The following is a 112,835-nucleotide window of genomic DNA, read 5'->3' as shown; positions in this document are numbered from 1 at the left end:
TCCCAGTCGGCTTCGGTGAGCGTCTCGATCACGCCGCCCGGCGCCGAACCGGCATTGTTGATCATCAGATCGATGCTGCCGAGTTCCTTGGCGGCCTTCTCGACGAAAGCCTTGGCATCCGCATCCTTGGTGAGGTCGGCGGTAATCGCGACCACCGTCACCCCGTAGGCGTTGCGGATTTCTTCAGCCGTTTTCTCCAGCGGCTCCATGCGACGGGCGCAGATGGCGACATTGACGCCCTCCTTTGCCAGCGTCATGGCAATCGCCTTGCCGATACCTTCGCTGCCGCCGGTGACGAGAGCGCATTTGCCTTTGAGTTGGAGATCCATGTGCGTGTCCTTCTGAGGTTGGCGGAAATGAAAACGAAAATTCTTAGGTCAATCAGCTTCCTGTAAAGCGCGGGGGTCGTTTCTCGGCAAAGGCCTTGCGGCCTTCGGCGTAGTCGGCGCTGGCGTCCGCCGCGGCATAGAACTGCTCGGCTTCAGCCAGGAGTTCGGCATTACTCGTGCTCAGCGCACGAATGGCAGCCTTGGCCGCCTTGATGGTCAGCGGCGCATTGCCCGCGATCTTCCTTGCAAGCTCGCCGGCCAGCGATTCAATGTCAGCCTTCGGTGCGATGATATGCACAGCGCCCAGCGCATGAGCGCGTATGGCAGGCAGACGATCCGCCGTGAACAAGACTTGCCGCGTCGCACCGGCGCCGAACACGCGGATAAAGCGCGCGATACCGCGCGGATCGTAGCCCAGACCAAGCTTGGCGGCGGGTACTGCGAAGAAGGCATCATCCGCAGCAACGCGCATGTCGCAACTCGCAGCAACGGATGACCCGGCACCCATGCAGCCGCCATAGATCAGGCCGATGGTCGGCTGCGGGATCGCCTCGATCGCCAGACAGGTATTCTCGACCAGATCGTCATAGGCCCGGGCATTGCCCTCGCCTGATCGAGCCGTGGCAAAGTCGGAAATGTCTGCGCCTGCGGAAAACATCAGGTCGCCCTCGCCGCGGATGACCACGACACGGATATCCTTGCGGGTGGCGACGTCGCCGGCAAAGGCGGCGATCTTGTTCCACATCGCCGTGGAGATCGCGTTACGTCGTGCCGGATTGGCCAGACGCAGCGTCGCGATGCCGTCCGCAATATCAATGACGATATCGCCGGGCGTGCTCATCGCTCAGGCCGCCGGCTTGTGCGACATCCAGCGACCGGACTCGGCCGCCGGGAAAAGCTCAGCCAGCGCTGCATTGAATGCCGCCGGCTCTTCGCTGGTGATGGTATGGCCGGCACGCGGCAATACCAGAAGACCTGCTGTCGGCACCGTACGCTTGAGAAAGATGCTGGGATCGAGGCACCAATCGTCCTCGTCGCCAACGATGATCAGCAGTGGCGGCGTGAATGTCTCGAGTTGCGGCTTCATCTCCCACAGCATCGGCCGCTTGGCCTGCAGCTCGCGCATGGTCAGCGCGTGCCCGACCGGAGAATGATCCGCCAGCATGCGCGCAAACTCGGCGAAACCACGCGGGTCCTTGTTCTTGTGCGTCTGACGCGTTGCACCATCGGCATAGCGCGCTGCAGCGGTCGGAAAATCGACCGTCTCGAACATTTTTGCGGTTTCGCGCGAGGCTGCACGGCCCTGCTCCACAAAGGCAGGATCGGGACTGGAGCCGTAACCGCAGCTTGCAGCGGTTACCGACAAACAGCGATCCGGATAGTGAATGCCAACATGCAGCGCCGTCGATGCGCCCATGGAATGACCGACGATATGCGCCTTGTCGATTTTCAGTGCATCCATCAATGCGATGACGTCATCGCGTGCAATATCCTGGCCGTAACGCGCTGGATCGGTCGGTACATCCGATGGCGGATAACCGCGCTGGCTGTAGGTGACGCAACGATAGGAGCGCGAGAAGTAACGAAGCTGGGGCTCCCAGGTGCGGTAATCCCCCGCATACTCATGGACGAAAACCACAGGACTCCCGGTGCCGACTTCCTCATAATAGAGTTGCGTCCCGTCGGGCGTCGTCACGTGCGGCATCATCGCCTCCTGCAGTCAGAGCAGATTTCATTTGCACACAAACGAAATGCTAGTAGCGTTATTTCACGACTGCAAGAGGATTTAGTGGATTCAATTTTGGCATATCATTTGCTTACAAACAAATATCGCAACGCCGCATAAACCGATCGAAAAGCCACGCGCCACAACGTTTCTTGAGGAGATGTCATGACCGGTCTTTCGCGACGCGCCTTCACAATGGGCACGGCTGCTACGCTGATGAGCAACGCGCTCGCAACAAATTCGCAGGCGCAGGCGCCGACAAAAATCCGCGTGGGTAGCCTGACACTTCCCGTCTTCGCGCCGATCATCATCAACATCATGAAGGCGCAGAAGTTCGATACCAAGAACGGTTTCGAGGCCGAAGTTCAGGTCTACCCTTCCTTCTCCTCTTATTATGCGGGCCTCGCCACCGGCGAAATCGACACGCTGATCGGCGGGCCCACCTACTTCCAGAAGCTGCGCCTCGAAGGCGTGCCGCTGCAAATCGTCGCAACAGGTGCCACGCTCGCCGATCTCGTCATCATCACCAAGGACCCGGCCATCAAGTCGCTGGCCGACCTGAAAGGCAAGCAACTCGCCGCCGATATGGGCAGCGGGCAATTCCAGATCCTGTCGATCTACGCGAAATCCAAAAAGATGGACCTGGCCAAGGACATGACATTGGTCAACGCGAACTTTGCTGTAGCGCGTGCGCAGCTTGCCGCCGGCCGCGTCGACGCCGCGATGATCATCGAGCCGATCGCCACCATGATGATGAAGGACGATCCGTCGCTGAAGATCATCTTCAACGCCAATGACGGATGGAAGGAGATTGCGGGCACCACCGGCTGGGAGCTGGTCTACGCCATGCGCGAGGATACCATCAAGAAAGCCCCGGATGCGCCCAAGAAATTCGTCGCGGCGCTTGCGGACGTCACCAAATATCTGCGCAGCGATCCGGACGGTGCCGACAAGATCGCAGTCGAGACCGTGAAGCTGCCGCCCGGCATCCTGAAGGAAGCCGTGCTCGCCAAGCGCTGGGACTTCGACGCCAAGCCAGCCTGGGACGCCACCGAACGCAAGAGCATCTGGGATACGTTCGAGCGCGCCGTCGCCGCCGGCTTCCATCCAAAGCTGCCTGACGAAGCGATCATCTATGCCCCCTGACGAGCCGAGACCTGCCACGCCATTCGAGGAACCGATCTTCGAAAGGTCACCGCGAAGCCTGATGATCTCCAGCCTGCCGCGCGAGACGATCATATCGATCGTGCTCTTCGCAGCGGTCTGGCAGGTCATGTCCTATCTGGCGCCGACGTTGGGCATTCCTGCTTTCGCAATCCCGGGCCTTGGCCGTATTGCCGAAAGCCTGGCCAAGATCACCCCGCTCGACGTCGCGGTGACGCTCGGCCGTGTGTTGCTGTCACTGGTCGTTTCCTTCGTCATCGGACTGCTGGTGGCGGTGCTGATGTATCTGTCCGAAAGCATCGAGAAATATCTGCGGCCGATGGTGCGGATCCTGATGGCGGTACCGGTCGTCTCCTGGATCCTGTTCGCGGTGCTGTGGTTCAAGGGCGTCGAATTCCGCATCGTCTTCGTGCTGGTTGTGGTCTGCGCACCGGTTTTCACGGTCGACGCCCTCGACAACATGCGCGAGGTGTCGCGTGACCTGAAGCAGATGATCCGCTCATTCAGGCCGACGCCGTTGCAGTTCTTTCACAAGCTGATGCTGCCAGCGATCACGCCGGGGATCATCACGAGCTGGAAGATCACCCTCAGCCTCGCCATACGCGTTGTCACCATCGCTGAACTCGTCGGCGCAGTGACCGGCATCGGGCATCAGCTCTCGGTCGCACAGGAATTGTTCTCGGTGGCCGACGTGTTCGCCTGGACGCTGGTGCTGGTCATATTGCTGTTCTTCCTCGAAGCGCTGCTCGTCAGACTCGAAACACACGTATTGCGGTGGCGGGCATGACGGCAGCTTCAGCGCCCATCGAGATCGCCGGCCTGCGCAAGGTATTTCGCCAGACCACCTCCGGCCAGTCGATCACAGCCATCGACCAGTTGTCGCTGCGGATCGAGCCCGGCGAACTCATCGCCATCGTGGGCAAGACCGGTTGCGGTAAGTCGACCCTGTTCGACCTCTTGATCGGACTCGAACATCCTACCGCCGGCAGCATCACCATCGGCGGCAAGACGCCCTATGACGACTTCAACGCCTTCCGCGGCAAGATCGCGACGATCTTCCAGCAGGACCGGCTGTTTCCGTGGCGCTCCGCACTCGACAACGTCAAGCTCCCACTCGAACTGATCGGCATCGCCGAAGATGTTCAGCAGGAGCGTGCGCTGACGTGGCTGAAGCGGCTGGGGTTGGAAAAATTCGCCAATGCCTATCCGCGCGAACTTTCCGGCGGCATGCGCCAGCGTGTGGCGATTGCGCGCGCCTTTGCCGTACAGCCGGAGATCCTGTTGGCGGATGAATCCTTCAGCGCGCTGGATGAAGTCACCGCCAACGAGCTGCGCAAGACCTTCGTCGAACTGGCACGAGAGTTTAAATCGACCGCGATCCTGATCACGCATCAGCTCGAAGAAGCCATGGCCGTGGGCGACCGCATCGTCGTGTTCGGCAAGTCAGCGGCGCTTTTGGCGGACGTGCGAATGTCAGACTGGGATCGTGCGGACTATCCCCTGCTCCGCGAAGCGATTCAGAATACACTGCAGGCAAACGCGCCGGATGCGAGATTGAGGCGCTAAACAACGATCCACCGACCTCTCCACGTCGTGCCCGGGCTTGTCCCGGGCATCCACGACTTGGCCGCTAGTCCAGACGGACGTGGGTGGCCGGGACAAGCCCGGCCATGACGGTGTGGACCTAAACTACATCACCCCATGATCGCCTTCGCCGCGTTCCCCATGGCTTCCACCGACGCATCGCCCGTATCCGTGAAGCACAGGATACGACACGGGCATGACTCAAGCCCATCATAGCGCCACGGGAATGCGCCGATCAGGCAACGCTGGTTCAGCATTAGCTCGATGTCGCCGCCGATATTCTCGGCATGCAACAAGCCTTCCTGGAACGCGTAATTGTGGAACGGAAACATGTCGGCAGTCACGTGGCGGCCCGAGAGCTTGTGATTATACTCAAACGTGCCGAAGAATTCCGCCGGCGTCTTGCCGTGCTTCTTGGTGAACTGCGCAGCGATGTCCGGCCGCATGTTGCGGATCGAGGTGTTCATCGAGTGATCGCAGGAACCCGTGTCCATGCCGAACCATTTGATCTTCTTCTCCAGCATCCAGTGCAGCGTGTCGAGGTTCGGACCGGGGTGATAGCAGAAGTACTTCACCAGATCCTGCTGCGCCTGCCCTTCGTAATATTTGTGCCAGCCGGTGTGCAGGATCAGAATGTCACCTTCCCGAATATCCGCGCCGGACTTCTCAAGCATCTCAGGCGTGATCACCGCCCAGTCGTGCATCTGGCTTGAGATGTCGACGACGACGCCGCGATTGAACAGGTAGTCCAGCGGCAGCGAGGCCATGTCGCCCTTGCGCCCGTCGGTGGCGTGCATCGCGCCGTCGAAATGGGTGCCGGCATGCAGCGCCGTCTCGATCCGCTGCGCCACGATCATCTGCGTCTGCAGGTTCTGCGCATAATACATCTTGTTGCCGGCATAGCCGACCCAGCCGGGCGTGTGGATGTTCATGACGTGGGAGAGATCGACGACTTTCATGGTGCTGTCCTTCATCGTTTCGGGGCGCCCACCGGCAGGTGGAAATCGTAAGCATGCAAACAATTCTGCGCAATGCCCGCAGATGCAGGATCAGGGCCAAAAACAGATGGACAAACGCTGGGCTGCCACGACAATCCTCGATTGTGAAAGCGCCGTTCAGCGCTTGCGTTGACATCGATAAACCCGGCGGATACGCCAATTTAATGAACTGCTGCAAAGACAGCGTCAGCGATGCGGCCACTGCCGTTTCGGTGCAGGTGCCACGATCAGGCACGTTACCAGGAGTGGCGTTGCCATGATGGATTTCGCCACCCGGGTCCACAATCACAACTACCGGCTTGATCCGATCATCCGGTCGCTGCTGGACACCGACTTCTACAAATTCCTGATGCATCAATTCATCTGGATGCTTTATCCGAAGGTGCCCGTGACCTTCGGCCTGATCAATCGGACCAAAACCGTCCGCCTTGCCGAGATCATTCCGGAAGCGGTGCTGCGCGCGCAGCTCGATCATGCCCGCACGCTTTCATTCCGAGAGAACGAACTGATCTGGCTGGCCGGCAACCGCTTCTATGGCCGCCGCGACATTTTCCGTCCGGAATATATCGAGTATCTGCGCAGCTTCAGGTTGCCTGACTACAAGCTTGAGACCATCGATGGTCAATATGTCCTCACCTTCGAAGGTGACTGGGCCGAAGTCACGATGTGGGAGATCTACGCCCTCGCCATCGTCAGCGAATTGCGGTCGCGGATCGCCATGGCCACGCTGGACAAGTTCGAGCTGGATATCCTCTACGCCCAGACCAAGACCAAGATCTGGAACAAGATCAAGAAGCTGAAATCCTATCCGGACATGCGGCTCGCGGAATTCGGCACCCGTCGCCGCCACGGCTTCCTGTGGCAGGAATGGGTGACGGACGCGATGGCCAACGAGCTTGGCCGCAGCTTCGTCGGAACGTCGAACGCCCTGCTCGCCTTCAAGCATTCATTCGAAGCCATCGGCACCAATTCGCACGAACTGCCGATGGTGTTCGCCTGCCTCGCCGAAAACGACGACCAGCTGAAGACCGCGCAATATGACGTGCTGGCGAAATGGCAGGAGGTCTATGACGGCGAATTGCTGATCATTCTGCCCGATACGTTCGGCATGACGCAGTTCCTGCGCGACGCACCGCCCTGGGCCTCACAATGGACCGGCATGCGCATGGACAGCAAGGAGCCGGTTGCGGCGGGCGAAGAGATGATCGCCTGGTACGCGATGCGCGGCGAGGATCCGCGCAAGAAGCGCGCGATGTTCAGTGATGGCCTCGAAGTCGACCTGATGATCGATCTGCATCAGCGCTTCCGCGGCCGCATTCGCGAGAGCTTCGGCTGGGGCACCATGGCGACCAACGACTTCCGCGGCGCCCACCCGCGCGGGCTCGATTCACTCGACCCGATCAGCCTGGTCTGCAAGGTCACCTATGCCAACGGCCGCTCGGCCGTGAAGCTGTCGGACAATCCCGCCAAGACCACCGGCAGCAGCCCTGCAGAGATCGAACGCTATCTACGCATCTTCGGCCGCGAAGGCGTCGCCGAACAGCCGGTGATCGTCTAGCCAGAACCGCAAACGCAAAAAAGCGCCGCCCGGTTTCCCGGACGGCGCTTTGTTCTTGTGTATCGGAAGTTCGCTTACAGAAGCCCCGCTCCCCGCGCCCACTTGTACTTGGCGCCGAGCACCTCGACCGGAAGTTCGGTCGAATAGGCGTAAGCCGGAATGCCGTTCTGGTAGAGATATTCGGCGGCTTCCTCGACTTCCACGTCGCCCGCAAGCGAAGCCACCATCGGCTTCTCGATGCCCTTGGCCTTCATCTCGTTCTTGATCTCGACCATGTTGCGCGCGAACACCATCGGCGGCGTCACGATCGTGTGCCAGTAGCCGAGGATCAGCGAGTGGATGCGATCATCGGTGAGACCCAGCTTCACGGTGTTGACGTAAGTGATCGGCGGTTCGCCACCGGTGATGTCGACCGGGTTGCCGGCGGCACCGAACGGCGGAATGAACTTGCGGAACGCCGCATCCAGATCCGGCGGCATCGCCATCAGCGACATGCCGTTATCGACCACCGCATCCGACAGCAGCACGCCCGACCCACCGGCACCGGTGATAATCAGCACGTTCTCGCCCTTCGGCGTCGGCAGCACGGGAATGCCACGAGCGAATTCGAGCAGCTGGCGCAGCGAGCGGGCGCGAATGACCCCCGACTGCTTCAGCACGTCCTCATAGATCTTGTCGTTGCCGGCAAGTGCGCCGGTATGCGACGAGGCCGCCTTGGCGCCGGCCGAGGTGCGGCCGGCCTTCAGGACGACAACCGGCTTGATCTTGGAGACGCGCTTGGCGGCTTCGGCGAAGGCACGGCCATCCTTCAGATCCTCGCAGTGCTGTGCGATGATCGTGGTGTTGGGATCCTGCTCGAAGAAGGCGAGCAGATCGTCCTCGTCGATATCCGACTTGTTGCCGAGACCGACGATCGCCGACACGCCCATCTTGGCAGAGCGCGAGAAGCCAATGATCGCCATACCGATGCCGCCGGACTGCGACGACAATGCCGCCGAACCCTTCACGTCATAGGCCGTACAGAAAGTCGCGCAGAGATTGGCCGGCGTATAATAGAAGCCATAGATATTCGGCCCCATCAGACGGACGTCATATTTCTTGCCGATTTCGACGATCTCTTCCTGCAATGCAGGCTCGTTGGCTTCGGCAAAGCCCGACGGGATCAGCACCGCGCCCGGAATTTTCTTCTCGCCGCATTCGATCAACGCACCTGCAACGAACTTGGCGGGAATTGCGAATACCGCGGTGTCGATCACGCCCGGGACATCCTTGACGCTCTTATAGGCCTTGCGGCCCATGATCTCTTCGGCCTTCGGATGGATCGGGTAGATGTCGCCCTTGTAGCCGCCGTTGATGAGGTTCTTCATCACCGAATTGCCGATCTTGCCATCTTCGGCGGAAGCGCCGATCACAGCGACGGCCTTCGGCATCATGATGCGGTTCATCGCCGTGACGATTTCGGCGTTGGAGCGCGGCGCAGGGCGCGGTTTGTAGTCGAAGTCGACGACGATGCGCACGTCGGCGGCAATCGCGTCTTTCTTGGTGGCGAAGACCGGGTTGAGATCGAGTTCGACCATTTCCGGGAAATCGCTGACGAGCTGCGATACCTTGACGATGATGTCGGCCAGCGCTTCGCGGTTGGCGGGATCGCCGCCGCGCACGCCATGCAACATCTCGGCGGCCTGAATGCCATCGAGCATCGACAGCGCGTCATCATTGGTGGCGGGCGCGAGGCGGAAAGTGACGTCCTTCAGCACTTCGACGAGCACACCGCCGAGGCCGAAGGCCACCAGCTTGCCGAACGAACCATCGGTGATCGAACCGATGATCACTTCGGTACCGCCCATCAGCATCTGCTGAACCTGGATACCTTCTATCTTGGCATCGGCCTTGTACTTCTTGGCATTGGCCAGAATGGTGTCGTAAGCTTTCTGCGCGTCTTCGGCGGTCTTGACGCCGACAATGACGCCGCCCGCTTCGGTCTTGTGGAGAATGTCCGGCGAGACGATCTTCATTACGACCGGGAAGCCCATGCCGCTTGCCATCTTGGCAGCGTCAGCGGCTGAGGTGGCCACACCTTCCTTCGGCACGGGAATGCCGTATGCGTCACACACAAGCTTGCCCTCGGGGGCGGTCAGGCTGGTGCGCTTGTCGGCTTTGACCGCATCGAGAACTTTGCGGACGGCCTGTTTCGCCGATGGTGTTGCTTCTTTGACGGCAAGATTCGATTGGGACATGGCTTCCTCCTTCACGTCTTTTCCAATAGACGGATTGATGGCATTTGGTATGCCAGAAACTTGATTGTCAAGGCGCGTTGCAGCGCAAAATTGCTGAAATAGCTGTCATCTTGACATGCTGGCATCTGGTATGCCAAAAATTCTTGACGTTATTTCTGTGGTAGGACATCTCGACTGGAGATGATTCATGCCCACGCGAAAACAAACCAAGGCGCCGTCCGTCATGTCTGAAGCCGATATCGCGATCGTTCGGATTGCACCGGAGACCAGCTTCAAGACCAAGGCCTATGAAGCCTTGAAAGAAGCCATTCTTAAGATGGACATCTACACCTCACCCGATCCGGTGATGCTTGACGAGCGCGCTCTGTCGGAACGGCTCGGTGTCAGCCGCACACCTATCCGCGAAGCCATTGCGATGCTGGAGCAGGATGGCTTCGTAAAGACTGTGCCACGCCGCGGCATCGTCGTTGTCAGAAAGACCAAGGTCGAGATCGTCGACATGATCCGCGCCTGGGCGGCGCTGGAAAGCATGGCCGCGCGTCTGATCACGACCACCGCACGCAAAAAAGATATCTCGGCGCTGCGCGACTTTTTCAAGGACTTCAACAAGGACCGTCTGCCACAGGACCACGTTGAGGAATATTCGAAAGCGAATATCGCTTTCCACCAGGCACTGATCTCGCTCAGCGAGTCGCCAGTGCTGGTCGATATGACCAACGATATTCTGCTGCATGTGCGTGGCTATCGTCAGCTGACCATCGGACGCACGGACCGTACCGCGACGTCCCTGCCCGAACATCTGGCCATCATCGAAGCGCTTGAGGAGCGCAACACCGAGCTCGCGGAAAAGCGCGCGCGCGATCACACGCTCGGTCTGGCTTCTTATGTCGAAGCCCACGGCCAGGAATTGTTTACGTAAGCGCCGTCTCGCGACGGTTCACCACTCCGCACCACGTCCAATTGAGCAACGACCAACAGTCACAAGAAAAGTCAGGGAGAGCGGGATGTCCGCAGTAGTCCAGAGCATCGATACCAACGCAGCCGCCGAGCAGGAGTTGACCGATGGCTTCCATCTGATCATCGATGCGCTCAAGCTCAATGGCCTCAACACGATCTATGGCGTGCCGGGCATTCCGATTACCGACTTCGGCCGCATGGCGCAGGCCGAGGGCATCCGCGTGCTCTCGTTCCGTCACGAACAGGCCGCCGGCTATGCCGCATCGATCGCGGGCTATCTCACCAAGAAGCCTGGCGTCTGCCTGACCGTGTCGGCCCCCGGCTTCCTCAACGGCCTTACGGCGCTGGCTCACGCCACCACCAACTGCTTCCCGATGATCCTGATCTCGGGCTCGTCCGAGCGCGAGATCGTCGACCTGCAGCAGGGCGACTATGAGGAAATGGATCAGCTCGCGATCGCCAAGCCGCTATGTAAGGCCGCGTTTCGCGTGCTGCATGCGGCCGACATCGGCATCGGTCTCGCCCGCGCGATCCGCGCCGCGGTGTCCGGTCGTCCCGGCGGTGTCTATCTCGATCTGCCGGCCAAGCTGTTCGGTCAGGTGATGAATGCCGATGCGGGCAAGAAATCGCTCGTCAAGGTGATCGACGCCGCGCCGGCGCAGATCCCTGCCCCGGATTCGATCAAGCGCGCGCTCGACGTGCTGAAATCGGCGAAGAAGCCGCTGATCATCCTCGGCAAGGGCGCCGCCTATGCGCAGGCCGACGACGCTGTGAAGGCACTTGTCGAGACATCCGGCATTCCGTTCCTGCCCATGAGCATGGCCAAGGGCCTTCTGCCTGACACCCATCCGCAGTGCGCGGGCGCTGCACGCTCCACCGTGCTGAAGGACTCGGACGTCGTCATGCTGATCGGCGCACGCCTCAACTGGCTGCTGTCGCACGGCAAGGGCAAGGCCTGGGGCAGCGCGCCCAAGAAGTTCATCCAGATCGACATCGAGCCGAAGGAAATGGATTCCAACGTCGAGATCGTCGCACCCGTCGTTGGCGATATCGGCTCCTGCGTCACTGCCCTGCTCGATGGCATGGGCAAGAGCTGGCAGAAGGCATCGTCCGACTGGACATCAGCAGTCACCACGAAGCGCGACGAGAACGTCGCGAAGATGGCACCGAAGCTGATGAACAACAATTCGCCGATGGATTACCACGGCGCGCTTGGTGTTCTGCGCACCATCATCGCCGAGCGTCCGGATGCGATGCTCGTCAATGAAGGCGCCAACACGCTCGATCTCGCTCGCGGCATCGTCGACATGTATCAGCCGCGCAAGCGCATCGATGTCGGCACCTGGGGCATCATGGGCATCGGCATGGGCTATTGCGTCGCTGCTGCGGTCGAGACCGGCAAGCCCGTGCTCGCGATCGAAGGCGACAGCGCCTTCGGTTTCTCCGGCATGGAGGTGGAGACGATCTGCCGCTACAATCTGCCGGTCTGCATCGTTGTCTTCAACAATGACGGCATCTATCGCGGCACCGACGTCAATCCGACCGGCGGCTCCGACGTGGCACCGACAGTCTTCGTCAAGGGCTCGCGCTACGACAAGATGATGGAAGCCTTCGGCGGCGTCGGCGTGAACGCGACCTCGCCCGACGAACTCAAGCGCGCCGTGAATGCGGCGATGGATTCCGGCAAGCCGACGCTCATCAATGCGGTGATCGATCCGGCGGCCGGCAGCGAGAGCGGCCGTATCGGCAACCTCAATCCGCAGAGCGTGCTCAGCAAGAAGAAATAACACATCAGGCGGGGTCGCGAGACCCCGTCTCCTTTTCTCATATGCCGAGGCGGCAAAACTAGTTTACGGGAGCAAAACAATGACACAGGCGCTCAAAGGCGTTCGCATTCTGGATTTCACCCACGTTCAGTCCGGCCCGACCTGCACGCAGTTGCTGGCATGGTTTGGCGCCGATGTGATCAAGGTCGAACGGCCCGGCGTTGGCGACATCACCCGCGGCCAGCTGCAGGACGTGCCGAATGTGGACAGCCTGTATTTTACCATGCTGAACCACAACAAGCGTTCGATCACGCTCGACACCAAGAACCCGAAGGGCAAGGAAGTGCTCACCGCGCTGATGAAAGAGTGCGATGTACTCGTCGAGAACTTCGGACCCGGCGTGCTCGACCGCATGGGCTTCCCGTTCGAAAAGATTCAGCAGATCAACCCGAAGATGATTGTTGCCTCGATCAAGGGGTTTGGTCCCGGTCCCTATGAGGACTGCAAGGTCTATGAGAACGTCGCGCAGTGCACCGGCGGTGCAGCTTCCACCACCGGCTTCCGCGACGGCCTGCCACTCGTCACCGGCGCGCAGATCGGCGACTCGGGCACCGGCCTGCATCTCGCACTCGGCATCGTCACCGCGCTGTATCAGCGCACGCAAACCGGCAAGGGCCAGAAGGTCACCGCCGCGATGCAGGACGGCGTGCTCAACCTGTCGCGCGTCAAGCTGCGCGACCAGCAGCGCCTCGCTCACGGTCCGCTCAAGGAATACAGCCAGTTCGGCGAAGGCATTCCGTTCGGCGATGCCGTGCCCCGCGCCGGCAACGACTCCGGCGGTGGTCAGCCCGGCCGCATCCTGAAGTGCAAGGGCTGGGAAACCGACCCGAACGCTTACATCTACTTCATTACCCAGGCGCCGGTCTGGGAGAAGATCTGCGACGTGATCGGCGAACCCACCTGGAAGACCGACCCGGCCTATGCCAAGCCGGCGGTGCGCCTGCCCAAGCTCAACGCGATCTTCGCGCGCATCGAACAGTGGACGATGACCAAGACCAAATTCGAGGCGATGGAAATCCTCAACAAGGATGACATCCCCTGCGGCCCGATCCTGTCCATGAAGGAACTGGCCGAAGACCAGTCGCTCCGCGCCACCGGCACCGTGGTCGAGGTCGATCACCCCGAGCGCGGCAAGTATCTGTCGGTTGGTAATCCGATTAAGCTATCGGAAAGCCCTACCGAAGTGACCCGCTCGCCCCTGCTCGGCGAACATACCGACGAAATCCTCAAGCAGGTGCTGGGCTTCAGCGATCATCAGGTGGCCGAAATCCACGACTCCGGCGCACTCGATCCGCCGCGGAAGGTTGCCGCTGAGTAATTTCGCCAGTTATTTCAAATAATTACATGCGAAAGGCCGCCGATTGGCGGCCTTTTTCATTTACGGTGATCCAAGCGGAACTTTAATAAGAAAATCAAATCGACCTATATCGCACTGCAAAATCCTCATGCTGCTATGCAAACAAGACAATTGTCCTTGGCATCTGGTATACGTAAATTGATCCCAGATGAGGCGCCAAGATGCGGCGGCCTTAAGCAAAGGATCAAATCATGTCGAAGACTGCTTCTCTCGACCTCGCGACATCCACCAGCTTCTTCGCTCGCTTCATGGCCTCACTCGATCGCGCGCTGATGGCCAGCGCACGCATCTCGGCCCGCAACGGCGACCTGCCCCGCTTCGGCCTGTAAGGCTGCGACGTCACTACTTTTACGCGGCCAGCCCGCGCAAAATTCTCTGCGTTCCTCCCGACGACTGGCCCCGGATTTCCGGGGCCGTTTTTTTGTTTGTGTAGTTGCATCGCAGCGACGTCTCGCGCTCCCTGCGACATTTCAGCCTCCCCGGCTTTTAACGGCTCTAATCGCTTGCCGCTTGGCATATCGCATACCAAAATGCGCAAACGGTAATGCTTCACGTCTGAATAGAAAGCATACCTGGGGAGGACAAAGGCTGCGCTGCCTTCGCGGGCGAGCAACGCCATACGCGCAATGACAGAGCGATCCAGACCCACTCATCCTTTTTGCAGGCGAGCCGCTTCGATGCTCGACAGTCTGACGTGCGCATATGGCGCATGCAAGGGCGCGTTTGAACACCTGCAGTCAGGACATTCGAAGGAAGACCCGACCACGCACTGACGATTTCAAAGTCGACGAACGATCGACGCTATCAAAACGCATCGGAGAGAAACAATGAAACGCCTAGGTTCATGTCTCACGCTGGCCGCCGCTGCATCCATTCTCTGCCTGGGAGCGTCTCTCCCGGCATCTGCTGCATGGGAGCCGACGCGCCCCGTCGAATTGATCGTTCCCGCGGGCACCGGCGGCGGCGCCGATCAGATGGCGCGCACCATTCAGGGCATCATCACCAAGCACAGTCTGATGAAACAGCCGCTTGTCGTCATCAACAAGTCGGGAGGCGCGGGCGGTGAAGGTTTCCTCGACGTGAAGTCGGCGAACAACAATCCGCACAAGATCATCATCACGTTGTCGAACCTGTTCACGACACCGCTCGCCACCGGCATTCCCTTCAACTGGAAGGATCTCACGCCGGTCGCGATGCTGGCACTCGACGAGTTCGTACTGTGGGTGAATGCCGACAAGCCCTACAAGACCGTGAAGGACTATATCGACGCCGTGAAGGCCGCACCAGCCGGCACGATCAAGATGGGCGGCACCGGCTCGAAGCAGGAAGACCAGATCATCACGGTCGCAGTCGAGAAAGCGATCGGCAGCAAGTTCACTTACATCCCTTACAAGGGCGGCGGTGAAGTCGCAGTACAGCTCGTTGGCCAGCATGTCGATTCAACCGTGAACAATCCGATCGAGGCAGTCGCGCAGTGGCGCGGCGGCAAGGTGCGTCCGCTCTGCGTCTTCGACAGCAAGCCGATGGCCTATGACGAACAGGTTGCCGACGGCAAGGGCTGGAAGGACATTCCGACCTGCAAGTCGCAGGGACTCGACATCGAATATGTGATGCTGCGCGGCATCTTCATGGGGCCGAAAGCGACGAAGGATCAGATCGACTATTATGTCGAACTGTTCAAGAAGGTCCGCGCGACGCCCGAGTGGCAGGACCTGATGAAGAGCGGCGCCTTCAACACGACCTTCATGACCGGCGGTGAATATGCCAGCTGGGTTGGCACCGAAGAGAAGCGCCACGAGACGCTGATGAAGGAAGCCGGCTTCCTCGCGCAAGGCAACTGACGCAGGCGCCATGACGCCGGACCTGATCGCACATCAGGTCCGGCACATGCAACACGCTGATCGACGCTGATCTCTCACACAGAGTTGTCCATGACCACGCAGCAATCTCACAACGTAGGCCCGTCCCACAAATCCGTCGAAGCCGGCGTCACCACCGTCATCGGCCTGTTCGGCGCCATCGTCGTCTATGGCAGCGTCAAGGCCGGCATCAACTGGGGCGCAGAGGGACCGAAAGCCGGATTCTTCCCGTTCTATATCGGGCTGTTCATTATCATCTCCAGCCTCGTCAATATTTGGAACACGCTGCGCGAGGACGACGGCAGCCTGTTCGCCGAATGGGGCCAGTTGCGCCAGGTTTTCAGCGTCGTCATTCCCACCGGCATCTATGTCGGCGTCCTGCCGTTCATCGGACTCTACGTGTCCTCGATGATCTTCATCGCTTGGTTCATGCGTTGGCTTGGCAAATATGAGTGGCCGATCATCGCCGCTATCTCTCTTGGCATGCCTGTCGTCACCTACCTGATCTTCGAACGCTGGTTTCTCGTGCCGCTCCCCAAAGGACCGCTTGAGGATCTGCTCGGTCTCTGATTTCCGCGATCTTTAATTCCGTTGCGTCTGCCGGTCTCTTTCTGAGGACTACTCGAAATGGAAGAAATTGCTAATCTGTTCCAGGGCTTTGCGGTCGCGCTGCAGCCATTCAACATCGCGGTGATGGTGCTCGGCATCGTGCTGGGTGTCATCATCGGCGTGCTGCCCGGCCTTGGCGGCGCCAACGGCGTTGCGATCCTGCTGCCCCTCACCTTCAGCATGCCGCCGACATCGGCCATCATCATGCTGTCCTGCATCTATTGGGGTGCATTGTTCGGAGGTGCGATCACCTCGATCCTGTTCAACATCCCCGGAGAGCCATGGTCGGTGGCCACGACATTCGACGGCTATCCGATGGCGCAGCAGGGCAAGGCTGCCGAAGCACTAACCGCCGCCTTCACCTCCTCTTTCGTTGGCGCACTGTTCGCCGTCGTCATGATCACCTTGGTCGCGCCGCTGGTCGCAGGCTTCGCCTTACGATTCGGGCCCGCGGAGAAATTCGCGGTCTATTTCCTGGCGTTCTGCAGTTTCGTCGGGCTGAGTAAGGAACCACCTTTCAAGACCATTGCGGCGATGATGATCGGCTTCGCTCTCGCCGCCGTCGGCCTCGATTCCATTACCGGACAACTGAGACTCACGTTCGGCTCGACCGAACTTCTCAATGGCTTCGACTTCCTGATCGCCGTCATTGGCCTGTTCGGTCTTGGCGAAATCTTCCTCACCATGGAGGAAGGCCTGCGCTTCCAGGGCGGCAAGGCGAAGATCGATCTTCGCGTCGTGCTCCGTACCTGGATGAGCTTGCCGCAATACTGGATGACGTCGCTGCGCTCCTGCGTCATCGGCTGCTGGATGGGTGTTACGCCCGCAGGCGCGACACCCGCGTCCTTTATGAGTTACGGCATCGCCAAGCGCGTTTCCAAGAACGGCAACAATTTCGGCAAGGGCGAGATCGAAGGCGTTATCGCTCCGGAAACGGCCGCGCATGCTGCCGGTACCGCAGCCCTGCTTCCGATGCTGTCACTCGGCGTCCCCGGTTCGCCAACTGCCGCTGTGCTTCTTGGTGGTCTGCTGATCTGGGGCCTGCAGCCCGGCCCGATGCTATTCGTCGAGCAGAAGGAGTTCGTCTGGGGCCTAATCGCCTCGATGTATCTCGGCAACCTCGTCGGCCTGATCATCGTGCTGACCTGCGTACCGATCTTCGCAGCGATCCTGCGGGTTCCATTCAGCATCATCGCACCTCTTATCCTGGTGCTCTGTGCGATCGGAGCCTACTCCGTCCACAACTCGACCTTCGACGTGGTGATGATGCTGGTATTCGGAATCATCGGTTACGCACTGAAGAAGTGTAACTATCCCCTCGCCCCGCTGGTGCTGGCCATTGTGCTTGGCGACAAGGCCGAGGAAGCCTTCCGTCAGTCGCTGCTGGGGTCGCAGGGATCGCTCGGGATCTTCTTCTCGAACACGCTGGTGAGCAGCATCATGATCCTCGGCCTGATCGCGCTGTTCTGGTCGGTGATCCAGAACGGCTTCACCCGGCTGCGTACTCGCACTGCAGCAGCGTAAGTAACGATACAAATAACTGTTCAAACCCAAAAGCCGGCGGTCTGGACCGCCGGCTTTGTGCTGTCTTGTAGTATCGCAGTACAGCATTCAGTCATGCGAAACTTGCAGCGGCAAATTGGCAAGATTTCGCTTGTTAGTTGGCATATCATATACCAAACTATCCTTCGCAGCTGTCGAGCTCTCAATAGAACAGCGCTTTAGGAGGAACTATGACTGATGCAGTTCACGGGGTGGCGCCAGCTGCCGCACGTGTCAGCGATGCCTACCGCTGGACACAACTCGCCATCGGCGTTGGCGCGATGGTGATGATCGCCAACTATCAATACGGCTGGACGTTCTTCGTCCCCGACATCCAGAAGAAGTTCGGCTGGGATCGCGCGTCGATCCAGTGGGCCTTCACCCTCTTCGTTCTGTTCGAGACCTGGCTGGTGCCGGTCGAAGGATGGTTCGTCGATAAATACGGCCCGAAGCTCGTCGTCCTTATCGGCGGCATCCTCTGCGGCATCGGCTGGGCGATCAATGCACAGGCGGAAACGCTCAACGGCTTCTATCTCGGCATGATCGTTGCGGGCATCGGCGCAGGCGGCGTCTACGGCACCTGCGTCGGCAATGCCCTGAAGTGGTTTCCTGACAAGCGCGGCCTCGCGGCTGGCATCACTGCCGCAGGCTTTGGTGCCGGCTCCGCCCTCACGGTCGCTCCGATCCAGGCCATGATTCAGGATTCCGGCTTCCAGACCGCATTTCTGTATTTCGGTCTCGGGCAAGGCATCATCATCGTGATCCTCTCCTTCTTCCTGTTCGCGCCAAAGGCTGGACAGGTACCGGCGGTCACGCAGAACGCCAACGTGATCCAGACCCGCCGCAACTACGCGCCGACAGAAGTCATCCGCCATCCGATCTTCTGGCTGATGTACTTCATGTTCGTGATCGTCGGTGCCGGCGGCCTGATGGTGACGGCCAACCTGAAGCCGATTGCGGCCGACTGGAAGATCGACAACGTCCCCGTCACGCTGATGGCCATGACGATGACGGCGGTCACCTTCGCAGCCACCATCGACCGCGTACTCAACGGCCTGACACGTCCGTTCTTCGGCTGGATCTCCGACATGATCGGCCGCGAGAACACAATGTTCATCGCCTTCGGCATGGAAGGCGTCGGCATCTGGGCGCTGTATATGTGGGGTCACGATCCGCTGTGGTTCGTGCTGTTGTCGGGCTTTGTGTTCTTCGCCTGGGGTGAGATCTATTCGCTCTTCCCATCGACCTGCACCGATACCTTCGGCTCCAAGTTCGCAACGACCAATGCCGGCCTGCTCTATACGGCAAAGGGGACGGCAGCACTTCTGGTGCCGGTCGCGAACTACATGCAGCAGTCGTCGGGCACATGGGACAGCGTCTTTCTCATTGCAGCCGGCGCCAACATCCTGGCTTCACTGCTCGCCATTGCGGTGCTGAAGCCTTGGCGTAAGGTCGTCGTCAGCAAAGCGCTTGCGACCTAAAAACGCAAAAAATCTCAAGAAAACAACGCGCTCAGCCTCGGCTGGGCGCGTTTTGCGTGGGCCCCGCGCTGCTCGCCAAGGCGTGATCGTCTTCACGCAACAATCGGCCAAGACCACCTTGCATCGTGGAATATAATATACCAGTCTCCGACCAAGCGACGCCTGCGGCAATACGCCACAACCTTAGCGACACCACGCCGCAAGGGAAAAAGCGCGCATCGGAGGAAACACGATGGCTCAACCAGACTTCACCACCGCGTCCAACCCACCCGGCAGCTTCCGCTGGATCCAACTCGTGATGGGCATCGTCTGCATGGCGATGATCGCCAACCTGCAATACGGATGGACGCTGTTCGTCGATCCCATCGACGCCAAGTATCACTGGGGTCGCGCCGCGATCCAGCTTGCCTTCACGCTGTTCGTCGTCGTCGAGACCTGGCTGGTGCCGGTCGAAGCGTGGTTCGTCGACAAATACGGTCCCAGCGTCGTCATCATGTTCGGCGGAGCCATGATCAGCCTCGCCTGGGTGCTGAACTCCTATGCGGACTCACTGGTGATGCTTTACGCCGGCGCCGTCGTCGGCGGCATCGGCGCCGGTTCGGTCTACGGCACCTGCGTCGGCAATGCTCTGAAGTGGTTTCCCGATCGCCGCGGCCTCGCTGCGGGCGCCACGGCGGCAGGCTTCGGCGCAGGCGCTGCGATCACCGTCGTGCCGATTGCGCATATGATTGCCGAGAGCGGCTATCAGCACGCCTTCTTCACCTTCGGCATCGGCCAGGGCGTGATCGTGTTCATGCTCGCCTTCTTCATGCGTCCGCCTAGGCAGGCTGTGCCGGTGACGAGGAAACAACTCAATCTGCCGCAGACAAAGACGGATTTCACACCGCCGCAAGTGCTGCGCAGCCCGATCTTCTGGGTCATGTATCTGGTCTTCGTGATGGTCGCCGCCGGTGGCTTGATGACCGCAGCGCAGATCGCGCCGATCGCCCACGACTACAACATTGCGAATTCTCCGGTGACACTGGCCGGCTTCCAGATGGCAGCACTGACCTTCGCCATCTCGCTCGATCGCATCTTTGACGGGTTCGGCCGCCCGCTCTTCGGTTGGTTGTCCGATCAGATCGGTCGTGAACACACCATGTTCATCGCCTTCGGCACCGCCGCGCTGATGCTGCTGACACTATCGGCCTATGGCCACAACCCACTCGTCTTCGTGCTGGCGACGGCCGTCTACTTCGGCGTGTTCGGCGAGATCTACAGTCTGTTTCCGGCAACATCAGGCGATACGTTCGGTGCCAAATATGCCGCGACGAATAACGGCATGCTCTACACCGCGAAGGGCACGGCGGCATTGTTGGTACCGCTCGCGAGCCTGATCGCAGCGAGCTATGGATGGCAGGCCGTGTTTGTGATCGCCGTTGCGCTCAATGCCACGGCTGCGTTGCTCGCTTTGTTCGTTATCAAGCCGATGCGACGTGCATTCATTCTGGGGAGCGAGCCTGCCGTACCGGAAGCCGCGGCGCACAGCGCCAAGACCGCCTGATCAATCGAAGCTCGTTCAAGATTTCAGGGGCGCACGCGAGTGCGCCCCTTCTTCATGCCCAACTGGCATACCAGAGCTCCGACTGGATATCGCCAATGCGCTAGAAGCACATAGGAAACGCACGCCGTGCAGCAAATAAACGTCAGAAACACTGACTTTCTTTCTTGATCCACCGCCCCTCGATATGCTGGTTTCTGCGTTGACAACTGGCATACCGTATACCAATCTTGCGCCCACAAGATCGATCCTCAGCCGATCAGCCAAGGGAGGTTATTGCCATGCAAGTCGGAGATATCCTGCGTAGGAAGAGCACCCGTATCGCCACTGTCCGCATGAACGAGACCGTCGCCATCGCGGCGCAGTTGCTCCGGACGGGCAATATCAGCGCACTGGTCGTGAAGGACGTGTGCCGCACCGAGGGCAACACCGCGGTCGGCATGTTCTCGGAACGCGACGTGGTGCGCGCGATCGCCGAACACGGTGCTGCCGGCGTCAATCGCAAGGTCTCGGATATGATCTCGGTCCAGGAATTGATTTCCTGCCACTCGACCGACACGCTCGAACATGTGCGACACCTGATGAACAAGCATCACATTCGGCACGTCCCGGTCATCGACGATCACACGCTGATCGGCGTGATCAGCATCCGTGACATCAGCAGGGCGCTCGATCATGAGGATGCACCGCAAGCGCATGCAGCGGTCGCCTGAGGCCTAGCCTCAAGCTCACTTCGCGTTTCATGCCGGTATCGACACGGACCGCCAGCGGTCCGTGATGCCAGTTCTTTTGCCTTGTCCGCGCCCGTTGCCTTGGTGACATTTCATGAAGATCTGCATCTACGGCGCCGACGCCATCGGCGGCTATCTCGGCGTTCAGCTCGCACGGGCTGGCGCCGATGTCAGCCTTGTCGCGCGCGGCGCGCATCTTGCGGCGATGCGCGCAAATGGACTGAAGCTGCTGATAGCAGGAGAAGAACACGTCGTGCATATCCCCTGCACCGACGATCCAGCAGAACTCGGCGAGCAGGATTATGTCATCATTTGCCTGAAGGCCCATTCGATCACCGGTGTGATCGAACAGATACAGCCGCTGCTCGGACCAAGGACACGCATTGTCACCGCGATGAATCTCCCACGACATGACCCTGCTGCCGGGCGATCTGATCTGCTGCGGCACCTCTGTCGGCGTCGGCGTGATGAAGGAGCCTGTCAACACCGTAACCATCGCGATCGAAGGTATCGGTGAGCTACATAACGAATTCCACCAATAGGAATTAGGCACCCGCCCCGCCAAATCCGCATGGCGCACCGCCGGCTGTCCGATGGACATTCCCCCGGTGCGACGGCATCCTCCGCCCCCCAAAGATCAACAAGCCTCATCGGACCCACCCGATGCGCCTGCGAGGGAACAGAGGACCAATCATGATCAAGACGCGCTTCACCGAGCTCGTGGGTGTCGAACACCCGATCGTCCAGGGCGGCATGCAGTGGGTCGGCCGCGCCGAGCTCGTCGCCGCAGTGGCCAATGCCGGTGCGCTCGGCCTGATCACCGCACTGACCCAGCCGACGCCGGAAGACCTCACCAAGGAAATCGCGCGCTGCCGCGACATGACCGACAAGCCGTTCGGCGTGAACCTGACCATTCTGCCAACCATCAAGCCGCCACCCTATGCGGAATATCGCCAGGCCATCATCGAGGCCGGAATCAAAGTGGTCGAGACCGCCGGCAACAAGCCGCAGGAACACGTCACCGAATTCAAGAAGCACGGCATCAAGGTCATCCATAAATGCACCAGCGTACGCCACGGCCTCTCCGCCGAGCGTATGGGCGTCGATGCGATCTCCATCGACGGCTTCGAATGCGCCGGCCATCCCGGTGAGGACGACACCCCCGGCCTGATCCTGATCCCGGCCGCGGCCGACAAGATCAAGATCCCGATGATCGCCTCGGGCGGCTTCGGCGACGGCCGCGGCCTTGTCGCCGCGCTGGCGCTCGGTGCCGAAGGCATCAACATGGGCACGCGCTTCATGTGCACCAAGGAAAGCCCGATCCATCAGCTGGTGAAGGAACGCATCGTCGCCAATGACGAACGCGAGACCGACCTGATCTTCCGCACCATGCGCAACACCTCGCGCGTCGCCCGGAACGCGGTGAGCAAGCAGGTGGTCGCCATGGAGAAGGAAGGCGCCACTTTCGAGCAGATCAAGGAACTCGTCGCCGGTGCGCGCGGCAAGCTGGTTTATTCGCACGGCGATGCCGAAGATGGCATCTGGTCGGCCGGCCAGGTCCAGGGCCTGATCCACGACATCCCGAGCTGCCAGGAACTCGTGTCGCGCATCATGCATGATGCCGAGACGATTATCCGCGCACGCTTCGAAGCCATGCTTGATGGCAGCCAGCGCCAGGCCGCTGAATAGACGGAACGGAAAGCAGAGCCATGAAAGCTTATGTCTACGGCGCCAACGGCGCTGCGATCGGTGATGCCCCGAAACCCTCACCCACGGGCACGCAGGTGCTGGTCAAGGTGAAGGCCTGCGGCCTCAACCGCGCCGACCTCGGCATGACCAAAGGCCATGTCCACGGTGCTGCCGGCGGCGTCGGCACGGTGCTGGGAATGGAATGGGCGGGCGAGATCGCCGAACTCGGCCCGGAGGCCAAGGGCGTCAAGGTCGGGGATCGCGTGATGGGTTCCGGCGGTGCGGCCTTTGCCGAATTCGCCGTCACCGATCACGGCCGGCTGTTCCACATGCCAGCCAGCATGAGCTTCGAGGATGCCTGCACCCTGCCCGTCGCCATCACCACGATGCACAATGCGCTGGTGACCAATGGCGGACTGCAGCCCGGCCAATCGGTGCTGATCCAGGGCGCCAGCTCCGGCGTCGGCCTGATGGCGCTGCAGATCGCCAGGCTCAAGGGCGCAAAGACGGTGATCGGCTCATCCACCGACCCCGCACGTCGCGCCCGGCTGAAGGACTTCGGCGCCGACCTCGCCATCGATTCGAAGGATGCAGGCTGGGTCGATCAGGTGCTCAAGGCCACGGACGGCGACGGCGTCGATCTGATCGTCGACCAGATCTCGGGCCCCGTCGCCAACCAGAATCTGAAAGCCACGAAGGTGATGGGACGCATCGTCAATGTCGGCCGCCTCGGCGGCACGCATGGCGATTTCAATTTCGATCTCCATGCCGCCCGCCGTATCACCTATATCGGCGTGACCTTCCGCACGCGATCGATGCAGGAGATTCGCGACATCTTCAGTGCGGTGCGTGCGGACATCTGGCCCGCTATCGAAGCCGGCCAACTGAAACTGCCGATCGACAAGGTCTACACATTCGACGACATCGGAACGGCGTTCGACCACATGGAAGCCAACAAGCATCTCGGCAAGATCGTGGTCACGTTGTAACGCGCTGCGAGTCATTGATTTCAACGCCGCGCGTGATTCTCATGCGCGGCGTTCCTGTTTCGGACTCATGCAAGTACCGAACAGTGATGAAATTCTCCGGTGGATACGATTTATTTCACGTTAACGTTTCGTTGACTCTCGACAGCCCTGGCAAAGTGGATTCTTATTGGTCTTGCGATTCGAAGTGGCGGGGCAGTTGTTTCGAGCGACGCGGGCGAGATTCTTCGAGGGGGCTTAGGTATGGCGCGTGCGCATGCGGACAACGCATGCGTCCAATCCGATTCGATCAAAGGATTGGCGCAGTCTATCGCGAAGCCGGCCTATCACAGGCTGCTGATCGCAGAGCCGGCACTTCGCCGAGCCGTCCCTACACTCATCATCGCTTTTCTCATCACGATCTTCTTCGGCGCCTTCGTTCAGGTGGTCGATCAGAGCCGGCAGAAGCAGGCATCGATGAAGCGCGATCTCGCGGCGCTTGCCGATCTGCTCGCCGAGCGTCTCGAACGCAACGGCACCATCCGTCAGGATCGTTCTGCGGCCGTCGAGCGCCTGCAGAGCCTGCTGCCCAGTCTGATTCCATCCTGGGGGATCGCCGGGGGACGCCACGTCATCGTGCTGGGCGCCGATCAGAGCATTCTCGCGCGCGTGCCGATCGACCTGCCGCCCGGCGACGCCAACCGTATCCTCGACGTCCTCAGCGCGACGCAGGCCATGGCTGCGCAGGGTCCACGCACCGACGTTGTCGATGTGAAGCTGCCCGACAACAGCCATGCATTGGCCACCCGTCGCATCGTCAAGGCCCTGCCGGGTCAGGTAGTTGTCATTCAGGAGAACAACGAGCCGACCTGGCGCTCGGACTCCGCGCTATCGATCACGCTCTCGGCCACCACCGGCTTCGTGGTGCTGATCCTCGGCTTCGCCTTCCACTGGCAATCGACCCGTGCCCGCGAGGGCGACGCGATCAACGACGCCGTGCGTGGCCGCATCGACACCGCCCTCAATCGCGGCCGCTGCGGATTGTGGGACTGGGATCTGTCGCGCGGTCGCATCTTCTGGTCGCAGTCGATGTTCACCATGCTGGGCCTCGACAGCCGCAGCGACCTGCTGACCTTCGGCGAAGTCAGCGCGCTGGTACAATCCGACGACATCAACCTGTTCGAGATCGCCGATCAATTGATTTCGTTCAAGATCGATCACATCGACCAGACCTTCCGCATGCAGCACAGCAACGGCCACTGGATCTGGCTGCAATTGCGCTGCGAACTCGCGCAGGGCCAGAACGATGGCAGCCAGCACCTGATCGGCATCGCCATCGACGTCACCGAACAGAAGAGCCTCGCCGAGAAGACCGTCGAGGCCGACGTCCGGCTGCGCGACGCCATCGAGACCATTCCCGAAGCCTTCGTGCTGTGGGACGCGGAAGATCGCCTGGTGCTCTGCAACTCGCATTTCCAGCGCCTGCACAAGCTGCCGGACTCGGCGGTGTCGCCCGGGACGTCCTACGAGACCGTGCTCGAAGTCGGCAGCATGCCCGAGGTCCGCTCGCGTCTCGCGGAATCCGGCGCTGCGGCGCCCGGCGCGCGTACCTTCGAAGCGCAGATCGAGGACGGCAGCTGGCTGCATATCAGCGAACGCCGCACCAAGGACGGCGGCTACGTCTCCGTCGGCACCGACATCACCCGCATCAAGGAGCATGAGCACAAGCTGGTCGACAACGATCTACGCCTTCGCGCCAGCGTCATCGATCTCAAGCACTCCCAGGCCGCGCTGGAGAAACAGGCGCTCGAACTCGCCGACCTCGCGCAGAAATACTCCGACGAGAAGAACCGCGCCGAGGAAGCCAACCAGACCAAGTCGAAATTCCTGGCCAATATGAGCCACGAACTGCGCACGCCGCTGAATGCCATCATCGGCTTCTCGGAAATCATGGGCAGCGGCATGTTCGGCAATCTCGGCTCCGACAAATATGCCGAATACTGCCACGACATTCTCACCAGCGGTCACTACCTGCTCGAAGTCATCAATGACATTCTCGATATGTCGAAGATCGAGGCGGGTCGTATGCAGCTGGACCTCGAGCCGCTCGATCTCGGACAGACGCTGTCCGAAGCGCTGCGTGTGGTCTCCGGCCGCGCCGACGACAAGAATTTGACACTCAGCGCCGACATCGCGGCCGATGCACCGGTGGTGGCCGACCGCCGCGCCATCAAGCAGATCCTGGTCAATCTGCTTTCGAATGCCGTGAAGTTCACACCCGATGGCGGCCGTGTCACCGTGCGCAGCCGCGTCCTGCGCGACTCCGTCGCCCTGATGATCGCCGATAGTGGCATCGGCATCGCCCCGCAGTCGCTGAAGCGTCTGGGACGCCCGTTCGAACAGGTCGAGAGCCAGCTCGCCAAGACCTATCACGGCTCGGGCCTCGGCCTCGCTATCGCCAAATCGCTCACCAACCTGCATGGCGGATCGATGAAGCTGCGCTCCAAGCTCGGCACCGGCACCGTGGTCTGCGTCACCATCCCGCTCCGCGGCAGACACAGGCCAGCGGAAATCTCCGAGGCCGCCTAGGCGTCGATTGCTTACCGCTGACCCGGCCGAGCCAACGCCCATGGCATGACACTCAAGCGTCAAATGGCCGCTTGGGAGGCCCCCGCCCACACCTATACTAAAGGTTGCAGGTCGCTATATTGGCGCGTCGACACGGGCGGTCTGGACTGGGACCGCGATTCTTTCTCGTGTGACCTATCAATTTTCAAAGCCACCATCTGCGAAGTATTTGCCAACAAGACTGCAGCGGTTGCTGATTGAAGGGAATTACTGAACTCACGAACCACACTGCTCTTCAGCACATGGAGGAGCCGTCCAGACAAGAGCGACACGGAGATTGTCGCCTGTTCAATAAACAAAAGCATTCCAGTGGAGGAAATGACGATGAAACTGAGCCATCTCGCCGCGGCGGCATTCTGTCTGACAATGCCGGGCATGGCCATCGCGCAAGACTATCCATCGAAATCCGTCACGGTGATCGTGCCTTTCACCGCCGGCGGCGCAAGCGATACGACGGCGCGCATGACCACGCAAAAGATGCAGGAAAGCTTCGGGCAGTCCTTCATCATCGAGAACAAACCCGGCGCCAACGGCTCCATCGGCGCGACACAACTCGCTCGCTCAAAGCCGGATGGCTACACACTGATGGTGGGCTCGATCGGGGTCATCGCGATCAATCCGGTGCTTTACAAGGACCCGGGCTATCACCCGCTCCAGAATTTCGATCTGCTCAGTGTCGCTGTGCGCAATCCCAACGTGCTGATCACGCGCCCCGATTTCCCGGCCAATACCGTCCAGGAACTCATCGACTATCTCAAGAAGAATCCCGACAAGGTCACGTTCGCCTCATCGGGCGTGGGCTCGTCCGACCATCTGACGGCCGTGTTGTTTTGGCAGAAAACGGGGACCACCGGTATCCATACGCCCTACAAGGGCGGCTCGCAGGCCCATACGGACCTGATGGGCGGACATGTCGACGTCTCCTTCCAGAATCTCGGCGCAGTCGCCAACTACATCCGAGGCGGCAAGATGAAAATTCTGGCCGTTACCAGTGACACGCGCTCCGATTCATTCCCACAGACGCCAACGATGAAGGAAGTCGGCGTCGCCGATCTCAATATCTATTCGTGGCAGGCCTTCGTCGCGCCCAAGGGCCTTCCGGCCGATGTAAAGACCAAGCTCGAGACATCGATCACCACCGCCCTCGCCTCGCCCGATCTCAAGAAGCGGCTGACCGATAGCGGCTTCGAGGTGGTCGCCAATACGGGCGCGGAATTTCAGAGCTTCCTGGAAAAAGAACTCGCCCGCTGGAAGACGGTTGTCGAGATCGGCAAGGTCAAGCCGGAACAGTAGGAACTGCGATACACGTCTCTCAAGCAGCGCAGAGTCTGGCTCAAGCAATCGTTCGAAGACAGTCCCGGACGCGGCGCGTGTCATCAAAGTGCACCGCGTCCGGGACGCGCTTCGTCAAGCCTAGAAGTTGAAGGTCGTCGAGACAAGATAGGTTCGCGGCGCGCCGAGGATCACATATCCATCATTGGTCGCAGCCTGCCAATAGTTGCTGTCGAGCAGATTCTCGACCGAGAACCTGATCACCACGGGCTTGCTGTTCCAGGGTGAGGCAAACGCATAGCGAGCCCCCGCATCATAACGTGTCCAGCTCGCGCCGGAGACCTTGTTCGCTTGGTCCGAAAAATATCCGCCCGTATGGATCGCGCGGCCGGTCACCGTCAGCCCGCGCAGGAATGGTACGTCCCATTCGCCACCAAGATTAAACTGCGTGTCAGGAACGTTGAAGGTACGCAAACCATCATATGTCCCTCTCTCCGTCTTCTCCTGTCGTGCATCGAGGAACATGACACCACCGAGCAGGCGCAGTCCCTCGGTCACCTCGCCAAACGCATTGATTTCAACGCCGCGGTTACGGCTTTCGCCTCCCTGCGACAGGGTATTGGTCGGACGATCAACAATCTGGAACGGGCGCATGATGTCGAAGGCGCTCACCGTGGTCGTGATCCTTCCCCAGTCGATCTTGACGCCCATCTCATGCTGCGTCGACCGGTATGGCGGCAGCACCTGTCCGGCATTCGCAAAACTCTCGCCGACAATCGAGCCTGTTTCCAGCGCCTCGATATAGTTGGCATAAACCGAGACGTTCTCCAGCGGCTTGATGACGAGCGCATAGGCTGGTGTCGTCGCCGATGCATCGTAACCGCCGGTCCTCGTTCCCGTGCCCATGGCGAACGATTCCGACTCCACATATTGGTGCCGGACACCGACGGTGAGCTGGATCCGGTTGTTCCAGATCGACATGGTATCGGCAACACCGAAACTGGACTGGTCCGTGCCGGAAGTTTTGCGAGGCGCGCCGACGTCCACGTTCGGGAAGGGACTTTGACGCGGATTGTACAGGTTCGACCTGAACAGCGCTCCCGAGACGTTGAGAATACCCGTCTCGGCTTCCGCTGTCGCTACGTTGAAATTGATGGAGTGATTGACCGGGCCGGTATCGACATTCGCGCGGAAGCCCGCCTGGGCCGCCGTCCGCTCGTGCTTCTGGTTGTTACGCCTCGGCGTCCCGTTGAAGTTGCCGTTCAGACTGTCCATCCGGATATCGGAATAAAGATATCGCGTGTTGCTGGTACCGATACCTGCCTGGGCATAGGCCGTGAGATTCTCGGTGATATCCACTTCACCCTGGACGAGCGCGTAACGCGATTCCGAATTCCAGAAGCCCCAGTTCGGCATGTAGTTCGCGCGAGCGTCCGGCGCTGCTGGTAGTGCCGTGAGATTGCCGAGATCGACGAAGCGCGTCATCGCGGTGGCATTGTTGTTCTCGTAGCCGATATCGGCTGAGAGGCGCACCCGCTCGCCGCGATAGTCTAGCCCGACAAACGCATTGCCGACTTCCTGGTTCTGATTGGCAAGTTCCGTGGCACCGTCCTTGTAGCTGCCATTGAAGCGAACGCCGAATTCCTTGAACTCGCCGAATCTCTGGCCGACATCCAGTTGCGTGCCAAATTGCGACCGCGACGAATAGGTGTTCGTGATCTGCGCAAGCGGCACGTCGCCCGCCCGCTTGGTCACCAGATTGACGCTGCCGCCGACGCCGCCACCGCCGGGCGGCATGCCATTGAGCAGGGCTGACGGCCCCTTCAGAACTTCCACGCGTTCGATGGCTGACAGCGACGAGAGCGAGAACGCGGACGCGATACCGTAAAGTCCGTTCAGCCCGTAAGCCGTGCTGGACACGCTGAAGCCGCGAATATTCAATTGATCAAAACCGCTGAGACGCGGCACGGTGACACGCACCGACGGATCGTTCGCGAACACGTCGTCGAGCTTACGCGCCTGCTGATCCTGAATCGTCTGCGCCGTGTAGCTCGTCTGGTTGAACGGCGTATCCATTACGCCGCGATTACCGAGCAAACCAACCTGGCTGCCGGATGCGACCTGCCCGCCGGCATAAGCCGCCGGCAGCGAGCCGATCATGCCAGTCGGGGGCGTCGTCGGTGTGCGACGCTCCACCGGCCGCGGCGTCGCACGCGGCGTGACTGCGGCATTTCGGCGCGGCGCGACACGACGGACCGCACGCGGCGTCGGCGCATGCACTTCAACGGCGGGCAGCGCTTGCGAGGTCTGCGCAACAACCGTTGCGTCGGCATCAAGCAATAACGCGAATGCGCTCACAGCAGCCAAAAGGGTTTTCTTGTGAAGTGTAGTTCTGCGCGTCATTGAATCAGTCGCCCCAAAAAACATCGCCGACTTCTGTCGACTAACTCAATGGGGCCTACAGGATGACATGGTGCGGTCACAATGCGGCGCGTCTAGATTCTATCTAATGCTTCACTCCGCTTCATACTCGGAACTCCGTATGCAACTCGCTATCGTGCGCATGCGATTTGACACAGGCGATGAATTCTGCAGGACCTTATTTTACTCTGGAACCCTGCAGATTATCAGATTGGATAGCAACGCACTCGCACGCCCTCTCGGCGCGCAATCACGATCATCACTGGCGCTTCGCCGTGATGTGAACGTGTCCGACCTGATTGGCCTGGGACGTAAACCAGACCACGCCACTCGGTCCTTTCGTCATGCCAAAGGGCTGCGCGTTCTCCGTCTTGAGATCGAAGAACGAAACTTCACCTGCCGGCGTGATACGACCGATCTTGTGCGACTTGAAAGCGGTGAACCAGACATTGCCATCGGCTCCCGCGGCGATACCAATGGGGCGCGTCTCTGCTGGCAATGGAAACTCCTTGATCTCGCCAGCCATAGATATTCTGCCGATGTGATCGGAGCCATTCATGGAAAACCAGAGATGACCATCGGGCCCGATCGTGATGTCGCGCGGGCGTGACTTCGGATTGCCGAGCGGAAATTCCGTGATCTTTCCTGTCTTGACGTCGAGTCGTCCGATCTTTCCGGCCCCGCTTTCCGTGAACCACAAATTCTGATCGGGGCCTGTCACCACACCATAGGCTTCGGCATTTTCCGTCGGGATTGCGAACTCCGAAAACTCTCCGGTCAGCGTCACGCGGCCGATCTTGTTCGCCGCCATTTCCGCAAACCAAATCTGACCGTCCGGACCGACCGTAATGCCGCGCGGCCATGATCCCGTGTTGAATTTCGTGGGTGTCGTGGCCTGTGAGGGGATCGCAAATGTCCCGTTGAATTCCCCTTTGGTCGAGATCCGGCGAATGGCGTTCTCTTCGCGTGACGTGAACCAAAGATTGCCGTCAGGGCCAGACGTGATCCCCTGAATAACTCCGACCTGATCGCCCGGAACGCGAAAGAAACTCATCTCACCGTTTGGCGTGACCCGAAAAATCTGGTGCTTGATGACTTCCGTCACCCACAAATTTCCATCCGGGCCGACAACGATCGCTTGCGGGCGCTGCCCCTCTCCGGGAAGTGACTTCTCGATCAGAGAGATTTCATCCGCCTTGGTCCCGTTCGGAGCAAATGCAGCGACCAAGGCAAAAGCAACGGTAGCGGCGCGGAAGCCTAGAACCTGCATGTCGACTCCATATCGGCGGTTTCATTTCAGTGCTGATGCATGATGACATCGCCGATGCTGCGACATTCGGGCGCAGGCAACTGCAACATCTCAAGCCGCATGTCATCGGCAAACGAAATGCGGACCTACAGGACGTCAGGGTGCGGTCACAATGCGGCGGGTTTAGAATCTATCCAGCCGTTCACGCGAGATCATACGCAGCCCGTCATACACAACTCGCATGCCCGCCGCACGGCGCGGCAGATAGGTCTATGTCTGACCTTCGACAACAGCGCGGAACACCTGCCGCACGTCGGCTTGCATATCGCGCACCCGCGCTTGCAGCGAGGAGAAGTCGGGCTCGTTGCTCACGCGTGCGAGTATGCGCAACAGATCCGTGCCTGCCGTCTCCGGCTTGAACTTGTCGCTCACACACAGCCGCAGCACCTGCGTGAGGTCGTGATAGAGCCGCACCGCCGGACGCAGCACATCGGCGGCGGCTGGCGACAGAATGCCCAGCCGCGCCGCGTTCTCCAGCACCTGTTGCGTGCTGATGCTGAGGATCTCGGGCTTCTCTGCGGCATGTACCAGCTGCAGATACTGCGCGATGAATTCGATATCGACCATGCCACCCGCGGCATGTTTCAGGTCCCAGATATCGTCTTCGCCCTTCTCCTCGGCGATGGCCTGACGCATCTCGGCAACATCGTTGGCGATGATCGTGGTTTCACGCGGACGCGTCAGCACGTCGCGGATGACCAGTTCAATTTTCTCCCGGAACGCGGGCGTCGCCGAAATCACCCGCGCGCGCGTCAGTGCCATGTGCTCCCAGGTCCAGGCCTCGGTCTCCTGATATTCAGCGAAGGAATCTACGCGCGACGCCAGCGGTCCTGCACGGCCCGACGGGCGAAGCCGCATATCGACCTCGTAGAGCACGCCATAATTGGTGCGCGTGGTGAAGGCGCTGATCAGGCGCTGCGTCAGCCGCGCGAAATATTGCGCACCGTGCAGCGGGCGCGGTCCATCTGAGTCCGGCGCGTCGTGATCGAAGTCGTAAATCAAAATCAGATCGAGATCCGACGCCGCCGTCATCTCGCGGCTGCCGAGCTTGCCCATCGCGACGATTGCGGTCTCTTGATCCTTGATGCGGCCGTGCTGGGCGACGAACTGATCGAGCACCAGTCCATGCAGCGTATGCGCGATGCCTTCGGCGACGTCGGCGAAAGCGATGCCCGCCTGCTGCGCCGACACGGTGCCCGACAGAATGCGCGTGCCGATCAGGAACAGGCTCTCCTGCCCGAACAGCCTCAGACGATCGAGAAACTCTTCATAGGAATTGGCGTCTTCGAGGGTCGCCGCCAGCCGCGTCGACAATTCGCGCTGGTCCGGCATGGCGCCGAAGAAGCGCGGATCGATGAGGCCGTCCATGATCTGCGGTTGCCGCGCCAGCATGTCACCCAGACGCGGCGCCGCGCCGAGCACGAGCGCCACCAGCGCGACGAGATCGCGGTTCTGGCTGAGCAGCGAGATCAGCCGGCCGCCGCGCTGCAACGCCTGCAGGAAGCGATCGAACGCGACGACCGCAAGATCTGGCTCCTCGGCATCGGCCAGCCCGACGATCAGCGAAGGCACGAATTCCATGAATGCCTGCCGCGTGCCCTCATATTTGAGCGCGCGATAATCATCCGTCATCCAGTGCTGCACCGTCTCCGCCACCATGGCCGGCTTGCGGAAACCGAGCTTGGTGAAATGTTCGAGCAGTCGCTGATCCGTCGCGCCCGCTTTATAGTCGACCGCCGGAAGATGGACGTTATCGGTGGGGTCGCCCTCGAACAGGCGGCCATAATGCCCCTGCACGCAATTGAGATGCCCGAGCAAATCACTGGCGAAGGCTTCACGACTGTCATAGCCGAAGAAGCGCGCAAGGCGTTCCATGGCGCCGACGTCGTCGGGCAGCGAGTGAGTCTGTTCGTCGGCCACCATCTGCAGCCGATGCTCGACACTGCGCAGGAATTCATAGGCGAGCGTCAGTTCATCGCGCGCCTCGAAGGTGATCCAGTTGCTGGCAGCGAGAATATTCAGCGCCTCCAGCGTCGGCCGCACGCGCAATTCGGGATGGCGTCCGCCGGCAATCAACTGCTGGGTCTGGGCGAAGAACTCGATCTCGCGGATGCCACCACGCCCGACCTTGACATTGTGGCCCTCGACGGAGATTTCATTCTGCCCGCGAAACGTCTGCATCTGCCGTTTCATGTCATGGACATCGGCCAGCGCGGCGAAATCCAGATGCTTGCGCCAGACGAAAGGCGCGATCTCGGCCAGCAGCGCCTCGCCGGCCTTGAAATCGCCGGCGCAAGGAAACGCCTTGATCATTGCCGCGCGCTCCCATGTACGCCCCTCGCGCTCATAGTAATGCAGCGCCGACGCGGTCGAGACCGCTACCGGCGTCGAGGCGGGATCGGGTCGCAGCCGCAGATCGACGCGGAACACATAGCCGTCGCCGGTGCGCTGCTGCAGCAGCCGCGACACGCCCTGCGCGATGCGCACGAAGAATGAATTCGGCTCGATATCCTCGGCCAGCGTATGCGCTTCGAGATCGAAGAAAACGATGAGGTCTATGTCGCTGGAATAGTTCAGTTCGCCGGCGCCCATCTTGCCCATCGCCAGCACAATCAGGCCGCTGCCCTGCTCCGGATTCTCGGGATCCGGCGGCAGGATGCGCTTGCGTGCCATGTCCTGGCGCAGCAGATAACGCACCGTCGTCTGGACGGAGGACACAGCGAGATCGGTCAGCGCCCGCGTGACGCGCATCACCGGCCAGACGCCGCCGATGTCGCACAGCGCAATCAACAAGGCCGCTTCTGATTTCATGCGTCGCAGCAGATGCATGACATCGGGATCGCCACCGGCGGCAGCGACATTCGCCGAGGTCTCGGCGATCAGAGTGGTGAGATGGCGATCGGGATCGCAATGCAGCAGCCGCAATGCACGACCGGCATCGGCACGGATCAGATCGAACAGATAGGGCGAGGCCTCGGCAATGCCGAGCAGGATCGCCTTGACGTGCGGAAATTGGTCGGTGATCGCACGAAACGCGCCGGCATCGTCCGGCGCGATATCGGCGAGCCATTCGCCGAAGCGCTGCTCGGCATCGGCGGGGGCGAACAGCTGCGGTCCGCTGACGAATTGCGCGGCCAGCGGGAGCTGGCCCTCGCCTGTTGCGGCTGAGGTCATGCCGACTTCTGTGGCACATTCCCCGTTTGACCCGCAAGGCCTTCGGCGGCCACTGCCGGCAGCGCCAACGTGACCCGCAACCCTGGATGATTGTCGCCCAGCTGCAATTCACCGCCGTGCAGCGTGGCCACGGCAGATGCAAGACTGAGACCGAGGCCGGAACCGGGCAATGTGCGGCTCGCTTCCAGCCGCACGAAGCGCTCCACCGCATGTTTCCGATCGGCTTCGGGAATGCCTGGACCATGATCGGACACGCTGAGCAGCACCTGATCGCCATCGCGCCGCGCCTCGATCACGATGTCCTTGGCAGCCGCAGCGCCTGCGCTATCGGCATTCTCGTCCGTGATCGCAGGTTTGCCATATTTGATGGCGTTTTCGACGAGATTGGCGAGCGCCTGGCTGATCAGTTCGCGATTGCCGCGCAGCGGCGCAGCCGCGGTCTTGACGGTCAGCGTGAGGTCGCTGTCTTCAGCCAGCGGTTCATAGAGCTCGTGGATGCCCTCGGCCACTTCAGCAGCGTCGAAATTGTCCATATTGCCGCGCGCTTGCCCTGATTCAGCACGTGCGATCATCAGCAGCGCATTGAAGGTCCGGATCAGGCCATCGGATTCCTCGATGGTGCGTTCCAGCGCTGCACGATATTCGGCCTCGTTGCTGGATCGCGCCAGCGCCTCCTCGGCCCGATTGCGCAGCCGCGTGAGCGGCGTCTTGAGGTCATGGGCGATATTGTCCGAGACTTCCTTCAGTCCTGTCATCAGCGCTTCGATGCGCTCCAGCATGGCATTGAGATTTTCCGCGAGACGGTCGAGTTCGTCGCCACTGCGTCCGACCGGCAGACGGCCGGAGAGATCGCCCGCCATGATGCGCTGGGTGGTGCCGGTCATGGCGTCGATCCGCCGCAGCACGCGGCTGGCGACGAAGATACCGCCCCCGAGACCAAGGACAACGACGATCAGCACCGACCACTTTGCGGCATCGCCGACGATGTCGAATAGACGCCGGCGTTCTTCGAGATCATGGCCGATCAGCAGCCGGAAGCCGCTGCTCAATTGCGTCACCTTCACCAGTGCGCGATGGTTGGACGAGTCGGGATCGTCGAGCCGGCGATAGGCGGTCTCGGACCAGCCCGTGGTCGCCATCACGCCAGGCGCCAGTGAGGACACGTTGCCGGCGATGGATTGACCCGCCGGTGTCGTGATCAGATAGAGGTTGGCGCCAGGACGCAGCGCCCGGTTCTCGATGGCGCCCACGATTCCACGCAAGCCGCGCCGTCCGAACAGATCGCTCAGCTCAGTCATTTCGTCATCGACCGTGGTCGTGATCTGATCATTGATCAGCCGGTGTGTATTCCAGGCGAAATAGCCGAGCAGCGATGCTGCAAACAGCGCAAACAGCAGCAGATAGGCCAACGTCAACCGGAAGGCCGTCGTGCGAAACAGTTTACCGATAGCCGTCACGGGTCACGCTCGGGACGTGCGGAAATGGAAGGTTCTGGAAGTCATGCCCTGTTCTAGCAGGCGCAAGCCGTAACAAACAGGGCGTGAATATGAGATGTTGGTAATGTCGCCCGACTGCAGGAATTTTCTCTTTCAGCCAGGTTCATTCCGGAAGGCCGGCTTTTCGCAGGCCTTCCGATGCAAGTGCGAAGTCCTGCGGTCGCCGCACCAGCAGCCAGTCGTCAATATTGCTGAGCCGCAATGTGGGATCGAGCCGACGCACATGGCCCATCGCCTCACGCGCCTCCTCCATTCGCCCACCCAGAGCATGCGCGGCCGCCTGGAATGCAGCGACACGGAGAATGTTCGGCACCTCGCGCGACGCCTCCCGCAAGCAATCGAGCGCGGTATCAAAGCGTCGCGAATAGAGATGCGACATCGCGATTCCCGTATGCATCTGGAATGTCTCGGGATCGAGCGGACTGAGCCGCATGGCGCGTGAAAAATAAGCGATGGCCTCGTCGTGCTCGCCGAGCGAAACGCGTTGATAGCCGCCGAGGTACCAGATCGTCGAGAGATTGGGATTGAGCACCAGCGCACGATCGACATAGGCGACGCAGGCATGCAGGTCGCCGCCGAAATGCGGCCAGGCATGGCCGCCACGTGTCAGCGCCACCGCATCATTCTTGCCAAGCGTCACAGCACGCTCGGCAAGCCGCGCCGCTTCACGCCCGTCAGCCACACGATCGGAAAGCCAGCGGTTCATCTTGCGCCAGTAGAAGCATCCCGCGGCCATCCCATAGGCGGCAGCGAAGTCTGGATCGAGCTCGATGGCTTTGTAGAAATTCGCCAACGCCGCATCGATTCCATCGCGCGTCGACACATGAAAATTCGCCAGTCCGCGCAGGTAGTAATCATAGGCGTCGAGGCTTTCAGTCGGCTTCCGTTTGGCGCGTTCGATCTCCGCAAATTCAAGCTGCGGCGCGATGGCGCCCACGACGCTTTCCGTGACCTGGTCCTGCAGATCGAAGATGTCATCAACAACACTCTCGAAGCGCTCGCCCCACAGATGCATGCCCGTGGTGGTATCCACGAGCTGCCCGGTGATGCGCACGCGGTTCGCCACACGGCGCACGCTGCCTTCCAGTACATAGCGCACGCCAAGTTCGCGCCCGACCTCGCGGACGTCCACGGCACGGCCTTTAAACGTGAAACTGGAGTTGCGAGCGATGACGAACAGCCAGCGAAGCCGCGAAAGCGCGAGGATGATGTCCTCAACCATGCCATCGACGAAATAGTCCTGCTGCGGATCGCCGCTCAGATTGAGGAACGGCAGCACTGCGATCGACGGCCGATCGGGCAAAGTCAGCGCGGCGTCCGGGTTCACCGTCGATGTGGCGTGATCGGCAACCGCCGCGTCAGACTGCGCCGGCATTGCCGTCTCGGTCACATCGCCAACGAAGCGAAAGCCCTTGCGCGCCACCGTCTTCAGCAGCCGCTGTTCATCCCCGCTATCGCCCAGCGCCTTGCGTACCGCATTGATGTGACTGGCCAGCGTCGATTCGGACACGATCCGTCCCGCCCACACGGCATCGAGAAGGGCATCCTTGCTGACGACGTGGTCGCGGTTCTTCACCAGATGCAGCAGCAGGTCGAAAGCCTGCGGCGTGATCGCCACCTTGTCGCTGCCATGCGACAACTCTCTGCGGTCGGGGTCGAGGACATAGCCTGCGAACAGATACGGCACTCGGCGCTCCATGACTGCCTGCGTTTTCGGCCGGCGGCAATGAACCGTCAAGACCTTCAGGAGGCAACAGAACCGACCCCACAACTGGCCTGTCGCGCGCCATCGGCGGTGACGTGCCAGCCGGCCCTTTCTGAACGAACATCCAAGCGAAACTCAAGAGAAAACGAAGATTGCGGCAAAGTCTTCCTGTGCACCGCGGCGCATGGTCCGCCTACACGATCGTCACCGTGTGAAAGGGAGAAAATATCATGAAAATCGTCGTCATCGGAGGTAGCGGCCTCATCGGTACGCAAGTCGCGAGCGGCTTGAGGAAGCTGGGCCACAAGGTCTTCGCCGCCTCGCCGTCGACGGGCGTCAACACCCTGACGCGGGAAGGACTGGCCGAGGCCATGGCCGGGACAAACGTTGTCATCGACGTGGCGAATTCGCCATCATTCGAGGATGGACCAGTGATGGAATTCTTCCAGACATCCAGCCGCAACCTGCTCGCGGCGGAAAAGGCCGCAGACGTCCAGCATCATCTGGCCCTGTCTGTGGTCGGGACCGAGCACCTTCAAGCCAGCGGCTATTTCCGTGCCAAGCTGGCCCAGGAGGATCACATCAAGGCGTCTGGAATGCCCTACACGATCCTGCGGGCGACGCAGTTCTTCGAATTCATCCCCGCCATCGTGCAAGGCGGCGTGGACGGCGACGTGATTCGCCTGGCGCCGGCCCTGATCCAGCCCATCGCATCTGCGGACGTGGCAGCCGCCATGGTGGACCTGGCCCTGGGCACCCCGGTGAACGGCGTCGTCGAGGTGGCCGGGCCCGAACCGCTCCCGCTCGACACACTCGGGCGCAAATATCTGACGGCAAAGCAGGACCCACGCCAGGTCATCGCCGACATCCACGTGGGCTATTTCGGCACGCCGATCAATGATCGCTCCCTGACGCCCGAGGCCGGCGCGCGCATCGGAGCGATCCATCTCGACGACTGGCTCAAGGGCTGATCGACGCAAGCTGCCTCTCCGCCAACCAAGGACCGACCATGACCGACGACGTTCCGCGCTCGATACCCTCCCGCCGCGATCTGCTCGCAGCTGCCGCCATCACTGCGATCACTGCCGGCTTGCCCTCGATCGCCGAGGGCAAGGCCGGCGACAAGCCAACCAAACCTCACGCTCACAAAGGACATCGCACCATGAGCACCATCACCACAAAGGACGGCACCGAAATCTATTACAAGGACTGGGGCAAGGGCCCGGTCGTTACCTTCTCCCATGGCTGGCCGCTCAACGCGGACGCGTGGGACGGCCAGATGCTGTTTCTCGCCCAGCATGGCTACCGTGTCGTCGCCCATGACCGCCGCGGTCATGGCCGCTCCAGCCAGGCCTCGAACAACAATGACATGAACGGCTATGCCGACGATCTCGCCGCAGTCATCGAGACGCTCGATCTGAAGGACGCGACGCTGGTCGGCCATTCCACGGGCGGCGGCGAAGTCGCACGCTACATCGGCCGCCACGGCACCAAGCGCGTGAAGAAGGCGGTGCTGATCGCGGCGGTGCCGCCGATCATGCTGAAGACACCAGCCAATCCGGAAGGACTGCCGATCGAGGTGTTCGACGGCATCCGCGCCGGTGTCGCGGGCGACCGCTCACAATACTACAAGGATTTGGCGATCGCCTTCTACGGCGCCAACCGGCCCGGCGCGAAAGTCTCGCAGGGGACGCTGGATCAGTTCTGGCTGTGGAGCATGCAGGCTGGCGCGAAGAACGCCTATGAGAGCGTGAAGGCGTTCTCGGAGACGGATTTCACGGAAGACCTGAAGAAGTTCGACATCCCTACCCTCGTCCTGCATGGCGAGGACGATCAGATCGTGCCCGTGAAGGACTCCGCGGTGAAATCAGCCAAGCTGATCAAGGGTGCCAAGGATGTCTATTATCCCGGCGCACCGCACGGCATCACGGCGACCCATGCGGATCAGGTCAATGCCGAGCTGCTGAAATTCCTGAAGAGCTAGCACAAGCAACCTTCACGGTCCGGTAGAGCGAGGCGACGAACATGCAACAGATCAATGACAGGCAACTGGCGGGAGTAACCGTCCCCGATACGGCCATCATCGCCAGCGCGATCGACCACGCCCGGAACAGTTGCGAACCGTACCTGTTCAACCATGTCGTCAGGTCATGGTTGTTTGCGGTGCGGCTCGCTCAACTGCAGAACATCGAGCACGACGGCGAGGTTCTCGCCGTCGCAGCACTGCTGCATGACATCACGCTCAATGAACGCTTCGCCGGACCGCGTCGCTTCGAAGTGGAAGGCGCCGACCTCGCGCGTCTCTTTGCACGGGAGCATGGCTTCGACCGAAGCCGTGCTCAGTTGATCTGGGATAGCGTTGCGCTCAATTCCACACCGTCGATTGGGCTGTTCAAGGAAGCGGAAGTCGCGCTCTGCACCGCCGGCATCTGCTTCGATGTCGTCGGCTTGCAGTATGAGCTTATTCCACCGAGCGACGTTGCGGCAATTGTCGCGGAATTTCCACGTTTGGGAATGAAGCAGAAAATGACTCGCTGCTTCTGCCATATCGCCCGGACCCAACCCGGCACCACTTACGACAACTTCATTCGCGATTTCGGCGAACGTTTCGTGGCGGGCTACAAGGCAAGCTCCGTCGTCGAACTGGTGATCAACGCGCCGTTCGACGAAGAACAGCCATAGATGGCGCGACGGGACCGCCGCTGCATCTTTATTAGAATCAGGTTCCGGGAGAATGTCACGATTGTCGTAAGGCAATCTCGCCAGCTGCCATAGTTTCGCCGGCGACCTGATCAAGCGCGAAAGTGTGGGAATCACGGGTAAATTTGCCTAATCTCCTTAGTTATGGGTGAAGAGGATAAAGCTCCATGGATCTTGGCAGATCCGGTTGGAGGCCGACAACAACCAGAACGACATCGGCAACTCGGCCGATTAATCCTACCAAATACCGCTATCGGGCAGTAGATGAAGTAGCTTGGGGGAGGAATTGAGGCTGATGCAGATGCTTGCTCGACGGTTGGATAGCCGGCGGCTTTCTGTTTCCTTGATCGTGATCGGATGCGTTCTTTTAGGCTTCCTGCTCCGCTTCCTCGCTCGGGAGCATGCCACCACTGACGCCGTTCGATACCTGATCCCCTGGTACATATTCGCGCGCGACCGCGGTATCGGCGGGCTTGGCGAAGCCTTCACCAACTACACGCCGTTCTACAGTTACCTGTTGTTGATCACGGCGCAATTCAATGGGCTGGGCCAGCCCCTCACTCTGGTGAAGGCGATCTCGTTCGTATTCGAATTCGGCTGCGCGATTGTGGTAGCTCTGATCGTGTGGTCGGCGAATAAGGCACCATCGCGCGCGTGCGTTGCCTTTTGCTGTGTCTGGCTTGCACCGACAGTAATCTTCAACGGCGCTGTGTGGGGACAGGCCGACTCGATCTGGACATTCTTCACGCTCGTTTCGATAGCCGCGTTCATGCAGCATCGGAACGGCATCTTGCCATTCGCAGTCGCGGTCGCGGTGAAGGCGCAAGGCGTATTCCTGGGGCCGTTTGTCCTTGGCATGATGTTGCGTGACAAGATTCACTGGGCATGGCTCGCTGCCGTTCCCGTGGTCTATGCGGCCCTCGCCATTCCTGTGGTGGTCGCCGGCAGACCCATCGCCTCGGTGTTCAGCATCTACATGGAGCAGGCTGAGACGTTCCACCGCCTCACCATGAACGCCGCGAATATCTGGGTGTTCGCAGGCAGCGTTCCCTACCAGATGGGTGTCCCCATCGGGCTCGCATTGGCGGCGCTCGGCGGGCTGGCTCTGGCAGCCTTGCTCGCGCGGTCCAAGCGAGAAGGCCCAGAGTTCATTTTGCTCGTCGCATGCGCATCTCTGATGATCATGCCCTACCTGCTTCCGAAGATGCACGATCGTTACTTCTTTGCGTTCGAGGTCGCGTCCATCGGGCTCGCCTGTCTCAATGCGCGTTACCTGCCGTTTCCGGTGATCGCTCAGGTCTCCGGCGTGCTGTCCTATCTCGGATTCGAACGCGAGATCGTGATGGGCCTGCTACCAGCGGCGCTGTGTAACACGTTGCTGGCCATATACCTGGTGCTCGACCTCTCGCGTGATGAGAGCGGCTTCCGCTTTCCGAAACTTGCGTGGCTCGGCTACGCCGCATCGACTGCAGGACTGTTCGCTTACCTGCTGCTGGCAGATGCAGGGGAGAACATGTCTCTCACCTACCTGCTCTTCACGGGGCTCGTTGTGGCCACGGCGCTGATGGTCATTAAAGGCTCGCGCTGCGCCTTGGTTCCCGAACGGTCAGTCGCCGGGTCAGCGCCCGCGCACCCGCCCGTCAATTGAGATCAATCACTTTCGCAGTCCGGGACCATTGACGCGATGATGACCGGCAATGATCGCGTAAGGGTCAATCTACTGACTGAACCGAGATTTGACTCACTTCATGCCATCGCGAACCATATACCCTGCGCCGCGAATGGTGTGCAGTAGCGGACGCTCGAAGCCCTTGTCGATCTTCGAGCGCAGGCGCGAGATATGGACGTCGATCACGTTGGTTTGCGGATCGAAATGATAATCCCAGACGTTTTCCAGCAGCATGGTGCGGGTGACCACCTGCCCGGCATGTTTCATGAGATATTCGAGCAGCCGAAATTCGCGGGGCTGCAGGACCAGCTCCTGGCCACCGCGCGTCACGCCATGGGACAGCCGATCGAGTTCGAGATCTCCGACGCGATAGGTCGTCTCTTCGGCGGGACCACCCTGGCGGCGCGACAACACTTCGACGCGCGCAAGCAGCTCGGCGAATGAATATGGCTTCGGCAGATAATCGTCACCGCCAGCGCGCAGGCCCTTGATGCGGTCGTCGACCTGGCCCAGCGCCGAAAGGATCAACGCCGGCGTCCGGTTACCCTTGTCACGCAGGCCGCCGATAACAGAGAGTCCATCGCGCTTCGGCAACATGCGATCGACCACCAGCACGTCGTAATCGCCGGAATCGGCGAGCGCGAAACCTTCCTCGCCATCGCTGGCGTGATCGGCGACATGGCCGACCTCACGGAAAGCCTTGACCAGATAGTCGGCGGATTCGCGGTCGTCTTCGATGATGAGCAGACGCATCTGGGGATCGGATTCGCTGTGGATCTTGTGAGTCTCGGTCACCATGGCGCGCACCGGGCTTTCATGCAAGGCGGCGGAATGCCCGCCGGTTATCCTTCGGGGCAGAAAGAAGAATAGGCGGTGAAGCTGGGGAAAACTTCACCGCCCATTGGCCTTTCAACGGAGGGGGGCGTTTTCCATCGAAAGGAAGCAGCGGGAGCGAGTTTGTGGCTCGCCCCCTGGAAAGAGCCGTCAGCGGGGGCGACTATGCCGGCGACACTCTCCGTTCATGTGCGGTGATCAGCTCTTCGCGAGGGGAACGGCGACGAACTTCGAGGAGCCGTTCGAGCGAACCCTGATCAGCACGCTGTTCTTGTTGTCGTTGTGCGCGGCGACAATCGCCTCGCGCACATCGCCGGGATTGGTCACGCTCTTGCCGGCGACTTCGAGAATGACGTCCCCTTCCTTGAAGCCACGCTCGGCAGCGGCGCTCTTCGGATCGACGCCGGTCACGACCACGCCGTCCTTGCCGGCACCGGCGACACTGCTCGCGGGCGAGACCGTGAGGCCGAGCCGCGGCACGTCGCTGCCGCGCGATGACGATCCCTTGTCACCGCTATCGACATCGGCCTTCGCCTCTATCGTGTTCGGCAACTGGCCGAGGGTCATGGACAGAACCTTGTCCTCGCCCTTGTGCAGCACGTTGATCTTCACCGTGTTACCCGGCGCGAAGCCGCCAATGGTGCGGGCGAGTTCGCGTGCATCCTTGACCGGCGTGCCATTCACCGCGGTGATGACGTCACCCGACTTGATGCCGGCCTTGGCTGCCGGACCATCGGCCTGCGGCTCGGCGACCAGCGCACCTTCCGCCTTCTTCAGGCCGAGACTGTCGGCGATATCTTGGGTCACCGGCTGAATCTGCACGCCGATCCAGCCACGCGAGACCGAACCCTTGTCCTTGAGCTGCGCCACCACCGTCTTCACGGTCGAGGCCGGGATCGAGAACGCGATGCCGACGCTGCCGCCCGAAGGCGAATAGATCGCGGTGTTGACGCCCATCACTTCGCCCGACGTATCGAAAGCCGGACCACCCGAATTGCCCTTGTTCACGGGCGCATCGATCTGGATGAAATCGTCATACGGACCGCTGCCGATGTCGCGACCCGAGGCCGAGACGATGCCGGCGGTCACGGTGCCGCCGAGGCCGAACGGATTGCCGACTGCCAGCACCCAGTCACCGATACGCGGCTTGCCGTCGGCGAGCTTGGCGAACGGGAAGTCGGTGCGGCCCTCGACCTTGATCAGCGCCAGATCGGTACGCGGATCGGTGCCGATCACCTTGGCCGAATAGGTCTTGCCGTCGTCGGTCGAGACCTCGACCTTGTCGGCGCCATCGACCACGTGATTGTTGGTTACGGCGAAACCGTCAGCCGAGATGAAGAAGCCCGAGCCCTGACCGCTCACGACGCCACGGCCGCCGCCGCGCGGACCACCGCGCATGCCCGGGGGCACGCCGTCCTGGCCGAAGCGCTTGAAGAAGCGCTCCATCGGGGAGCCCGGCTGGAACGGCGAATCGCCGTTGTTGTCGTCATCCTTCGATGCGACCTTTTCCTTCATGTTGACCTTGACCGAGATCACCGACGGCTTCACGCGCTCGACGATATCGGCGAAGCCGACCGGCTGCGCGGCCTGCGACTTGACCTGCTTGTCGACCTGCGCGTGCGCAGTGGTGGTGAAGATGTCGACCGGACCGTTGGAGGGCGACAGGCCATAAGCGGCAACACCAAGGCCCGCAACAACCGACGCCATCAGCGCGAATTTACGCGCAGAGAACAGCGAACGGCGGGACGCCTTGTAGGACGGCAATTCGGAAAAATCGTTGGGGCGGTCGGACATCGAGAAAATCTCCAGAGCAACGGCGCGGGGGCAAGGCGCCTTGTGTGATCTGAAGATGGAGGTTTCCACCTTACCGTGGGCTGGCAGGGGAATTAAGGTTTGGTAATCTGGCGGATACAGGTGTGGCGGGATGACGCGGGGGACAACGTGCCTGAATCATCCCGGTATCCGCAGATGCAACGGCGGTATCAGCCGCCGGTTTTTTGAGCCGTCTCCGGGAACAGACCGGCCAGGATTTCGCCGGCCATGTTGAAGGCTGCAACGCCGCGGAACAGCGCCGCGATTCCGGCGCTTGCGTGCAGTTCCTCAAGCGTAGCCCCGGCCTTGATCGCAGCCTTTGCGTGATTGGCAGCAGCTTCGGACGTCTGGACCAGCAGGATCGCGAACGACATCAATTGCACGGTCTTCTGGTCCAGTGCCGTCGGCGTCAGCGCCGCAATCCTCCAGTCCTCCAGCGCCGTGACCAGCGCGGGATCGACGCGCATGCCGAGTTCCAGTCGCTTGGCGATCTTCAGCGGCGTGAAGCCAATCATGGTCTCGTAGCGGGACTTCAGCTCGTCGAGCTCAGCAATTTTCTTCGTCATATGATTCCCGTTTTCAAATCGATCTTGGCATGAGGTCCCTACTCGACCTTGGCGCCCGCTGTCTTGACCACTTGGCCCCATTTTTCCGACTCGGCGCGCAGAAACGCAGCGAACGCGTCGCTGGACAACGTGCCAGGCTCGGCGCCGACATCGGCGAGACGCTTCACCATGTCGGGGTCCTTCAGCACCTTGGTCACCCCGTCGACCAGCAGCTTCGTCACATCCGGCGGCATCTTGGCCGGCGCGACGAGGCCAAACCATGACGACGCCTCGAAATTCGCGACACCCGCCTCCGCCATGGTCGGCAGCTCCGGGAACAGAGGCGAACGTGCTGCGCCGGCCACGGCAATCGCGCGGATCGTGCCGCCCTGAACCTGCGGACGAATGGCGGGCATGTTGTCGAACATCATCGGGATCTGACCGGCGATCAGATCATTCATCGCCGGCGCCGCGCCGCGATACGGCACATGGACGATATCGATGCCGGCGCGCGCCTTCAGCAGCTCGCCGGCCAGATGATTGGTTGATCCCAGGCCGGACGAGCCGAAATTGAGTTTGCCCGGCGATGCCTTGGCGAGCGCGATCAGCTCCGCCACCGTCGTCGCCTTCACGCCCGGATTGACCGCCAGCACGATCGGAACCGACGCGATCAACGCCACCGGCGTGAAATCCTGCGCGGGATTGAAGGGGAGTTGCGCGTAGAGCGACTGATTGACCGCGAGCGGTCCGGGCGCCGTCAGCAGCAACGTATAGCCATCAGCGGGCGAGCGCGCGACTGCATCCGCGCCAATGTTGCCGCCGCCGCCGGCACGGTTGTCGATCACCACCGGCTGTCCCCAGAGCTCCTGCAGCTTGGTGCCAAGCAAGCGGGCAACGACGTCGTTCGATCCGCCGGCGGGAAACGGCACCACGATCTTGATGCCGCGTTCGGGAAACCCTGCATGGGCAACCTGGCCGACCAGCGAAAACATGACCAGAGCCACCAGTGCAGAAACCACGTGCCGCATGCGAACCTCCAAATAATCGATTTTTCTTGCTTCGTCGATTTTATGTTGGCACTACTTAAGGCTGTCGTCAAATCGGCTGATTGCCACCGTTTATTTTCAGCGAACAAAGATCGCTTATTTGAAGGGAGTTGCCACGATGAGTGCGCATACGCCTGGCGCCCCACCGAAGCCCTGCCCCGGCCCCGATCGCCATCCGAAGCGGCCGGCATTCGTGATGCCGCGTGGTGCCTGCGATACCCATGTCCACGTCTTCGGCCCGCAGGTCGAATTTCCGTTCAGCGAACAGCGCAGCTACACGCCCGAAGACTGCACCTATGACGACCTGATGCAGCTCCACGAAACGCTCGGGATCGACCGCGCCGTCATCGTGCATGGCGGCGCTCACGGCACCGACAATAGTGCGACCCTCGCGGCCCTCGACCTCAATCCGCGGCGACTGCGCGGGGTTGCCGTGATCCCGTCGGGCCTGCCGCAACAGGAGCTCGAAGACATGCACCTCCGCGGCATGCGGGGCTGCCGCATGTCCACCGTCGTCAGCGGCGGCGCATCCTTTGCGCATCTGGCGGGCCTCGCGGACGAGACCTTCGATCTCGGCTGGCATCTCGTGCTGCATTTCAACAAAGCGAGCGAACTGGTCGATGTCGCGCCTCAACTGATGCAGGTCCGCAGTCCGTTCGTGCTGGATCACCTCGCCCGGATCAGCGCCGCGGAAGGCGTCGATTCCGAACCGTTCCAAACCTTGCTGCGATTGCTCGACACCGACCGCTGCTGGATCAAGCTCGCCAGCCTGTATCGCCTCTCTGCAGAGCCCTATCCGCATCGCGACATGCTGCCGATGATCGCGTGCGTGGTCGAAGCGCGTCCCGACCGCATCCTCTGGGGCAGTAACTGGCCACATCCGATCTGCCCGGTCGCGATGCCGAACGATGGCGACCTCGTCGATCTCATCCCGCTCTGGCTGCCGGATCCCAAAGCGCAGCAATTGGCACTGGTAGATAATCCGGCTTCGCTCTACGGTTTCGAGAGCATCGGACAGGCATCATGAGCACCGCACACACCACTACGGCCGGCGCGATCCCGACCACATTGTCCACCACGCTCGTCGCCCGCTTGCGGGATTCGATCATGCGCGGCGACCTACTGCCGGGCAGCAAACTCAATCTTGATCGCCTGCGCACCGCCTTCGGCGTCAGCCTCAGCCCGCTGCGCGAAGCGCTGTGTCGTCTGGAGAACGACGGACTCGTCGCGCTGATCGACCAGCGCGGCTATCGCGTCACGCCGGTCTCGGCGAGCAATCTCGCCGAGATCATCCGGCTACGCGTCGAACTCGAAGGCCTCGCCGTCAAGGAAGCCATCGAACACGGCGATGTCGCCTGGGAAGGACGCGTGCTCGGCTCGCTGCATCAGCTCAGCCGCTGCAAGCGCGGCTCACGCTCGGCCGCTGAACAGGAAGCCTGGGAGATTGCGCATCGCGCCTTCCATGCCGAACTGATCTCGGCATGCCAGATGCCGCTGCTGCGGCAGTTCTGCGCGACGCTGCACGATCAGAGCGATCGCTATCGCCGCATCTTCCTGAAGAAACATCAGCCAGATCGCGATGTGCCTGCAGAACACACTGCCATGGCCCATGCGATGATCGAGCGCCGCACCCGCGATGCAACACGGATCCTGCGGAAGCATATCGAACGCACGGGTCGGAATATCCAGGCGGTGTTGCCCGCCGAATAGACGCCGGCCGCGGCAACAGCTGCACTAGTGGATTGACGCTTCTCCCGTTTGATAGCGACGAGGACGAGTTTGGGATTGGCCGTCCAGACAAAGGGCTTTAGATCGGCGTTGGTTTCGGTAACGAAGCGATCGATGGCGGCTTTGAGATCATCCACGGATCGGAACACGCCGCGTTTGAGGCGGCGTCTCGCAAGCTTTGCGAAGATGCCTTCGACAGCGTTGAGCCATGATGCCGAGGTTGGTGTGAAGCGGAACGTCCAGCGGGATGCCGGGCCAACCATTCTTGCACCTTGGGATGTTTGCGGTTGGCGTAGTTGTCGATGATGGCGTGGATCGCCTTCGTGCCGGCACCTGGCCCTCGATGGTGTTGAGGAAGCGGATGAACTCCTGGTGCCGGTGGGGCTGCATATTGCGGCCGATAATGGTGCCGTCGAGGATATTCAGCGCCGCAAACAGATTGGTCGTGCCGTTTGTAGTCGTGGATCATCGTCCCGACGCGGCCCTTCTTCATCGGCAAGCCGGGTTGGGTGCGGTCGAGCGCCTGGATTCAATGAGTCCTGAGCCTCAGCGACCATATGTAAAAATACGGCAACTCGCGTATTTTGTATTAAGATCATCAGGCAAATGAAATGCATGGATTCCAATCTTTGATTGGATCTGACTTATATCCTAGCGCCGTTGTAGCGGGGCGATGCATGAGCGGACTGCTGAGGACGATCATTGCTGACGATCATGCCTTCATTCGGGAAGGCCTGAAACAGCTTCTGTCGACCGTGGACAGGCTTACGGTCAGTGGAGAAGCGGCGGACGGTGAAGCCGTTCACCGGCTGCTGAACGAAAGCTCCGCCGATCTTCTCATACTCGATCTCGGCATGCCGGGTGTGAACGGGTTTCAATTCATAGCTAACCTGAGAACCGAATGGCCGGAGCTGCGAGTTCTTGTCGTGACCGCCAATGTTGAGCCACGTTCCATTCGGGCAGCGTTTTCTGCAGGCGCGAATGGCTATTTGACCAAGAGCGGCGATCCATCCGAACTCATCGCTGCAGTCGATGCCATCAGAAAAGGCAACGCCTATGTGGCGGAGGAGGTTCGTTTTGCGGTGGACCAGCATGACGGCCCGAACGACTCCCCGGAGCCCACGGCTGCGATCATATCTCCGGTCACGCTTACACGGCGCGAGCGGCAAATCCTGGGGATGATCCCTCACGGTGCCACCAGCCGCGACATCGCCAATCGGCTCGGCATTAGCCCGCTGACCGCCCGGAAACATCGCGAGAATCTGATGCGGAAGCTTGATCTGCACAGCGGTGCTGAATTGGCAGCCTACGCAATTCGTCTCGGCCTTCCAGCGGGCTAGCGCAACGGCAACTCGCGAACGAAGCCGCCGCACCTACCGGCGCGCGAAGAGGTTTCGATGCAAGAAGACAAGATACGCGAGGCGCTCGTCGAGCTTTTGTATCGCAATTCCTACGGAGTGGTGGTCGCCAACATCCTCATCTCCCTGGCGGCAGCATACGTACTGAGGAGCGTCGTATCGGCGAGCTGGTTGATCGGATGGCTCGGCGCGTTGTATCTGCTCACTGCCATACGCGTCCTGGCGGCGCGCCGGTTCTTCAGCCGAGATAGAGAGCCGACATCCGCGTTGCGATGGGCTTGGCTTGCGGCTGCGTTTTCCTGCGTGTCAGGCCTGCTGTGGGGAATGCTCGGCTGGGTTGGGTTCCTTCCTGAGGCGCCCATTCCTTTTTCATTCACGGTCATCGTCTTGACCGGTCTGATCTGCGGCACCGTTCCGTCGCTCTCGGCCTTTCCGCCCGCTCTCGTCGGCTCGATCGTAGCAACGGTGCTTCCGATCACGGTACGCTCGATTACCAATGGAGGTGATATCTCCGGCGCATATCTCTCCCTGCTTGCGGGGCTTGTGGCCATCAATCTCTATTACTGCCGCACAACGTACCACATGCTGCGTGAGACCATCAGGTTGCGCCTGGAAAATGTCGAACTGGTGAGCCACCTGCAGGAAGAACGCGACCGCGCGCAAGCGGCCGATCATGCGAAAACGCGTTTCCTTGCGGCCGCCAGTCATGACCTGCGCCAGCCGATCCATGCCTTGAGTCTACTGATCGCCACGCTCGCGGCGCTGGGTCACCGCGGCGCTGTCGCATCGGGCGATGCTCGCGATCTGGCCGGCAAGGCAAAATCCATTGTCGGCAACCTCAGCGCCCTCCTGAATGGACTGCTCGACATCTCCCGGCTCGATGCCGGCGTCGTCACTGTTGCGAAGGAGACGGTGAATTTGTCCCAACTTTTCAATCAACTCGGCAACGAATTCGCGCCCGTGGCGAAGGATCGCGGCCTTGATTGGCGTGTTGTTGAAAGCCGTCTGCTGGTGGACAGCGATCCCATGATGCTGAAACGGGTTTTGGACAATCTGCTGTCGAACGCTTTTCGATACACGAGATCCGGCGGCGTTCTGCTCGGCTGCCGTAGGCGCGACGCTTCGGTGGAAATCCAGATATGGGATACCGGCCCCGGCATCCCCGCAGATCAGCAAGCAATGGTGTTCGAGGAATTCGTGCAATTGCAGAATCCGGCGAGGGATCGCGCGCTCGGCCTCGGCCTTGGCCTCGCCATCGTTCGCCGCACCGCCGTACTGCTGCAACATCCGCTAAAGCTGGTCTCCGTCACCGGGCGCGGCTCGATGTTTTCCGTTACGGTTCCGATAGCCAGTGCGGTGGAAACTCCTTTGCCCGACAACAAGGCATCACCAGCCGGCATCGCCGTCGGCATCATGGTCGTGGAAGACGAGAGGAATGTTCTCGACATCATGGTACAGTTGCTCTCCCTGCAGGGGCATCGCGTCTATGCCGGCCGATCTGCCGCCGAGGTGCAACAGATTCATGCAGAGGCGATCGAGGCCGGCGATGCACCGGTCGATCTGATCATTGCCGACTACCGCCTCAGAGATGAGGCTACGGGCCTGGACGCAATCGGGGCCCTTTGCGCCCATATCGGCCGCTCGGTCCCTGCCGTTATCGTGACCGGCGATACCTCGCCGTCGCGGATCAAGGAAGCCATCGCCAGCGGTCATCGTATTCTGCACAAGCCGATCACCGGCGAGGAATTGCACGAAGCGATCGTTGCAGCCTGTGTTGAGGGCAAGGAATCGATCGATAGCGGTCGCTAAAAGCATATGTAGCTGCCCCGGATTGGCGATCACCCGGCCACGGTTGAGATTATGTCTCGGCGCTGATCTCCCACGGCGGCGCCACCTGCGGCGGCGCAGGGCCTTTCGACATTAGCCTCCTTGCCGACGACGAAATACGACATCTGCCGTATCGCTCGCGTATGAACCCAGCGATATCGTTCACCCCAACTGGACGCGCTTAAGCAGCAGCCGATCTTGAATTCGGCAGTTAGAAGCAGGAGCGCGCTTTCAAAGTGACAGTCGAATTTTCCGAACGCATGCAAGAAGGAAATTTGGATATGGCAGTTACCAAGAGCTCCCACATCCGTCGACCAACGCCTCCTCCGTCTCCTCTCAAAGCGTGGGCAATCGCTGTCCTGGCTGGCTTCGGCATTTTGCACGTTGTCGGAGGATACATGCTGAACCACGTGTCGAGTATCCAACCTATCGAAACGGCAACAACGGCGATCCACGGCGACTAGATGGATTGGTTGTTATCGCTTGAGTGAGTTCGGACGCCCCAGCGTTCCCGCTATTGAAGACGATCACCGTTCCAAAGGAAGCGATGCCATGTCAGATATAGCGGCTTATTTGACGCTAAGCGGGGCGGTCTTTGCGGGCGCGTTCGTTTCCGGCCTTTCCGGGTTTGCGTTCTCGGCGGTCGCCGGTGCTGTCCTGCTACACGTTTTTCCGCCTATGGAAGCTGTGCCATTGATGATGGCTTGCAGCATCACTGTACAAGCGGCCACTCTGTTTGCGCTACGCAAGAACATGCAATGGAAAACCAGCCTCGTTTTCATCGCGGGTGGACTGCTGGGCATTCCGATCGCGATCTATCTCCTGCAAAATGTAGGTACTGGAACCTTCAGACTGGGTTTTGGAGCTCTCGTATCCCTTTACGCGACATATGCCTTGTTCCGGCCAACGCCTGCCTGCTCGCGTCAGATGGAGAGCCAGAGCAGAAACGCGCTGGTAGGGTTTGGTGGGGGACTGGTCGGCGGATTGACTGCGATGCCCGGCGCGCTTCCTGCGATCTGGTGCGACATCCATGGTCTCCCGAAAAATCAGCAGCGCGGTCTGGTTCAACCCTACATAGGGGTCATGCAGCTTTTCGCCCTTGCTCTCATGCTTTCGCACCACAGCCTTTCGTTAAAGGTCTTGATCAACTTTGGCATGTCTCTACCCGCCTTGGCTGCTGGAACGGCTTTAGGCATCGTCCTGTTCGGACGGGTCAACGAAGCAGCCTTCAAACGAATTATCCTGGGCTTGTTGCTGTTTTCGGGACTTTGCCTTGTGATCTAGATGCGAGCTCTCAATAGTCGGCTGCTGGCCGGGGTCCGCGAACTAAACCGGCTTGTCCTGCACCGTTTCCTTGGCAATCAGCCGCTCGATCCGCGCTTCTTCCTCGGCGGTGAGTTTCATCACGGCATCATCATCGCCTGCAGCTTGGCCCCGCCGCCGGTTGTGCCACCATAGCGCAACGCCACCACCGATCAGCACCAGTGGCGTCAGCAGCCACAGCAGCAGCGTGTGCAGGTTGAGCCGCGGCTTCAGCAGCACGAATTCGCCGTAGCGCGCCACCAGGAAATCCAGCACCTGCTTGTCGCTCTCGCCGGTGGCGATGCGCTCGCGCACCAAGAGGCGCAGGTCGCGCGCCAACGGTGCATCGGAATCGTCGATGGACTGGTTCTGGCAGACCATGCAGCGCAGCTCCTTCGACAGGTTGCGCGCGCGGCCTTCCTGGGCCGGGTCCTTCATGATCTCGTCGGGCTGCACCGCATGCGCGAGCGGCGCAGCGAGCAGGAACATGACGGCGATGAGGCTTGCGACAATGCGTGTCACGCCATCACTCCGCCGGCTGTAGTGCGCGCGCCGCCTTGGCCGGCTTCGGCGCGCCGACGCGTAGCCGCCGGTCGGACAGTGACAGCAGCCCGCCAAAGGCCATCAGCACCGGCCCCCACCAGATCATCAGCACCAGCGGCTTGTGATACATCCGCACGGCAACTGCGCCGCTGGCGGCCTCCTCACCAAGCGAGATATAAAGCTGGCTGGCGCCGCGCGACAGCAGCGCGGCTTCCGTGGTGGAGGACTGCCGCGCGGTGAAGTTGCGCTTCGATGGCGTCATCTCGCCGATCTCGTCGCCGCCGCGCGTCACCCTGAAGCGCGCGAGGCTTTCGCGGAAATTCGGCCCCTGCCGCTGCGTCACATCCTTGAGCGTGAGCTCATAGCCGGCAAGCTTCGCCACATCATTCGGCTGCATGGTGCCGATATATTCGGTATTCCAGGTGCTCTCGCAGACGATACCGATCAGCGCGACGCCGATGCCGGCATGAGCAAAGGCCGTGCCCCAGGCCGCGCGCGGCAATCCGCGCGCACGGCGGAACGCCGCACCGACCGGTAAACGAAACAGCATGGTGCGTTCGGCGATATCGACGATCGATCCGGCAATGACGAACACGCCGAGCCCGATCGCCAGCGGTGCCAGCGCCGCACCGCCCGTCGTCCATGCCCAGACCAGTGCTACCGCCAGAAGCGCGGCGATTCCGGCAGCCATCAGCCGCTGCGTCACGCCTCTGAGATCGCCGCGCTTCCACGCCAGCAGCGGCCCGAACGGCATCGCCAGCAGCAGTGGCACGAACAGCGGCCCGAATGTGAGATTGAAGAACGGCGCGCCGACCGAGATTTTCTCGCCGGTCAGCATTTCCAGCGCCAGCGGATAAAGCGTGCCGATGAACACCGTGGCGCAGGCCGTGGTGAGGAACAGGTTGTTCAGCACCAGCGCGCCCTCGCGCGAGATCGGCGCGAACAGTCCGCCCTGCTTCAACGACGACGCACGCCACATATACAGCGTCAGGCTGCCGCCAATGAACACGCACAGGATCAGCAGGATGAACACGCCGCGCGTCGGGTCGGTCGCGAAGGCGTGAACCGAGGTGAGGACGCCGGAGCGCACCAGGAATGTGCCGAGCAGCGACAGCGAGAAGGTAAGGATCGCCAGCAAGATGGTCCAGACCTTCAGCGCGTTGCGTTTCTCCATCACCACCGCGGAGTGCAGCAACGCGGTGCCGGACAGCCATGGCATCAGCGAGGCGTTCTCGACGGGATCCCAGAACCACCAGCCACCCCAGCCGAGTTCGTAATAAGCCCAGTACGAGCCCATCGCGATGCCGAGCGTCAGAAAGATCCACGCCACCAGCGTCCATGGCCGCACCCAGCGCGCCCAAGCGGCATCGATGCGGCCTTCGATCAATGCAGCGACGGCGAAGGAGAATGCGATGGAGAAGCCGACATAGCCGAGATAGAGCATCGGCGGATGCACCGCGAGGCCGATATCCTGCAGCACCGGATTGAGATCGCGGCCCTCGAGCGGCGGCTGTGCCAGCCGCAGGAACGGATTCGAGGTCATCAGGATGAACAGATAGAACGCCGCGGCGATCCAGCCCTGCACCGCCAGCACATGCGCGCGCAGCGACAGCGGCAGATTATTGCCGAAGGCGGCGACGAGCCCGCCGAACAGTGCGAGGATCGACACCCACAGCAGCATCGAGCCTTCGTGGTTTCCCCACACGCCGGTGATCTTGTAGAGCAGCGGTTTTGCGGAGTGCGAATTCTCGAACACATTGGCGACCGAGAAATCCGACGTGACATAGAGCGTCGTCAGCGCGAGAAACGACAGCCCCGCAAACAGCAACTGCGCCAGTGCCGTGGAGCGCGCGACATTCATCAATGCAGGATCGCGCAGGCGCGCACCGATGATCGGCACCGTCGACTGGATCAACGCCAGCGCCAGCGCCAGCACCAATGCATAGTGTCCCGCCTCGGCAATCACTGCAAAACACTCTGTTTTGCAGGCGTCACCACTGGCTTTGCAGCGCCCTGCGACATCACCGGCTTGCCGCCCTCGCCTTCCTGCCAGCGCCCCTGTTTCTTGAGCGCGTCAGCGACTTCCTTCGGCATGTAGTTCTCGTCATGCTTCGCCAGGACCGTATCGGCCTTGAACACGCCCGACGCATCCATCGCGCCTTCGGCGACAACGCCCTGCCCCTCGCGGAACAGATCCGGCAGGATGCCCTTGTAGTTCACCGGCAAGGTTGCGCCACCATCGGAGACCTTGAAGCTCACGGCGAGATTATCGCCGCGCACCAGCGAGCCCTGCTCGACCATGCCGCCGAGACGAAAGCGCTTGCCAACGGGGATCTGCTTTTCGGCAACCATCTGCGGCGTCGAGAAGAATACGATGGAGTCGCGCATCGCGTTGAGCACGAGTCCGGCCGCGATGGCGAGCACCACCAGCGCTCCACCGATCATCGTCAATCGTCGCTGCTTGCGTGTCATTGCGCGTTACCCATCCAGCCCGGTGTCTTTCAGGCCATCGTTCAGCTTGCGCAGCCGCTCGGCATCGGTGCCGACCGCCTCCCGTGCATCCGCTAGCGCGCTCTTTGCCTTGTCGCGCTCACCGAGCACCATATAGGCACGCACCAGCCGCAACCATCCCTCGACATCGCTGCCATCCTGCTTGAGCCGCGTGGCAAGCCGGTCGACCATGCCATGGATCATCGCATTGCGGTCGCCTGCATTCATGCCCTGTACCGACGCGATCGTGTCTTCCGACAGTGCCGGCAGGTTCGGGCCTGATTTCGGAGCGCTGCCGCCGACGCGCGCCAGGGCCGCCGTGACCACCGGACGCCACGGCGCATCCGCAGATCCCTTTGCCAGCATGTCGCGCCAGATCACCGCCGCGTCGCTGCCACGCCCGTCCTGCTCAGCCGCTAGGCCCAGGAAGTAGCGTGCCTTCACCTCTCCGGCATCGAGCGCGACAGCGCGTTCGAATTCGGTCTTGGCATCCGCGGTGATGACACCATTGGCGGCCATCGCCATGGCCTCGCCGAGATCGGCGCGCCGCGCGGCCGTATCGCCGGCATAAGTGATCGCATTGCGGAACGCGCGCACCGCATCGTCGGTACGGCCGATCTTCGCCAGCACAGGCGCCAGCACGGTCCAGCCACGGCCGTCGGTCGGGTTTTTCTCGAGATGCTGCTCGACCTGTGCGACGAGATTGTCCAGCGGCTGGGTGGGACTGGGCGACTGGTTGCGCGCGGCGAGCGGAAAGTCCGGCATGGCAGGCGAACCGAGCGGCAGATAGAAGCCGATGGCCAGCAGCGGCAGGCCGATCAGCGCCACCAGCGCCACCGCGCGGCGAAAGCCCGGACTGCTGCCCACAGACGCCGCGCCCTCCGCGTCGACCGCTGCCAGCAGACGACGGCTGATCTCGACACGTGCCGCTTCCGCCTCGGTCGGCCCGATCAGGCCGGCGGCGGTATCGCGGGTGATTTCAGCGAGCTGATCCCGGTAGACAGTGGCCTCGGTACCCCCGGCATCGGAGCGGGTCCGGCCAAGCGGCCACAACACGGCGAAAGTCGCCGCGGCGGTCATCAAGGCGAACACAAACCATAAGGCCATCAATGGGTTCCGGCGTAGTCTTGAGTCGATCTAAACGACGTCTTTGCCGGGTTACACCATGGCCATCGACGCCGCGCAATTGACTTTTATGCCATCGCGACGTCCAGCCGCTTGTTCTGGATCAAGAATTGCGGCGGCTGCGAGCCCGCTTTCCGAGTAATGCCCCCTCCGCGACGTGGATGCCCTCCGGGAAGACCCATCGACGCGATTGATGAAACCGCTATCGGGCCTGTCGCGCGCCGACAAAGGCCGCGGTTATTTCATCCGGCGCAATGATGAAGTGCACAGAGCGTGCATTCTCGCGCGCCGGATCATGAAGCAACTTGCATTCGCTGAACGGGAATGGACCCGACCACGAATTCAGGATCACAATCATGAAGCTCTATCACCATCCACTATCCGGCCACTCTCATCGCGCGCATCTGTTCGCTTCGCTCCTTGGCCTGCCCCACGAACTCATCGAGGTTGACCTGAAGTCGGGCGCGCACAAGACGCCGGATTTCCTTGCGCTCAATCCGTTCGGTCAGGTGCCGGTCCTCGATGACAGTGGCACCATCGTCTCCGACTCGAACGCCATCCTCGTTTATCTCGCCAAGACGTCCGGCCGAGCCGAGTGGCTGCCCGATGACGCGAAGAGAAGCGCGGCCATCCAGCGCTGGCTGTCCGTCGCTGCCGGCCAACTGGCTTATGGTCCTGCCGCTGCACGGCTGATCACCGTTTTCGGCAGGAACTTCAATCCAGAGGAAGTCATCGAGCGCGCGCACGCCTTGTTGGCACTGGTCGAAGCGCATCTCGCCGATCGCGACTGGCTTGTCGGCAATGGTCCGACCATCGCGGATGTGGCGCTCTACAGCTACATCGCAAGCGCGCCGGAAGGAAATGTCGATCTGTCCGGCTATGCCAAGGTGACCGCCTTCTTGCGCCGCATCGAAGCGCTGCCCGGCTTCGTGCCTTTCGCCAAGACCCCCGTCGGCCTCGCCGCTGCGGCTTAACTGCGTGTGTCGGGCGTATCCAGGCATACGCCCGACACCGCCAACGAGAGCGGACCGATGACCGATATTATGTCGCTATCAAAACTGGACATCTGGCACGCCGGCGAGAAGGCGATTCAGGAAAAGGTCGGCGTTTCGACTCACATGGATGAGCTCGGCAAGCGCATCGTGCGCGACTACATGCCGGCGCAACACCGGGATTTCTACGCCCAGATCCCCTTTATCGCGCTCGGCAGCGTCGACGGCGCAGGTGACGCATGGGCCACATTTGTCACCGGCAAGCCTAGCTTCATCTCATCGCCAACAGCGCAATCGCTCGATATCGATGTCGTCAGGGAGCCAAGCGATCCCGCCAGCGAAGGGATACACGAGGGCGATGCAATCGGCCTGCTCGGCATCGAACTTCACACGCGCCGCCGGAATCGCGTCAACGGCGTCATCGGACCATCGGACCACAACGCGATCCATTTCGACGTCGATCAAAGTTTCGGCAATTGCCCGCGCTACATCCAGCTCCGCGATTATGAGTTCGTCCGCGATCCACGCAAACTGTTTACGGGAAATATCGAAGAGAAAGCCGAAATCGACGCAACGGCACGCCGCATGGTCGAAGCCGCCGACATGTTCTTTGTCGCGTCCTATGTCGAGCGAGAATCCCGTCGACAGGTCGACGTCTCGAGCCGCGGCGGCAATCCCGGTTTCGTTCGCGTTGCCGACGACGGTACGCTCACAATCCCGGATTTCGCAGGCAATCTCTTTTTCGCGACGCTGGGCAACATCCTCATCAACGGCAAAGCCGGACTCTTGTTTGTCGATTTCGAGACCGGCGACGTGCTGCAGATGACCGGTGACGCCCGGGTCGTGCTGGACGCCCCGGAGATCGCCGCCTTCCAGGGCGCCGAGCGCCTTTGGCAATTCAACGCGCGGCGCGTCGTTCTTCGGCGCGGTGCCCTGTCCCTGCGCTGGTCGTCCCGGCCGGACGGATGGGCTCCGAGCACACTCATGACAGGCAGTTGGGAGCAGGCAGCCGGTCGTCTGCGGGCTGCAGAACTTGCGACCAAATGGCGGCCGTTCAAGGTCATCAACATCGTCGATGAGAGCGCAACGGTCAGGTCGTTTCATCTCGAGCCGACTGACGGCGCCGGCCTCCTCCCTCATCGCGCCGGACAGTATCTCCCGATCAGACTGCCCATTGACAGAGCGGAGAAGACCACCATCCGAACCTATACGCTGTCGGTCGCGCCTTCGGATCACGTCTACCGCATCAGCGTCAAACGCGATGGACTGGTGTCGCAGCGGCTACACGACGGCATCAATATTGGCGACGTGATCGAAGCAAGCGCGCCCGCCGGTGAATTCACCATCGATGCCGCTGAGGCGCGGCCAGCGGTGCTTCTGGCGGGCGGCATCGGCATCACGCCGATGCTCGCGATGCTGCGGCATGTGATTTACGAAGGGCTGCGGACGCTCAAGATTCGACCGACCGTGCTTTTTCAGGCAGCCCGTTCGAAGAACGAGCGCCCCTTCGGCAACGAATTGGACGAACTTGCGGCCTCCGCTGGAGACGCAGTCCGCATTATCCGCGTTCTCGGCGATATCACGGATGCCGAAGAAGGTCCCGACTACGACACTGCGGGGCGTATCGACATGGCCCTGCTTTCACGGTTCATGCCGGTCGGCGACTACGATTACTATCTCTGCGGACCTTCCGGATTCATGCAGTCGATCTATGACGGTCTTCGTGCACTGAACATCGCTGACAACCGTATCCACGCCGAGACATTCGGCCCCGCGTCACTGGTACGAACCGTCGACAGCCCGGCGACAGCGCCGGCGCGCCAGCCATCGTCGTCGACATCGGTGCATGTCGTGTTCACAGAGTCATTGAAGGAAGCGCGCTGGACACCAGAGTCGGGATCGTTGCTCGACCTCGCCGAATCCCGAGGCCTGAGCCCCGATTTCAGTTGTCGGGAAGGACATTGCGGCACCTGCCGAACGAAGCTTCTGGCGGGAGCGGTGACCTACGTCAAAGAACCAGCCGCTGCGGTGGCCGACGATGAAGTCCTGATCTGCTGTGCCGTTCCGGCCGCACAGAACGGCAACGAAGCCAATCGCATTCAATTGGCGCTCTGATCTCGGGATGAGGCGATGCGGATGTCACATCGCCGACGAGCCATTTCGCATCGCCTGGCCTAGCCGGCCCGCTTCGGCTTGCGCTCGACCACGACCATGGCCTGTTCGGCGGCGCGGCTCATCAGCGAGGCGTATTCCTGGCCGAACAACACCTGGCAGAAGCGGATCGCGGCCTTGGCCTGCATCTGCCGGTAGCTACGGACGCGGGCATCGCCGGCGCGCAGCGACTGCACCAGCGACTCCGTGGACTTCTCGACATATTGCTGCAGGTCGGAATAGGTCCGCAGCGTCACCTCGTTGATGGCGAGTTCGCTGGCATAGGTCCGGCACACCGCGACGAAATTGATCAGCGCCACGGTCTCCTCGACCTCGGCGAAATCGATCGTCGCCGTCGCGGCAATATCCTTGTCAGGGCGCTGGCGCAGCAGACGTCGCACCCTGCCCGGCACGCTCTCGATCTCCGACTGCAGCGTCGAGGAAATCTCCACCCGGATCGACGCCATCTGGCGGCCCCAAGTGGAATCGTTGCGCATGTCGAGTTCGGTGCGCAGGCCGCGCACGCCGTCATGGGCGATCTTGAGATGTTCGGGGGCGCTGTCGAACTTGCCGCGCCTGATATCGGAGCGCAGTTCGGCCGCGACGCGATTGAGATCGGACAGCGCCATGGTCACGGCGACACCATAGGGCGTGGCGGCCACGCGGATTTCATCGTCCGAGGCCGCGATCTTCACCGCCAGACGAATGATCTGCCATGGCGCCGCCAGCCGCTGCATCACCAGCGAGAGTGCGAAAGGCAGCACCTGCGGCGTGGTCAGTGTCGGCACGTTCAGCGCGCTGTTCACCGAGGCGATCTGGCTATCGCCGAAGCTGCGCAGCACGCTCGGCAGCTTGCCCGCAAAGCCGTCGAGTTGCTCGCGCGCCTTCAGCACCGCGCCGATGGACGGCAGGTCCTCGACCGCATGGGTCGGCCCGATGCGGGCCGCGCCGCGATTGCCCGATGTGGCAGTGGTAATGGCGGCTGCTGCCGCCTGCTGGAATTTCTTGACGGCGCGCTCGATGTCCGAAGCGCCCGGCTCGGGCGATACGGTGACGGCCGCCTCGAACTCGCGCACGGCGTCCGCGGCGTCGCGCTCCAGCCACTGCCAGATCGGCAGCAGCGAGGCGCGCCGGATTTGTCCGGGCCGGACATTGCCCACACCTTCGACAAGGAACGGCTCGAGCGATTTGAAAACCAGCCGGGTCGGATCCTCGACGCGCGGGCGCACCGCATTCTCGTGGCCGCGAACCACGCCGCGCAGCAGGTCGAGTACGAAATTGGCGACCACGACGTCTTCGCCGCGCTCGATCGCGCGCTCATATTCGCGCATCAGCAGCATCTGCGACTGCTCGGGCAGTTGCGCCAAATACTCCCGCAAGCGATCGATCGAGGTTTTGTTCATGCAGCCTAGGAATCCGTGCTTTCCGGTCGATCTACAACCGAAAATCGCCACCGATTTTTGTAGCAGGCGCCCCGTTAAGAAGGCGTTGAGGAACCGGGATCAGGCCGCCGCCCAGGTGCCTTCAGGGCTGCGGCAGGCGGTACCGCGGGCGGTCTTGAGGTCACCATTGACGGTGACCGTGTGGGAAAAGCCGCGGCATTCCCGGCCTTTCTGGTTATAGGCCGGGCCAGCAACAATGTTGCCATAGCGTCCCGACGTGGCGTTGCGCCAGGGCACCGGCGCGCCGGGTGCACCGCGGTCGAGGGCGGCGATCTGGGCCTCGTAGGCCAGCCGGCGGTCCTCGTCGTTGAGCTGGGCGCCGAGTTTGGCGCCGATCAGCCCGCCAAAGGCGGCATTGGTCACAGCCGCCGCTGCGTTTTCCTCGGACAGGCCAACGGCCGACTTGGTGCTGCTGTAGGCCCGGGCGATCGTATCGGTGCCGAGGCCCAACCCGCCGTCCGACGTCGTCACGTCGCAACCACCCAGCGTCAGCGCGACGGCGGCAACACAGAAGGCGTTGAACTTGACCATGGACCGCAGACCCCGAACGCAAACCGGAACACAGGAAACGTCAAAGACGTTACGAACGGGATAATTCGGGCGACAACGGGGCGCAACATGGCCGGAACTCAGACACCCGGCAACACCAGTTCGGCCCGCAGCCCGCCGATCGGCGCCTTGCCGAGCGTCAGGCTACCGCCATAGAGCGCGGCCAGATCGACCACGATGGACAGACCCAGACCTGACCCCGGCTTGGTCTCGTCGAGCCGCTGGCCGCGGCGCGCGACCTGGGCGCGCTCGGTATCGGACAACCCGCGCCCGTCGTCATCGACGATGATCCGCAGCTTCGACGCCGGATCGGCACCGCCGGTGCGCTCGACCTGCACGCCGATGGTGACATGGGAGTCCGCCCATTTGCAGGCGTTGTCGACGAGGTTACCGACCATCTCCTCGATGTCCTGTTTTTCGCCACGGAATTTCGCCGCGGCATCGGCCTCAAGGTCGATGGTGATGCCGCGGTCCCGGTGAATCTTCTGCATTGTCCGGCACAGCGCCTCCAGCGCCGGCGCGACATCGGTGACGGTGCCGACGATGGTGACACGCGCAGCGATCCGCGCACGCTCGAGATGATGCGTCACCTGATCGCGCATCACATCGGCCTGCTCCAGCACCTTGCTCGCAAAGGGGTCGATGCCACGGCTGTTCGCCTCGTTGACGATGACCGACAGTGGCGTCTTGATCGCGTGGGCGAGATTGCCAACATGGGTGCGCGCGCGTTCAACGATGGCGCGGTTGGCATCAAGCAGCGCGTTCATCTCGCCCGCCAGAGGTGAGATCTCGACAGGGAATGTGCCCTCCAGCCGCTCGGCACGGCCGGACCGGATATCGGCAATGGCATCCGACATGCGCTTCAGCGGCGCGAGGCCGAAGCGGACCTGGAAGATCGTGGTGAGCACGAGCACGATCGAGAGGGCAGCGAATGTGCCGCCAAGATAATAGTCGAAGGTGCGGGTTTCCTCGAAAATCTCGGTGGCGTCGCCGGCAACGCTGATGCGGAATTTGCCGTCGGCGCCGAGATCGACGGGACGCTCCACCATGCGCAGGCGCTGCTCTTCCGGCCCATCCACATAGCCCTGGCGGATCCCCGACGCCGTGAGCTCGACGCCCTGGTCTTCGAGCTTGGGCAGCTTCTTGTCCCACAGCGAGCGCGAGGCCCGCATCTCGGTCTTCGCGCCTTCGGTGGGCGCGATTTCCCAGTACCAGCCCGACAGCGGCAGTTCGAACAACGGCTCACCGAGCGACGGCGTGTCGTGATCGGGCGCGTCCGGCGGATTGGCGACTTCCGCCACCAGGGTGCGGAGATAGAGATTGAGGCGGCGATCGAAGGCGCGCTCGGTGGCGCTGCGATAGACCGAGGACAGGACGATGCCGGTGATCAAGAGGATGACCACCACCCAGGCCGTCGCCGACAGAAACAGCCGCGTTGCGAGCGAGCTGTTGCGCATCAGCGCATGATCCCGGAGATGATCACGGCTGCGGCGGCGTGAGCAGATAGCCGAGGCCGCGCACGGTCTGGATGATATCGACGTCGAGCTTCTTGCGGATACGGCCGACGAACACCTCGATGGTGTTGCTGTCACGATCGAAATCCTGATCGTAGAGATGCTCGACCAGTTCGGTGCGCGAGATCACGCGGCCGGTATGGTGCATCAGATAGGACAGCAGCCGGTATTCGTGTGATGTCATCTTGATCGGATTGCCGGAAACGCTGACGCGGCCGGTGCGGGTATCCAGCGACACGGGTCCGCAAGTGAGTTCGGACTGGGCGTGGCCGGTGGAGCGGCGCAATAGCGCGCGGATGCGGGCCAGCACCTCTTCGAGGTGGAACGGTTTAGCGACGTAATCGTCGGCGCCGGCATCGAAGCCCTGCACCTTGTCGCTCCAGCGGTCGCGCGCGGTGAGGATCAAGACCGGCATGATGCGGTTGTTGCGGCGCCAGGCTTCCAGCACCGAAATGCCGTCCATCTTCGGCAGGCCGATATCGAGCACCACGGCGTCATAGGGCTCGCTGTCGCCGAGGAAGTGCCCCTCCTCGCCATCGAAGGCGCGATCGACGACATAGCCGGCATCGGTCAGCGCCGTGGTGAGCTGACGGTTGAGATCGGGATCATCTTCGACAACAAGCAGGCGCAAATGACTTCTCCGCGTTCACAATCCGAATTGATGCCCGGACGCGTGAACACTCCATGAATGGCGACGGCCGCCAACCTTACTTTTTCTTCACACCGTCTTTGACCAGAACCGCCTTGACCAGCTTTTCGACCATGCCGGGCGAATCCTGCCCGGTCAGTGCACTGACCTTTTCGCGGGTGCGGCCGCTGATATAGACGCCTAGCACGCCGAACCGGAACCCCCAATAGGTCACCAGGAGCGCTGTGGCGTTGACCAGCGCGTTGATGGTCTGGATGTCCCCGGTCCAGAATTCGTGCATCAGCACACACCAGAGCGCGGCGCATTCTACCGTCAATTCCAGCGCGTAGGCCGGCCGCCACCAGCGCTGCAGCGGATCGTCGCTGGCGATCTCGGCGCGGATCGTGGTCTGGGTTTCGCTGATCGCCGCGCGCTGAGTCTCCGCCTCGGCGCGGATCATGTCAGCCCAATGCGCCTCGGCTTCAGCCAGCCTGGCCGGATCGGCCGCGGGGAGCGCCGCCTGCACCGCCGCCGGTGTCAGCGTCACCGAGCCCACCGCCTTGGCGAGGATTTCGCCGGCCACACCACCGAGCGGACCGCCCAATGCCGTCCCCAGCATCGGCGCGCCCAGCGCAATCACCTGTTTGGCAAGGTCACCCCAGTCCATGGTCATGTCCTCCGGAAGGCCGCGACAAGCGCGGCAATGAAAGCGGAAAGATTGGTAGGCTTATTGGTGGGTTTGGCTGCCGGCAGTTCGGGCACCAGCGGCGGCGATGCGATCACGGGCGGTAGCCCCACGGACGGCGCGGTCGCCAGCGACACATCGCGCAGCGCAGTCTTCCATTTCGCCAGCCACGCCTTCCGCTCGGCGAGCCCCACGGTGCCGCCATTGAGCCGCCGGGTAACGCCAACGACATCGTCGTATCCAGCAAATGGCAGGCAGCCGCAATTGATGAAATCCGACACAGCGCAAGTGAGGAAGTAACGCGGATCGATCAGGTAGTCGGGATGCTTGACCACATCGATCCCCGTGGCCTTCCTGACCCGCTCATAACCTTCGCGGCCCGTCGTCTGCGATCCGCCCCGGCCGCGGAAATTCCAGCCGTCGTCGGAACCGACGGCATTGCCCATGCGGCCGTTATAGACCTTGTTGGCGAGCGCCCGCGGATTGCCGGCATAAGGTGCGGCACTCGCCATGGTGGGAAACCGCGACGGCCAGACCTGCATCATGCGCCCGGCGCTGTAGTTCATGTTCTCGACGACGTCGCGCCCTGCTCCGCATTCGTGTGATATCTGCGCCATTACATGCGCGGCGAGCAAAGGCGTGGCGATGCTGTAACGCGCAAACACAGCCTCGGACGATTGCACCATACCCGACAGCAATCCGGGCACGCGGCTATCGCCCTGCGGCCAGAGACGCCGCAAGGTTGTTTCATCGAGCTTCATGATGATGATCCTGTAAGAGAGCGAGATCCTCGCCTTCGCGCAACTAGGCGATGCGGTGGCCGTAGAAGCCGTTCTGCGCGGCGGCGATATAGCCGTCGTTGGTCTCCATCGCGGCCCAGACCGAAATGGCATCGCCGGCGGCGAGCTTGAGCAGCGCATGGCCGCTCAGCATCGTCCGGTTGCTGATGAGCGCCGACGACGTCTGCACGCGCGTGTCGTCGAGCAGCTCGACGCCGTTCTTGTACATGGCCGCCGTCAGCGTGGTTGGCACCGCCGCATTGGCCTTGAACATCACGCGGAAGCCGAGCGCATAGATGCCGGCGACCGGTGCGACGAACTGGTTGGTCGCGGGATCGAAAACGCTCTGGTCGTTATGCCCCGTATTGTTGAACTGAACCTTGGTGAAGGTGTTCGCCGCGCAATATTTGTCGAAGTTCAAATAAGCGAGAAATTTCGGGGACTGCTCGAAACTGACCTGCCCGCTCGTCTTGTCGACTACCAGCGCGGTCCGATAGGTCACGCCATCGGCGGAGACCTTGATCGAGAGATCGTCGCTGCCCAGCAAGCCGATCAGGGCGCGCGGTGAATAGTTCGACTGCAATGTGAAGCCGACATCCTTCGTTGCATTCAGCTTGTTGAACGTCACCCGCAGGTCGCCGCTGCCGGGTGTTACATCGTCATGCGACAGCAGCACGGCATCGGACTTGACGCTGAAGCGGTTGCTGCTGTCGGCCGCTGTGTTGACGCCGAGATGGTCGATATTGTCGAGCGCAAGATTGCGCAGATCGCGCCACAGCGCGCCGTCGAACACCATCATCACGTCATCGGCGATCGACCAGACGCACCAGCCGGCTTTCGGGACAAGAAAAGCCCAGGCGCCGTCCTGCCATGTGGCGATGGCCAGCGCATGGCCGCTCCAGGCCCCTGACGCCCCGGCCGCCACGATATGCCGTGCGCCCTCGGCCGGCGACGCCGGCGGAGCTGTCCGCGTCACATCGAGTACCGAGATCTGGATCGCCGCGTCGAGAATGCGCAGCGCCTCGTTATGGGTGACGTGTTTCTGCGCCTGCCCGCCATCGATGAAGGGCAGCTTGAGATTCGGCGTGTCGGTCATGTCTACTGTCTCGCGCTCTCAGCCGTCATTGCGAGCGCAGCGAAGCAATCCAGAAAACCAAGAGCTGGATTGCTTCGTCGCTATGCTCCTCGCAATGACGATCACAATGAAATTATACCCTCGGTCGCATGCCCGGCGCCGACGGTGCCGGAGAGCTGCGCGACGCGCAGATGCAGGCTCGGCTGCGGCGCGCCGAAATCGGCGACTTCGTCGGCCACTGCATAGAGCGCCTGCGATGTGGTGCAGGCGATACTGCGGACGACAGTGCTACCTGAGAGAATCTCGAGCCGGTACGCCTCGCCGTCTTCGCCAAGGGGCACTTCGGCATTCCAGCCATCGCCATCGAGACGCGTGCGCCTGATCCATGAGATCTGGATGCCATCGGGCTTGCGCACGGCTTTTACATGCACGGGCGCGAGCGCCAGCAGCGCGCTGCGATCGGGCGTCAGCGTCAGCGCGACGGCCGAGGCATCGTCATGGCTGCGACCATTGCCGACGACGCGCAGCGACAATGGTCGTTCGAGTGCGTCGATTCCTCGTGCGATCGGTACCAGGCTTCTGTCGAGCACCACGAACGGCGCACCAACCGGCAATAGCGCTGCCATCGCGGATTCCGACCCCGCCTGCCCGCGCAGCAGCCGCGACAGCTTGTAGGTGTTGGCCTCGACCAGTTCGGCATTGGCGAACTGGATGATCTCCCAATCGCCATCCGGATTCCGCACGGCTGCGGAATTGCTGCCGCCGAGCACCCGCGCGTCAGACAATGACGCCAGCGCGCCGCCATGGAGCTTCACGTGGCATGTGCTGGCATTGTCCCAGCGTGCTGTCGGCCCCGCCGGCAGCGCATCCAGCGTCTCGCCAATGACCGCAGGTGTTGCCGCCACCGCGGCCACCTGGAAACTCGCACCGTCCTTCGATTGCCAGATCACCACCGAGCCCGGCCACGGATTGGCGAAGACAGCGAGCCGCGTCAGCACATCGGCATTGGCGCCATCGATGACAGGCAGATTCAGCGCGAGTGCCTGTACCGGCCCGAGCGCCGCCGGCACCGGCGGCAGCTTGATCTCGGGCGCCAGCAGCGGCACGGCAAACACGTCGGGATCGATACTGCGCGCCGTCACCTGCCGCGCCTGCGTATCGACGAGCCCGCTGATCTCGAACAGCCGTCGCCCTTCGTTGAGCGTCAGCGCGATCACGTCGCCCGGCGCCAGCGCGAGCGCGCTCATACCCACGGCGAACTCCGCGCGCTCGCGCCCCGCCCACAGATCCTGCAACCAGACCTCGGCGCGCTGCGTCGCTGCCGTATCGCTGGTGATGACGGCAAGGTCCGCATGCAGCATCCGGCTGGCGCCGCCGGTGAGTTTGCGCGATGTGACTGCCGAGCGCCGATAATCCGTCAGCGCATCGCTGAAGCCGATGCTGACCTGACGGGGCAATTCGGTCTCCTGCGCGCGGACCAGCCGCGCCAGCGCGCCGTCATCCGGCGCCACCAGATCGTCTTCGGTGAATTCCGCCACCGGCAGCCCGCCGCGCGGGATGAAGCGCAACGTGCCATCCCCCGCCGTCGCGTCGAAGGCATAGGCCACCGACAGCGGCTCGATCATCGCCCGCGGCGCCATTGGCCGGTCCACGACATAACCATCGCAGCCGCCTAACAGCGCCGATGCATCGACCCCCGTTACGCCGGCATCAACAGCAAGCCTGTCGATCAGCGCATCCAGCGGCGCGCCGCCGAGCCGGCCGTTCAGCCAGTGGCCGGTATGCCAGTTGGCGCCGTCGCCCCAGATGTCATCGGCGGCCGGAAAGATCGGATAAGGCCGCGAATCCCAGGTCCAGACGTGAATGACCGATACATCGATCATCCGCCCGCCATAAACCGGCGACACCGGATTCTCGGCATCGCTGGCGCCGAAGGCCGGATCGAAGGCCGAGATCAATGCTTCCAGATGACGCCGCTGCATCAGGTCGTCGCGGGCGCCGCTGGAGAAATACGGCGCAAAGTTCTCCGACGACTTCGGATCGGGAAACACGCTCGGCTGGTTGGCGCCCTTGTCGACGGCGGGACAGCCGACCTCCGTCAGCCAGATCGGCTTGCTGCGCGGGACCCATACGGTCGGACTGCCGAGTTCCGCGTGGGCGACGCGCTCGTGATGGGCATTGCCCCACCAATTCCAGAGATCCTTGACGCGATGGACCCACGGCTTGCCGAGACCATCTGATATCGCGACGCGCGCCTGCGCGTCGCGCGCGTTATCATCCGGATAGTACCAGTCATAGGCCTCGCCGCCCGCCACATTGGCGCGCAGATAGGCGCGATCATAGATCGTGTCGGAGAGATCACGATCGAGATGATCGGCTTCATCGCGCCAGTCGGACAGAGGCGCATAGTAATCGATCCCGACCGCATCGATGGCGGCCGAGGCCCAGAGCGGGTCGAGCGGAAAACGGATCTCCGACGCATCACTGGTTGCGACATGCGCGCCGTATTCCGTCCAGTCCGCGCCATAGGTCACGGCCGTGCCGCCACCGACGATCGCCTTCACGTCGGTTGCGAGCGCAATCAGTTGAGCGACAGCGGGATAGACGCCGGGCGCCGAACGCACGCGCGTCAGCCCCAGCAGTTCCGAGCCGATCAGAAAGCCATCGACGCCGCCGGCAAGCGATACGAGCTGCGCATAATGCAGCACCATATGGCGATAGTTCCAGACACCTCCGGCGAAGAAGTTGTCGATCTGCGCGCCCGCGGTTGCAGTGCCGTCGGGCGAGCCCGGTCGTTCCGGTGCAGGATCGCAGGTGATGCGGCCGCGCCAGGGATAGGCCGGTTGCGCACCCGCCCCGCTCCACGGATCTGGCAGGCCGTTGCCATCAGGCACATCCATCATCACGAACGGATAGAACGTGATCTTCAGCCCGCGCGCTCTCAGCTCGCCGATCAGATGCACGACGCTGTCATCCGACGGCGTCCCGCCGAATGCCGCACGTCCGTCGATTTGCGACACCACATAGGCGGAGGGGCGCGTGACGCCAGCCACCGACCACGTCAGCGGACTGGTCGTCTTGGCGGGGTTGTCGATGCCCGGCCGCACCACGCAGTAGTCGGCGCGCAGATCAGAACCGAACCACGCCACGACAATGGCGACGCGCTGCAGGTTCGGGCACAGGCCCTGCAGATCGTCCAGCGCCGCCACCACATCGGAGCGCGCCGAGCCGTTATGGCGGTTCTCCGGCGCGGATTGTCCGGGGCCGAGCAGCTGCACCACCGTGGACGGCTCATAACCAAACTCGGTGGTGCCGGGGATCAGCGTCACCGCGCGCACCATCGCTTCGAGCAGGCCGATCGGCCGGATGATCTCGAAGGACAGTTGCGGAATCCGGTTGCCGAAATTCGCCAGCGGCAAGCGCTCGAACACGACATAAGCCAGCCCGCGATAGGCCGGCGCGTTACCCGCGCCCTCCTTCGCGACGATCAACCCGTCCGGCATCTGGTCTTCGGTGCCCCGATAGACGCGAAAATTGATACCCTCGAGATCGAGCGGCTTGCCGTCAGCCCAGATCCGCCCGACGCGGCCGATCACGCCGTCGCAAAGACCCACCGCGAAATTCGCGAAGTAACTATAAGTGGTCGTCGTTGTGGTCGGCCCGCCGCCCAGGCCCTTGCCGCCGCCGGTCGGCACCGTCTCCGATGTTGCGACCTCCTCCAGCGGCGTCGCCCAGATAACCTGGCCGCTCAGCCGCGCGCGGCCATAGATGCGCGGGATCGGCGCCCCTTCGGTTGACGCCATCACATCGAGATCGGCCAGTTGCGGCCCGCTTGTGGCCTGATCGTTTGAGCCGAACAGCGCGCTATCGATCGCACCGCCAAGCGCCGCACCGGCGAGCTGGCCCGCGATTGCACCGATGGGGCCGAACATCCCACCGATGGCGCCGCCGGCTGTCGAGAGAACCAGTTGCGACATCAGCTCACTCCGGGAAAGCGAAACGCATAGGCCAGACGACGATGCCACCAGGGTGTCAGGGCGACCTCGCAGACGGCAGCACCATCATGAGCATGGATCATCGTGCCCTCGCCGCTCGCAATCGCTGCATGCTTGGCCACGTAACCGTCGCGCCAGCGAAACAGCAGGACGTCGCCACATCCAAACGCATCGATTCCGATGGGCACGAGATGCCGCAACGCCGCCTGCGCCAGCGCCTCCTCAGCCCGCGCCTCGGCCCAGTCCGGTGCATAAGGGGGCGGTGTTTCCGGCTCATCGCCAATGCAATGACGCCAGACGCCGCGCACGAGGCCGAGGCAGTCGCATCCGACATGCTTCACCGAAGCCTGATGGTGATAGCGCGTACCAATCCAGTCGCGCGCCTCGCTGACAATGGCGGCGCGCGTGAGCCTTTCGATCATGTTGTCTGTCCCGCAATCCATAACTGCACTGCGCGCCACGTCACTGTCTGACCGCATTTTGCGACGACACATCTTGTGATCGGCTCTCATTCGATCGAATGACGCTTCGCCTCGCGCGCCGCTGCTAGCAGCATGCCCGGCGCGCCCGCTTCGCAGCGAGGCACGATGCACAAGCAAGAGGAAACGAGAGCAATGACACATGTTGGAAAGTGCTTCTGCGGCGCAGTCGAACTGGAAGTGGATGGTGCCCCGGAAGCGATGGGCTATTGCCACTGCAGTTCATGCCGTTCGTGGTCCGGCGGTCCGGTCAATGCCTTCAGCCTGTGGAAGCCGAACGCCGTGCGGATCACCGCGGGCGCCAAGCATGTTGCAAGCTTCCAGAAGACACCGCTCAGCCAGCGCCAGTATTGTAGCAAATGTGGTGGGCACCTGCTGACCAATCATCCGACGTTCGGCCTGGTCGATGTCTTTGCGGCGACCATCCCGACACTCCGCTTCGAACCCGGTGTCCACGTCAATTATGCCGAGACCGTACTGCCGATGAAGGACGGCCTGCCGAAGTTGAAGGACTTTCCGGCGGAGCTCGGCGGCTCCGGCGAGGCCGTCGCTGAATAGACATCACGCGCGAGGTCCCATGAACGATCACATGACTTGCAAAGTGAAGTGCAGACTGTTCGGGGCGGCGCTCATCGCCGCCCTCGCCGCGTTGACGCATCCGGTCGCAGCTCAGGTGCCGTCCGAAATTGCCGAGCCGGATGCCACGATCGTCGCGATCTATCACGCGGAGGGCGCGCAGGTGTATGAGTGCATGGCGGCCTCCGACGGCAAGCTCTCCTGGAGCTTCCGCGAGCCGATCGCCACGCTGCTGTCCAACGGACTCACCGTCGGCCGCCACTATGCGGGCCCGCATTGGCAACTCACCGATGGCAGCACGCTGGGCGGCAAAGCGGTTGGCCGCGCACCAGGTAAAACCGCGAGCGATATCCCGTGGCTCAAATTGACGGTGACTGACCGGCATGGCGACGGCAAGTTCGCGATGGTCGACGTGATCCAGCGCATCAACACGAAAGGCGGTGTTGCCGCCGGTTCATGCGATGATGCCGGCCAGTTTCTCAGCGTCCCCTATTCGGCGGACTACGTATTCCTGCGTAAGGATTGAGTGTTCCGTATCAGTTGAATTTGGTTCGAATGACGGCGCCGCAAGCGCCGTCATTTTGCTATCAAAGACCGATCGACGCACGTCCGCGATTTTCGATTTATTCCGCGCATCATCCGGAAAATATTTCGCATGCTGAAACACATCTTCTGCGCGTTCGGCAACGACATCGCCGCCGGAACCACATAGCTTTCCAATCACGCATCGTCGGCGTGCCGGCATAGGCACGCATGCAAAGGTGCATGCTCACCTTCCCGAGAGATCGTTGCAAATGACGTCAGTGACTCCGCTCTGGCCGATGGCCGCCCGGCTCGCATCGCCTGATCTCGCAGAAGGCGCAGAACAGCTCAGCGACTTGATCGGCTGCATCTACGACACCGTCCTCGACTCGTCGTCCTGGACGAATGCGATCGAGCGCGCGATGCAATTCGTCGGCGGCGTCGGCGCCAGCCTCTATACCAAGAATGCAGCCATGCCGTCGGGGCATATTCTCCACGTGGTCGGCATTTCCGCGGACTATCAAAGCTCCTATTTCGACAAATATGTTGCGCTCGATCCCACCACGACCGTGCAGTTCTTCGCGGAGATCGATGAACCGATCGGGATCGAGGACATCCTGCCTTACGCGGAGTTCAAGCAGACCCGCTTCTACAAGGAATGGGTGCAGCCGCAGGGACTGGCGGATTGCATCAATTCGGTGCTCGACAAGTCCATCACCAATGTCGCCATGTTCGGCGTGTTCCGGCATGAGCGTGACGGCGTCGCGGATGAGCGCGCACGTCACCGTATGCGACTGATCGCGCCGCATATCCGCCGCGCCGTGATGATCGGACGCATGTTCGATCTGAAAGCCGCCGAGGCCGCGACGCTGGCGGATACGCTGGACGGGCTGAGCGTCGGCCTGTTCCTCGTCGATTCGGCTGCGCGCATCGTTCATGCCAACTTTGCCGGCCATGCCATGCTCGATACGGCGGACGTCCTGCGCGCCTCCTCCGGCCGCCTCAGTGCTCGCGACAGCCAGGCCGATCGCGCCTTGCGGGACGCCCTCGCCGTCGCCGGTGAAGGCGACAGCGCGCTCGGTACCCGCGGAATCGCCATGCCGCTCGTCGGCAGCACTGGCGAACGATACGTCGCGCATCTCCTGCCGCTGACATCGGGAGCACGGCGACAGGCCGGTCTGGTCTATTCGGCCACGGCGGCTTTGTTCGTGCGCAAGGCGGATATCGACGCCACCTCGCCGCCCGAACTCATCGGCAAGACATTCCAGCTCACACCGTCGGAGCTTCGCGTGCTGCTGGCGATCGTCCAGGTCGGCGGCGTGCCGGAGGTCGCTGCAGCGCTCGGCGTCGCCGAAACGACGATCAAGACGCATCTCAGCCGCCTGTTCTACAAAACCGGAACCCGGCGGCAGGCGGATCTGGTCAAGCTGTTCGCCGGCTATGCGACGCGCGTGATCGGGTAGACGCCAGATAATTTGCCGCGAGTATGTCGTATCTCGTCGCTCACCAGACGATGCGGAAGCCGCCAGTGCCCTTGTAGCTGCGGTTCGCCGCCGCGTCCTCAAGGCTCGCGCTATAGGAGACCTCGCCGAACACAGCGTAGCGGCCGTTGGCCCAGCTACAGGTGCCGCCGCCGCCGATGCTGCCCCACAGCCGGTCTTGCGCGCTGGCGAAGCCGGTGCCGGCGACATCGACACGGGTGCCGTCGAGGAACTCGTAGCGCAGGTTGCCGATGCCGTAGATATCCGAGCGCACGATGCCTGCGCCGTCGTTCCAGGTCTTCTGGTGATTGAGCGCAAGTCCGGCGCGGCCGAGCAGGCTGTCGCCGTCGCGCAGCGACACCGGGGCGCCGAACCGATCGGTGAAGCGATCGAACTCGGCCTTCGAATAGGACAGCTGCGCCTGCGGCGTCAGCGACCAGCCGTTGCCGACAAAGAACCGCTTGCCGGTTTCAGCGCTGAAAGCATAGCCCACCCCTTCGTTGCCGTGGGTCATGCTGCCGGCCAGGACCGAGGAGAGATCGCTGCGGTAGAACATCGATTGCGCCTGGCCGTCGACATAGAAGCCGTTGTCGCCGAACCATGTCAGCGTGCCGCCGACACCCGAACCTTCGACGCGGATCCGGCCATTGCCGAAGGCCGATGCGATATTGGCGGTTGTCAGGCCATATTGCCCGGTGAGACCGACGATCAGCCTTCCGCGCTCATTCTCCATCAGGAGACCGTCGAGGCCGGCCTGCACTTTCAACTGGTCGGTCTTATAGGTCGAGCCTGTGGTGGCGGAGGGCTGCAAATTGGATTGGCCGCCTTCGATGCGGCCCCAGAACGCCGTGGGCGTCGGCGACGCCTCGCCTGGCGCCAGTGCGACACCGGCGCGCGCCATGGCATCGCTGCCGCCCCAATAGCGATTGCCGACGCGCTGCTGCATGGTCGGCAGTTCGTTCATGCCGAGCAGCACCTGCGCATAGTTTTCGTAAAGCGGAACGCCGGGCTGATAGAGGGGACCAGCCGGAGCAGCCGGCGGAGGATTGATCAGACTGGAGCGCAAATACCAGTCGCCGTCGGTCGGCGTGCTGACGCCGTTCTTCTGCAGCGTATAGGCGTAGGCGCCGCCGACCACCGCCTGCTGGCCCTGGATCACATAATCGCCGAGCAGCGAGAACGCGCCGTTCGACGCGCCGCCGACATCGACGATCTTGATGCCTTCGACGGTCTGCGCGCCGCCGCCGCCGAGATTGATCACCCGCACATTGGTGCTGCCCGCGGTGTTGCCGGTGACGACAAGCCGATCGGTCGGCGAGGCATCGCCACCGAGCACGGATTCGATCTGCAGCGTTCCGCCATTGCCGGTGTAGTTGCCGGCGACGGTGAGCGTTCCGATGGAATTGCCGGGCGCCAAGATACCCGCGTTCGACGTGTCGCAGACCGTGCCGGTGCCTTGCAGCGTGCCGCCGGCGAGCACAGTCATGGCGCCGCAGACGCTGCCGTTGACGCTGAGCGTGCCGCCGCTCACCGTAGTGCCACCGGTATAGGTGTTCACGCCTGAAAGGGTCTGCTTGCCGCCGCTGACCGTCAGCCCACCGGTGCCGGAGATGATACCGGAGAACAGGTCGTTGGCATTGGTGATGGTCAGGTTCTTGGCGCCGAGCGCGACGGCCCCGCTTCCTGCCAGGCTCTGGATATTTGTGCTAGCCGCAGTGATACCCGTGACATCGAACGTCCCGTTCGCGACGACACGACTCGAACTGCTGATGTCACCCGCGCCGGTCAACGCAAGGGTGCCTGCCTGGATCACGGTCTGGCCGGCATAAGTGTTGCTGGCAGCCAGGTTCAGAGTGCCGATGCCGATCTTGGTCAATCCACCGACACCTGTGAGGGCGGATGCCGCATCTGTGCCGACCGTGAACGCGCCTGTGTCGATCGTCAGCCCGCCCGCGAGGATGCTAAGCTCTGTGCCCGAAAATCCGGTGATGAAGGTCGCTTGATTGGCTCGTGCCTGGAGAATGCCGTTGTCGAAATTGACCTGCGAGGCGCCAACGCCGCTGCCGGTCAGGACGTTGGTCTCCAGCGTGGAGCCGCCATTGATGTTGAGCATGCCGGAAGACCCGGTACCGCCGCCTACCCTCGTGTTGAAGGCTGCTGATACGGATACTTTCGCCCCATTTTCAATGTTGAGCGTGCCACTTCCCAAAAAGCCAAGAACAAGTTGTCCGTTGGTAACCAGCCATTGCGATCCAGGCCCGGTGACAGTCACTATGCCGTTGCTTCCGCCCCCTTGTCCGAGCCGCACGTTGGCGCCGGTGCTGGTCAGCGTGCTGCCGTTCTGAATGGTCAGATTGCCCGTCCCGCCGATCACACCGACGGAGATGTTGCCGGTCGTTCCGGCCGCCGCGCCGCCGACACCGAGCACCGTCGGGTTTGGCGACGTCGCGCCGATGTTGACGGCAACGCCGACGGGGACCGCGCCGCCCTGCCAGTTGCTCCCGACCATCCAGTCGTTGTTTGTGCTTCCGGTCCAGTTGACTTGAGCCGCGGCCGATCCGGCAGAGAGAACCGTGAGCGCCATCGCCGAGGCACTCGCCAAAAGCAAGCGAAGCAATCGCGTTCGGGCGCTGCTGGATCGAGATCGCCGGGTGCGATCCGGGCTTTTGTAGCGTGTGTCATCCGACTGTCGTCCGATCGTCGCAAATCCGATGCATTCGTGCATGCGTTATTCCACTTCGATCGAATCCACACCGTTCGAGGATGCGGATGTTTGTTGTCGTGCAGTCCGCGAAGGACACTTGCGAAGCTAGATGAGCCGCAACAATCGGACAATAATCGAAGCGTGTTCACGCTGAACAAACGCGCGGCCTGTGCCGTTTGCGCAACGAAAGACGCTTAACAAAATCTTTCGAGATCGAATCCGGTTGGCGCATCGCAAGCTCGATCTATCAGTGCGTGCGCTCGTTCGATGTCTCTCGCGTCGGAACGTGGCAACGCACGCAACAGACGAATGTGAACGCGTATCGGTCGTTCGTAGGACGCTTGATATCACTGCTCCATCGATGATGAGCCACGACAAGCGCGTCTCTCATTCGGATGGACCATCGATGGCATTACTCGAACGTCTGCTCTACGCCGCCGCGATCGCGTGCTTCGTGATCGTTCACACCATCGCCCTGCAACGAATCGATGCCGTCGCATCACATGCGACCCACACGCCATCCGTCACGCTGCAGGGGACGGATTGATCGCAATCATCCACCCGTCCCCTGCATCGGGTCACTCATGACGAAGTCGTTGCCGGAAATATCGGGGAAGCCGCGGACATTATCGACATTGCCGATACACCAGGAAGCTGTTCGGGGCCGGAGAGCGACCGACGAGTACCCTGATCGGCGTCGCCGCTCGCGCCTTGCCCCAGCGGTTCATGGAAGCGACGGTGTTATCGACGCTAGCTCCGGACGAGATCGCGGCCTTGTTGCTCGAGCCAGTCGCAGAACACGGCGATATGTGGATCGGTCCTTCGCGCTTCCGGCAGATAAGCGAAGTAGCTTCGCGCCGAGAGACTGATGTCCGGAAACGGCGTTATCAATCGCCCGGCCGCGAGATCATCGGCGACCAGTGCGGTCGGACCCATCGCCACGCCGAGTCCGTCGATCGCTGCCTGTATGGTCAGATAGAAATGATCGAAGGTCAGGGATGCCTCTGGGCGAAGGGCGGGCTCTCCGGCCTCAGCCAGCCAGTCCCGCCACAGCCGCGCCATCGAGGAGACGTGAAGCAGCGTATGGTGCGACAGATCGCGGATATCGGTCAGCGGCGCCCGATCCAGGATGGTCGGACTACACACCGGCAGCCGCCGCTCCCCGAACAGGAAACGCGAGGTGTAACCGGGAAAAGCGTCCGGGCCACCTCTGATCACGACATCGAACGGCTCTGCCAGAGCGTCGATCGTCTCGTTCGACGTGCTCAAGCGTACCTCGATGTCGGGATGCTCTGCACGAAAAGCGCCCATGCGTCGCAACAGCCATCGCAGACTGAAAGTTGCGAGGGCGTTCACATGCAGCACGATGGATGGCGCGTCATGCCGTCTGGTTCGATGCTGCTGCACGGCAGCCGAAATACGATCGAGCGCCGGTCCGAATTCGGTGAGCAGCGCTGCGCCGGCAGGCGTCAGCACGACCCGGCGCACCGAACGCCGAAACAGCGCCGGAGCACCGAGCCAGTCTTCCAGTAGCCGGATCTGCTGACTGACGGCGCCGTGGGTCACGCTGAGTTCAACGGCCGCCTCCTTCAGACTGCCGAGGCGGGCGGCGGCTTCGAAGGCGCGGACCGCATTCAGCGGCGGCAGACTACGGCGCGGGACAAAGGTGGACATACTTGAGAATTTCTAACCCATGATCTGAGTATTACTGATTTGTGACAGTCTGAAGTCTAGTTCAGAGTGACTTTAGCAGCGCTTTGCACGCCAGACACCAGCTCTGGCGCACCAACCTTCAGATTTTCTGCGATTGCAGTGCGTGCGCCGGAAGACCCAAGAAACAGCACATGACCCACCACGAGACCACGACCACTATGGCTCCTGCAAACCGGACGCGCGCCGCGCGAACGCTTGCGCTGACCGGGCTCAACCACGCTTTGCACGACGGCTTCACGGACGCGATCTATGTATTGCTGCCGATCTGGCAGACCGAATTTGCGCTGAGCTATAGCGTCCTTGCGATCTTTCGCGGTCTTTATTCCGGCACCATGGCATGTCTGCAGATTCCGGCAGGGCATCTGGCAGAGCGGATCGATGCCAAACTCATTCTCTGCTGCGGCACGGCGCTATCGGCGTTGGGCTACGCTCTCGCGGGCATCTCCGGTGGCATCATCGGACTGAGCTTTGCGCTCGCATTGGCAGGCGCAGGCTCGAGCACACAACACCCTCTGGCGTCCGCCGCCGTTTCACGGGCTTATGGGCGCGCTGCGCGCAGGCCGCTCGGCATCTACAATTTCACAGGCGATCTCGGAAAGGCGGCCATCCCGGCGCTGATGTCTCTGCTGCTTGTCACCATCGCCTGGCGCCATGCCGTATTTGCGCTCGCTATCGCCGGCATCGCCGTGTCTGTCGCCATGGCAGTGTGGATGCCGGCCGTGGGCATGGGGCATGCAGCAGATGCGAAGGAACGATCCAGCAAGACCGGTCGAAGTCGGGGCGGATTCTATTGGCTCCTGGCGATCGGAATGCTCGATAGCGCCGTCAGAATGGGCTTTCTCACCTTTCTGCCATTTCTCCTGATTGCAAAAGGAGCCTCGCTTCCCACCAGCGGTTTTGCTCTGGCACTTCTCTTCGTCGGCGGAGCCGCCGGCAAGTTCGCTTGCGGCTGGCTTGGCGACAGGATCGGCACCCGGCGCACCGTTCTCTTCACCGAGGCTGCCACTGCGCTTCTGATCCTCGGTGTTTTGGTCCTGCCACTCATCCCGGTCATGGTGATTCTGCCGGCGCTGGGGGTGATGCTCAACGGCACGTCATCGGTGCTGTATGGAACGGTCCCCGAACTGACCCCGCCCCATCGCACTGCGCGTGCCTTCGCCCTGTTTTATACCGGCACCATCGGCGCGGGTGCCGGTGCCCCGGTTCTCTATGGTTTTCTGGGCGACGCGTTCGGACCTGCAATGGCAACGGCCGCGACCGCAATGACGGCGCTGGCGATCTGCCCGTTCATGATCCCACTCTCAAGACATCTGAGCGATGACGTCGAAATCAATTTGGCATCGCACTCATCCGGACAGCCCTAGATTATTATTTCACCATCACATGAAGGTTCGTTAGATGGATACAGTCCCGCAGACGCCGCTCATTCTGATAACGGGTGGAAGTCGCGGCGTAGGCGCCGCGACTGCGCGGCTTGCTGCCACGCAAGGTTACGACGTGGCGATCAGCTTCGTCTCCAACGAGTCTGCCGCCCTTGCGGTGGCGGCTGATGTGGAAGCTGCAGGGCGCCGGGCTTTGACGGTCCGCGCAGATAGCGCAGATCCAGAGCAGGTCGCTCAATTATTCGCCGCGATCGACCGAAAGTTCGGCCGGATCGACGTGCTGGTCAACAACGCCGCGATGCTCGCGCGGCAGTCCCGGCTGGAGGATCTCGGATTCGAGCGGATGCAGCGCATCTTCGCGGTCAACGCGATCGGTCCTATCCTTTGCGCACAGCAAGCCGCGAAGCGGATGTCGTATCGCCACAACGGGCGGGGCGGTTCCGTGATCAACATCTCGTCGGCTTCGGCCCGGCTCGGCAGCCCCGGCGAATATGTCGACTACGCTGCGTCGAAGGGCGCCGTCGAGACATTCACGACCGGCTTCGCCAAGGAAGTCGCGCGGGATGGGATACGCGTCAACTGCATTCGCCCGGGGCACATCTACACTGACATGCATGCCAGCGGCGGAGAGCCGGGACGAGTGGACCGCGTCAAGGACTCGATCCCGATGGGTAGAGGCGGTCAGCCTGAAGAAGTTGCGCGGGCGATCCTGTGGCTGGCAAGCGCCGAGGCGTCCTTCGTCACCGGCACGTTCCTCGATGTCACTGGCGGCAAGTGAGCAACAATGTACGGCGCCGGGCCCTGCCCGAAATGCGCTCCTGATCGAAATCGAAAACTTCCTCCGGGATGACTGCAGGCGACATGTGCGGTGAGCTCGCGCATATCGGCCACTCGCTAACCCACTCATCCCCCACCCGTCCCCGGCGTCGGGTAACTCATGACGAAATCGTTGCCGGGGATATCGGGAAAGCCGCGGAAATTATCGACATTGCCGAAACGATCGCGGCAGGTCGCCAGCGTCTTGTCGCAGCCGGCCGTGACGGTGAATGCATCGCCGGCTGCGATCGGCTCCGCCATGGCTTGCCACAGCGACAGCCGCACATGGCCCGGCGTGACGCGATGCTGCTTCACTTCCATGGCGAGCCCGGCATTGCCGCCGCTCGTCCATGTCAGGCGCCCTGCGGTGAACAGATCATCGGCAAACGCGCCGAGGCCACTCGCGGAAAACATCGACACGCCTTCGAGCGCCTGGACCGCACCAGTGCCTTGCCAGCCTGCGAGATTGATGCGGCATTTGCCATCGCCGAGATCCGCGCCGCATCGCGCCGTATAAAGCCGCCCACTCTCCTGCGACAGCAGCGCCGCAAGCCCGCGCAATTCGGCGATGAATGCGTTGCCTTCACGCTTCACCTCCCCCAGCGTACCGCGTGCCGTCAACACGCGCAGCGAGGTCTCGCTCCAGTCCACCAGCCAGGTCTCCACCTGCGCGGCATCGTAGCGCCCCGCCGCGAGATCCGCGTCGGTGAGGATATCGTCGTCCAGCGCACCGGCGATATCGCCGCCATCCGCCGACAGGTCAAAACGGCTCGTCGCTTCCGACGCTGCGAGCCCGGTGCCGGCGCGATAGGTGACGCCGCCGATGACGAGATCGCAGTCGTGATCGGTGAAACCCGCAACGACGCCATCGCGCCGCGTCAATTTCCAGACCTGCGCCAGTGTGGTGACGCCGGAATCCAGTTTGGCCTGAAGTGCTGGCGGGATGCTGCGCATGGTTGAATCCTGAAACGTCGTCGTTGCGCGCGACCATCCTTCGCGCTCTAATTGTCCTCACAGTACCGGCATGCAACAAGCCGGGCACAGGGAGCGGACGGATGCTGCGACAACGCCTTGCCGGGATCGCCGTGCTCGCGGCAATCGTCACACTGATCGTTAGTCCCGCGACCGTCTCGCGCAGCAGGTGCGCCGGACGAAACGCCGGCGGCGACGCCGCCATGGCCGACCAAGGGCTGGCAGGTCGCAACGCCGGAATCGCAAGGGATGGATTCCGGCAGGCTCGCCCAATTGATCGATACCGTCGGCGCACGCCAGCAGGACAGCCTGTTGATCGTGCGCCATGGCAAGCTGGTCGCCGATGCCTATTACGCGCCTTATGTCGCCGGCCTGCGCCACGATCTGCGCTCGGTGACCAAGAGCGTCACCGGGACGCTGATCGCCATCGCATTGAAAAACGGGATACTCGACAGTGTCGATCACCCGGTCGTCGATCTGTTCGCCGACAATCAGATCGACAAACTGGATTATCGCAAGAAGGCCATTACGATCCAGCATCTGCTCGACATGACTTCCGGCATCGCCTGGAAGGAGGAAGCCTATACATCCGACGAAACGCTTGACCGGATGTATCGCAGCAAAAATCCGACCGAATTCGTGCTCGGCCAGGAGATGAGCCGGGCGCCGGGCGAGCGGTTTTATTACAACAGCGGCAATCCCTATCTGCTCTCCGCGCTGATCAACAAGAAGACGGGACAGAACGCGCTCGAATTCGCCAAGCGCGAATTGTTCGGACCGCTGGGCATTACCGACATCGACTGGGGCCGCCCCGACGCACAGGGCGTGACCGATGGCGAAGCCGGGCTCTATATCCCGCCGCATGACATGGCAAAGATCGGCTATCTCTATCTGCAAAACGGTGTCTGGGAAGGCCGCGAGATCATTCCGCCGTCATGGGTCGATCGCGCGGCCGAGGGCAAGATCGTCGCAACTGCCGACAATCATTACGCCAATCTGTGGTGGTCGATCCCTGAGAAAGGCGCCTATATGGCGCGTGGTCTGCACTCGCAGTTGATCATGGTTTTGCCGAAACTCGATATTGTCGCCGTGTTGACCGGCAGCATGCGCAAGGATGAATTCTATCCGACTCGCCGTCTGATCGACGACATCGCCGGCGCAGTGAAATCCGAGAGCGCCCTGCCCGACGATCCCGTTGCGCAGGCCCTGCTGGCCGCATCGATCCGCAACGCGGCAACGTCGCGGCCGTCACCGCTCGGCCTGACGCCGGATCTGGCCAGGGACATCTCCGGCAAGACCTACCGCTTCACCCAAAATGCAATCCGGGTCGGGACGTTCAGCCTGACCCTGATCGGCGACAGCCCGTCATGGGAGATCACCACCGTCACCGGCAAGCCCGAGCAGACCCGCCGCTTCACCGGTCCACTTGGACTTGACGGCAACTTCCGGACCGGTTCTCCCGTCAGCTACGGTGTCGATGCGGTCCGCGGACGATGGACGAACGCCAATACTTTTATCGTCGAGCGCCGTATTCTCGGCCACAGCGAAATGCAGTCCTGGACGCTGGCTTTCGAGGGCAAGAAGGTCACGGTCAATTTCGAGAACACCGACAGCTACAAACTCGAACTGCACGGCGAGACGACCGACTGATAGTCCGCCCCCCCTCACGACCGATGCGCCTCCTAAATCCTGATCTCCACCAGCGGAATTTTCGGGATTGCGCCGGCGGCGAAGGCCGACAGATCGACTTCGAGATAGTCCGTGTCAAAGCGCACGGGCACGTCGAACTGGAAGCCCGCGGTGACTGCAGCACCCGCCCCAGGAATATGCCCGCTGGCGAATGTCACGAGCCCCGTCGTCACATCGCAGCTGAAGGCACTGTCCGCGATCTCGTCGCCGCCAACGGCGATCCGCACGCTGCCGTCGACGGGCTTGGTGATCGGCCGCTGATAGGGCGCGAACGCACTGCCATAGGTCTTCATCAATTGAAACGCGGCGGTTGCGCCATCACCGATACCGATGCCCTGATCATCAGGCGAGATCGCTCCGCCCGACAGGTTCGACGTCTGATCGAGCCGGTCGCGCCAGCGGAAGCCATGCAGCCGCCCGCGCCGTTCCTCGAAGAACGCCACAACGCTCTGCAGTGCCGCCAGCGTCCTGATGCCGTAGCCTGCATCGTAGCGGCGGCGCGAATGCGCCCAGCGTGCGTTGCGCTCCTCGCGCCCGGAGCCGAACGACACGATCTCGGTGCGCCGCTCCGGCCCGCCTGCGCTCTTCAGCGCGATGTCGAGCGGAAACAGGATGTCGTGAAAGGCGGCCATGAGACTCTTCCTTCACCCTCCCCTGGAGGGGGAGGGTCGGCGATCAGCGCGCGAAGCGCGATGAGAGACGGGGTGGGGTAAAGCCACAAGCATCGTCGATGAACAGTCACCCCACCCCGTCACGCGCTGCGCACGTGACGACCCTCCCCCTCCAGGGGAGGGTAAGCAGATCGCACGCTATCCATCACAGACTGCGCTGGCCGCGCGCCACCGCCCGGGCAATCTGGCCGGTGACGTAGCTCTCCGAACGACGGAAGCCGTCGAGATCCGGCGTCGCGATCTGCACATGGATGGTGTTGCCACCGCCCTGCGCGGCGACGCCGAGGCTGCCATCCGCGGCGCGTTGCAATGGCATGATCGCTTCCGGCCCGGACTCGCCGGCCAGACCCGTGCCGCCGCCGGGCATCGGAAAATAGCTGGGCGTGCCGATCACGCCGCCCGACGCGAACGCCTTCACCGTATCGCTCACACCAGCCTTGCCCGCGCCGCCGAACAGGCTCGAGACCAGCGAGGAAATGCTCGATGACATGGCGCCCGCGCCGGCCTGCAGTGCCGATTTCGCCGCCAGGTCCGACATTTTCAGCGCCAGCGACTTCAGCACATCGTCGAACTTCTGGCCCGATGCGACCGAACTCGAGAAGGCCTGGGTCATCACTTTCGAGAACGTCGTCGCGGCGGATGTCAGGCCGGCGGTCTTCGTGGTCATGCTGTCGAGCGTGCCGGACGCCGCGGAGAGGTCACTGGTGTCACTCATGCAGGGGCTCCGCGGAATCCGGAAATTGTGTCATCAGGTCATTGAGCGCGCCGCGATCCATCGGCGTGGATACAGGGCCGCGCACCGCCGCGATGGCATAAGCGAGTTCGCGCGGCGTCATCCGCCAGAACGCATCCGGCGACAGCCGCAGCACGCCGAAACCGAACTGCATCGCCTCGGCCCATGAAAATGGCGCAGGCGATGTCATCGCGCGGCCTGCGGCGTATCGGTGAAGGTGGCTGATATCAATTCGGCGGCGATGCCGACAAAGCCTGCCGCGCCGCCCGGCACGGTCATGGCCGCGACCTCGTCGTCACTGATCGCCTCGCCTGCCCCGCGCAATCCGGCGCCGATGATGCGGATGAGATCGCGCGCCGACATCCGCCCGGAGCCGAAACGCTCGGCCAGTGCTGCGAGGTCATCGGCGCCGAACGCGCTTTCCAGCTCCGCCAGCGCGCCGAGCGTCAGCACCAGTATGCGGCTGTGTCCGCCAATCTCGGCGGCGATCTCGCCGCGCAATCTGTTGGGCATGGTGATCTCCGTTCTTACCCTCCCCTGAAGGGGGAGGGTCGGTGAGCAGCGCGCGAAGCGCAATGCGAGACGGGGTGGGGTGAAGCCACAAGCACCGTCGATGAACATTCACCCCACCCCGCCACGTGCTACGCACGTGACGACCCTCCCCCTCCAGGGGAGGGTAAGGGTCACACCGCCGCAAAAGTCAGCGCGCCCGCCGATTCCAGCGCGAGATCGAAGCTCACTTCGCCATTGTGTTCGCCCGCGAATTCGAGACTGGCGATCTGGAACAGACCGGTGATGGTGCCGAAATCGGGCACCAGGACCTGACAGTTATTGATGGTGCCGTCGAAGAACGCCTGCCGCACCAAGGCATCGGAGGCGCCGTCCTTGAACAGCCCGCGGCCGGAGATCGAGGCGCGCCGCACGCCGGCACCGGCCAACAGCTCGCGCCAGCGATCCACGGATTCCGCATGGGCGATATCGACGATCTCCGCATTGAAGGCGATGCGCCGACTGCGCAGCCCCGCCACCGTGACGAATGTCGTGCCGTTATGGATCTTGATCAGCAGATCCTTGCCCTTCTGTGCGCCCATCGCGTGCTCCTTCAATCCTGCGGTTCGGTGACGGCGCGAAACCGCACCACGGCGTGATAGGTCCGGCCATCGGCCTCGCGCCGGATATCGGCGATCGCAAAGCGCAGATTGACGAGGCGATGCCCGCTCGGCGTCAGCGGCGCATCATCCAGCGCCTGCAGCAGCGCGCCGGTGATGACATGCGCCTCCTTGTGGCCGCCCTGCCGCGACCAGGCATGCAGCGTGAGCTGATGCTCCTGCACTTGGCCGTCATCGGCGGAGACATCGACGATGCGCGCATCGCCGAGCGTCACATAGGGAAACGCCACATTGGCCGGCGGCTCGTCATAAACGCGGTGACCACCGAGCGCGAAACCCAGCGCCGTGTCGGCCTTGAGCGCATCAAAGATCGCCGCGCGCAAGGCGACACTGGCACCAGCTTGGGCTGCCGGCATGAGATGATCCCTCTTTTTTACCCTCCCCTGAAGGGGGAGGGTCGATGCGAAGCGTCAGCGAGCATCGGGGTGGGGTGAAGCCACAAGCATCGTCGATGAACATTCACCCCACCCCGCCACGTGCTATGCACGTGACGACCCTCCCCCTTCAGGGGAGGGTAAACGTCAGTCGATGCGCCACTCGGCGTCGATCTCGACGAATCTGCGCTCGTCGATCTCGCGCAGCGCGGTGATGCGATAGATTTTCGCGCCGTCGAGGAAGCGATGCCGCAGGGTCAGCGCAAAGCCGCTGCGCAGGATGATGCGCAGATGCACCAGCGCGCCGTCGGCGTCGGCCTCGACCTCGCGAGTCATCCGCGCCGGCAGCACCGCGGCCCAGACGGTGGCAACGGCGCTGTAGCTGCGCGCGACGCCGCCCTGCCCGTCATTGGCCTCATCGGGCGCCTCGATTACGAGCCGCGTTTTCAACCGTCCGGGATCGATCATAGCGACAGCCCCCGATACGGCGCGATCAGCGCGTGCAAACCTGCAGGCTGCATTGCCGCGCCGGTGCCGACCGCCGCGAGACCGCGATTGTCATACCAGTGCGCCAGCAGCATCTTCAGCGCATGAAGGAGATCCGCCGGCACGTCGCTCGCAAGCGCGCCGAAGCCGCAGATCACGTCGAGCTCGATGCCTGCGACAGCGCGCCCCGGTGCGGGCAATGCCCAGCACGGCGCCGCGATGACATTGGCAGCGCTATCGACGACGAAACTCTCGACCTCCAGCGCATGCGCGACGCCACTCGCATCGAACACCCGCGCCGCGAGCAGCGTCTGCAGCGGGCCGACGCGCGGGGTGATGCGTCCATTCGCGGGCCATGCATCCAGCACGACGCGCCAGGTCTGGTTCAGCAGCGCGCGGCGTGTGAGCGCTTCCACATGTGCGCGGGCGGCGGCGATCAGCGCGGTGATGACCGCGTCATCGTCGGCGTGCTCGACACGCAGAAATTGTCTGGCCTCGGCAAGCGACAGCGGTTCGCTTGCCGGCGGCACCAGCAGAATGGCGGACATGGGGATCTCCGGGAGGCTCGTGTGACCAATCAGGGAATTGACATCGCGGGTCCGCGGGGCTGACATCCCCGCCATGATTCAGACAGGTTCCCGCATGCCGCGGCGCCCACGCGCCGTCATTCGTTCTCTCGCCATTGCCAGCATTGCGCTTGCATCGCTCATCTCAATTCCCGCTTCCGCGCTCGTCGGCGGCGCCAGCGTGCGCGATGACGAGATCGGCCGCGCGGTGATCACCATTGTCGGCTCGCGCGGCAATTTCTGTTCGGGCGCACTGATCGCGCCGACTTTGGTGCTGTCGGCGGCGCATTGCGTGACGCCCGGCGCCAGCTACAAGATCGTGCTCTATGACGCCCAGCGGCAGCCGCAACTACTGGCGGTGAAACGCGTCGCCGATCATCCGCAGTTCAATGCGGAGGGCATCAAGGCGCATCGCGCCAGCGCCGATGTGGCGCTGCTGCAGCTTGCAGATCCCTTGCCCGGCAAGACCGCGCTGCCGCTCGGCGTGCCCACCGAGCCCTTCGCCGCCGGGCAGAATTATCTCGTGGCCGGCATCGGCGTCGCCGCGCGCGGCGACGGCAAGAGCGGCGGCACCGTGCGCGCGGCGCAGCTCACCTCCACCAGCCATCCCGGCAAATTGCAGATAAGACTGGTCGATCCCGCGACCGACAACACACGCGACGGCCTCGGCGCCTGCACCGGCGACAGCGGTGGGCCCGTGCTGCAGCAGCAGAACGGACGCAACGTCGTGATCGGCGTGGTGTCGTGGTCCACCGGCGCGAAGAATGCCGCCGGCTGCGGCGGCCTCACCGGCGTGACGCCGCTGACGCTGTATCGCGACTGGATCCTGCAGACGGCGCGCGCCTGGGGCACGCCGCTCTGATCGCAGGCGCTCTCAAGGCAAGGCTGTGCAAGCAAGCGCCGCGCAAGGCAGGTGTCGTTAAGATCCGTGAAAGGTTCTCCGCTATGATCCGCGAATCATGGGGATCTCCGACATGCTGCGCCTGCTCACTCTTGCCGTTTCCGTGGCCATTTCAACCGCTGCCCTGATCGCGGGCGCGCAGGCTGCCGACATGGCCGGCCAGGGCCGCATCGGCCGGCTGTTCGACGAGCCGGTGGTGAAGAGCCGCCGCGTGGTGGTGGTCAAGGACGAAAAGCCGATGGAAGAGCCGATCGTGCAATATGCGCCGGAGGTGGATATCTCCTCCATCGTGCATGGCTATTACGGCAAGCCGAATTCCTATTATTACCGCAACTATTACGGCACCCCGTCCGAGACGATCTTCAGCCGCGCGCCCTATGGCTGCGGCTATTACGGCTATTGCTGAGCGCCGCGCGAAACCGGCGCGCCGACTGCGGAGGTTTCAGACTGCGACAGCGTTTTCATGCGACAGCATTGTCCTGCGACAACATTGCCTGCGACATTGTGATAGTGGCGTCTCTCATTCTTGTGAACTGCATTTCCGAAACGCCTCCCTAGCTAGAGGGGTGCTTCAGAGCATCACGGGAAGCCGGTTATGGGAAAAGAAGAAAAGACCGAAGCCGAACTTGAGGAAATGATCGCCCAGCGCATTGTTGTCGGCGGCGTCTATGTGTCGGTACGCAGGGATGCCCTGCTCGGCTGGCGGCCGATGGTGATCACCGCGCCGAAACACGCCACTTATGCCCAGCAGCTCGCCGACGAAGTGGCCGTGGAACTGCGCAAGAAGTTCGTGCTGAAGGATTGAACCTGTCTGCACCAGGAATTCCGGGCGCATGTCACCCACGCAGCAGCATCCCCTGCGGCAGCAGCCCATGCGCCCGTATCGGCTAGTCCTTCTTCTCCGTCACATTGCTGATCGTCTTGACGCCATTGCTCTCGGTATAGGTCACCGTGACGCGCTCGCCGGCATGCAGCGACTCCGGAACCGTGCGCAGCCGGAATTTCTCCACCGCGCCCGGCGTATTCGCGCCGACGGTCTCGCCAGCCGGCGCCTGCTTGATCACCACTTCGCTGGTGGTGCGATCGAGAATGGTGCCGATCCCCGTGAAGGTCTGGTCAGCAGCTTGAACTGCAGACCCCGCAAAGGCCCCCATCACGGCAATCACGGCCGCACACGCGACGCGTTCGGTCAGTCTCATTGTCGTTCTCCAAAGCTTGCGTGAATGGAGGTAACGACGGCAGCGGGGGAATGGTTCCGCGACTTCGCCCGATTGTCACAGCAGCCGTATACGCGGTCCGCCGCTCGTGAAGCTGCTCATGAGGGAGGTGATCCCCCACACCATGGCGTCGAGTCTGTCAGGCGAACGCCCGCTCGATAGGCCCTCCACTCCGAAGTCGCACATCTCGTCTTCGAGATCGGGGAAACAGCCGACATGTTTCACCTTGCCCTGCTCATAGAGCGCCGCCACCGGCTCGGCGCGCAGATATTTGCCGCGCGTCGCATGCACTTCCTTCAGCGGCACCGTGTGATCGACCTCGCGCAGCACCGCGCGCACCATCTCGCCGCCCATATTCACTTCGGCGACGATGTTGTTGGCATTGAGCCGGCGATACAGCGCCACAGCCTTGCTGGCCCAGGCCGACGGCGAGAGACCCGCCGCTGACGCATCTTCCAGCACATAGAACCAGCCGCTCTCGGCGCGGCCCACCGCAACGATGCCGCAAGCATCGGCGCCCTTGCGCGAGGTGCCCGGCGGATCGATTGCCACCACGATTTTCGACAGCGGCGGCGGCTCCGTCACGCGGCACGTCTCGATCAGCGCCCGCGACCACAGCGCATCCGGCCGGTCCTCGATCAGCTCGCCATCCAGTTCCTGCCGTCCCATCCGCGTCCCGGCATAGCGACCGACCACCGCATCGAGAAAGGTCGGCGACAGATAATGCTTGTTGGCTATTGTCGGTGCCCGCGTCACCCGCGTGCGCGGGTCGGACAGCAGCCGTTTGATGATTGGCAAAGGCCGCGGTGTCGTGGTGATCAATTGCCGCGGTCGCGCGCCGAGCCGCAGTCCGAATTGCAGCGTGTCGAAAGCGGCTTCCGCATAGCGCCACTTCGCCAGCTCGTCGCACCACGCAGCCTCGAATTGCGGTCCACGCAGGCTTTCGGGATCGTCGGCGGAGAACACCTGCCCGACAGCACCGTTCGGCCATTCCAGCCGCTTGCGTGTCGCGGTCCAGGTCGGTCGCTCAGCGCGCGGGCCAACCCGCAGCAGGCCGGACTCGCCTTCGAGCATCACCTCGCGGGCATCGAGCGCGGTCTCGCCAACCAGCGCAATGCGGCCATGGGCGCGATCCGCATAAGGCGGCGTACCCTGCGCCAGCGCCCGCACCCATTCCGCGCCGGTGCGCGTCTTCCCGGCACCGCGACCACCGAGCATCAGCCAGGTCGTCCACGGCCCGCCATTGTTGCCGGTTGCGCCGTGCTCCTGATGCGGATGGGCGAAACATGCGAAGTCATGATACAGGCGAAGCTGGCTGTGCAGTCCCTGCGTCTGCAAAAACGCATCCGTCAGCCCCGCTAGGGACAAACGCATCCATGCGCTGCGCAACGTCTCTACGGAAGTCGTCAATGTCGGCGGGCCGATCGTCATTGTCTAAAGCTGCCAAATCAAAAAACACAAACGAGCTGAACCGAAGCCTCGCCGATAACTCTGACGCGATATGATGTTAACATCCTAAAATTGTGCTTGCAGATCGCCACATCCGTCTTAGTCTGCGATGCATACTTCAGTCATCAAAACAGCCAGCGCGCTACCGAACCGATTGTTGCTAACAAACCTGCGCTGCAGCTACCCATCACAAGACCGATACCCACGTAAGTGGTTTGGGGCGATCTAGATCTGGCGATAACCATTAGCCCCACTACGGCTACTGAACATTCCGCAAAGAGTATTTCTGCAGTCATTTTCCGGAGCCCTTTTTCATGGAAGATATGAACGCCAGACAAAAGGCGAAGCGCATCGCTGTATTTTTGGACGGAACGTGGAATACCGTCCATGACAACACAAATGTCTGGCGCCTTCGAGCGCTCACGGCACCGATCGGGTCCGACGGCGTTGAACAAAAGATTTTCTATAATTCCGGATTGGGTACGCGAACGGGCCAGAAAATTAGTGGCGGAATGTTCGGTATCGGAATCGATGATATTCTTCTCGATGCCTACGAATGGCTCGTCGAGAATTACAACAACGGGGATCAACTCTTCATATTTGGATTTAGCCGCGGGTCATTTACAGCTCGAAGTCTTTCAGGGTTTATATCGAAGTGTGGCTTGCTGACCCCCGGAGCACCACTTTCAACAAATCAGCTATACGGTCGTTATCGCCTCGGGCTGAACGCGGTGACGATTGATCACCTGCTAAATCACCCTCCCGAAGAACCGACACTCGAAGAACAATGGGTCGTAAAATATTCACGCTCGATACCAGTACGTTTTCTTGGCGTGTTTGACACCGTCGGTTCTCTAGGCAATCCCTCTCCAATCAGTAGATTTCGGCGTCGGCACCAGTTTTTGAATACTGGGTTGCGGGTCTCGAATACATCGGCTGCGCATGCATTGGCCATTGATGAGCATCGGCCTGATTTTCCACCAACACTCTGGACTCGTTCGGTGCCCAAAGAGAAGGACGCCATGCAACCTCGCGCTGTACGAACACTGGATGAAGCGGAGCAACGATGGTTTGTTGGTGCTCACGCGAATGTTGGAGGCGGCTACGCAAGCGACCTTCTAGCTCAAGAGCCACTGGCCTGGATGATGAAAAAGGCTGCAGCAAAAGGTCTTTCCTTTCGCCAGGATGTCGATCATTTCCCGGAATTTCTAAAGTCCCCCGTAATCGATTCATACGGAAGCTTTTTGGGTGGCGTGTACAAGATCTTTCGTACACGGTTTGATCGGACCATCGGCGCGGACCCAATCGACGCTCCGGCGGAAACGGAGAGCACGATAAATGAAACAATAGACGCCAGCGTATTCGAGCGATGGCGCACGGACAGCTCTTATAGACCCCGCAGCCTCACTGAGTGGGTCGATCGCAAGAAAATCGATCTGAGTTCGATTACAACATCGATCCGGGCAGAAGACCCCACACTAACTGTCACTTGACCGACTAGTTCATAGCCGTCTTCAAAATGGAGACATGCGGATGCCTGCCGATACTGCGAATAGAGGCCTGGACGCGGCCTATTATTTCTTTTCTCTGATCGTTACCTTGTTCTGCTTCGTTGTATCCATCGGCTACATAATTCTGGCGATCAGCGTCAACGCGGGCAGATCATCAGATTTGGCAGGTATTGAAGCAAGTATCCAGAACTCTGCTGCACAGCTCGCAAAGAACCCTGCGTCGGATGACGTCCCATACATTCGGGCCGCACTCTCCGATTTGAACGCACAGCGCGTTGGCCAACAGAAAGAAATTGACTACGGCAAAGATAAGCTTTGGCATCTAACTTTTAGGGAATGCGCCCTAGCGTTCGACTCCGCGTGCTTTCACCGAAATTCGAGCGCCATGAACATCATTTATCTAGGAATTGCGAGCGGTGTTCTAGGCGTATGTCTGTTCTTCTTTATTTCGATGCGAACCGACGCTCTACTGCCTGCGCCAGCGATGTGGCAGCTAAGTACACTCATTTCTCTTATTTGCTTGCTACCAATTGGGTCTGCGATTGGCCTACTAACGGTATTCATCCTGAGAGGAGCGAAGGGTGCTATTTTAACGCAGGTATCGAATGTTGTTCAGGTTGAAAGCCCGTTTGGGATCGCTTTTGCGTGTACCCTGGCGGCATTTTTTTCCGATCGAATTCTAGCGGCACTATCGCGGTTGCTCGAGCATTTTGGCTTAACAAAAACGGCATAACGGATCTAATGCGCAGCAAGAACCGCGCCTCCTTGGCCCAACAAGGAGGCTTACTTCCCGCGTGCTGACCTAACCTCACTACACGTTACTATTCGTTTGTATTCGAGGATACATTCGCGTCAGCGCTGCCCTGGACAAATCGCTCAATGCGCTCCGCAAGCGCGATACGGAATGCCTCCGGGTCGGCTGGGATATCGTCTGGGTCGTTGGCGTTCACACTCGCCGGCTCGCGCAAGGCGCGCACCTTGAACAGGGTTTGGGTCAATGATGACAGCGTGCGGGCAATGCGGACAGCGGCGATGCTGCGACCTGTCTCGCTGCCGGTTTCGTCCTTCAGCCGCTCGACCTTGGCCAGCTCCTTCGAGACTGCCCGTTCCATTCGCAGCACCAGCGGCGCCACATCCGGACTTGGGACCGCCGCCGGTGTGGCACCAACAGCCGCATCCAGCACATCGGCAGCAGCTAGATCGAGCTGCAGTGCGACCGGCAGATCACGCGGCGGTCTGTTCTTGCGCAATGGCCAGCCCTGGCGTTCGGCCAGACGCTGCACCGTCTCGCGGTGCACTTCAAAATCGACAGCAATCGATTCCAGGGACTCCGTGGTTTCGACGTAACGCTGGCGGACATTCTCGATTGCCGCCGCTGTGAAGCCACGAGGGCGCTGAGCGGGAGGATCTTTTTGCATCGAGATATCCAGAGATTGGTTGTCCATCCTCAGATTGGGATGCGATGGACAGCAACGTCACTCGGTTCGGCGCACATGCGGCTATCAGCGCACAGAACTCACCGCAAACTTCAGCACCTTGATCGCATCGAAGTCCTGCACCCCGCCCCCGACCCGCTTGGTCGTATAGAACAGCACATAGGGCTCGGCGCTGGTGGGATCGCGCAGCACCTGCACGCCCTGGCGGTCCACGATCAGGTATCCCCAGCGGAAATCTCCGAAGGAGATCGACAGCGACCCCGCCGCGACATCCGGCATATCTGCGATACACGCCGCGCACGTCAGATCAGCCTCACACAAGCTCTTTCTGGCAAACATCCATCGCACAACCGTCGCCATCGCTCTCGCGCAGTGACGCGCTGATCAGAAGGAATGCCCGTCGTGCTGCGCCAGCTCGCTTTCGCCTGCATTGCTGCTGCCATAACGCTGCCGGCGGCAGCCGCCGATCTCTCGGGCACTCCGCGCTATGGCCACGGTCAGGTGGTCGAGCCGGCACCGCTTGTTGGCGGCGGGCGTTTCCTTGCCGTCGAATCCCCGCCATTCGACAAGGTCACCACCTATTCGTCCCCGGGCGGAGCTCCAATTCAGGTTCACCGCTATTTCGGCCCGCCGCAGGTTTCCTATTACTACAGCCACTATGGTGTGCCGCCGGAGCTGCTTGTTGGCCGCCAGCAATTTGGCTGCAACTACCGCTATTGCTGAACCAGAGAGCATGATCCCGAAAAGTGGCTTCCGGTTTTCGCCGACAAACGAATTCGTTTGTCGAGGGATCATGCTCCAACAAAAGAGAAAGCAGCGGGCGACGGCACGTCGCCCGCACCGATCGCCCGCCCTCAGCTCACCGCAAACTTCAGCAGCTTGATCGCATCGAAGTCCTGCACCCCGCCGCCCACCCGCTTGGTCGTGTAGAACAACACATAGGGTTTGGCGCTGTAGGGATCGCGCAGCATCCGCACGCCCTGGCGGTCCACGATCAGGTAGCCCCTGCGGAAATCGCCGAAGGCGATGGAGAGCGAGCCTGCGGCGACATCCGGCATGTCCTCAGTATCGGCGAGCGGAAAGCCGATCAGGCTGGCGCGGCCCGAGGCTGTGGCCGGCGGCTGCCAGAGATAGACGCCGGTGGAGTCCTTGAACTTGCGGATGGCCGCCTGGGTGCGGCGGTTCATCACGAAGGTGGCGTTCTGCCGGTAGCCGGGCTTCAGCGCATAGATCAGATCGACCAGGCTGTCGGACGGGTTCGACGCCGCGAAGGCGCCGGCCGCGCCGGTGGCGATGGTGCCGATATTGCCCCAACTCCATGAGGCATTGGCCACGGTCGTATAGCTGAGAAATCCCTTCGGCTTGTTGATGCCGTCGCCGGAGACGAAGGCCATGCCTTCCTGCTCGGCGAACACCTGATCGATCTCCCCGGCGATCCAGTCATCGAGATCGACGGCCGCATCGTCGAGGAGTGTCGCTGTCGCCGCCGGCATGGCGTAAAGCTCCATCGCCGGAAACGACAGCACATCGAATGTCGGCGAATTGGTCTGCGGGCGCGCCGCCGTTTCGCCGATCCAGCCGGTGGTTGGCCCCGCCGTCATGAACGGCTTCTTGTAGAGTCCGCTGGAGATCCGGCGGACACCTGCAATGCCGCGGATCGGCGAGATCATCGCGAGCCGTTCGGCGATCACCGTGTCCAGCTCGACCGGCACCAGATAGCCACCGTCGGCATTGCTGCCGACCGACATCGCCTTGGTCTCGATCTGCCGCAGGCCTTCGCTCTCACCGGATCGCACATAGGCATCGAAAGCCGACTTGTGTTCGGAAGGTTGGGGGCGCGCGGCGCTGTCCGCAGCAAGTGCGGGCCGCGCGCCCTTCAGGGACAACTGATCGAGCCGCCGATGCTGCGCATCCAGCGCCTGGTTGATGCGATCGACCTTCTCCTCCAGCAGCACATCGCTGCGCTTGTGCTCGATAACAGCCAGTCGCTCGTCATTGGCGGCCTTGAATTCCTCGAAGGTCTGTCGCAACTCGTCATAGTCGTTGCGCGAGCCAGTCGAGAAGCCGGCTTTGTGTTCGGGGGCAGCATCGGTGATGTCGAAATTCATGGTGTTCTCCGGGGTTGAAGACGTCAGTCGTCTGGGTAGAGACATGGCGAAGCTGCACGCGCAACGACGTCGCGGACGTTCACGGGTCCTGAACGATCGGCTCAGGGCCGATGGAACGGCCTAGCAGCGACATGAAATTTGATCTGGAACAGGGAACCCGCTAGCCTGAACGGCGTTTAGGCTCGTCCGGTAGAGTGACACACACGGAGTTGGCGATGACGAAGCATGCGCAACCACCGATGACGAAATACGACCAGTTCCTGCAACAGGCACAGCAGGAAATGATCGCCTTCGAACAGCGCGAGAGCGCGTTCCGCAGGCAGGACCGCGAAGAACGCGCCGAGCGCCTGCACCTGCCGATCCCGCGCAACGAGCTGCACTAGGTCCTCACACGGTTTTCAGATTTCCGGCGAAACGCGACACCGGCGCTCACGGCGCCGAGTGCCTGCTTGCGATCGGCGCTGCTGCGCATCGAGCGCCTGGTTGATGCGATCGACCTTCTCCTCCAGCAGCACGTCGCCGCGCTCGATCCGCGCGATGCGCTCGTCATTGGCGGACTTGAATTCCTCGAACGTGTTGCGCAGTTCGTCGTAGTCCTCGCGCGCGTTGATTGGCGATGATCGAGGTCACTTGTCTCGGACGCGGCGGAACTGTGCGGAATGGCACAGACCCGCCTCCCCCGCTCTGCCTAGGCTGCTGCAAGCGGGGATTCGCCCCGCCGGGGGAACGACATGCGCAACATCACCATGACTGGAATGCTCGCCGGCCTGGTCGCGGCCGGAGCCGCGCAAGCGGCCGATGTGACCGTCAAGGCGCCGCGGCTGCCGCCGGCCGAGACCTCGTGGGTGCCGCACTCCGGCTTCTTCGTCGGCATCGGCGGCAGCGCCAATACGCTCGATTTCGGCACCCAGAATGTCTATGCGGTGGGGACGTCGAACGTCTTCACCAACGGCGTGCTGACCTCCTCGGGATCGGCCGCCGGCCCGGCGACGCTGTATCCGGACGACCGTGCGCAGATCGCCTTCTCGGCGCAGGGCGGCTACTTCTCCCGTTTCTCCGGCAGCGACTGGCTGTGGGGCGCCAAGTTCGGCTACAGCTATCTCGGCACCAGTTCCAACATCCGCGCGGCGCTGCTGCCGCAGGTGGGATCGTTCACGCCGACCGGCACGAGCACGGTGGTGCCGTTCACCGGCAACGCGCTGGTGCAGTCCTACCAGATCCATATCGATCACCAGATGACGTTCGTGCCCTTCATCGGCCATGCGTTCGACCGCGGCTTCGTCTATCTCGGCGCCGGCCCGACGCTGACCCGGGTCCGCACCGACCTCAACGGCCTGATCGGCTTCGCCGACCTCAACGGCAACCGCACCGACGTCTCCGGCGCGCCGATCAACCTGACCAGCAAGAGCTGGGTGCTCGGCGGCGCCGCCATGGTCGGCGCCACCTACTTCCTCGATCCGACCTGGTTCGTGGATGTGAACTACATGTTCGCCATAACCGAAAACAACACCGCGAACTATGCGAGCCCGTTCACCAATCCGAACGGCACCGGCGGCACCACCAACCAGGGCACCATGGTCGGCACCGCCGCCGCGCGGACCCAGACCCAGGCGATCACGGCGACGATCAACAAACTGTTCTGAGCGCGCATCGCGGCGCGGCGCGTTGTCCTCAGCGCCCGGCGAACCGGGCGTGGGCGGCGACGCCGTGCAGCGCGCGTTTGAGATCGGCGCGGGCGCGCAGCGAACAGGCCTGGACAGGTCCGCCCGCTTTGCGCCCACGCCGGATGACCAGCGCCGGTGCATCCGCGGCGCCGGTGATGCGTGTGAGATTCTGACTTGCGAGATTTGTCCAGTCACGCTCGGCCTGCGCGCGCAGCCGCGACATCGGCGCGTCCTTCACGGCGCTCACCCGCGCGCCGTGCAGCAGCGGGAACGTGACGATGGAGACTTCCCAGAGATCGACCTGATAGAGTTTGCGCACCCGCGTCTTCGGCTCGATCTGGCCGCGCTGCGTGCGATAGCCGATCGACAATCCGTCGACGGCGCCGGCCTGCAGCAGCGCCAGCAATTCGCGGGCGCGTATCACATCCGGGATTAATCGGCCCCGCGCCCATAATCCGCGCAGATCTTCCTTCATCTCGAGCCAGACGCCGACGGGCTCGGAGGGATCGTGCTGGAACAGCATCGGGATCTTGCGGAGACCGCGCTGCTTCAGCGTCTGCGTGAAAGCGCCGGGCATCACCATGTCGCGCGCCTGATCGATCTCGCCGAACAGCGAGGCATAGCCCTCGATCACGCCGTCCGGCGTGAGTGCGAGGCGCGCGGGGGATGGCTGGGGTGATGGCGTTAGGAATGGCGTCGGAGCATGCATCGGCGGCCTCGCGAGATGCGGGGGGGGAAGAAGAGAGATCGTGGTGTCGTGGCTTGGCTCAGACAGCAGTGTCCCCTCTCCCCCGCGCGTGGCGCAGCCACGCGAAGGCGGGGTCTGGCGGACGAGTCGTCCGCCATGGGTCAGGGAGAGGGGGCGCGACACGCGACGTCGCTTGCGGCGCCCTCTCCCGCCTTCGCTACGCTCAGGCACCCTCTCCCGCGGCGCGCAGCTTCGCTGCGCTGGGGGAGAGGGGAAGAAAAACGAACTACACTTTCGCGCGCCGCGGCGGCTTTCGTCGCGCCGCCGGCTTCACCCGCGGCCTCGAAGCGATGGCCTTGCGCTGCAACTGATCCAGATGCGCCAGAAATTCTTTGAAAACACTCAGATGATCCTTGCCCGCTTTGGTCTCCGGGCGGATCGAACGCATCACGTCGTGCAGACTGTCCATGGAAGATCCCTTTCAGATGTCGTCGGTGTCGTCGCGCATGCGGTGGCGGCGATGCGCACGGCGGTTGAAGCGCGCGAGCTGCCGCACGAATTCGTCGAAGCGGCGCGAGGCGCCGGCGAGTTCACGCAGCGCGAACAGAGCCGCGGCGCTGGCGACGCTCGCCCACAGAAACAGAGCGAGATGCGCGAGGTCGCCGCGCTCGGTGAAGATGCGGATCAGGTCATCCATGGCGATTGTACTTCCATCTTGCGCGCCGCCGCTGCCGCGTTCACGCGCCGTCGAACCTTTCGGCTGACGCCGCCGACCAAGCAGCAACGCCGTCCCGGCTCCCTCGCCATCCGAGCACGACACATGTACCCGAACGCACGATCTGGCCTGTCCTTGCGTCTATCCTTGCGCCTGCCGTTTTGCAGCACGCTGATGGCAATGGCGCTGGCCGCCAGTGCCGCCGCAACGCCGACTTATGCCACTGCTGCCACACTGGCCGGCCCTGGCGGCGATTATGCCATTTGCCTGAAAGGCCGCGGCACGAAGGCGATGGCCGCCTGCGACCGCGCCATCGGGCTCGACTATTACCGCGGCGGCGATCTGGCGGCGCTGCATCGCAGCCGCTCGCTCTTGCATGAGACCTATAGCGAAACGGATGCAGCCATCGCCGACGCCGACGCCGCCATCCGGCTCGAGCCGGACGACGCATCGGGCTACGCCATGCGTGGCCACCTCTGGCAGGTCATGAAAGTGTATGACCGGGCCATCGCCGATTTCAGCGCCGCCATTCGGCTGCGGCCCGACGATGCAGACTTCTACAAGGACCGCGGCAGCATCTGGTTCGACACCGCCAAGACCGACCAGGCCATCGCGGATTTCGATGCCGCGATCCGCCTCGCGCCGGACGATGCCTCCGCCCATGAGAGCCGCGCCCGGGCCTGGAAAGACAAGCACGATCTCGACCGCGCCATCGCCGATTACAGCGAAGCGATCCGTCTCGATCCCACCAATGCCGTGACAGTCTATTGGCGCGGCCGCACCTTTGACGACAAGGGCGACAGGGACCGCGCCATCGCCGATTTCGAGACAGCGATACGGATCAGCCCGGACTATCCCAGCGCCTATAACAGCCGCGGCGTCATCCACTACATGCGGAACGATCTCGACCGCGCCATCGCCGATTTCGGCATGGCCATCAAGCTCAACCCCGAGTCCGAGCTCTATCTGTTCAACCGCGGCGCGGCCCTGATCGACAAGCACGAGCCGCTGCGCGCCATCGCCGATTTCGATGCCGTGCTGACGCACACACCCGACAACGCCAAGGCGCTGTATTACCGCGGCGTGCAGAAACGCATGACGGGCGATGCCGAAGGCGCACTCAACGATATCGCCGAGGCCACCCGCATCGATCCCGACTGGGTCGCGGCGCAAACCACGCACTAGACGCCCTTGCGGGGAGCTGTAACGCGCAGCGCGATACGCGCCGATATCCGTCAGCGATCGCGGTGGACGTCCCAGTAATTGGTCACACCTTCGTCGTGATTCCTGCCGCTGGGCGGCGCCCGCGGCGTGTGCAGGAAGGCGCGATATAGAACGGCGAGGATTCCGATCAGCAGCAGCAGCGGCAAGATCCAGTCCGGCATCGGCATGTCCCTTCGTGTGTTACTAGGCCGCAAACAGCGGTTCCATCGGCTGGCCGTGGAGATCGCGCAGATCGTAAGCGGCGCCGAGCGTCACCAGCGCATGATGCAGCAGGCCGAACGGATCGGCGGGAATCCCGAGGCCGAGCTGTCGCTGCAGCAGCGGGCGATTGGTTTCGATGGCCGGATCGTTATCGATGGCGTCCGCGTCCAGGTCAGCGCCCTCGTCATCCAGCATTGCGCGCATCGCGGCCAGATCACCGTCGCAGCCCGATGCGATCTGTTCCCACCAGGGATGTTCGACAACGAGTTCGAGGAATTCCTGCAGGCTGGCGGCGACGATGCCGGCCTGCCCTTCGCTCGTCAGGTGCAATACATGCTTGATATCGCCGACCAGCGCGAAGACCCCGCCCGATCCGTTCTGCCCGACGACCTCGAATGGCTGCAGCGCGGTGACATCGATCCAGACCGGACCGTGGGATTGATTGTCCGTGACCGTGAATTCGAACGGCCACAACATGTCGCGCAGCGCCTGGCTGGCGCCGAGCATCGCCGGTGTCACAGTCATGGCGATCACTCCGTCCGCGTCGCCGCCGCGCGGCGCAGGCGCCAGAACCACACCAGCAGCAACCCACCAGCACCGATGCCGACAAGACCACCGATCACCAGTGCCTGCACGCGCTCAGTGCCGGATGACGACAGTGCCACGACCGCGCCGGCCACGAGGCAGGTCGCTCCTACAGCGTCCCCGACCCATGGCCATCGCGCTGTCACCCAGCCCCAGACGAGCTCGGCAAAAAATTCGACGACGGTTTCGATGATCGAGGACATGCCAGCGTGCCGGTTCAGTTGCGTTGCCGGTTAGGCGTCGCGGCGCGGTCTTTGGTTCAAGAGGTCATATCCGCCTCAAGGCGCCGGCGGCGCGGTGATCTCGATCAGCTCTGCCGGCCCGCCCGGCAGCGCGTCATCGAACACGCCGATCACCAGCCGGCCTGTCTTCCAGGCATAGGTGTCGAGATTGCTGCGGCCCTGTTTCAGCAGCGGCCCATCGGCATGGCGGTCATGGCCATGCACCACATGGCGCGCGCCCTCGCCGGCATCATGGCCGGATGCGTCATCATCCGCATAGCGCTTGGTCATCAGCAATACCGGGTCCTGCTGCGCCAGCGGCAGCGCGGGATCGACGCCGGCATGGACATAGATGCGATGCGCATCCATGTGCCACAGCGGGCGGCCATCGAGCCAGTCGATGTCATGCACCGGCACGTCGGCGATGTCGCCGCCATAGGAGGCCAGCGCGGTATCGCCGCCTTTCGTCATCCAGTTTGCCATCGCTACATCGCCGCGCAGCGCCGCCACCATCAGCGCATCGTGATTGCCCTTGAGCATCGCCAGCCGCAGGCCAGGTGCCACCCCTGCCCGCAGCCGCGCAATAACGCGGCGCGAGTCCGGCCCCTTGTCGACATAGTCGCCGAGCACGACGATGGTGGCTTCCTTGCCGCCCGCATGCGTCTCGATCCGCAGCAGTGCCGCATCGAGCAAATCGCGTCGGCCGTGCAGATCAGGAATGACGTAGGTGCGGGGCATCGCGCAATCATATCCCAACCGGCGCGATCTCTCCACCGGCGCAACTGGGCAGCGGTGATACGTCCCGTTCTCCGTCATTCATGTGACATGAGCCGCACGCTCCGTGCATTACCACAGAAAAAGCCCGGCACGAGGCCGGGCTCTTGCGTTTTCGGGAGAAGATTTCAGGTCATCAGTAGCGCGCAACCACCGGGCTGCCAAACTTGTAGTTCAAACCGACGCGCACGGTATGGAATGTGAAATCCTGCGAGATATTCTCGCGGTAGTTGAAGCCCGGCGGAGCGAAGGTGCTGCCCGGAATATAGGTCGAGTTATAGGAGATGCTGCCGAGGTCGGTGTAGAGATATTCGAGTTTCACCGTCCAGTTCGGCTGGAAGGCATGCTCGACGCCAGCGCCGACCGTCCAGCCGACCTTGGTTTCGCTGCCCGAGCCGGTCTTGTTGTAGCCATTGCTCGACAGCAGCGTCCAGCTGCCCTGCACATCGCCGACCGCCAGACCGCCGGTGGCGTACCACAGCGTATTGTTCACCGCGTAACCCAGGCGCGGACGCACGGTGGCGAACCAGTCGCTCTTGGTGGTCTCCGTGAAATTGCGGGTGATGAAGCCACCATTGAGGCCCGACAAGGCAATCGTCTTGCTCATGCCGGACGCGTTGATATCGGCCTCGAGGCCAAACACCCAGCTGCCGACCTGATAGTTGTAGCCGACCTGCCCACCGCCGACCACGCCCTGCGGGCTGTAGCGCTGGTTGCTGAGGCCGATCAGTTCGTTGCGGAAAGCAGGCGATTCAATGGCCCAGCTGCTGGTCGGATCGAGAACCGTATCGGCTCCGCTGCGACCGAAGCCGTAGCCGACATTGCCGCCGATATACCAGCCGGTCCAGCTGTAAACGGGATCGACCATCACCGGCGCTTTCGTGTATGGGCGCGGCGCCATATCAGCGGCCCATGCAGAGGTTGCGCTCAAGGCGAGAACCGAAGCTGCCAGAATGATCTTGTTCACGAGAATCTCCCAAGTCTGTCGTCTTATTATGTCAGCGATCCTAGGCCGCCCACGGCCCGAATGCTGTCACGCGACGGCAACACCCACGGTCAAACTCAACCCCTGATTGTGAACAAATGCGCAATACACTCCAGTACTGTTCGCGTCTGTCCATAACGTCGGGTGGGTCCGTCCGCACCGCTTGGAGAACGCGTTGCAGTCAGGCCCCTACCCCAGCCGGTCCCCGCCCTCCACCGGCGCATAGCCCACCGCTTCGCGTTTCTCGTTCAGCGTCAGGAAGTCCGCGCTGCTGACGCGCTCCCATAGCGCGGTGCGATCGGCGGCGAGCGCATCCACGCGGTCGGTGTCGATGTCGATGCGGATGCCGTCGCCGAACGCAGGCGCCAGCCATTGCGCCAGCGCGTTGCCGGTGCGCGCCGCCAGCGGCAGCACGGTCTGGCGGAAGAAACTGCGGTTGGCTTCCTGGAAATTCGCGAATGTATTGTCGCCGGGAATCCCGAGCAGCATCGGCGGCACGCCGAAGGCCAGCGCGATTTCGCGCGCGGCATTGTGCTTGGCGTCGAGGAAATCCATGTCCTTCGGCGTCAGCGACATCGCCTTCCAGTCGAGCCCGCCTTCCAGCAACAGCGGCCGCCCGGCATTGGCGGCGCCCTGATAATTGCCCTCGAGTTCGCGCTTGAGGCGATCGAATTGCGGCTCGGACAGCACCGATCCCTCCGGTCCCGCATAGACCAGCGCCCCCGACGGCCGCGCCGCATTGTCGAGCAGCGCCTTGTTCCATTTCGACGAGGCGTTGTGGGTGTCGAGCGCAGTCGCGGCGGCGTCGATCGGCGCCAGACCATAGTGATCGTCGAGCGGATGAAAGAAAGTCAGATGCAGGATCGGCGGTACGCCCGACGCCTGCTGATCGAAGCGCACGCTGCGGCCGCCGACGCTGTAGTCATAGGCCTCGGCCCAGCCATCGCTGCCAGGCACGACTTTCATGCGGTCCGGCCGCAGCGCGTAGAGTTCACGGACCTCGTGCTGCCGCACCTCGTGCTGCCGCACCTGCGTGTCGAGCATGACGGCTTCGACATAGGCGTTGCCGGCGAGCAGCAGATGCGCATAGAGCGTCTCGAAGAACACCCCGCCATCCTGCCGCGGATTCGGCCGCGTCAGCAGCTGCGCCAGCGGATGCGCCTCGCGCTCCTGTGCGCCGTCGAAGACGAGAAAGCTACACGCCGCGGCATTCTCCGCGATCAATCGCACGGCGCGATGCACGATGGCGTTGGAGAGATAGCCTTCGCGGGCGAGCGCCGCAAAATCCTTGGGTGTCCAGCGCGCACGCCCGCCGCTCTCGAATGCGAGCACGCGCGCGGTGCGCGACGCCTTCACTTCCGGCGCCGCCAGATAGGCTTTCAAGCGATCGAACATGATATGATCCAATTCAACTGTGCACGGGACACGAGATCACAACACCCTGATCCTTGGCCCATCCCCGCGCGGCACCAGCGCCAGCGAGGCAACCGCCCAGACCATGGCATCCAGCCGATCCGGCGAGTGCCCCGACGACAGCCCCGAACTTGCGAAGTCGCACATCTCGTCTTCCAGCGCGGCAAAACTGCCGGCATGTTTCACGCGGCCCTGCTCGTACAGGGTCGCCACCGGCTCGGCGCGCAGCCATTTGCCGCGCAAGGCGCGGACGGGCGTCACCGGCACGGTGTGATCGACTTCGTTGATCACGCTGCGCACCATCTCACCGCCCTGGTTGACTTCCACCACCAGCGCGTCGGCCTCCAGCTTGCGCCACAGCGCGATGGCCTTGTTGGCCCAGGCTGTCGGCGTCACTGACGATACGGTGTCATCGGCCATCACATAAACGATGCCATCCTCGGCGATCCCCGCTGCGACGATGCCGCAGGCATCCGCACGTTTGCCGGACGACACCGGCGGATCGACCGCCACGACGATGCGTCGTAGCGGCGGTACCTCGCGCACGCGGCATTGTTCGAGCAGCGCGCGCGACCACAATGCATCGGGCCGGTCCTCGATGATCTCGCCGTCCAGTTCCTGCCGTCCCAACCGCGTGCCAGCATAGCGATCCATCACGCTCTGCAGAAACGTCGGCGCGAGGTTGAACGCATTCACTACGGTTGCGGCGCGCGTCGTCACCGTCGTCCGATCGCCCATCAGGCGCTTCAGCAGCGCCGTCGGCCGCGGCGTCGTGGTGATCATCTGCCGCGGCCGGTGGCCCAGCCGCAGCCCGAATTGCAGCATGTCGAACGTGGCTTCGGCATAGCGCCACTTCGCCATCTCGTCGGACCATGCGCAGGAGAATTGCGGGCCGCGCAGGCTCTCGGGGTCCTCCGCGGAAAACACCTGAGCGACCGCGCCGTTGCTCCATTCCAGCCGCTTGCGCGAAGGCATCCAGACCGGGCGCTCGTGATCCGGATGCACACTGAGCAGCCCGGACACTCCCTCGATCATCACTTCACGCACGTCGTGTTCGGTTTCGCCAACAAGCGCAATGCGACGGGCTTTTTCGTGCGCCAGTGGCGCCTGACCGAGCGCCTGCGCACGCACCCATTCGGCACCGGCGCGTGTCTTGCCCGCGCCTCGTCCGCCAATCATGAGCCATGTCAGCCACGGCGCACCATTCGTCGCGATGTCAGGCGGCACCTGATGCGCATGCGCGAAGACATTCCAGCACTCACTCAGGAGGCCTCTCTCGCCCCGCGTCATTCCCGTCGACAGGAATTGGCGGTCGCCCGCCAGGCCGTCTTGCAAGACGTTCAGCAATGCGTCGACGGAGTTCGTCGAGGTCTCGGGGGCGGTCGTCATCTTCGGCGGGCCTCTGTTCGTTGCCGCCCTGCACTTTCTTCAGTTCGGTCAATGTGCGCGCTAGGGAAGCCAGCGTGCGGGCGCGGCGCTCAGCCTCTGTGCGCAACGCTTCATTCAAGCGCCGGCGGCCAACGATCTTCTGGATCGAATCGAGTTCGCGTTCGATGGCATGGGTAACGCGATCGGTCAGCGGTGCGTCAGGCGGAAAATCATTGAACCGATCGACGGCCGTTCGCCGTCTTGCACGCGGAGCGCTGGACCGCTTCTTGGCAACAGCTTTCATTGCGGCCGGTCGCTTCTTGATTTGAGTTTGAGGTATATCAACTTCAGCAGCAGATGCTGGTTTCGGCCTCCCCGGTCCGGCGAAGATTGTCGTTGCCGCAATCGTCCTCTTCCGGGCCGCTACGCTGGCCCGGATTTTTTCAGCGGCTGCTTCCATGGTGGCCGGGTCAACGGCGCTCCATGTTTTCTGTGAATTCTTTACTTTCGAGTTCTTGGAGCTCTTCTTCGCCGCCCTTGGTTTCCGCGCGGCCTTCACAACGACAGCAGCCCGCGCCGGCTTTCTCGCCGGGCGGGCTATTGGCTTTCTGACCATGTTGGGAACTCGTTGCTGTTGTCAGTCGATCGTGCCGGATTGTCCGAAAACTGATCGGCGGATCGCCGAAACCGATCACGTCCTGAAGAACACAAACCAGACCACGCCGAGGATCAGCACAGCGAGGCCGAGGCTGATCGCCAAAAGCGCAAGGATCGAGGGGCCCGGTTCGGCCTGGCGTGCCTCTGTCGCGGATTCGACGATCTGCTCTTTTTGCTTGGTTGCCGAATTCCTGATTGTCATGGCACCCTCGTTTGGCTTGCTGTTGGATGCCGATGAGATTCCTTGCGGCACCGTATGGAAAGCAACGCAGGATTTGGATCGATGTTCCGGGTATTCACCGCACACCGGGCTGAACAGCGCGGCGCAGATTCGCCGCCAATCAGCAGCGGCGTTTCCTGCGAACCCAATTGTGGAGCATGCCGTAAACCTACTTCGACAGCGCGACGCTGTCAAGGCTAAAAATCCTAGATTTTGAATTTAGTCCTTAAATTGGAATTTTGTCCGAGCGATCAACGCACTGGCTATCGCGGCGGCTGCGACCACGCCGCTCCCGGCGCTCCGGTGATCTTGCCGGGATAGTCGATATTGACCACGCAATTGCCGCGCAGGTCGGCCGCGGCCTGCAGACACTGCTGATAGTCGAAGAACCGGCAGATCTGCGGCACACTGCCGGGCCCGCGGGGGCCGCCGGTCAACACGCAGAACGGCGGAACACCGGAACGGCCCGCGACCGATGGCCGCGCCTGAGCAGAATCCACAGCCGGCAACGACGCCGACGCGATGGTAATCGCAGCCACAGCCCATACGAGCCCGCGAATTCTCATTGTCATCGATGCGTCCTTCACGAGCGGGCGATCACTCACCGAGCGCGCCGGCGACGTTGTGGCGCCGGTTCCGCAGCAGCTCCGGCGCGATACTCGACGTTGCCCACGCAGTTGCCTCGCGTACCGACGGCAGCATTGATGCATTGCTGGTAGTCAGAAAAGATGCAGTTGCTGACATAGGAGGATTCGCCGTTGGCGCCACTCTGGGCGATGCAGAATTGCGCACCAGCCGCCGAGGCCGGCGTCGCTCCCGCGAGGACGAATGCCGCAAATCCCAAACCGGCCAATGCCGAAAGCTTCAAACGCGAATTCAATGTCATGATGGTCATCCATATGAAAATGCGCAGGCTCGAGGCCCGCGCACGATCATATAGGGTGCAACACCCCAATCGATAGGACATTCACAACATTGCGTTTCGACAAGACAGCCATGTCTTTTGTCGATTGCAATGGCGGCGCGCCCGGCACCGGCCGGTCTTCGTTGCCCTATTTCAGCGAGGTATTGACGGCGGCGTAGCGCCCGTTCAGCGTGGTACCAAGGCCCTGCACAGCCACGATGATCGCGAGGCTGATGCCGGCAGCGATCAGCGCATATTCGATGGCCGTTGCACCGGACTCATCGTCGATAAATTTCGAAATCAAACGCAACACGGAAATCTCCTCATACGGCCGCGGATTTCTTCCACGCCGTCCCCTGAAAACTGAGCTCAACCTAAGCGGCAGAGGTTGCAGGAAGGTTCACCAACAGGCTCAATTATGAATTAATCATGGGGTAACCATGTGTGCGCTCGCCCGGAGCAGCGGGACTATCGTCTGCATTTCAGCTTGCACTTAACCAGAAGTGTCGAGGCTTGTCCCAATGGCATCTGAACCTGTCGCATGCAGCCAATCCGTCGCGGCGTTCATTCCCGAATTCGAACATCTTGTCGTAGAGGTCATGAAGGAGTGGAAGGTCCCGGGCCTCGCCGTCGCTATCGTGCAAGACCTGGAGGTTGCGTTCGTCGGGACCTATGGCCTTCGCGATATCGAAGCCGGCCTGAACGTCACGACGGATACGCAGTTTCAAATCATGTCGGTCTCGAAGTCGTTCGCTGCTACGGGCCTGGCTTTGTTGGTTGACGAGCGACGCATGGATTGGAAGAAGCCGGTGCGGGAATACATCCCGGAATTCCGGCTCTATGACGCCGTTGCGAGCGACCGCGTCACGGTGCGCGACCTGCTATGCCACCATTCCGGATTGCCACGTCACGACTGGATCTGGTTGCCCGGCGATCTGTCACCCGCCCAAATGCTGGCAGCGCTGCGCTATCTCGAACCGAGCGCCGACATTCGCAGCGCCTTTCAGTACTCGAACCTCGGCTACCTCATTGCGAGCATGGTGGCCGAGCGCGTCAGCAGCCAGAGCTGGGCCGAATTCATCCGCGCACTGACCGACAAGCTGGACATGAAGGTGACGTTTACTGTGGAGGAATTTGCCGCAGCCACCGACGCGGCCGCGCCCTACGGGATGATGGGAGACACTTGTCAGCGCACGAAACTCTGGCCCATCAGCGTGCCGGCTGCGGGCGGCATGAGCACGTCGATTGCAAGCTTCGCGAACTGGCTTCGTTTTCATCTCGGCCAGGGCTCGTTTGAAGGACAACGTCTTCTGTCATCCGGCTTGATACAGGAGCTCCAGAAGCCGCGGGTATATGTCGGGGCAACCGGCTTCGCCGAATACAGCGATGTGCATTACGGTTTCGGCTTTCGCTCGCACTGGTATCGCGGAGAGCGCGTCGTATGGCACGGAGGCGGCTTCACCGGCACGAACGCGCTGATGATGATGTTGCCCGATCGCGGCGTCGGTGTCGCGGTGCTCGCCAACAACGGCATGACTCCGATACTCGCTCCGCACATCCTCGCGAACTATGTCTTCGACCGCGTCTGCGGCAAGGAACCGGTACCCTGCTTCGGTCGCTTCCGCGAGCAACGCCGCAACTTCGTGACGCAATACGAGTCCTGGCTGCAGGCTGGGAAAGCCGCACCGACGCCGGCCACCGAGCCGCACCGTGACCTCGCGGATTATGCCGGTGACTACGAGCATCCGGGTTACGGCCGGATGACGATCACGCATGCCCAAGGCAAATTGCATTGGGCGTTTCGCGGCATGGCGGAGCCGCTCACGCATCGAAACTCGGACACGTTCGAGCTGCCAGAGACACCTGCGTCGCCCGGCGGCCTGATGCCGAGCCGGCTTTCCCTCTCATTTTCCGCCGGCGAAGACGGGAATATTGCGAGCGTGGCAGTCCCGCTCGAACCGCTGGTCAAGGACATCGCCTTCACACGCATTGCAGCGGGGCATGCCTGAAGTCGGATGACGGTTTCGCCCTACTCCGAAACCAGTGACGGCTTCGCCTTTGCCGGCCCGGCCAGCGGGCGTTCTTCCATCAGCAGCAGGAACAGTGTCGAGAGCGCCAGCAGGGCTGCCGCTGCTTCGAACACGTAGCGGAAGGCGCTGACCATATCGCTGGCCGCGATTGGATGCGTGCTGGCGGCATGTTCGCCTGAGATCGAGATGTCCGTGCCCAGCGCCATCAACAGGATGGTGGTGAAAGCAGCGACGGTGAACGACGCCATCAGCGCGCGGAAGAAGTTCATCGCGCCGGTGGCAGTGCCGATCTGCGGACGCGGCACGGCGTTCTGGATCGACACCAGGCTGACGGGAAACACCGTGCCAAGCCCGATGGAGAACAGGCCGAGCATCGTGAGCAGCGCCCAGAGCGGCAACGGCGTCATCAGCGCCAGCAGCAGACCCATCAGCGCCGACATAGCGGTGCCCGCGATCGCCACGCGCTTGTAGTGTTTCGCCTTGGTCATCATGTGGCCGGCAAAGGCAGCGCCGCCGACCGACACCGCCGCGATCGGGATCAGCGCGACGCCGGCCTCGCCTGCGGTCAGGCCGTAGACGACTTCGTAATACAGCGGCATGTGCACGGTCAGCCCGAGCATCGCGCCCATCGCGCAGCCGCCGGCGGCCATGGCGAAAGGCACCACCGAGCCGGACATCAGCGGCAACGGCAGGAACGGCTCGTCGTGATGGATCGCATGCCAGATGAAGGCGAACGCCATCACCGCTGCTGCGCCGATCATCGCGACGATGGTCGGCGACGCCCACGAGAATTTGGTGCCGCCCCATGTCAGCACCAGCATGAAGACAACGGCGGAGGCCATCAGCAGCATGCCGCCGAGCCAGTCGACCTTGCGGCGACGATGAAACACGGGAAGCTTCTTCATCTTCGGCAACAACAGCGCCAGCGATCCCACGCCAAGCGGAATGTTGATCCAGAAGATCATCGACCAGTGCAGATGTTCGGCGAACAGCCCGCCGATGATCGGGCCGCCGATGCCGGCCGCCACCCACACGCCACTGAAATAAGCCTGATACTGGCCGCGCTCACGCGGCGAGACCACGTCGGAAATCACCACCTGCACGATGGGCAGGATGCCGCCGCCGCCGAGGCCCTGCAGCGCGCGTGCGATGATGAGCACGATCATGTTCGGCGCTAACGCGCAGAGGATCGACCCGACCATGAACAGCGACATCGCGGTGATGATCATGGCGCGGCGGCCATAGATATCGCTGAGCGTGCCGAACACCGGCGCCACCGCGGTCGATGCCAGCAGATAGGCGGTGATGACCCAGGAGAGATTGTTCACGTCGGCGAATTGCCGGCCGATGGTCGGCAGCGCGGTGGCGACGATGGTCTGGTCGAGCGCTGCCAGGAACATGGTCAGCAGCAGGCTCATCAGGATGGTGCGGACTTCGGCGGGGGTCAGCGGCGCCTTCACAGTAGGCGCGTCGCCGGGTTCGATTACTTCTGTGGGGATCCGCGACAGTTCCTGCGCGATTTCGTCCGACAGGAGCTCATCCGACGAGATTTCCTCGGGCAATACCTGATCATCGGCCGCTGACCGGCTCTGTCGCTCGAACTTGTTCATGAAACTTCGGATTCAAAGGACTTGGGAGGTAACCCGAGAGCCATATCGGCGCGAACTCCCGCGCACAGACTCTCTTTGAAAGAAATCTATTCCCCTGCTCCGTACAGCAACAGTTGTTTCCTTGCATGGGAGCGTCCCGCGGCAATCATCTGACCGTCATATGCGCGTGATCGGACACCGCGCGCTGCGGATTCTACGCCGGCCGCTTCTTCAGCTTCGCCTTGCGTGGCAGCAGCGCCGGCCAGGTCACAATGTGATCCTGCAACTCGTCGTCGGAGATCGTGTCCTCGCTGCCCTCGACCCGCCCGCGGACCGATACGCCGGCTTCATGGACGGTGTCGGCGCTGCCCGAGATAAGCGGGTGCCACCAGTAGAGATCGCGGCCCTCGGCTGCGAGCTTGTAGCCACAGCTCGGCGGCAGCCAGCTCAGGGTGCGGACATTGTCCGGGGTCAGCCGCACGCAATCGGGAACATGGTCGGAGCGGTTCGGATAATCCTTGCAGGCGCAAAGACCCGCATCGAGCAATCGGCAGGACACATGGGTGTAATAGATCTTGCCGGTATCCTCGTCTTCCAGCTTTTCCAGACAGCAACGTCCGCAGCCGTCGCACAGGCTTTCCCACTCGGCGCCGGACATCTCTTCCAACGTCTTGGTTTTCCAGAACATTCCCTCCTGTGCGGAAGGACGCGGGGGACGCGCGGTCATGCGATTTGAATCGATCCAGGTTGCGGCGAAACGCCCTTCTAGGAGTTGCGGTGCAGGCTCTGCAAGCAACATCGTGTCGGCCGGCTCGCAAACAAGGGCAAAACCGCCAAGCTGTTAGCCCTGTCGTGCAAATGATAAGCAATGCCATTGGTTTATCCGCCCTGCTCGGCTAGAACTTGAACGACTCTCCGGCGGCCGCAAACCTGCCGCCGGGTTGCCGCATTATTTCAGCATGACGTCCGCGCGGTGCCGGTGGGTGCACGCGAACGCTGCAACAAACCAAGGGCCCCTGTGCCTCAGATCGTGCCATCCCGTTGGAAGACCAAATTCCGGCATTTCCTGCTGGATCTGGATGCGCGCATCGATTCCGGCCTGTTCTCGTCCGGCCGCGGCACCCGCGAGCTGTGGGAACGCTACTCCACCTTCATGGACCGCTTCTATGTCGGTCGCTGGAAGCGCTGGGTGTTCATCGAGCCGCTGTCGGAAATGGCCACCATCGGCCTGGGCGGTCTCATCCTCATGCTGGCGCTGGCGCAGCCGGCGTTTCGCGAAACTGCGGACGAAGACTGGCTGAAGAAATCCGACCTCGCGGTGACGTTCCTCGATCGCTACGGCAATCCGATCGGCAGCCGCGGCATCAAGCACAACGACTCCATTCCGCTGGAAGATTTCCCGGATAACCTGATCAAGGCCACCCTCGCCACCGAGGACCGCCGCTTCTACGATCACTTCGGCATCGACATCGCCGGCACCGCGCGCGCTCTGGTCACCAATGCGCAGGCCGGCGGCGTGCGCCAGGGTGGTTCGTCGCTGACGCAGCAGCTCGCGAAAAATCTGTTCCTGTCGAACGAGCGCACCATCGAGCGCAAAGTCAACGAAGCGTTCCTGGCCATCTGGCTGGAAACCCGCCTGACCAAGAACGAAATTCTGAAGCTCTATCTCGACCGCGCTTATATGGGCGGCGGCACG

The 112,835-nt window shown here is 62.1% G+C and carries 106 protein-coding genes and 5 pseudogenes (2 of these 111 only partly in view); 50 read left to right on the top strand and 61 right to left on the bottom strand.

Annotated features, from left to right (window positions below; all coding sequences use genetic code 11):
* The 3 genes in view from AB7813_RS01215 to AB7813_RS01205 are tightly spaced (at most 52 nt apart) and all read right to left on the bottom strand, a layout consistent with a single transcriptional unit that may run on beyond the window.
* Window positions 1–329, bottom strand: partial view of an SDR family NAD(P)-dependent oxidoreductase gene (locus AB7813_RS01215; protein WP_089267123.1) — the beginning only. 481 nt of this gene lie to the left of the window's left edge; the window shows 329 of its 810 coding nt (coding positions 1–329); the start codon lies at window positions 327–329; the stop codon falls past the left edge of the window.
* Between the two features lie 52 nt (window positions 330–381).
* On the bottom strand, window positions 382–1,170 hold the full coding sequence (locus AB7813_RS01210) for an enoyl-CoA hydratase-related protein (protein ID WP_120290964.1): 789 nt from the start codon (window positions 1,168–1,170) through the stop codon (window positions 382–384).
* A gap of 3 nt (window positions 1,171–1,173) precedes the next feature.
* Entirely contained in the window at window positions 1,174–2,034 is an 861-nt protein-coding gene (locus AB7813_RS01205) for an alpha/beta fold hydrolase (protein WP_089267317.1), read from the bottom strand.
* 186 nt (window positions 2,035–2,220) lie between these two features.
* Here AB7813_RS01205 and AB7813_RS01200 point away from each other — a divergent pair, with 186 nt between their 5' ends.
* The 3 genes from AB7813_RS01200 (at window position 2,221) to AB7813_RS01190 (ending at window position 4,785) form a co-directional block, all read left to right on the top strand.
* Window positions 2,221–3,201, top strand: coding sequence for an ABC transporter substrate-binding protein (locus tag AB7813_RS01200; RefSeq protein WP_439063583.1), 981 nt, complete (start codon window positions 2,221–2,223; stop codon window positions 3,199–3,201).
* Window positions 3,202–3,262: 61 nt separating this feature from the next.
* Window positions 3,263–4,006 carry an ABC transporter permease gene (locus tag AB7813_RS01195; protein ID WP_439063582.1) on the top strand — a complete coding sequence of 248 codons (744 nt, stop codon included), beginning with the start codon at window positions 3,263–3,265 and terminating at the stop codon, window positions 4,004–4,006.
* Window positions 4,003–4,785 (top strand): ABC transporter ATP-binding protein, encoded by a 783-nt coding sequence (locus tag AB7813_RS01190; RefSeq protein ID WP_439063581.1) that lies wholly within the window; start codon window positions 4,003–4,005, stop codon window positions 4,783–4,785. The genes AB7813_RS01195 and AB7813_RS01190 overlap by 4 nt, the downstream gene beginning before the upstream one ends.
* 128 nt (window positions 4,786–4,913) lie before the next feature.
* Here AB7813_RS01190 and AB7813_RS01185 read toward each other — a convergent pair whose 3' ends face one another.
* A complete protein-coding gene (locus tag AB7813_RS01185; protein WP_170849696.1) occupies window positions 4,914–5,762 on the bottom strand; it encodes a cyclase family protein in 849 nt (282 codons plus the stop codon).
* Window positions 5,763–6,057: 295 nt separating this feature from the next.
* On the opposite strand from AB7813_RS01185, the gene pncB reads away from it, so the two are divergent.
* Window positions 6,058–7,359 carry a nicotinate phosphoribosyltransferase gene (gene pncB, locus AB7813_RS01180; protein ID WP_089267118.1) on the top strand — a complete coding sequence of 434 codons (1,302 nt, stop codon included), beginning with the start codon at window positions 6,058–6,060 and terminating at the stop codon, window positions 7,357–7,359.
* Window positions 7,360–7,433: 74 nt separating this feature from the next.
* On the opposite strand, the gene AB7813_RS01175 is transcribed toward pncB, so the two are convergent.
* Complete coding sequence (locus tag AB7813_RS01175) at window positions 7,434–9,596, bottom strand: acetate--CoA ligase family protein (protein ID WP_093759141.1); 2,163 nt, start codon at window positions 9,594–9,596, stop codon at window positions 7,434–7,436.
* 187 nt (window positions 9,597–9,783) lie between these two features.
* On the opposite strand from AB7813_RS01175, the gene AB7813_RS01170 reads away from it, so the two are divergent.
* The 16 genes and pseudogenes from AB7813_RS01170 (at window position 9,784) to AB7813_RS01095 (ending at window position 28,073) form a co-directional block, all read left to right on the top strand.
* Window positions 9,784–10,515 (top strand): GntR family transcriptional regulator, encoded by a 732-nt coding sequence (locus tag AB7813_RS01170; protein WP_068730533.1) that lies wholly within the window; start codon window positions 9,784–9,786, stop codon window positions 10,513–10,515.
* An 85-nt stretch (window positions 10,516–10,600) separates the two neighbouring features.
* Complete coding sequence (gene oxc, locus AB7813_RS01165) at window positions 10,601–12,340, top strand: oxalyl-CoA decarboxylase (protein WP_439063580.1); 1,740 nt, start codon at window positions 10,601–10,603, stop codon at window positions 12,338–12,340.
* Window positions 12,341–12,419: 79 nt separating this feature from the next.
* On the top strand, window positions 12,420–13,697 hold the full coding sequence (frc, locus tag AB7813_RS01160; protein WP_439063579.1) for a formyl-CoA transferase: 1,278 nt from the start codon (window positions 12,420–12,422) through the stop codon (window positions 13,695–13,697).
* 230 nt (window positions 13,698–13,927) lie between these two features.
* Entirely contained in the window at window positions 13,928–14,065 is a 138-nt protein-coding gene (locus AB7813_RS01155; protein ID WP_199712085.1) for a hypothetical protein, read from the top strand.
* A gap of 498 nt (window positions 14,066–14,563) precedes the next feature.
* Complete coding sequence (locus AB7813_RS01150) at window positions 14,564–15,577, top strand: Bug family tripartite tricarboxylate transporter substrate binding protein (RefSeq protein WP_089267115.1); 1,014 nt, start codon at window positions 14,564–14,566, stop codon at window positions 15,575–15,577.
* A gap of 90 nt (window positions 15,578–15,667) precedes the next feature.
* Window positions 15,668–16,165, top strand: coding sequence for a tripartite tricarboxylate transporter TctB family protein (locus AB7813_RS01145; RefSeq protein ID WP_175367407.1), 498 nt, complete (start codon window positions 15,668–15,670; stop codon window positions 16,163–16,165).
* Between the two features lie 57 nt (window positions 16,166–16,222).
* Window positions 16,223–17,728: a tripartite tricarboxylate transporter permease gene (locus AB7813_RS01140; RefSeq protein WP_089267113.1), complete on the top strand. Its 1,506-nt coding sequence runs from the start codon at window positions 16,223–16,225 to the stop codon at window positions 17,726–17,728.
* Window positions 17,729–17,937: 209 nt separating this feature from the next.
* Window positions 17,938–19,227: an oxalate/formate MFS antiporter gene (gene oxlT / locus AB7813_RS01135; protein WP_089267112.1), complete on the top strand. Its 1,290-nt coding sequence runs from the start codon at window positions 17,938–17,940 to the stop codon at window positions 19,225–19,227.
* A gap of 232 nt (window positions 19,228–19,459) precedes the next feature.
* Entirely contained in the window at window positions 19,460–20,770 is a 1,311-nt protein-coding gene (gene oxlT, locus AB7813_RS01130) for an oxalate/formate MFS antiporter (protein ID WP_439063578.1), read from the top strand.
* Between the two features lie 278 nt (window positions 20,771–21,048).
* Complete coding sequence (locus AB7813_RS01125) at window positions 21,049–21,480, top strand: CBS domain-containing protein (protein ID WP_089267110.1); 432 nt, start codon at window positions 21,049–21,051, stop codon at window positions 21,478–21,480.
* Between the two features lie 112 nt (window positions 21,481–21,592).
* A pseudogene (locus tag AB7813_RS01120) lies at window positions 21,593–21,898 on the top strand (2-dehydropantoate 2-reductase N-terminal domain-containing protein); the annotation flags it as partial.
* Window positions 21,897–22,040 (top strand): annotated as a pseudogene (locus tag AB7813_RS01115) (fumarylacetoacetate hydrolase family protein); the annotation flags it as partial. The pseudogenes AB7813_RS01120 and AB7813_RS01115, both read left to right, overlap by 2 nt.
* 151 nt (window positions 22,041–22,191) lie before the next feature.
* Window positions 22,192–23,187 (top strand): NAD(P)H-dependent flavin oxidoreductase, encoded by a 996-nt coding sequence (locus AB7813_RS01110; protein ID WP_089267106.1) that lies wholly within the window; start codon window positions 22,192–22,194, stop codon window positions 23,185–23,187.
* Window positions 23,188–23,207: 20 nt separating this feature from the next.
* Window positions 23,208–24,176: a zinc-binding dehydrogenase gene (locus AB7813_RS01105; RefSeq protein WP_439083612.1), complete on the top strand. Its 969-nt coding sequence runs from the start codon at window positions 23,208–23,210 to the stop codon at window positions 24,174–24,176.
* Between the two features lie 240 nt (window positions 24,177–24,416).
* Window positions 24,417–26,741: a PAS domain-containing sensor histidine kinase gene (locus tag AB7813_RS01100; protein WP_439083613.1), complete on the top strand. Its 2,325-nt coding sequence runs from the start codon at window positions 24,417–24,419 to the stop codon at window positions 26,739–26,741.
* A 363-nt stretch (window positions 26,742–27,104) separates the two neighbouring features.
* Window positions 27,105–28,073 carry a Bug family tripartite tricarboxylate transporter substrate binding protein gene (locus tag AB7813_RS01095; protein WP_309944607.1) on the top strand — a complete coding sequence of 323 codons (969 nt, stop codon included), beginning with the start codon at window positions 27,105–27,107 and terminating at the stop codon, window positions 28,071–28,073.
* 120 nt (window positions 28,074–28,193) lie between these two features.
* On the opposite strand, the gene AB7813_RS01090 is transcribed toward AB7813_RS01095, so the two are convergent.
* The 5 genes from AB7813_RS01090 to AB7813_RS01070 form a co-directional block, all read right to left on the bottom strand.
* Window positions 28,194–30,410: a TonB-dependent receptor gene (locus AB7813_RS01090; protein ID WP_309946226.1), complete on the bottom strand. Its 2,217-nt coding sequence runs from the start codon at window positions 30,408–30,410 to the stop codon at window positions 28,194–28,196.
* 322 nt (window positions 30,411–30,732) lie between these two features.
* Window positions 30,733–31,743 carry a Vgb family protein gene (locus AB7813_RS01085; protein WP_439063575.1) on the bottom strand — a complete coding sequence of 337 codons (1,011 nt, stop codon included), beginning with the start codon at window positions 31,741–31,743 and terminating at the stop codon, window positions 30,733–30,735.
* 249 nt (window positions 31,744–31,992) lie between these two features.
* Complete coding sequence (locus AB7813_RS01080; protein WP_439063574.1) at window positions 31,993–34,956, bottom strand: bifunctional [glutamine synthetase] adenylyltransferase/[glutamine synthetase]-adenylyl-L-tyrosine phosphorylase; 2,964 nt, start codon at window positions 34,954–34,956, stop codon at window positions 31,993–31,995.
* Window positions 34,953–36,413 carry a sensor histidine kinase gene (locus AB7813_RS01075; RefSeq protein ID WP_231080975.1) on the bottom strand — a complete coding sequence of 487 codons (1,461 nt, stop codon included), beginning with the start codon at window positions 36,411–36,413 and terminating at the stop codon, window positions 34,953–34,955. Before AB7813_RS01075 ends, AB7813_RS01080 begins: the two co-directional genes overlap by 4 nt.
* 142 nt (window positions 36,414–36,555) lie before the next feature.
* Window positions 36,556–38,139: a winged helix-turn-helix domain-containing tetratricopeptide repeat protein gene (locus tag AB7813_RS01070; protein ID WP_439058065.1), complete on the bottom strand. Its 1,584-nt coding sequence runs from the start codon at window positions 38,137–38,139 to the stop codon at window positions 36,556–36,558.
* A gap of 248 nt (window positions 38,140–38,387) precedes the next feature.
* Between AB7813_RS01070 and AB7813_RS01065 the strand changes: the two genes are divergently transcribed.
* The 4 genes from AB7813_RS01065 to AB7813_RS01050 all read left to right on the top strand — a co-directional run bounded on the left by AB7813_RS01065 (window position 38,388) and on the right by AB7813_RS01050 (window position 42,505).
* On the top strand, window positions 38,388–39,128 hold the full coding sequence (locus AB7813_RS01065; RefSeq protein WP_439063573.1) for an SDR family oxidoreductase: 741 nt from the start codon (window positions 38,388–38,390) through the stop codon (window positions 39,126–39,128).
* 38 nt (window positions 39,129–39,166) lie between these two features.
* Window positions 39,167–40,141 carry an alpha/beta fold hydrolase gene (locus AB7813_RS01060; RefSeq protein ID WP_414716925.1) on the top strand — a complete coding sequence of 325 codons (975 nt, stop codon included), beginning with the start codon at window positions 39,167–39,169 and terminating at the stop codon, window positions 40,139–40,141.
* 41 nt (window positions 40,142–40,182) lie between these two features.
* A complete protein-coding gene (locus tag AB7813_RS01055; RefSeq protein ID WP_089267099.1) occupies window positions 40,183–40,839 on the top strand; it encodes an HD domain-containing protein in 657 nt (218 codons plus the stop codon).
* Between the two features lie 313 nt (window positions 40,840–41,152).
* Window positions 41,153–42,505, top strand: a complete 1,353-nt coding sequence (locus AB7813_RS01050; protein ID WP_439063572.1) for a hypothetical protein — start codon at window positions 41,153–41,155, stop codon at window positions 42,503–42,505.
* Between the two features lie 93 nt (window positions 42,506–42,598).
* Here the strand turns inward: AB7813_RS01050 and AB7813_RS01045 are convergent, their stop codons facing one another.
* The 4 genes from AB7813_RS01045 to AB7813_RS01030 form a co-directional block, all read right to left on the bottom strand.
* Window positions 42,599–43,279 carry a response regulator transcription factor gene (locus tag AB7813_RS01045; protein ID WP_089267309.1) on the bottom strand — a complete coding sequence of 227 codons (681 nt, stop codon included), beginning with the start codon at window positions 43,277–43,279 and terminating at the stop codon, window positions 42,599–42,601.
* A gap of 279 nt (window positions 43,280–43,558) precedes the next feature.
* Window positions 43,559–45,154: a Do family serine endopeptidase gene (locus AB7813_RS01040; protein ID WP_089267098.1), complete on the bottom strand. Its 1,596-nt coding sequence runs from the start codon at window positions 45,152–45,154 to the stop codon at window positions 43,559–43,561.
* Between the two features lie 188 nt (window positions 45,155–45,342).
* The gene (locus AB7813_RS01035; protein ID WP_439063571.1) at window positions 45,343–45,738 is read right to left on the bottom strand and encodes a carboxymuconolactone decarboxylase family protein; all 396 of its coding nucleotides are present in this window, start codon (window positions 45,736–45,738) and stop codon (window positions 45,343–45,345) included.
* Window positions 45,739–45,776: 38 nt separating this feature from the next.
* Window positions 45,777–46,745, bottom strand: a complete 969-nt coding sequence (locus AB7813_RS01030) for a Bug family tripartite tricarboxylate transporter substrate binding protein (protein WP_439063570.1) — start codon at window positions 46,743–46,745, stop codon at window positions 45,777–45,779.
* A gap of 136 nt (window positions 46,746–46,881) precedes the next feature.
* Between AB7813_RS01030 and AB7813_RS01025 the strand changes: the two genes are divergently transcribed.
* Together AB7813_RS01025 and AB7813_RS01020 are read left to right on the top strand one after the other, a co-directional pair.
* Window positions 46,882–47,790 (top strand): amidohydrolase family protein, encoded by a 909-nt coding sequence (locus AB7813_RS01025; protein ID WP_439063569.1) that lies wholly within the window; start codon window positions 46,882–46,884, stop codon window positions 47,788–47,790.
* Window positions 47,787–48,473, top strand: a complete 687-nt coding sequence (locus AB7813_RS01020) for a GntR family transcriptional regulator (RefSeq protein WP_439083614.1) — start codon at window positions 47,787–47,789, stop codon at window positions 48,471–48,473. Before AB7813_RS01025 ends, AB7813_RS01020 begins: the two co-directional genes overlap by 4 nt.
* Before the next feature lie 44 nt (window positions 48,474–48,517).
* Here AB7813_RS01020 and AB7813_RS01015 read toward each other — a convergent pair.
* Window positions 48,518–49,020: pseudogene (locus AB7813_RS01015) on the bottom strand (IS630 family transposase); the annotation flags it as partial.
* Between the two features lie 148 nt (window positions 49,021–49,168).
* Between AB7813_RS01015 and AB7813_RS01010 the strand changes: the two are divergent.
* The 3 genes from AB7813_RS01010 (at window position 49,169) to AB7813_RS01000 (ending at window position 52,960) form a co-directional block, all read left to right on the top strand.
* On the top strand, window positions 49,169–49,831 hold the full coding sequence (locus AB7813_RS01010) for a response regulator (RefSeq protein ID WP_439063568.1): 663 nt from the start codon (window positions 49,169–49,171) through the stop codon (window positions 49,829–49,831).
* A gap of 57 nt (window positions 49,832–49,888) precedes the next feature.
* Complete coding sequence (locus AB7813_RS01005; RefSeq protein ID WP_439063567.1) at window positions 49,889–51,658, top strand: hybrid sensor histidine kinase/response regulator; 1,770 nt, start codon at window positions 49,889–49,891, stop codon at window positions 51,656–51,658.
* Between the two features lie 570 nt (window positions 51,659–52,228).
* Window positions 52,229–52,960, top strand: a complete 732-nt coding sequence (locus AB7813_RS01000) for a sulfite exporter TauE/SafE family protein (RefSeq protein ID WP_120290905.1) — start codon at window positions 52,229–52,231, stop codon at window positions 52,958–52,960.
* Between the two features lie 42 nt (window positions 52,961–53,002).
* On the opposite strand, the gene AB7813_RS00995 is transcribed toward AB7813_RS01000, so the two are convergent.
* The 4 genes from AB7813_RS00995 to ccmI are packed head-to-tail and all read right to left on the bottom strand — an operon-like array spanning window position 53,003 to window position 57,118.
* Window positions 53,003–53,500 carry a cytochrome c-type biogenesis protein gene (locus tag AB7813_RS00995; protein WP_439063566.1) on the bottom strand — a complete coding sequence of 166 codons (498 nt, stop codon included), beginning with the start codon at window positions 53,498–53,500 and terminating at the stop codon, window positions 53,003–53,005.
* 4 nt (window positions 53,501–53,504) lie between these two features.
* On the bottom strand, window positions 53,505–55,487 hold the full coding sequence (locus AB7813_RS00990; protein ID WP_439063565.1) for a heme lyase CcmF/NrfE family subunit: 1,983 nt from the start codon (window positions 55,485–55,487) through the stop codon (window positions 53,505–53,507).
* Entirely contained in the window at window positions 55,484–55,993 is a 510-nt protein-coding gene (gene ccmE, locus AB7813_RS00985) for a cytochrome c maturation protein CcmE (RefSeq protein WP_231080987.1), read from the bottom strand. Before ccmE ends, AB7813_RS00990 begins: the two co-directional genes overlap by 4 nt.
* Window positions 55,994–55,999: 6 nt before the next feature.
* Window positions 56,000–57,118 carry a c-type cytochrome biogenesis protein CcmI gene (ccmI, locus tag AB7813_RS00980; RefSeq protein ID WP_439063564.1) on the bottom strand — a complete coding sequence of 373 codons (1,119 nt, stop codon included), beginning with the start codon at window positions 57,116–57,118 and terminating at the stop codon, window positions 56,000–56,002.
* Window positions 57,119–57,492: 374 nt separating this feature from the next.
* Here ccmI and AB7813_RS00975 point away from each other — a divergent pair, with 374 nt between their 5' ends.
* Together AB7813_RS00975 and AB7813_RS00970 are read left to right on the top strand one after the other, a co-directional pair.
* Window positions 57,493–58,110 carry a glutathione S-transferase family protein gene (locus tag AB7813_RS00975; RefSeq protein ID WP_441227873.1) on the top strand — a complete coding sequence of 206 codons (618 nt, stop codon included), beginning with the start codon at window positions 57,493–57,495 and terminating at the stop codon, window positions 58,108–58,110.
* A 57-nt stretch (window positions 58,111–58,167) separates the two neighbouring features.
* Complete coding sequence (locus tag AB7813_RS00970) at window positions 58,168–60,243, top strand: 2Fe-2S iron-sulfur cluster-binding protein (RefSeq protein ID WP_439083615.1); 2,076 nt, start codon at window positions 58,168–58,170, stop codon at window positions 60,241–60,243.
* A gap of 59 nt (window positions 60,244–60,302) precedes the next feature.
* Here AB7813_RS00970 and AB7813_RS00965 read toward each other — a convergent pair whose 3' ends face one another.
* From AB7813_RS00965 to AB7813_RS00925, 9 genes are all read right to left on the bottom strand, one after another.
* Window positions 60,303–61,682: a hypothetical protein gene (locus AB7813_RS00965; RefSeq protein ID WP_439063561.1), complete on the bottom strand. Its 1,380-nt coding sequence runs from the start codon at window positions 61,680–61,682 to the stop codon at window positions 60,303–60,305.
* 99 nt (window positions 61,683–61,781) lie between these two features.
* Window positions 61,782–62,252, bottom strand: coding sequence for an RT0821/Lpp0805 family surface protein (locus AB7813_RS00960; RefSeq protein ID WP_439063560.1), 471 nt, complete (start codon window positions 62,250–62,252; stop codon window positions 61,782–61,784).
* A 98-nt stretch (window positions 62,253–62,350) separates the two neighbouring features.
* Entirely contained in the window at window positions 62,351–63,727 is a 1,377-nt protein-coding gene (locus AB7813_RS00955; protein WP_439063559.1) for a sensor histidine kinase, read from the bottom strand.
* 22 nt (window positions 63,728–63,749) lie between these two features.
* On the bottom strand, window positions 63,750–64,415 hold the full coding sequence (locus tag AB7813_RS00950; RefSeq protein ID WP_089267078.1) for a response regulator transcription factor: 666 nt from the start codon (window positions 64,413–64,415) through the stop codon (window positions 63,750–63,752).
* A gap of 76 nt (window positions 64,416–64,491) precedes the next feature.
* On the bottom strand, window positions 64,492–65,079 hold the full coding sequence (locus AB7813_RS00945; RefSeq protein ID WP_439063558.1) for a 3TM-type holin: 588 nt from the start codon (window positions 65,077–65,079) through the stop codon (window positions 64,492–64,494).
* Between the two features lie 2 nt (window positions 65,080–65,081).
* Window positions 65,082–65,858 carry a glycoside hydrolase family 19 protein gene (locus AB7813_RS00940; protein WP_439063557.1) on the bottom strand — a complete coding sequence of 259 codons (777 nt, stop codon included), beginning with the start codon at window positions 65,856–65,858 and terminating at the stop codon, window positions 65,082–65,084.
* 43 nt (window positions 65,859–65,901) lie between these two features.
* Window positions 65,902–66,972 carry a DUF2793 domain-containing protein gene (locus AB7813_RS00935; RefSeq protein ID WP_439083616.1) on the bottom strand — a complete coding sequence of 357 codons (1,071 nt, stop codon included), beginning with the start codon at window positions 66,970–66,972 and terminating at the stop codon, window positions 65,902–65,904.
* A 101-nt stretch (window positions 66,973–67,073) separates the two neighbouring features.
* Complete coding sequence (locus AB7813_RS00930) at window positions 67,074–70,928, bottom strand: baseplate multidomain protein megatron (protein WP_441227872.1); 3,855 nt, start codon at window positions 70,926–70,928, stop codon at window positions 67,074–67,076.
* Window positions 70,928–71,368 (bottom strand): NlpC/P60 family protein, encoded by a 441-nt coding sequence (locus tag AB7813_RS00925; RefSeq protein WP_439083618.1) that lies wholly within the window; start codon window positions 71,366–71,368, stop codon window positions 70,928–70,930. The genes AB7813_RS00930 and AB7813_RS00925 overlap by 1 nt, the downstream gene beginning before the upstream one ends.
* Before the next feature lie 192 nt (window positions 71,369–71,560).
* On the opposite strand from AB7813_RS00925, the gene AB7813_RS00920 reads away from it, so the two are divergent.
* The 3 genes from AB7813_RS00920 to AB7813_RS00910 all read left to right on the top strand — a co-directional run bounded on the left by AB7813_RS00920 (window position 71,561) and on the right by AB7813_RS00910 (window position 73,986).
* Window positions 71,561–71,983 carry a GFA family protein gene (locus tag AB7813_RS00920; protein ID WP_439083619.1) on the top strand — a complete coding sequence of 141 codons (423 nt, stop codon included), beginning with the start codon at window positions 71,561–71,563 and terminating at the stop codon, window positions 71,981–71,983.
* Between the two features lie 19 nt (window positions 71,984–72,002).
* On the top strand, window positions 72,003–72,527 hold the full coding sequence (locus AB7813_RS00915) for a DUF3455 domain-containing protein (protein ID WP_439089639.1): 525 nt from the start codon (window positions 72,003–72,005) through the stop codon (window positions 72,525–72,527).
* Window positions 72,528–72,795: 268 nt separating this feature from the next.
* Window positions 72,796–73,986: a helix-turn-helix transcriptional regulator gene (locus AB7813_RS00910; protein WP_439083621.1), complete on the top strand. Its 1,191-nt coding sequence runs from the start codon at window positions 72,796–72,798 to the stop codon at window positions 73,984–73,986.
* A 40-nt stretch (window positions 73,987–74,026) separates the two neighbouring features.
* On the opposite strand, the gene AB7813_RS00905 is transcribed toward AB7813_RS00910, so the two are convergent.
* Window positions 74,027–76,588 (bottom strand): autotransporter family protein, encoded by a 2,562-nt coding sequence (locus AB7813_RS00905; protein WP_441227871.1) that lies wholly within the window; start codon window positions 76,586–76,588, stop codon window positions 74,027–74,029.
* A 526-nt stretch (window positions 76,589–77,114) separates the two neighbouring features.
* Here AB7813_RS00905 and AB7813_RS00900 point away from each other — a divergent pair.
* Window positions 77,115–77,255 (top strand): hypothetical protein, encoded by a 141-nt coding sequence (locus AB7813_RS00900; RefSeq protein WP_158550502.1) that lies wholly within the window; start codon window positions 77,115–77,117, stop codon window positions 77,253–77,255.
* A 203-nt stretch (window positions 77,256–77,458) separates the two neighbouring features.
* Here AB7813_RS00900 and AB7813_RS00895 read toward each other — a convergent pair whose 3' ends face one another.
* Entirely contained in the window at window positions 77,459–78,382 is a 924-nt protein-coding gene (locus AB7813_RS00895) for a LysR substrate-binding domain-containing protein (RefSeq protein ID WP_439083623.1), read from the bottom strand.
* A 170-nt stretch (window positions 78,383–78,552) separates the two neighbouring features.
* Between AB7813_RS00895 and AB7813_RS00890 the strand changes: the two genes are divergently transcribed.
* Both AB7813_RS00890 and AB7813_RS00885 read left to right on the top strand, forming a co-directional pair.
* Window positions 78,553–79,785 carry an MFS transporter gene (locus AB7813_RS00890; RefSeq protein ID WP_439083624.1) on the top strand — a complete coding sequence of 411 codons (1,233 nt, stop codon included), beginning with the start codon at window positions 78,553–78,555 and terminating at the stop codon, window positions 79,783–79,785.
* A gap of 34 nt (window positions 79,786–79,819) precedes the next feature.
* Window positions 79,820–80,581, top strand: coding sequence for an SDR family oxidoreductase (locus AB7813_RS00885; RefSeq protein WP_439083625.1), 762 nt, complete (start codon window positions 79,820–79,822; stop codon window positions 80,579–80,581).
* Window positions 80,582–80,706: 125 nt separating this feature from the next.
* Here AB7813_RS00885 and AB7813_RS00880 read toward each other — a convergent pair whose 3' ends face one another.
* Window positions 80,707–81,573, bottom strand: a complete 867-nt coding sequence (locus tag AB7813_RS00880; RefSeq protein WP_439083626.1) for a DUF2163 domain-containing protein — start codon at window positions 81,571–81,573, stop codon at window positions 80,707–80,709.
* 267 nt (window positions 81,574–81,840) lie between these two features.
* Here AB7813_RS00880 and AB7813_RS00875 point away from each other — a divergent pair, with 267 nt between their 5' ends.
* On the top strand, window positions 81,841–83,241 hold the full coding sequence (locus tag AB7813_RS00875; protein WP_441227870.1) for a serine hydrolase domain-containing protein: 1,401 nt from the start codon (window positions 81,841–81,843) through the stop codon (window positions 83,239–83,241).
* A gap of 32 nt (window positions 83,242–83,273) precedes the next feature.
* On the opposite strand, the gene AB7813_RS00870 is transcribed toward AB7813_RS00875, so the two are convergent.
* The 8 genes from AB7813_RS00870 to AB7813_RS00835 all read right to left on the bottom strand — a co-directional run bounded on the left by AB7813_RS00870 (window position 83,274) and on the right by AB7813_RS00835 (window position 87,261).
* On the bottom strand, window positions 83,274–83,912 hold the full coding sequence (locus tag AB7813_RS00870; RefSeq protein WP_439083628.1) for a phage distal tail protein, Rcc01695 family: 639 nt from the start codon (window positions 83,910–83,912) through the stop codon (window positions 83,274–83,276).
* Window positions 83,913–84,096: 184 nt separating this feature from the next.
* Entirely contained in the window at window positions 84,097–84,666 is a 570-nt protein-coding gene (locus AB7813_RS00865) for a phage tail tape measure protein (protein ID WP_439083629.1), read from the bottom strand.
* On the bottom strand, window positions 84,659–84,874 hold the full coding sequence (locus AB7813_RS00860; RefSeq protein WP_439083630.1) for a rcc01693 family protein: 216 nt from the start codon (window positions 84,872–84,874) through the stop codon (window positions 84,659–84,661). The genes AB7813_RS00865 and AB7813_RS00860 overlap by 8 nt, the downstream gene beginning before the upstream one ends.
* Window positions 84,871–85,197, bottom strand: coding sequence for a gene transfer agent family protein (locus AB7813_RS00855; RefSeq protein ID WP_439083631.1), 327 nt, complete (start codon window positions 85,195–85,197; stop codon window positions 84,871–84,873). Before AB7813_RS00855 ends, AB7813_RS00860 begins: the two co-directional genes overlap by 4 nt.
* A gap of 170 nt (window positions 85,198–85,367) precedes the next feature.
* Window positions 85,368–85,775, bottom strand: coding sequence for a phage major tail protein, TP901-1 family (locus AB7813_RS00850; RefSeq protein ID WP_439083632.1), 408 nt, complete (start codon window positions 85,773–85,775; stop codon window positions 85,368–85,370).
* 11 nt (window positions 85,776–85,786) lie between these two features.
* Entirely contained in the window at window positions 85,787–86,209 is a 423-nt protein-coding gene (locus AB7813_RS00845) for a DUF3168 domain-containing protein (protein WP_439061366.1), read from the bottom strand.
* 165 nt (window positions 86,210–86,374) lie between these two features.
* Window positions 86,375–86,695 (bottom strand): head-tail adaptor protein, encoded by a 321-nt coding sequence (locus AB7813_RS00840; RefSeq protein ID WP_439083633.1) that lies wholly within the window; start codon window positions 86,693–86,695, stop codon window positions 86,375–86,377.
* Window positions 86,692–87,261: a head-tail connector protein gene (locus AB7813_RS00835; RefSeq protein ID WP_439083634.1), complete on the bottom strand. Its 570-nt coding sequence runs from the start codon at window positions 87,259–87,261 to the stop codon at window positions 86,692–86,694. Before AB7813_RS00835 ends, AB7813_RS00840 begins: the two co-directional genes overlap by 4 nt.
* A gap of 94 nt (window positions 87,262–87,355) precedes the next feature.
* On the opposite strand from AB7813_RS00835, the gene AB7813_RS00830 reads away from it, so the two are divergent.
* The 3 genes from AB7813_RS00830 to AB7813_RS00820 all read left to right on the top strand — a co-directional run bounded on the left by AB7813_RS00830 (window position 87,356) and on the right by AB7813_RS00820 (window position 88,985).
* Window positions 87,356–88,141 carry a S1 family peptidase gene (locus tag AB7813_RS00830; protein WP_439083635.1) on the top strand — a complete coding sequence of 262 codons (786 nt, stop codon included), beginning with the start codon at window positions 87,356–87,358 and terminating at the stop codon, window positions 88,139–88,141.
* 97 nt (window positions 88,142–88,238) lie between these two features.
* Window positions 88,239–88,586, top strand: a complete 348-nt coding sequence (locus AB7813_RS00825; RefSeq protein WP_439083636.1) for a hypothetical protein — start codon at window positions 88,239–88,241, stop codon at window positions 88,584–88,586.
* A 189-nt stretch (window positions 88,587–88,775) separates the two neighbouring features.
* Window positions 88,776–88,985: a hypothetical protein gene (locus AB7813_RS00820; protein ID WP_089267048.1), complete on the top strand. Its 210-nt coding sequence runs from the start codon at window positions 88,776–88,778 to the stop codon at window positions 88,983–88,985.
* Window positions 88,986–89,067: 82 nt separating this feature from the next.
* On the opposite strand, the gene AB7813_RS00815 is transcribed toward AB7813_RS00820, so the two are convergent.
* On the bottom strand, window positions 89,068–89,379 hold the full coding sequence (locus tag AB7813_RS00815) for a hypothetical protein (protein WP_441227869.1): 312 nt from the start codon (window positions 89,377–89,379) through the stop codon (window positions 89,068–89,070).
* Between the two features lie 75 nt (window positions 89,380–89,454).
* Window positions 89,455–90,771 (bottom strand): DNA-packaging protein, encoded by a 1,317-nt coding sequence (locus tag AB7813_RS00810; protein WP_439083638.1) that lies wholly within the window; start codon window positions 90,769–90,771, stop codon window positions 89,455–89,457.
* A 389-nt stretch (window positions 90,772–91,160) separates the two neighbouring features.
* On the opposite strand from AB7813_RS00810, the gene AB7813_RS00805 reads away from it, so the two are divergent.
* Together AB7813_RS00805 and AB7813_RS00800 are read left to right on the top strand one after the other, a co-directional pair.
* Entirely contained in the window at window positions 91,161–92,339 is a 1,179-nt protein-coding gene (locus AB7813_RS00805) for a DUF2235 domain-containing protein (RefSeq protein ID WP_439088980.1), read from the top strand.
* Between the two features lie 40 nt (window positions 92,340–92,379).
* The gene (locus tag AB7813_RS00800; RefSeq protein WP_439083640.1) at window positions 92,380–93,090 is read left to right on the top strand and encodes a hypothetical protein; all 711 of its coding nucleotides are present in this window, start codon (window positions 92,380–92,382) and stop codon (window positions 93,088–93,090) included.
* A gap of 88 nt (window positions 93,091–93,178) precedes the next feature.
* Here the strand turns inward: AB7813_RS00800 and AB7813_RS00795 are convergent, their stop codons facing one another.
* Together AB7813_RS00795 and AB7813_RS00790 are read right to left on the bottom strand one after the other, a co-directional pair.
* Window positions 93,179–93,775 (bottom strand): hypothetical protein, encoded by a 597-nt coding sequence (locus tag AB7813_RS00795; RefSeq protein WP_439083641.1) that lies wholly within the window; start codon window positions 93,773–93,775, stop codon window positions 93,179–93,181.
* 84 nt (window positions 93,776–93,859) lie between these two features.
* Window positions 93,860–94,075: pseudogene (locus AB7813_RS00790) on the bottom strand (phage major capsid protein); the annotation flags it as partial.
* Between the two features lie 111 nt (window positions 94,076–94,186).
* Here AB7813_RS00790 and AB7813_RS00785 point away from each other — a divergent pair.
* Window positions 94,187–94,516, top strand: a complete 330-nt coding sequence (locus tag AB7813_RS00785; RefSeq protein WP_439083642.1) for a hypothetical protein — start codon at window positions 94,187–94,189, stop codon at window positions 94,514–94,516.
* A gap of 131 nt (window positions 94,517–94,647) precedes the next feature.
* Here the strand turns inward: AB7813_RS00785 and AB7813_RS00780 are convergent, their stop codons facing one another.
* Window positions 94,648–95,901 carry a phage major capsid protein gene (locus AB7813_RS00780; protein WP_439083643.1) on the bottom strand — a complete coding sequence of 418 codons (1,254 nt, stop codon included), beginning with the start codon at window positions 95,899–95,901 and terminating at the stop codon, window positions 94,648–94,650.
* Window positions 95,902–96,116: 215 nt separating this feature from the next.
* On the opposite strand from AB7813_RS00780, the gene AB7813_RS00775 reads away from it, so the two are divergent.
* A complete protein-coding gene (locus AB7813_RS00775; RefSeq protein ID WP_439083644.1) occupies window positions 96,117–96,284 on the top strand; it encodes a hypothetical protein in 168 nt (55 codons plus the stop codon).
* Between the two features lie 72 nt (window positions 96,285–96,356).
* Here AB7813_RS00775 and AB7813_RS00770 read toward each other — a convergent pair.
* Window positions 96,357–96,512, bottom strand: a pseudogene (locus tag AB7813_RS00770) (phage major capsid protein); the annotation flags it as partial.
* A gap of 120 nt (window positions 96,513–96,632) precedes the next feature.
* Here AB7813_RS00770 and AB7813_RS00765 point away from each other — a divergent pair.
* Window positions 96,633–97,544 (top strand): outer membrane protein, encoded by a 912-nt coding sequence (locus AB7813_RS00765; protein WP_441227868.1) that lies wholly within the window; start codon window positions 96,633–96,635, stop codon window positions 97,542–97,544.
* 28 nt (window positions 97,545–97,572) lie between these two features.
* Here AB7813_RS00765 and AB7813_RS00760 read toward each other — a convergent pair whose 3' ends face one another.
* The 3 genes from AB7813_RS00760 to AB7813_RS00750 all read right to left on the bottom strand — a co-directional run bounded on the left by AB7813_RS00760 (window position 97,573) and on the right by AB7813_RS00750 (window position 98,950).
* Window positions 97,573–98,274, bottom strand: a complete 702-nt coding sequence (locus AB7813_RS00760; protein WP_439083645.1) for an HK97 family phage prohead protease — start codon at window positions 98,272–98,274, stop codon at window positions 97,573–97,575.
* A gap of 265 nt (window positions 98,275–98,539) precedes the next feature.
* Window positions 98,540–98,722 carry a hypothetical protein gene (locus AB7813_RS00755; RefSeq protein ID WP_439083646.1) on the bottom strand — a complete coding sequence of 61 codons (183 nt, stop codon included), beginning with the start codon at window positions 98,720–98,722 and terminating at the stop codon, window positions 98,540–98,542.
* Between the two features lie 12 nt (window positions 98,723–98,734).
* Window positions 98,735–98,950, bottom strand: coding sequence for a hypothetical protein (locus AB7813_RS00750; protein ID WP_089267037.1), 216 nt, complete (start codon window positions 98,948–98,950; stop codon window positions 98,735–98,737).
* A gap of 192 nt (window positions 98,951–99,142) precedes the next feature.
* On the opposite strand from AB7813_RS00750, the gene AB7813_RS00745 reads away from it, so the two are divergent.
* Window positions 99,143–100,153 (top strand): tetratricopeptide repeat protein, encoded by a 1,011-nt coding sequence (locus tag AB7813_RS00745; RefSeq protein WP_439083647.1) that lies wholly within the window; start codon window positions 99,143–99,145, stop codon window positions 100,151–100,153.
* A gap of 50 nt (window positions 100,154–100,203) precedes the next feature.
* Here AB7813_RS00745 and AB7813_RS00740 read toward each other — a convergent pair whose 3' ends face one another.
* The 8 genes from AB7813_RS00740 to AB7813_RS00705 all read right to left on the bottom strand — a co-directional run bounded on the left by AB7813_RS00740 (window position 100,204) and on the right by AB7813_RS00705 (window position 106,199).
* Window positions 100,204–100,353 carry a hypothetical protein gene (locus tag AB7813_RS00740; RefSeq protein WP_158596823.1) on the bottom strand — a complete coding sequence of 50 codons (150 nt, stop codon included), beginning with the start codon at window positions 100,351–100,353 and terminating at the stop codon, window positions 100,204–100,206.
* Window positions 100,354–100,375: 22 nt separating this feature from the next.
* Window positions 100,376–100,918, bottom strand: a complete 543-nt coding sequence (locus AB7813_RS00735) for a hypothetical protein (protein ID WP_175367469.1) — start codon at window positions 100,916–100,918, stop codon at window positions 100,376–100,378.
* Between the two features lie 5 nt (window positions 100,919–100,923).
* Complete coding sequence (locus tag AB7813_RS00730) at window positions 100,924–101,181, bottom strand: hypothetical protein (RefSeq protein WP_089267034.1); 258 nt, start codon at window positions 101,179–101,181, stop codon at window positions 100,924–100,926.
* Between the two features lie 75 nt (window positions 101,182–101,256).
* Window positions 101,257–101,937 (bottom strand): metallophosphoesterase, encoded by a 681-nt coding sequence (locus tag AB7813_RS00725; protein ID WP_439083650.1) that lies wholly within the window; start codon window positions 101,935–101,937, stop codon window positions 101,257–101,259.
* 172 nt (window positions 101,938–102,109) lie between these two features.
* Window positions 102,110–102,940 carry an outer membrane protein gene (locus tag AB7813_RS00720; RefSeq protein WP_231077348.1) on the bottom strand — a complete coding sequence of 277 codons (831 nt, stop codon included), beginning with the start codon at window positions 102,938–102,940 and terminating at the stop codon, window positions 102,110–102,112.
* A 207-nt stretch (window positions 102,941–103,147) separates the two neighbouring features.
* Entirely contained in the window at window positions 103,148–104,353 is a 1,206-nt protein-coding gene (locus tag AB7813_RS00715; protein WP_439083651.1) for a phage portal protein, read from the bottom strand.
* Window positions 104,354–104,389: 36 nt separating this feature from the next.
* Entirely contained in the window at window positions 104,390–105,661 is a 1,272-nt protein-coding gene (locus AB7813_RS00710; protein WP_439084243.1) for a DNA-packaging protein, read from the bottom strand.
* On the bottom strand, window positions 105,630–106,199 hold the full coding sequence (locus tag AB7813_RS00705) for a hypothetical protein (RefSeq protein WP_439084276.1): 570 nt from the start codon (window positions 106,197–106,199) through the stop codon (window positions 105,630–105,632). The genes AB7813_RS00710 and AB7813_RS00705 overlap by 32 nt, the downstream gene beginning before the upstream one ends.
* Here AB7813_RS00705 and AB7813_RS00700 point away from each other — a divergent pair.
* Window positions 106,198–106,833 (top strand): hypothetical protein, encoded by a 636-nt coding sequence (locus AB7813_RS00700; RefSeq protein WP_439084277.1) that lies wholly within the window; start codon window positions 106,198–106,200, stop codon window positions 106,831–106,833. The genes AB7813_RS00705 and AB7813_RS00700 overlap by 2 nt on opposite strands.
* A 46-nt stretch (window positions 106,834–106,879) precedes the next feature.
* On the opposite strand, the gene AB7813_RS00695 is transcribed toward AB7813_RS00700, so the two are convergent.
* The 3 genes from AB7813_RS00695 to AB7813_RS00685 all read right to left on the bottom strand — a co-directional run bounded on the left by AB7813_RS00695 (window position 106,880) and on the right by AB7813_RS00685 (window position 107,833).
* Window positions 106,880–107,188, bottom strand: a complete 309-nt coding sequence (locus AB7813_RS00695) for a hypothetical protein (protein WP_439083652.1) — start codon at window positions 107,186–107,188, stop codon at window positions 106,880–106,882.
* Between the two features lie 29 nt (window positions 107,189–107,217).
* Window positions 107,218–107,511, bottom strand: coding sequence for a DUF3551 domain-containing protein (locus AB7813_RS00690; RefSeq protein ID WP_439083653.1), 294 nt, complete (start codon window positions 107,509–107,511; stop codon window positions 107,218–107,220).
* Between the two features lie 157 nt (window positions 107,512–107,668).
* Window positions 107,669–107,833, bottom strand: coding sequence for a Flp family type IVb pilin (locus tag AB7813_RS00685; RefSeq protein WP_093759013.1), 165 nt, complete (start codon window positions 107,831–107,833; stop codon window positions 107,669–107,671).
* A gap of 208 nt (window positions 107,834–108,041) precedes the next feature.
* Here AB7813_RS00685 and AB7813_RS00680 point away from each other — a divergent pair, with 208 nt between their 5' ends.
* Complete coding sequence (locus AB7813_RS00680; RefSeq protein WP_439083654.1) at window positions 108,042–109,529, top strand: serine hydrolase; 1,488 nt, start codon at window positions 108,042–108,044, stop codon at window positions 109,527–109,529.
* Window positions 109,530–109,549: 20 nt separating this feature from the next.
* On the opposite strand, the gene AB7813_RS00675 is transcribed toward AB7813_RS00680, so the two are convergent.
* Window positions 109,550–111,160, bottom strand: a complete 1,611-nt coding sequence (locus AB7813_RS00675; protein ID WP_439083655.1) for an MDR family MFS transporter — start codon at window positions 111,158–111,160, stop codon at window positions 109,550–109,552.
* A 193-nt stretch (window positions 111,161–111,353) separates the two neighbouring features.
* A complete protein-coding gene (locus tag AB7813_RS00670) occupies window positions 111,354–111,866 on the bottom strand; it encodes a YcgN family cysteine cluster protein (RefSeq protein ID WP_068730717.1) in 513 nt (170 codons plus the stop codon).
* A 291-nt stretch (window positions 111,867–112,157) separates the two neighbouring features.
* On the opposite strand from AB7813_RS00670, the gene AB7813_RS00665 reads away from it, so the two are divergent.
* Window positions 112,158–112,835 carry the beginning of a transglycosylase domain-containing protein gene (locus AB7813_RS00665; RefSeq protein WP_089267024.1) on the top strand. The gene runs 1,611 nt beyond the window's last position, so only the first 678 of its 2,289 coding nucleotides appear in the window; its start codon is at window positions 112,158–112,160; its stop codon lies off the right edge, out of view.

The organism is Tardiphaga sp. 20_F10_N6_6 (assembly GCF_052076045.1).
Classification (GTDB): Bacteria; Pseudomonadota; Alphaproteobacteria; order Rhizobiales; family Xanthobacteraceae; genus Tardiphaga; species Tardiphaga robiniae.
This window is presented reverse-complemented; position numbering and strand designations above follow the sequence as displayed.

What these genes read in the sequence shown, in the direction of transcription:
- AB7813_RS00830 (WP_439083635.1), top strand. Translation starts at nt 87,356, where the DNA reads ATGCCGCGGCGCCCACGCGCCGTCATTCGTTCTCTCGCCATTGCCAGC.
- AB7813_RS00900 (WP_158550502.1), top strand. Translation starts at nt 77,115, where the DNA reads ATGGCATTACTCGAACGTCTGCTCTACGCCGCCGCGATCGCGTGCTTC.
- AB7813_RS00915 (WP_439089639.1), top strand. Translation starts at nt 72,003, where the DNA reads ATGAACGATCACATGACTTGCAAAGTGAAGTGCAGACTGTTCGGGGCG.
- AB7813_RS00710 (WP_439084243.1), bottom strand. Translation starts at nt 105,661, where the DNA reads ATGACGCGGGGCGAGAGAGGCCTCCTGAGTGAGTGCTGGAATGTCTTC.
- AB7813_RS00930 (WP_441227872.1), bottom strand. Translation starts at nt 70,928, where the DNA reads ATGTCGCAACTGGTTCTCTCGACAGCCGGCGGCGCCATCGGTGGGATG.
- AB7813_RS00750 (WP_089267037.1), bottom strand. Translation starts at nt 98,950, where the DNA reads ATGGATGACCTGATCCGCATCTTCACCGAGCGCGGCGACCTCGCGCAT.
- AB7813_RS00855 (WP_439083631.1), bottom strand. Translation starts at nt 85,197, where the DNA reads ATGCCCAACAGATTGCGCGGCGAGATCGCCGCCGAGATTGGCGGACAC.
- ccmE (WP_231080987.1), bottom strand. Translation starts at nt 55,993, where the DNA reads ATGACACGCAAGCAGCGACGATTGACGATGATCGGTGGAGCGCTGGTG.
- AB7813_RS00730 (WP_089267034.1), bottom strand. Translation starts at nt 101,181, where the DNA reads ATGTCCTCGATCATCGAAACCGTCGTCGAATTTTTTGCCGAGCTCGTC.
- AB7813_RS01205 (WP_089267317.1), bottom strand. Translation starts at nt 2,034, where the DNA reads ATGCCGCACGTGACGACGCCCGACGGGACGCAACTCTATTATGAGGAA.
- AB7813_RS01040 (WP_089267098.1), bottom strand. Translation starts at nt 45,154, where the DNA reads ATGTCCGACCGCCCCAACGATTTTTCCGAATTGCCGTCCTACAAGGCG.
- AB7813_RS01110 (WP_089267106.1), top strand. Translation starts at nt 22,192, where the DNA reads ATGATCAAGACGCGCTTCACCGAGCTCGTGGGTGTCGAACACCCGATC.
- AB7813_RS00905 (WP_441227871.1), bottom strand. Translation starts at nt 76,588, where the DNA reads ATGGCGCTCACGGTTCTCTCTGCCGGATCGGCCGCGGCTCAAGTCAAC.
- AB7813_RS00810 (WP_439083638.1), bottom strand. Translation starts at nt 90,771, where the DNA reads ATGCGTTTGTCCCTAGCGGGGCTGACGGATGCGTTTTTGCAGACGCAG.
- AB7813_RS00775 (WP_439083644.1), top strand. Translation starts at nt 96,117, where the DNA reads ATGACGAAGCATGCGCAACCACCGATGACGAAATACGACCAGTTCCTG.
- AB7813_RS00760 (WP_439083645.1), bottom strand. Translation starts at nt 98,274, where the DNA reads ATGCATGCTCCGACGCCATTCCTAACGCCATCACCCCAGCCATCCCCC.
- AB7813_RS01020 (WP_439083614.1), top strand. Translation starts at nt 47,787, where the DNA reads ATGAGCACCGCACACACCACTACGGCCGGCGCGATCCCGACCACATTG.
- AB7813_RS00705 (WP_439084276.1), bottom strand. Translation starts at nt 106,199, where the DNA reads ATGGAAGCAGCCGCTGAAAAAATCCGGGCCAGCGTAGCGGCCCGGAAG.
- AB7813_RS01190 (WP_439063581.1), top strand. Translation starts at nt 4,003, where the DNA reads ATGACGGCAGCTTCAGCGCCCATCGAGATCGCCGGCCTGCGCAAGGTA.
- oxlT (WP_439063578.1), top strand. Translation starts at nt 19,460, where the DNA reads ATGGCTCAACCAGACTTCACCACCGCGTCCAACCCACCCGGCAGCTTC.
- AB7813_RS00840 (WP_439083633.1), bottom strand. Translation starts at nt 86,695, where the DNA reads ATGATCGATCCCGGACGGTTGAAAACGCGGCTCGTAATCGAGGCGCCC.
- AB7813_RS00740 (WP_158596823.1), bottom strand. Translation starts at nt 100,353, where the DNA reads ATGCCGGACTGGATCTTGCCGCTGCTGCTGCTGATCGGAATCCTCGCC.
- AB7813_RS01185 (WP_170849696.1), bottom strand. Translation starts at nt 5,762, where the DNA reads ATGAAAGTCGTCGATCTCTCCCACGTCATGAACATCCACACGCCCGGC.
- AB7813_RS00690 (WP_439083653.1), bottom strand. Translation starts at nt 107,511, where the DNA reads ATGACCATCATGACATTGAATTCGCGTTTGAAGCTTTCGGCATTGGCC.
- AB7813_RS00845 (WP_439061366.1), bottom strand. Translation starts at nt 86,209, where the DNA reads ATGCCGGCAGCCCAAGCTGGTGCCAGTGTCGCCTTGCGCGCGGCGATC.
- AB7813_RS00965 (WP_439063561.1), bottom strand. Translation starts at nt 61,682, where the DNA reads ATGAACAAAACCTCGATCGATCGCTTGCGGGAGTATTTGGCGCAACTG.
- AB7813_RS00800 (WP_439083640.1), top strand. Translation starts at nt 92,380, where the DNA reads ATGCCTGCCGATACTGCGAATAGAGGCCTGGACGCGGCCTATTATTTC.
- AB7813_RS00870 (WP_439083628.1), bottom strand. Translation starts at nt 83,912, where the DNA reads ATGGCCGCCTTTCACGACATCCTGTTTCCGCTCGACATCGCGCTGAAG.
- AB7813_RS00780 (WP_439083643.1), bottom strand. Translation starts at nt 95,901, where the DNA reads ATGAATTTCGACATCACCGATGCTGCCCCCGAACACAAAGCCGGCTTC.
- AB7813_RS01105 (WP_439083612.1), top strand. Translation starts at nt 23,208, where the DNA reads ATGAAAGCTTATGTCTACGGCGCCAACGGCGCTGCGATCGGTGATGCC.
- AB7813_RS00975 (WP_441227873.1), top strand. Translation starts at nt 57,493, where the DNA reads ATGAAGCTCTATCACCATCCACTATCCGGCCACTCTCATCGCGCGCAT.
- AB7813_RS01085 (WP_439063575.1), bottom strand. Translation starts at nt 31,743, where the DNA reads ATGCAGGTTCTAGGCTTCCGCGCCGCTACCGTTGCTTTTGCCTTGGTC.
- AB7813_RS00755 (WP_439083646.1), bottom strand. Translation starts at nt 98,722, where the DNA reads ATGGACAGTCTGCACGACGTGATGCGTTCGATCCGCCCGGAGACCAAA.
- AB7813_RS00895 (WP_439083623.1), bottom strand. Translation starts at nt 78,382, where the DNA reads ATGTCCACCTTTGTCCCGCGCCGTAGTCTGCCGCCGCTGAATGCGGTC.
- AB7813_RS01050 (WP_439063572.1), top strand. Translation starts at nt 41,153, where the DNA reads ATGCAGATGCTTGCTCGACGGTTGGATAGCCGGCGGCTTTCTGTTTCC.
- AB7813_RS01140 (WP_089267113.1), top strand. Translation starts at nt 16,223, where the DNA reads ATGGAAGAAATTGCTAATCTGTTCCAGGGCTTTGCGGTCGCGCTGCAG.
- AB7813_RS00850 (WP_439083632.1), bottom strand. Translation starts at nt 85,775, where the DNA reads ATGGGCGCACAGAAGGGCAAGGATCTGCTGATCAAGATCCATAACGGC.
- AB7813_RS00875 (WP_441227870.1), top strand. Translation starts at nt 81,841, where the DNA reads ATGGATTCCGGCAGGCTCGCCCAATTGATCGATACCGTCGGCGCACGC.
- AB7813_RS00785 (WP_439083642.1), top strand. Translation starts at nt 94,187, where the DNA reads ATGCCCGTCGTGCTGCGCCAGCTCGCTTTCGCCTGCATTGCTGCTGCC.
- AB7813_RS00670 (WP_068730717.1), bottom strand. Translation starts at nt 111,866, where the DNA reads ATGACCGCGCGTCCCCCGCGTCCTTCCGCACAGGAGGGAATGTTCTGG.
- AB7813_RS00700 (WP_439084277.1), top strand. Translation starts at nt 106,198, where the DNA reads ATGGTGGCCGGGTCAACGGCGCTCCATGTTTTCTGTGAATTCTTTACT.
- AB7813_RS00865 (WP_439083629.1), bottom strand. Translation starts at nt 84,666, where the DNA reads ATGAGTGACACCAGTGACCTCTCCGCGGCGTCCGGCACGCTCGACAGC.
- AB7813_RS01000 (WP_120290905.1), top strand. Translation starts at nt 52,229, where the DNA reads ATGTCAGATATAGCGGCTTATTTGACGCTAAGCGGGGCGGTCTTTGCG.
- AB7813_RS00910 (WP_439083621.1), top strand. Translation starts at nt 72,796, where the DNA reads ATGACGTCAGTGACTCCGCTCTGGCCGATGGCCGCCCGGCTCGCATCG.
- AB7813_RS01065 (WP_439063573.1), top strand. Translation starts at nt 38,388, where the DNA reads ATGAAAATCGTCGTCATCGGAGGTAGCGGCCTCATCGGTACGCAAGTC.
- AB7813_RS01170 (WP_068730533.1), top strand. Translation starts at nt 9,784, where the DNA reads ATGCCCACGCGAAAACAAACCAAGGCGCCGTCCGTCATGTCTGAAGCC.
- AB7813_RS00820 (WP_089267048.1), top strand. Translation starts at nt 88,776, where the DNA reads ATGGGAAAAGAAGAAAAGACCGAAGCCGAACTTGAGGAAATGATCGCC.
- AB7813_RS00860 (WP_439083630.1), bottom strand. Translation starts at nt 84,874, where the DNA reads ATGACATCGCCTGCGCCATTTTCATGGGCCGAGGCGATGCAGTTCGGT.
- AB7813_RS01100 (WP_439083613.1), top strand. Translation starts at nt 24,417, where the DNA reads ATGGCGCGTGCGCATGCGGACAACGCATGCGTCCAATCCGATTCGATC.
- AB7813_RS01035 (WP_439063571.1), bottom strand. Translation starts at nt 45,738, where the DNA reads ATGACGAAGAAAATTGCTGAGCTCGACGAGCTGAAGTCCCGCTACGAG.
- AB7813_RS00805 (WP_439088980.1), top strand. Translation starts at nt 91,161, where the DNA reads ATGGAAGATATGAACGCCAGACAAAAGGCGAAGCGCATCGCTGTATTT.
- AB7813_RS00920 (WP_439083619.1), top strand. Translation starts at nt 71,561, where the DNA reads ATGACACATGTTGGAAAGTGCTTCTGCGGCGCAGTCGAACTGGAAGTG.
- AB7813_RS01175 (WP_093759141.1), bottom strand. Translation starts at nt 9,596, where the DNA reads ATGTCCCAATCGAATCTTGCCGTCAAAGAAGCAACACCATCGGCGAAA.
- AB7813_RS00735 (WP_175367469.1), bottom strand. Translation starts at nt 100,918, where the DNA reads ATGACTGTGACACCGGCGATGCTCGGCGCCAGCCAGGCGCTGCGCGAC.
- AB7813_RS01210 (WP_120290964.1), bottom strand. Translation starts at nt 1,170, where the DNA reads ATGAGCACGCCCGGCGATATCGTCATTGATATTGCGGACGGCATCGCG.
- oxc (WP_439063580.1), top strand. Translation starts at nt 10,601, where the DNA reads ATGTCCGCAGTAGTCCAGAGCATCGATACCAACGCAGCCGCCGAGCAG.
- AB7813_RS00675 (WP_439083655.1), bottom strand. Translation starts at nt 111,160, where the DNA reads ATGAACAAGTTCGAGCGACAGAGCCGGTCAGCGGCCGATGATCAGGTA.
- AB7813_RS00765 (WP_441227868.1), top strand. Translation starts at nt 96,633, where the DNA reads ATGCGCAACATCACCATGACTGGAATGCTCGCCGGCCTGGTCGCGGCC.
- AB7813_RS00725 (WP_439083650.1), bottom strand. Translation starts at nt 101,937, where the DNA reads ATGCCCCGCACCTACGTCATTCCTGATCTGCACGGCCGACGCGATTTG.
- AB7813_RS00815 (WP_441227869.1), bottom strand. Translation starts at nt 89,379, where the DNA reads ATGAGACTGACCGAACGCGTCGCGTGTGCGGCCGTGATTGCCGTGATG.
- AB7813_RS01125 (WP_089267110.1), top strand. Translation starts at nt 21,049, where the DNA reads ATGCAAGTCGGAGATATCCTGCGTAGGAAGAGCACCCGTATCGCCACT.
- AB7813_RS00695 (WP_439083652.1), bottom strand. Translation starts at nt 107,188, where the DNA reads ATGACAATGAGAATTCGCGGGCTCGTATGGGCTGTGGCTGCGATTACC.
- pncB (WP_089267118.1), top strand. Translation starts at nt 6,058, where the DNA reads ATGATGGATTTCGCCACCCGGGTCCACAATCACAACTACCGGCTTGAT.
- AB7813_RS00795 (WP_439083641.1), bottom strand. Translation starts at nt 93,775, where the DNA reads ATGCAAAAAGATCCTCCCGCTCAGCGCCCTCGTGGCTTCACAGCGGCG.
- AB7813_RS00715 (WP_439083651.1), bottom strand. Translation starts at nt 104,353, where the DNA reads ATGTTCGATCGCTTGAAAGCCTATCTGGCGGCGCCGGAAGTGAAGGCG.
- AB7813_RS00680 (WP_439083654.1), top strand. Translation starts at nt 108,042, where the DNA reads ATGGCATCTGAACCTGTCGCATGCAGCCAATCCGTCGCGGCGTTCATT.
- AB7813_RS01055 (WP_089267099.1), top strand. Translation starts at nt 40,183, where the DNA reads ATGCAACAGATCAATGACAGGCAACTGGCGGGAGTAACCGTCCCCGAT.
- AB7813_RS00885 (WP_439083625.1), top strand. Translation starts at nt 79,820, where the DNA reads ATGGATACAGTCCCGCAGACGCCGCTCATTCTGATAACGGGTGGAAGT.
- AB7813_RS00970 (WP_439083615.1), top strand. Translation starts at nt 58,168, where the DNA reads ATGACCGATATTATGTCGCTATCAAAACTGGACATCTGGCACGCCGGC.
- ccmI (WP_439063564.1), bottom strand. Translation starts at nt 57,118, where the DNA reads ATGGCCTTATGGTTTGTGTTCGCCTTGATGACCGCCGCGGCGACTTTC.
- AB7813_RS01095 (WP_309944607.1), top strand. Translation starts at nt 27,105, where the DNA reads ATGAAACTGAGCCATCTCGCCGCGGCGGCATTCTGTCTGACAATGCCG.
- AB7813_RS01005 (WP_439063567.1), top strand. Translation starts at nt 49,889, where the DNA reads ATGCAAGAAGACAAGATACGCGAGGCGCTCGTCGAGCTTTTGTATCGC.
- AB7813_RS01145 (WP_175367407.1), top strand. Translation starts at nt 15,668, where the DNA reads ATGACCACGCAGCAATCTCACAACGTAGGCCCGTCCCACAAATCCGTC.
- AB7813_RS01060 (WP_414716925.1), top strand. Translation starts at nt 39,167, where the DNA reads ATGACCGACGACGTTCCGCGCTCGATACCCTCCCGCCGCGATCTGCTC.
- AB7813_RS00835 (WP_439083634.1), bottom strand. Translation starts at nt 87,261, where the DNA reads ATGTCCGCCATTCTGCTGGTGCCGCCGGCAAGCGAACCGCTGTCGCTT.
- AB7813_RS00935 (WP_439083616.1), bottom strand. Translation starts at nt 66,972, where the DNA reads ATGACCGACACGCCGAATCTCAAGCTGCCCTTCATCGATGGCGGGCAG.
- AB7813_RS01200 (WP_439063583.1), top strand. Translation starts at nt 2,221, where the DNA reads ATGACCGGTCTTTCGCGACGCGCCTTCACAATGGGCACGGCTGCTACG.
- AB7813_RS01030 (WP_439063570.1), bottom strand. Translation starts at nt 46,745, where the DNA reads ATGCGGCACGTGGTTTCTGCACTGGTGGCTCTGGTCATGTTTTCGCTG.
- AB7813_RS01155 (WP_199712085.1), top strand. Translation starts at nt 13,928, where the DNA reads ATGTCGAAGACTGCTTCTCTCGACCTCGCGACATCCACCAGCTTCTTC.
- AB7813_RS00890 (WP_439083624.1), top strand. Translation starts at nt 78,553, where the DNA reads ATGACCCACCACGAGACCACGACCACTATGGCTCCTGCAAACCGGACG.
- AB7813_RS00940 (WP_439063557.1), bottom strand. Translation starts at nt 65,858, where the DNA reads ATGAAGCTCGATGAAACAACCTTGCGGCGTCTCTGGCCGCAGGGCGAT.
- AB7813_RS01025 (WP_439063569.1), top strand. Translation starts at nt 46,882, where the DNA reads ATGAGTGCGCATACGCCTGGCGCCCCACCGAAGCCCTGCCCCGGCCCC.
- AB7813_RS00960 (WP_439063560.1), bottom strand. Translation starts at nt 62,252, where the DNA reads ATGGTCAAGTTCAACGCCTTCTGTGTTGCCGCCGTCGCGCTGACGCTG.
- AB7813_RS01150 (WP_089267115.1), top strand. Translation starts at nt 14,564, where the DNA reads ATGAAACGCCTAGGTTCATGTCTCACGCTGGCCGCCGCTGCATCCATT.
- frc (WP_439063579.1), top strand. Translation starts at nt 12,420, where the DNA reads ATGACACAGGCGCTCAAAGGCGTTCGCATTCTGGATTTCACCCACGTT.
- AB7813_RS00825 (WP_439083636.1), top strand. Translation starts at nt 88,239, where the DNA reads ATGGGGATCTCCGACATGCTGCGCCTGCTCACTCTTGCCGTTTCCGTG.
- AB7813_RS00955 (WP_439063559.1), bottom strand. Translation starts at nt 63,727, where the DNA reads ATGCGCAACAGCTCGCTCGCAACGCGGCTGTTTCTGTCGGCGACGGCC.
- AB7813_RS01045 (WP_089267309.1), bottom strand. Translation starts at nt 43,279, where the DNA reads ATGCGTCTGCTCATCATCGAAGACGACCGCGAATCCGCCGACTATCTG.
- AB7813_RS00880 (WP_439083626.1), bottom strand. Translation starts at nt 81,573, where the DNA reads ATGCGCAGCATCCCGCCAGCACTTCAGGCCAAACTGGATTCCGGCGTC.
- AB7813_RS00945 (WP_439063558.1), bottom strand. Translation starts at nt 65,079, where the DNA reads ATGGACTGGGGTGACCTTGCCAAACAGGTGATTGCGCTGGGCGCGCCG.
- AB7813_RS01080 (WP_439063574.1), bottom strand. Translation starts at nt 34,956, where the DNA reads ATGACCTCAGCCGCAACAGGCGAGGGCCAGCTCCCGCTGGCCGCGCAA.
- oxlT (WP_089267112.1), top strand. Translation starts at nt 17,938, where the DNA reads ATGACTGATGCAGTTCACGGGGTGGCGCCAGCTGCCGCACGTGTCAGC.
- AB7813_RS00745 (WP_439083647.1), top strand. Translation starts at nt 99,143, where the DNA reads ATGGCAATGGCGCTGGCCGCCAGTGCCGCCGCAACGCCGACTTATGCC.
- AB7813_RS00925 (WP_439083618.1), bottom strand. Translation starts at nt 71,368, where the DNA reads ATGATCGAAAGGCTCACGCGCGCCGCCATTGTCAGCGAGGCGCGCGAC.
- AB7813_RS01010 (WP_439063568.1), top strand. Translation starts at nt 49,169, where the DNA reads ATGAGCGGACTGCTGAGGACGATCATTGCTGACGATCATGCCTTCATT.
- AB7813_RS01195 (WP_439063582.1), top strand. Translation starts at nt 3,263, where the DNA reads ATGATCTCCAGCCTGCCGCGCGAGACGATCATATCGATCGTGCTCTTC.